The sequence below is a fragment of the Orlajensenia leifsoniae genome, from assembly GCF_004570845.1.
Classification (GTDB): Bacteria; Actinomycetota; Actinomycetes; order Actinomycetales; family Microbacteriaceae; genus Orlajensenia; species Orlajensenia leifsoniae.
Map to the genome: position 1 here is coordinate 285654 of NZ_SPQZ01000004.1, position 113703 is coordinate 399356.

At 69.8% G+C, this 113703-nt stretch carries 101 protein-coding genes, 1 tRNA gene and 1 other RNA gene (2 of these 103 running past the window's edge); 63 read left to right on the plus strand and 40 right to left on the minus strand.

Features of this window, described 5'->3' with window-relative positions; all coding sequences use genetic code 11:
• Positions 1-965, plus strand: the 3' portion of a protein-coding gene (locus E4M00_RS12290; RefSeq protein WP_135120799.1) for a glycoside hydrolase family 35 protein. The gene continues 814 nt to the left of window position 1, outside the view; the window shows 965 of its 1779 coding nt (coding positions 815-1779); the start codon falls outside the window, past its left edge; its stop codon occupies positions 963-965.
• 15 nt (positions 966-980) lie between these two features.
• On the opposite strand, the gene E4M00_RS12295 is transcribed toward E4M00_RS12290, so the two are convergent.
• Both E4M00_RS12295 and E4M00_RS12300 read right to left on the minus strand, forming a co-directional pair.
• Positions 981-1937, minus strand: coding sequence for a hypothetical protein (locus E4M00_RS12295; RefSeq protein WP_135120800.1), 957 nt, complete (start codon positions 1935-1937; stop codon positions 981-983).
• Between the two features lie 43 nt (positions 1938-1980).
• Positions 1981-2448, minus strand: a complete 468-nt coding sequence (locus E4M00_RS12300; protein ID WP_135120801.1) for a winged helix-turn-helix transcriptional regulator — start codon at positions 2446-2448, stop codon at positions 1981-1983.
• Positions 2449-2546: 98 nt separating this feature from the next.
• Between E4M00_RS12300 and E4M00_RS12305 the strand changes: the two genes are divergently transcribed.
• Positions 2547-3728, plus strand: a complete 1182-nt coding sequence (locus tag E4M00_RS12305; protein ID WP_167756884.1) for an MFS transporter — start codon at positions 2547-2549, stop codon at positions 3726-3728.
• 91 nt (positions 3729-3819) lie between these two features.
• Here E4M00_RS12305 and E4M00_RS12310 read toward each other — a convergent pair whose 3' ends face one another.
• Positions 3820-4167: a hypothetical protein gene (locus E4M00_RS12310; RefSeq protein ID WP_135120803.1), complete on the minus strand. Its 348-nt coding sequence runs from the start codon at positions 4165-4167 to the stop codon at positions 3820-3822.
• 128 nt (positions 4168-4295) lie between these two features.
• Here E4M00_RS12310 and E4M00_RS12315 point away from each other — a divergent pair, with 128 nt between their 5' ends.
• A complete protein-coding gene (locus E4M00_RS12315) occupies positions 4296-5825 on the plus strand; it encodes an ATP-dependent DNA ligase (RefSeq protein WP_135120804.1) in 1530 nt (509 codons plus the stop codon).
• Between the two features lie 4 nt (positions 5826-5829).
• On the opposite strand, the gene E4M00_RS12320 is transcribed toward E4M00_RS12315, so the two are convergent.
• Both E4M00_RS12320 and E4M00_RS12325 read right to left on the minus strand, forming a co-directional pair.
• A complete protein-coding gene (locus E4M00_RS12320; protein ID WP_135120805.1) occupies positions 5830-6921 on the minus strand; it encodes a DNA glycosylase AlkZ-like family protein in 1092 nt (363 codons plus the stop codon).
• A 32-nt stretch (positions 6922-6953) separates the two neighbouring features.
• Positions 6954-8228 (minus strand): MFS transporter, encoded by a 1275-nt coding sequence (locus tag E4M00_RS12325; RefSeq protein WP_135120806.1) that lies wholly within the window; start codon positions 8226-8228, stop codon positions 6954-6956.
• Between the two features lie 98 nt (positions 8229-8326).
• On the opposite strand from E4M00_RS12325, the gene E4M00_RS12330 reads away from it, so the two are divergent.
• A complete protein-coding gene (locus E4M00_RS12330; RefSeq protein WP_135120807.1) occupies positions 8327-8947 on the plus strand; it encodes a CGNR zinc finger domain-containing protein in 621 nt (206 codons plus the stop codon).
• A 45-nt stretch (positions 8948-8992) separates the two neighbouring features.
• On the opposite strand, the gene E4M00_RS12335 is transcribed toward E4M00_RS12330, so the two are convergent.
• From E4M00_RS12335 to E4M00_RS12350, 4 genes are all read right to left on the minus strand, one after another.
• Entirely contained in the window at positions 8993-10414 is a 1422-nt protein-coding gene (locus E4M00_RS12335; RefSeq protein WP_135120808.1) for an LLM class flavin-dependent oxidoreductase, read from the minus strand.
• A 90-nt stretch (positions 10415-10504) separates the two neighbouring features.
• Positions 10505-11110 (minus strand): DUF6518 family protein, encoded by a 606-nt coding sequence (locus E4M00_RS12340; RefSeq protein ID WP_135120809.1) that lies wholly within the window; start codon positions 11108-11110, stop codon positions 10505-10507.
• Positions 11111-11189: 79 nt separating this feature from the next.
• On the minus strand, positions 11190-12254 hold the full coding sequence (locus E4M00_RS12345) for a trans-sulfuration enzyme family protein (RefSeq protein WP_135120810.1): 1065 nt from the start codon (positions 12252-12254) through the stop codon (positions 11190-11192).
• A 68-nt stretch (positions 12255-12322) separates the two neighbouring features.
• On the minus strand, positions 12323-12940 hold the full coding sequence (locus E4M00_RS12350; RefSeq protein WP_135120811.1) for a TOPRIM nucleotidyl transferase/hydrolase domain-containing protein: 618 nt from the start codon (positions 12938-12940) through the stop codon (positions 12323-12325).
• Positions 12941-13028: 88 nt separating this feature from the next.
• On the opposite strand from E4M00_RS12350, the gene E4M00_RS12355 reads away from it, so the two are divergent.
• Positions 13029-13976 (plus strand): cytochrome b/b6 domain-containing protein, encoded by a 948-nt coding sequence (locus tag E4M00_RS12355; RefSeq protein ID WP_240037076.1) that lies wholly within the window; start codon positions 13029-13031, stop codon positions 13974-13976.
• A gap of 1 nt (position 13977) precedes the next feature.
• Here the strand turns inward: E4M00_RS12355 and E4M00_RS12360 are convergent, their stop codons facing one another.
• The gene (locus E4M00_RS12360) at positions 13978-14454 is read right to left on the minus strand and encodes a hemerythrin domain-containing protein (protein WP_135120813.1); all 477 of its coding nucleotides are present in this window, start codon (positions 14452-14454) and stop codon (positions 13978-13980) included.
• Positions 14455-14531: 77 nt separating this feature from the next.
• On the opposite strand from E4M00_RS12360, the gene E4M00_RS12365 reads away from it, so the two are divergent.
• Entirely contained in the window at positions 14532-15380 is an 849-nt protein-coding gene (locus E4M00_RS12365) for an alpha/beta fold hydrolase (RefSeq protein ID WP_135120814.1), read from the plus strand.
• A 47-nt stretch (positions 15381-15427) separates the two neighbouring features.
• On the opposite strand, the gene E4M00_RS17860 is transcribed toward E4M00_RS12365, so the two are convergent.
• The gene (locus tag E4M00_RS17860) at positions 15428-15583 is read right to left on the minus strand and encodes a hypothetical protein (protein WP_167756885.1); all 156 of its coding nucleotides are present in this window, start codon (positions 15581-15583) and stop codon (positions 15428-15430) included.
• Between the two features lie 207 nt (positions 15584-15790).
• Here E4M00_RS17860 and E4M00_RS12370 point away from each other — a divergent pair, with 207 nt between their 5' ends.
• Positions 15791-16828: an AI-2E family transporter gene (locus tag E4M00_RS12370; RefSeq protein WP_135120815.1), complete on the plus strand. Its 1038-nt coding sequence runs from the start codon at positions 15791-15793 to the stop codon at positions 16826-16828.
• 10 nt (positions 16829-16838) lie between these two features.
• Here E4M00_RS12370 and E4M00_RS12375 read toward each other — a convergent pair whose 3' ends face one another.
• Positions 16839-17231: an SHOCT domain-containing protein gene (locus E4M00_RS12375; protein WP_135120816.1), complete on the minus strand. Its 393-nt coding sequence runs from the start codon at positions 17229-17231 to the stop codon at positions 16839-16841.
• Between the two features lie 417 nt (positions 17232-17648).
• Between E4M00_RS12375 and E4M00_RS12380 the strand changes: the two genes are divergently transcribed.
• Positions 17649-18284 carry a ScbR family autoregulator-binding transcription factor gene (locus tag E4M00_RS12380; protein ID WP_135120817.1) on the plus strand — a complete coding sequence of 212 codons (636 nt, stop codon included), beginning with the start codon at positions 17649-17651 and terminating at the stop codon, positions 18282-18284.
• A 49-nt stretch (positions 18285-18333) separates the two neighbouring features.
• Positions 18334-19113 (plus strand): polyprenol monophosphomannose synthase, encoded by a 780-nt coding sequence (locus E4M00_RS12385; RefSeq protein ID WP_135120818.1) that lies wholly within the window; start codon positions 18334-18336, stop codon positions 19111-19113.
• Here E4M00_RS12385 and E4M00_RS12390 read toward each other — a convergent pair.
• Positions 19043-21607: a transglycosylase domain-containing protein gene (locus tag E4M00_RS12390; protein ID WP_167756886.1), complete on the minus strand. Its 2565-nt coding sequence runs from the start codon at positions 21605-21607 to the stop codon at positions 19043-19045. The two genes, E4M00_RS12385 and E4M00_RS12390, sit on opposite strands and share 71 nt — an antisense overlap.
• Before the next feature lie 157 nt (positions 21608-21764).
• Complete coding sequence (locus tag E4M00_RS12395; protein ID WP_135120820.1) at positions 21765-22520, minus strand: MBL fold metallo-hydrolase; 756 nt, start codon at positions 22518-22520, stop codon at positions 21765-21767.
• Between the two features lie 134 nt (positions 22521-22654).
• Between E4M00_RS12395 and E4M00_RS12400 the strand changes: the two genes are divergently transcribed.
• The 4 genes from E4M00_RS12400 to E4M00_RS12415 are packed head-to-tail and all read left to right on the plus strand — an operon-like array spanning position 22655 to position 26524.
• The gene (locus tag E4M00_RS12400) at positions 22655-23791 is read left to right on the plus strand and encodes a ThiF family adenylyltransferase (RefSeq protein WP_167756887.1); all 1137 of its coding nucleotides are present in this window, start codon (positions 22655-22657) and stop codon (positions 23789-23791) included.
• 33 nt (positions 23792-23824) lie between these two features.
• Complete coding sequence (locus E4M00_RS12405) at positions 23825-25021, plus strand: molybdopterin molybdotransferase MoeA (RefSeq protein WP_135120822.1); 1197 nt, start codon at positions 23825-23827, stop codon at positions 25019-25021.
• Complete coding sequence (gene moaCB / locus E4M00_RS12410) at positions 25018-26118, plus strand: bifunctional molybdenum cofactor biosynthesis protein MoaC/MoaB (RefSeq protein WP_135120823.1); 1101 nt, start codon at positions 25018-25020, stop codon at positions 26116-26118. The genes E4M00_RS12405 and moaCB overlap by 4 nt, the downstream gene beginning before the upstream one ends.
• Positions 26111-26524: a molybdenum cofactor biosynthesis protein MoaE gene (locus tag E4M00_RS12415; protein ID WP_135120824.1), complete on the plus strand. Its 414-nt coding sequence runs from the start codon at positions 26111-26113 to the stop codon at positions 26522-26524. Before moaCB ends, E4M00_RS12415 begins: the two co-directional genes overlap by 8 nt.
• A gap of 145 nt (positions 26525-26669) precedes the next feature.
• Here the strand turns inward: E4M00_RS12415 and E4M00_RS12420 are convergent, their stop codons facing one another.
• On the minus strand, positions 26670-26918 hold the full coding sequence (locus E4M00_RS12420) for a MoaD/ThiS family protein (protein ID WP_135120825.1): 249 nt from the start codon (positions 26916-26918) through the stop codon (positions 26670-26672).
• A gap of 2 nt (positions 26919-26920) precedes the next feature.
• Positions 26921-27988, minus strand: a complete 1068-nt coding sequence (gene moaA, locus E4M00_RS12425) for a GTP 3',8-cyclase MoaA (RefSeq protein ID WP_135120826.1) — start codon at positions 27986-27988, stop codon at positions 26921-26923.
• Between the two features lie 109 nt (positions 27989-28097).
• On the opposite strand from moaA, the gene E4M00_RS12430 reads away from it, so the two are divergent.
• The 3 genes from E4M00_RS12430 to E4M00_RS12440 are packed head-to-tail and all read left to right on the plus strand — an operon-like array spanning position 28098 to position 29727.
• On the plus strand, positions 28098-28691 hold the full coding sequence (locus E4M00_RS12430; protein ID WP_056168544.1) for a sulfite oxidase-like oxidoreductase: 594 nt from the start codon (positions 28098-28100) through the stop codon (positions 28689-28691).
• On the plus strand, positions 28688-29476 hold the full coding sequence (locus E4M00_RS12435; protein ID WP_204773006.1) for an FAD-binding oxidoreductase: 789 nt from the start codon (positions 28688-28690) through the stop codon (positions 29474-29476). Before E4M00_RS12430 ends, E4M00_RS12435 begins: the two co-directional genes overlap by 4 nt.
• A complete protein-coding gene (locus tag E4M00_RS12440; RefSeq protein WP_135120828.1) occupies positions 29473-29727 on the plus strand; it encodes a DUF6510 family protein in 255 nt (84 codons plus the stop codon). Before E4M00_RS12435 ends, E4M00_RS12440 begins: the two co-directional genes overlap by 4 nt.
• A 97-nt stretch (positions 29728-29824) precedes the next feature.
• On the opposite strand, the gene E4M00_RS17865 is transcribed toward E4M00_RS12440, so the two are convergent.
• Positions 29825-29989, minus strand: a complete 165-nt coding sequence (locus E4M00_RS17865) for a DUF4175 domain-containing protein (protein ID WP_162241224.1) — start codon at positions 29987-29989, stop codon at positions 29825-29827.
• 256 nt (positions 29990-30245) lie between these two features.
• Here E4M00_RS17865 and E4M00_RS12445 point away from each other — a divergent pair, with 256 nt between their 5' ends.
• Positions 30246-31295, plus strand: coding sequence for a Gfo/Idh/MocA family protein (locus E4M00_RS12445; protein WP_135120829.1), 1050 nt, complete (start codon positions 30246-30248; stop codon positions 31293-31295).
• A 15-nt stretch (positions 31296-31310) separates the two neighbouring features.
• Here E4M00_RS12445 and E4M00_RS12450 read toward each other — a convergent pair whose 3' ends face one another.
• The 4 genes from E4M00_RS12450 to E4M00_RS12465 form a co-directional block, all read right to left on the minus strand.
• Complete coding sequence (locus tag E4M00_RS12450) at positions 31311-32207, minus strand: sugar phosphate isomerase/epimerase family protein (protein ID WP_135120830.1); 897 nt, start codon at positions 32205-32207, stop codon at positions 31311-31313.
• On the minus strand, positions 32204-33433 hold the full coding sequence (locus E4M00_RS12455; RefSeq protein ID WP_135120831.1) for a dihydrodipicolinate synthase family protein: 1230 nt from the start codon (positions 33431-33433) through the stop codon (positions 32204-32206). Before E4M00_RS12455 ends, E4M00_RS12450 begins: the two co-directional genes overlap by 4 nt.
• Before the next feature lie 2 nt (positions 33434-33435).
• A complete protein-coding gene (locus E4M00_RS12460; protein WP_135121002.1) occupies positions 33436-34662 on the minus strand; it encodes a Gfo/Idh/MocA family protein in 1227 nt (408 codons plus the stop codon).
• 173 nt (positions 34663-34835) lie between these two features.
• Entirely contained in the window at positions 34836-35867 is a 1032-nt protein-coding gene (locus E4M00_RS12465) for a LacI family DNA-binding transcriptional regulator (protein WP_135120832.1), read from the minus strand.
• Positions 35868-36136: 269 nt separating this feature from the next.
• Between E4M00_RS12465 and E4M00_RS12470 the strand changes: the two genes are divergently transcribed.
• From E4M00_RS12470 to E4M00_RS12505, 8 genes are all read left to right on the plus strand, one after another.
• Positions 36137-37075 (plus strand): carbohydrate ABC transporter permease, encoded by a 939-nt coding sequence (locus tag E4M00_RS12470; protein WP_135120833.1) that lies wholly within the window; start codon positions 36137-36139, stop codon positions 37073-37075.
• Positions 37068-38000, plus strand: coding sequence for a carbohydrate ABC transporter permease (locus tag E4M00_RS12475; RefSeq protein ID WP_193555585.1), 933 nt, complete (start codon positions 37068-37070; stop codon positions 37998-38000). The genes E4M00_RS12470 and E4M00_RS12475 overlap by 8 nt, the downstream gene beginning before the upstream one ends.
• Positions 38001-38048: 48 nt before the next feature.
• Complete coding sequence (locus E4M00_RS12480) at positions 38049-39368, plus strand: ABC transporter substrate-binding protein (RefSeq protein WP_135120834.1); 1320 nt, start codon at positions 38049-38051, stop codon at positions 39366-39368.
• A gap of 141 nt (positions 39369-39509) precedes the next feature.
• Entirely contained in the window at positions 39510-40604 is a 1095-nt protein-coding gene (locus tag E4M00_RS12485; RefSeq protein ID WP_135120835.1) for a Gfo/Idh/MocA family protein, read from the plus strand.
• Positions 40601-41545 (plus strand): DUF6807 domain-containing protein, encoded by a 945-nt coding sequence (locus E4M00_RS12490; RefSeq protein WP_135120836.1) that lies wholly within the window; start codon positions 40601-40603, stop codon positions 41543-41545. The genes E4M00_RS12485 and E4M00_RS12490 overlap by 4 nt, the downstream gene beginning before the upstream one ends.
• A complete protein-coding gene (locus E4M00_RS12495; protein WP_135120837.1) occupies positions 41542-42267 on the plus strand; it encodes a cupin domain-containing protein in 726 nt (241 codons plus the stop codon). Before E4M00_RS12490 ends, E4M00_RS12495 begins: the two co-directional genes overlap by 4 nt.
• A gap of 186 nt (positions 42268-42453) precedes the next feature.
• Positions 42454-44556: a DUF6807 family protein gene (locus E4M00_RS12500; RefSeq protein WP_135120838.1), complete on the plus strand. Its 2103-nt coding sequence runs from the start codon at positions 42454-42456 to the stop codon at positions 44554-44556.
• Positions 44553-45647, plus strand: coding sequence for a M24 family metallopeptidase (locus E4M00_RS12505; protein WP_240037079.1), 1095 nt, complete (start codon positions 44553-44555; stop codon positions 45645-45647). Before E4M00_RS12500 ends, E4M00_RS12505 begins: the two co-directional genes overlap by 4 nt.
• A gap of 364 nt (positions 45648-46011) precedes the next feature.
• On the opposite strand, the gene E4M00_RS12510 is transcribed toward E4M00_RS12505, so the two are convergent.
• Genes E4M00_RS12510 through E4M00_RS12530 form a run of 5 tightly spaced genes read right to left on the minus strand, consistent with a single transcriptional unit; the run spans position 46012 to position 51821 of the window.
• On the minus strand, positions 46012-47493 hold the full coding sequence (locus E4M00_RS12510; protein WP_135120839.1) for an aldehyde dehydrogenase (NADP(+)): 1482 nt from the start codon (positions 47491-47493) through the stop codon (positions 46012-46014).
• Positions 47490-48596, minus strand: coding sequence for a mandelate racemase/muconate lactonizing enzyme family protein (locus E4M00_RS12515; protein WP_240037081.1), 1107 nt, complete (start codon positions 48594-48596; stop codon positions 47490-47492). The genes E4M00_RS12510 and E4M00_RS12515 overlap by 4 nt, the downstream gene beginning before the upstream one ends.
• Positions 48593-49492, minus strand: coding sequence for a 5-dehydro-4-deoxyglucarate dehydratase (locus E4M00_RS12520; protein WP_135120840.1), 900 nt, complete (start codon positions 49490-49492; stop codon positions 48593-48595). The genes E4M00_RS12515 and E4M00_RS12520 overlap by 4 nt, the downstream gene beginning before the upstream one ends.
• Entirely contained in the window at positions 49489-50412 is a 924-nt protein-coding gene (locus tag E4M00_RS12525) for an NAD-dependent epimerase/dehydratase family protein (RefSeq protein ID WP_135120841.1), read from the minus strand. The genes E4M00_RS12520 and E4M00_RS12525 overlap by 4 nt, the downstream gene beginning before the upstream one ends.
• A complete protein-coding gene (locus E4M00_RS12530) occupies positions 50409-51821 on the minus strand; it encodes a Gfo/Idh/MocA family protein (protein ID WP_135120842.1) in 1413 nt (470 codons plus the stop codon). Before E4M00_RS12530 ends, E4M00_RS12525 begins: the two co-directional genes overlap by 4 nt.
• 160 nt (positions 51822-51981) lie before the next feature.
• Between E4M00_RS12530 and E4M00_RS12535 the strand changes: the two genes are divergently transcribed.
• From E4M00_RS12535 to E4M00_RS12565, 7 genes are all read left to right on the plus strand, one after another.
• A complete protein-coding gene (locus tag E4M00_RS12535) occupies positions 51982-53043 on the plus strand; it encodes a LacI family DNA-binding transcriptional regulator (protein WP_135120843.1) in 1062 nt (353 codons plus the stop codon).
• Entirely contained in the window at positions 53040-54140 is a 1101-nt protein-coding gene (locus E4M00_RS12540) for an alpha/beta hydrolase family protein (protein ID WP_135120844.1), read from the plus strand. The genes E4M00_RS12535 and E4M00_RS12540 overlap by 4 nt, the downstream gene beginning before the upstream one ends.
• A 76-nt stretch (positions 54141-54216) precedes the next feature.
• The gene (locus E4M00_RS12545) at positions 54217-56271 is read left to right on the plus strand and encodes a beta-galactosidase (RefSeq protein ID WP_135120845.1); all 2055 of its coding nucleotides are present in this window, start codon (positions 54217-54219) and stop codon (positions 56269-56271) included.
• A 4-nt stretch (positions 56272-56275) separates the two neighbouring features.
• Positions 56276-57424 (plus strand): glycerate kinase, encoded by a 1149-nt coding sequence (locus E4M00_RS12550; RefSeq protein ID WP_135120846.1) that lies wholly within the window; start codon positions 56276-56278, stop codon positions 57422-57424.
• A gap of 57 nt (positions 57425-57481) precedes the next feature.
• Entirely contained in the window at positions 57482-58075 is a 594-nt protein-coding gene (locus tag E4M00_RS12555) for a hypothetical protein (RefSeq protein ID WP_135120847.1), read from the plus strand.
• A gap of 65 nt (positions 58076-58140) precedes the next feature.
• Positions 58141-58491 carry a GntR family transcriptional regulator gene (locus E4M00_RS12560; protein ID WP_135120848.1) on the plus strand — a complete coding sequence of 117 codons (351 nt, stop codon included), beginning with the start codon at positions 58141-58143 and terminating at the stop codon, positions 58489-58491.
• Complete coding sequence (locus E4M00_RS12565) at positions 58488-59549, plus strand: DUF1648 domain-containing protein (protein WP_135120849.1); 1062 nt, start codon at positions 58488-58490, stop codon at positions 59547-59549. The genes E4M00_RS12560 and E4M00_RS12565 overlap by 4 nt, the downstream gene beginning before the upstream one ends.
• Positions 59550-59586: 37 nt before the next feature.
• On the opposite strand, the gene xylB is transcribed toward E4M00_RS12565, so the two are convergent.
• Positions 59587-60987, minus strand: a complete 1401-nt coding sequence (gene xylB / locus E4M00_RS12570; RefSeq protein ID WP_135120850.1) for a xylulokinase — start codon at positions 60985-60987, stop codon at positions 59587-59589.
• Between the two features lie 171 nt (positions 60988-61158).
• On the minus strand, positions 61159-62346 hold the full coding sequence (xylA, locus tag E4M00_RS12575; protein WP_135120851.1) for a xylose isomerase: 1188 nt from the start codon (positions 62344-62346) through the stop codon (positions 61159-61161).
• A 101-nt stretch (positions 62347-62447) separates the two neighbouring features.
• On the opposite strand from xylA, the gene E4M00_RS12580 reads away from it, so the two are divergent.
• The 3 genes from E4M00_RS12580 to E4M00_RS12590 all read left to right on the plus strand — a co-directional run bounded on the left by E4M00_RS12580 (position 62448) and on the right by E4M00_RS12590 (position 69416).
• Entirely contained in the window at positions 62448-63479 is a 1032-nt protein-coding gene (locus tag E4M00_RS12580; RefSeq protein ID WP_135120852.1) for a LacI family DNA-binding transcriptional regulator, read from the plus strand.
• 142 nt (positions 63480-63621) lie between these two features.
• Entirely contained in the window at positions 63622-67908 is a 4287-nt protein-coding gene (locus tag E4M00_RS12585; RefSeq protein ID WP_135120853.1) for an endo-1,4-beta-xylanase, read from the plus strand.
• Positions 67909-67973: 65 nt separating this feature from the next.
• Positions 67974-69416 carry a lipase maturation factor family protein gene (locus E4M00_RS12590; protein WP_135120854.1) on the plus strand — a complete coding sequence of 481 codons (1443 nt, stop codon included), beginning with the start codon at positions 67974-67976 and terminating at the stop codon, positions 69414-69416.
• A 27-nt stretch (positions 69417-69443) separates the two neighbouring features.
• On the opposite strand, the gene E4M00_RS12595 is transcribed toward E4M00_RS12590, so the two are convergent.
• From E4M00_RS12595 to E4M00_RS12615, 5 genes are read right to left on the minus strand one after another with little or no spacing between them, the layout of a single operon-like run.
• Complete coding sequence (locus tag E4M00_RS12595; protein WP_135120855.1) at positions 69444-70691, minus strand: endo-1,4-beta-xylanase; 1248 nt, start codon at positions 70689-70691, stop codon at positions 69444-69446.
• Complete coding sequence (locus E4M00_RS12600; RefSeq protein ID WP_135120856.1) at positions 70691-73090, minus strand: beta-xylosidase/alpha-l-arabinosidase; 2400 nt, start codon at positions 73088-73090, stop codon at positions 70691-70693. The genes E4M00_RS12595 and E4M00_RS12600 overlap by 1 nt, the downstream gene beginning before the upstream one ends.
• Positions 73087-73986 carry a carbohydrate ABC transporter permease gene (locus E4M00_RS12605; protein WP_135120857.1) on the minus strand — a complete coding sequence of 300 codons (900 nt, stop codon included), beginning with the start codon at positions 73984-73986 and terminating at the stop codon, positions 73087-73089. Before E4M00_RS12605 ends, E4M00_RS12600 begins: the two co-directional genes overlap by 4 nt.
• A gap of 2 nt (positions 73987-73988) precedes the next feature.
• Complete coding sequence (locus E4M00_RS12610) at positions 73989-74969, minus strand: carbohydrate ABC transporter permease (RefSeq protein WP_135120858.1); 981 nt, start codon at positions 74967-74969, stop codon at positions 73989-73991.
• A 10-nt stretch (positions 74970-74979) separates the two neighbouring features.
• Positions 74980-76272, minus strand: coding sequence for an extracellular solute-binding protein (locus tag E4M00_RS12615; protein ID WP_135120859.1), 1293 nt, complete (start codon positions 76270-76272; stop codon positions 74980-74982).
• A 144-nt stretch (positions 76273-76416) separates the two neighbouring features.
• Between E4M00_RS12615 and E4M00_RS12620 the strand changes: the two genes are divergently transcribed.
• The 13 genes from E4M00_RS12620 (at position 76417) to menC (ending at position 92012) form a co-directional block, all read left to right on the plus strand.
• Complete coding sequence (locus tag E4M00_RS12620) at positions 76417-77601, plus strand: ROK family protein (protein WP_240037083.1); 1185 nt, start codon at positions 76417-76419, stop codon at positions 77599-77601.
• Positions 77602-77846: 245 nt separating this feature from the next.
• A complete protein-coding gene (locus E4M00_RS12625) occupies positions 77847-79190 on the plus strand; it encodes a multidrug effflux MFS transporter (protein ID WP_135120861.1) in 1344 nt (447 codons plus the stop codon).
• A 30-nt stretch (positions 79191-79220) separates the two neighbouring features.
• Positions 79221-79931, plus strand: a complete 711-nt coding sequence (locus E4M00_RS12630) for a phosphatase PAP2 family protein (RefSeq protein WP_240037085.1) — start codon at positions 79221-79223, stop codon at positions 79929-79931.
• 91 nt (positions 79932-80022) lie between these two features.
• The gene (locus tag E4M00_RS12635) at positions 80023-81039 is read left to right on the plus strand and encodes a LacI family DNA-binding transcriptional regulator (protein WP_135120862.1); all 1017 of its coding nucleotides are present in this window, start codon (positions 80023-80025) and stop codon (positions 81037-81039) included.
• A gap of 202 nt (positions 81040-81241) precedes the next feature.
• Complete coding sequence (locus E4M00_RS12640; protein WP_135120863.1) at positions 81242-82579, plus strand: ABC transporter substrate-binding protein; 1338 nt, start codon at positions 81242-81244, stop codon at positions 82577-82579.
• Between the two features lie 70 nt (positions 82580-82649).
• On the plus strand, positions 82650-83603 hold the full coding sequence (locus E4M00_RS12645) for a carbohydrate ABC transporter permease (protein WP_135120864.1): 954 nt from the start codon (positions 82650-82652) through the stop codon (positions 83601-83603).
• Entirely contained in the window at positions 83603-84544 is a 942-nt protein-coding gene (locus tag E4M00_RS12650; protein WP_135120865.1) for a carbohydrate ABC transporter permease, read from the plus strand. The genes E4M00_RS12645 and E4M00_RS12650 overlap by 1 nt, the downstream gene beginning before the upstream one ends.
• A gap of 86 nt (positions 84545-84630) precedes the next feature.
• The gene (gene arfA / locus E4M00_RS12655; protein ID WP_135120866.1) at positions 84631-86142 is read left to right on the plus strand and encodes an arabinosylfuranosidase ArfA; all 1512 of its coding nucleotides are present in this window, start codon (positions 84631-84633) and stop codon (positions 86140-86142) included.
• A gap of 43 nt (positions 86143-86185) precedes the next feature.
• Positions 86186-87229 carry an arabinan endo-1,5-alpha-L-arabinosidase gene (locus E4M00_RS12660; protein ID WP_135120867.1) on the plus strand — a complete coding sequence of 348 codons (1044 nt, stop codon included), beginning with the start codon at positions 86186-86188 and terminating at the stop codon, positions 87227-87229.
• Between the two features lie 70 nt (positions 87230-87299).
• A complete protein-coding gene (locus E4M00_RS12665; RefSeq protein WP_135120868.1) occupies positions 87300-88556 on the plus strand; it encodes a D-arabinono-1,4-lactone oxidase in 1257 nt (418 codons plus the stop codon).
• 156 nt (positions 88557-88712) lie between these two features.
• On the plus strand, positions 88713-89993 hold the full coding sequence (locus E4M00_RS12670) for a saccharopine dehydrogenase family protein (RefSeq protein ID WP_135120869.1): 1281 nt from the start codon (positions 88713-88715) through the stop codon (positions 89991-89993).
• 19 nt (positions 89994-90012) lie between these two features.
• A complete protein-coding gene (locus E4M00_RS12675) occupies positions 90013-90894 on the plus strand; it encodes a hypothetical protein (protein WP_135120870.1) in 882 nt (293 codons plus the stop codon).
• Entirely contained in the window at positions 90891-92012 is a 1122-nt protein-coding gene (gene menC / locus E4M00_RS12680; RefSeq protein WP_135120871.1) for an o-succinylbenzoate synthase, read from the plus strand. Before E4M00_RS12675 ends, menC begins: the two co-directional genes overlap by 4 nt.
• A 56-nt stretch (positions 92013-92068) precedes the next feature.
• Here the strand turns inward: menC and E4M00_RS12685 are convergent, their stop codons facing one another.
• Complete coding sequence (locus tag E4M00_RS12685) at positions 92069-92986, minus strand: aminoglycoside phosphotransferase family protein (protein WP_135120872.1); 918 nt, start codon at positions 92984-92986, stop codon at positions 92069-92071.
• A gap of 172 nt (positions 92987-93158) precedes the next feature.
• Here E4M00_RS12685 and E4M00_RS12690 point away from each other — a divergent pair, with 172 nt between their 5' ends.
• Both E4M00_RS12690 and E4M00_RS12695 read left to right on the plus strand, forming a co-directional pair.
• Positions 93159-94106, plus strand: coding sequence for an NADP-dependent oxidoreductase (locus E4M00_RS12690; RefSeq protein ID WP_135120873.1), 948 nt, complete (start codon positions 93159-93161; stop codon positions 94104-94106).
• The gene (locus E4M00_RS12695) at positions 94103-94939 is read left to right on the plus strand and encodes a putative protein N(5)-glutamine methyltransferase (RefSeq protein ID WP_420813447.1); all 837 of its coding nucleotides are present in this window, start codon (positions 94103-94105) and stop codon (positions 94937-94939) included. Before E4M00_RS12690 ends, E4M00_RS12695 begins: the two co-directional genes overlap by 4 nt.
• A 57-nt stretch (positions 94940-94996) precedes the next feature.
• Here E4M00_RS12695 and E4M00_RS12700 read toward each other — a convergent pair whose 3' ends face one another.
• A complete protein-coding gene (locus E4M00_RS12700; RefSeq protein WP_135120874.1) occupies positions 94997-95602 on the minus strand; it encodes a hypothetical protein in 606 nt (201 codons plus the stop codon).
• A gap of 198 nt (positions 95603-95800) precedes the next feature.
• On the opposite strand from E4M00_RS12700, the gene E4M00_RS12705 reads away from it, so the two are divergent.
• Both E4M00_RS12705 and E4M00_RS12710 read left to right on the plus strand, forming a co-directional pair.
• Complete coding sequence (locus E4M00_RS12705; protein ID WP_135120875.1) at positions 95801-96478, plus strand: NAD(P)H-binding protein; 678 nt, start codon at positions 95801-95803, stop codon at positions 96476-96478.
• 59 nt (positions 96479-96537) lie between these two features.
• Positions 96538-98409: a helicase HerA-like domain-containing protein gene (locus E4M00_RS12710; RefSeq protein WP_135120876.1), complete on the plus strand. Its 1872-nt coding sequence runs from the start codon at positions 96538-96540 to the stop codon at positions 98407-98409.
• Positions 98410-98478: 69 nt separating this feature from the next.
• Here E4M00_RS12710 and E4M00_RS12715 read toward each other — a convergent pair whose 3' ends face one another.
• Both E4M00_RS12715 and E4M00_RS12720 read right to left on the minus strand, forming a co-directional pair.
• Positions 98479-98889 carry a VOC family protein gene (locus E4M00_RS12715; RefSeq protein WP_135120877.1) on the minus strand — a complete coding sequence of 137 codons (411 nt, stop codon included), beginning with the start codon at positions 98887-98889 and terminating at the stop codon, positions 98479-98481.
• Between the two features lie 5 nt (positions 98890-98894).
• Positions 98895-99338 carry a helix-turn-helix transcriptional regulator gene (locus E4M00_RS12720; RefSeq protein ID WP_135120878.1) on the minus strand — a complete coding sequence of 148 codons (444 nt, stop codon included), beginning with the start codon at positions 99336-99338 and terminating at the stop codon, positions 98895-98897.
• 200 nt (positions 99339-99538) lie between these two features.
• On the opposite strand from E4M00_RS12720, the gene E4M00_RS12725 reads away from it, so the two are divergent.
• The gene (locus E4M00_RS12725) at positions 99539-100021 is read left to right on the plus strand and encodes a DUF1801 domain-containing protein (RefSeq protein ID WP_135120879.1); all 483 of its coding nucleotides are present in this window, start codon (positions 99539-99541) and stop codon (positions 100019-100021) included.
• 158 nt (positions 100022-100179) lie between these two features.
• Here E4M00_RS12725 and E4M00_RS12730 read toward each other — a convergent pair.
• Positions 100180-100267: transfer RNA gene (locus E4M00_RS12730), tRNA-Ser, on the minus strand.
• 116 nt (positions 100268-100383) lie between these two features.
• Between E4M00_RS12730 and ffs the strand changes: the two genes are divergently transcribed.
• From ffs to E4M00_RS12755, 5 genes are all read left to right on the plus strand, one after another.
• Positions 100384-100480, plus strand: an RNA gene (ffs, locus tag E4M00_RS12735) — signal recognition particle sRNA small type.
• A 415-nt stretch (positions 100481-100895) separates the two neighbouring features.
• Positions 100896-103019: a phosphate acetyltransferase gene (pta, locus tag E4M00_RS12740; RefSeq protein ID WP_135120880.1), complete on the plus strand. Its 2124-nt coding sequence runs from the start codon at positions 100896-100898 to the stop codon at positions 103017-103019.
• A gap of 3 nt (positions 103020-103022) precedes the next feature.
• Positions 103023-104228 (plus strand): acetate/propionate family kinase, encoded by a 1206-nt coding sequence (locus E4M00_RS12745; RefSeq protein ID WP_135120881.1) that lies wholly within the window; start codon positions 103023-103025, stop codon positions 104226-104228.
• 207 nt (positions 104229-104435) lie between these two features.
• Positions 104436-105032, plus strand: coding sequence for a winged helix-turn-helix domain-containing protein (locus tag E4M00_RS12750; protein WP_135120882.1), 597 nt, complete (start codon positions 104436-104438; stop codon positions 105030-105032).
• Positions 105029-106312 (plus strand): MFS transporter, encoded by a 1284-nt coding sequence (locus E4M00_RS12755; RefSeq protein ID WP_167756888.1) that lies wholly within the window; start codon positions 105029-105031, stop codon positions 106310-106312. Before E4M00_RS12750 ends, E4M00_RS12755 begins: the two co-directional genes overlap by 4 nt.
• Before the next feature lie 46 nt (positions 106313-106358).
• Here E4M00_RS12755 and E4M00_RS17870 read toward each other — a convergent pair whose 3' ends face one another.
• Complete coding sequence (locus E4M00_RS17870) at positions 106359-106520, minus strand: hypothetical protein (protein WP_167756889.1); 162 nt, start codon at positions 106518-106520, stop codon at positions 106359-106361.
• Between the two features lie 195 nt (positions 106521-106715).
• Between E4M00_RS17870 and E4M00_RS12760 the strand changes: the two genes are divergently transcribed.
• A complete protein-coding gene (locus tag E4M00_RS12760) occupies positions 106716-109145 on the plus strand; it encodes a DNA polymerase III subunit gamma and tau (protein WP_135120884.1) in 2430 nt (809 codons plus the stop codon).
• Positions 109146-109159: 14 nt separating this feature from the next.
• On the plus strand, positions 109160-109756 hold the full coding sequence (gene recR, locus E4M00_RS12765) for a recombination mediator RecR (RefSeq protein WP_055825073.1): 597 nt from the start codon (positions 109160-109162) through the stop codon (positions 109754-109756).
• A 1-nt stretch (position 109757) separates the two neighbouring features.
• Here recR and E4M00_RS12770 read toward each other — a convergent pair whose 3' ends face one another.
• Positions 109758-110246 (minus strand): hypothetical protein, encoded by a 489-nt coding sequence (locus E4M00_RS12770; protein ID WP_135120885.1) that lies wholly within the window; start codon positions 110244-110246, stop codon positions 109758-109760.
• A 125-nt stretch (positions 110247-110371) separates the two neighbouring features.
• Between E4M00_RS12770 and E4M00_RS12775 the strand changes: the two genes are divergently transcribed.
• From E4M00_RS12775 to E4M00_RS12785, 3 genes are all read left to right on the plus strand, one after another.
• Positions 110372-111652, plus strand: coding sequence for an aspartate kinase (locus tag E4M00_RS12775; protein WP_135120886.1), 1281 nt, complete (start codon positions 110372-110374; stop codon positions 111650-111652).
• 173 nt (positions 111653-111825) lie between these two features.
• Positions 111826-112890: an aspartate-semialdehyde dehydrogenase gene (locus E4M00_RS12780; protein WP_135120887.1), complete on the plus strand. Its 1065-nt coding sequence runs from the start codon at positions 111826-111828 to the stop codon at positions 112888-112890.
• Between the two features lie 67 nt (positions 112891-112957).
• On the plus strand, positions 112958-113703 hold the 5' portion of the coding sequence (locus E4M00_RS12785; protein WP_240037087.1) for an SGNH/GDSL hydrolase family protein. 16 nt of this gene lie beyond the right edge of the window; only the first 746 of its 762 coding nucleotides appear in the window; its start codon is at positions 112958-112960; the stop codon falls past the right edge of the window.

The window sequence follows — 113703 nt, forward strand, 5'->3', positions numbered from 1 at the left end:
ACATGTTCCACGGCGGCACGAACTTCGGCCTCACCAGCGGCGCCAACGACAAGGGCATGTACCAGCCGATCGTCACCAGTTACGACTACGACGCCCCGCTCGACGAGGCCGGGCATCCGACCGCCAAGTACTTCGCCTTCCGCGACGTCATCGCGAAGTACGCTCCGGTTCCCGCGGAGGTTCCGGATGCCGCGGCCGACGCCCCGGCGTTCGAGGTGCCGCTGCAGAGGGTCGCTGCGCTGTTCGATGTCGTCGCGGCATCCGGCTCACCGCTCGGAACGACGAGTGCCCACGGCGACCTGCCGACCTTCGACGACCTTCAGCACGACAGTGGGCTGGCGTTGTTCACCACGACTCTGCCTGACGGCGCCGCCGGCGCCGGAATCCTCGGTTTCGAGGAGGTGCGCGACCGCGCCTGGGTGTTCCTCGACGGCTCGCCCGTCGGCGTGCTCGCCCGGGACTCGCACGAGAACGCCATCGCCCTGCCGCGCACCGGTGGCCAGCTGAGCATCCTCGTCGAGGACCAGGGCCGGGTGAACTACGGCCAACGCATCGGCGAGCCCAAGGGGCTCATCGGCGGGGCTCGGCTCGACGGTGCGCCGGTGCTCGACTGGTCCGTGACGGCGATCGAGCTGGATGCCGTGCCCGGAGTGGCTGCTGATGCGAGCGGCGCTGCGCCCGGAACCGACGCAGCCGGGCCCGTGATCGCGCGGGGTGAGTTCACGCTCGACGCCGAGACCGACGGCCTCTTCCTCGACACCGCCGGCTGGGGCAAGGGTCTCGTGTGGGTGAACGGCTTCCTGCTCGGGCGCTACTGGCGCCGCGGTCCGCAGCGCACGCTCTTCGTGCCCGGGCCCGTGGTGCACTCCGGCGTCAACGAGATCGTCGTGCTCGAACTCGAGGTGCTCGCCGAAGCGCGGGCGGCCTTCCTCGCCGGGCCCGAACTCGGGCACACGGAGGTCTAGACGCGTCAGCGCGCGCTACCCGAGCTCGCCGTCCCACCAGCGCAGCACCCGGAGGGCGCGCAGGGTGTTCCAGCGGCTCGGCTCGTCTTCAGGCGCGTCGAGCGCGAAGAACACCTCGCCGGGCCACGGCTGCCCGGCGAGCCAGCGGCCGTCGTCCTGGCGCTGGCCGACGAGCTTGTCGATGGCGTCTTCGACTCGCGGGTCGGCCACCTGGCCGGTGCTGCGGAAGTAGTCGAGCGCCCGCAGGATGTCGTAGAACCAGTACGGCGGGAACGAGAGGTTGCCGTAGCGCGGAAGCACGACCTCGCCGGTCGAGAGACGGCGGAACAGGTTGTGCTCCAGCAGGTACTCCTCGCCGCGGTGGCGGGCCGTCGTCACCGCCGTCAGCACGACGCGGTCGGCATCCGTCTCCTCCGAGGTGTTCACCTGGCTGGCGGCCCGCTCGTACTCGGCGAGTCCCTCCAGCACGCAGAGCGTGGTGTCGAAGGAGGCCTTCGACGACTCCGTCTCGCAGTTCCAGCCGCCGTCCTCCAGTTGCTCCGACAGCAGTCGCGCGATGATGCGGTCGCTGCCCTCGCCCAGCGCACCGAAGTAGGCGGCCGAGGCGAGCACGCCACCGTTGATGCACGGTTCCACCTCGCCCGAGAAGTAGGGCAGGTCGTCCCAGTAGTGCCAGACGACGTTGTCGTGCACGAGCTTCACGGCCGAGGCGACGGATGCGGCATCCGGATCGATGCCGAAGCGACGAAGGGACTGCAGAGTCCAATGCACGCTCTTGCGATCCTCGCCGTACTCGTCGCCGCCCCAGTAGCCCTTCTCGTCCTGCAGGGCGAGGAGCGCGGCACCCCAGCCCTCAGTCGTCACCCGGGCGCGTTCGGCCTCCGCGGCCTCTGGGGGTTCATCGGTGAGATCTCGCAGAACCTGCCAGCGGATCGCGGGATCGGAGTCGAGCAGCCAGTCTGTGACGTCCATGGCTCGACCGTAGGCCCGCGCACCGACAGGGACAAGGGGCTTGTCAGGCGACGGATGCCGCTCCCGGTCCGCGCACCACGGTCACATCGGCGGCATCGTGCTCGACTCCGTCGGCGTCGAGGAAGGCCAGACGCACCGGTGACCCGGAGGCCCGGTCGGTGTAGACGGCGGCCGAGCCGAAGCCCGTCGGGCGGAATTCGTCGCCCCAGGCGTTCATCGCCGCGAGCACCGGGAGCAGGGCGGTGCCGGCATCGGTGAGCACGTACTCCTCGCGCTCACGCTCGCCGTCAGCACGGTAGGGGCGACGTTCGAGGATGCCGGCATCGACGAGCCGGCCGAGGCGATCGGTGAGCACGTCGGGGGCGACGCCCAGCCGTGCACGGAACTCGGCGAAGCGGGTGCGACCCCAGAAGGCCTCGCGCACGATGAGCATCGACCACTTCTGGCCGAGCACCTCGAGGCTGCGCGCGATGGAACAGCGCTCACCGCTGGGGGTCGGCGTACTCGTCATGCGTCGATCATAGCAACTGACTATGAGAAACGTAGTCAGCATGCTAACTTGGTGAAACCAATTCAGGTGGAGCTCGTGTGAGCCCGAAAGGCGGACCCGTGACCCTGTCACAGCGTGGAAGTTTCTGGACTGCGGCATCCGTCGCCGGTCTGGCCCTCTGGGCGAGTGGAGCGCCGACCGTCGTCTACCCGCTCTACGCGCAGGAATGGGGACTGCCGCCGGCCGTCAGCACGGCGATCTTCGCCGTGTACCCGATCGTGCTGGTGCCCGTGCTCATCGTCTTCGGCAACCTGTCCGACGTGATCGGGCGGCGGGCCGTCATCCTCATGGGCCTGGGTGCCCTCGGTGCCGGGTCGATCGTCTTCGGGCTCGCCCCCGACCTCACCTGGGTCTTCGTCGGCCGCGCGCTCATGGGCATCGGCGTCGGGCTCTCGTTGAGCCCGGCCACCGCCGCGATGGTGGAATTCGGCGGGCCGGACGGCGCTCGCCGGGCGAGCTCGGCGACGACGGCCTCCACGGCGACGGGCCTCGCGCTCGCCACCCTCGTCGGGGGAGCGCTGGTGCAGTACGCGCCGGCGCCGCTGCACCTGAGCTTCTGGGTGCTCACGGCCGTCATCGTCGTTGTCGGCGTCGCCGCGTTCCTGCTGCCGCGACACGTGCGTGACGGCAGCGAACGCTGGCAGCCTCGCCTGCCCCGGATGCCGCTCGGCGAGCGCCCCGCCTTTCTCGCCGGAGCGCTCGGGATCTCGGCGGCGTACGCGATGGGCGCCATCTTCCTCGCGCTCGGGGCGCAGATCGCCCGCGACCTCGTGCGCAGCGACAACGCCTTCATCGACGGAGCGATCATCTCACTGTCGGCCGTGGCCATCGGCGTGGTCGCCGTGCTGGCGCGTCCGATGCGTCCGCGCCTGGCCGTCACCCTCGGCCCCGTCCTCGCCACGGCCGGACTCGGGCTGCTCATCGTGGCCGGCCTCGCGCACTCTCTTCCCGCCTTCATCGTCGCCTCGCTCGTGGCCGGCGCCGGCTACAGCCTGATGTTCTCGGGCGGACTCGGCCTCGTGACGGCCAGCGCTCCGGCTCACCACCGGGCCGGCGTCATCTCAGCGGCCTACGTGATCGGCTACCTCGTGCAGGCCGTCGCCGCCCTCGGCCTCGGCGTGCTCGCCACCGCGGTCGGCCTGCAGCTCGCGCTCGAGATCGGGGCCCCGGTCATCCTGCTGATCGGTGTCGCCTCGCTCGTGGTGGCGAATGCGCCTCGACGGATACCGCTGACCGCCTAGCGGCATCCGCGACTCGCCCCGTTCGCCGCATTCGGTCGCTTCCAGCCTGAGTAGCGACGGAAAGAGGCGAACCGCGGCGCGAAGCAGCGGGCTAGCGCGGCGTGATCTCGTCGACGAAGGCGTGCGCCTCGTCGCAGACGGCACGCCATCGATCGGCACCATCCGTGAGCGGCACGGTGGCCCACTCCTTCGCCGGGCCACCGTGCATCACCATGTTGTCGAAGCCGAGCGCCTCGATGCGCTCGGCCGGCAGCTTCGCGACTAGGCTGCCATCGGTCGAGACGAAGGCGAACAGCTTGCCGCGCACCGAGTAGCCCTCGGAGCCGAACATGCGACCGACGGCGACGTCGGGCTGCTTCTGCAACTCGGCCGTCACCGTGTCGAGGAGTTCGCGGCCGGCCAGTCGCTCGGGCCGGGGTCCTGCCGGTTTCTCGGTCATGCCTCGACGGTAGGACCGGGTGCCGCCGCTGGGCAAGGGGTGTCGGCACGTGGTGGCGGCACGTGGTGCCGGCGCGTGCCCGTGTCAATGCCCCAGCCGATGTCGGCGGGCGGTGTCAGACTGAGCCGGTGCTGCTCCACGAGCTTGTGACGACGACGGATGCCGTGACTGCGACGCGCTCGCGCCTCGCCAAGGTCGAGGCCCTGGCCGAACTGCTGCGCCGCCTCGAGCCCGACGAGATAGCCCCGGCTGTCGGCTTCCTGGTGGGCAAGCCCCGCCAGGGTCGCGTCGGCGTCGGCTGGCGCGGCATGGAGGCGGCCATGGGATCGCCCGCCGAGCAGGCGTCGCTCTCGGTCGCCGATCTCGATGCCGTGCTCGATCAGCTCCTCGCGATGGCCGGAGGCGGCACGGGCTCCTCTGCCGCCCGCGCCGAGGTGCTCCGTTCCCTGACGGCCCGGGCGACGGCGACCGAACAGGATCTCATCGGTCGGGTGCTCCTCGGCGAGGTGCGCACCGGCGCCCTCGAGGGCGTACTCACCGATGCCGTGGCCCGGGCCTCCGACCGGCCGATCGCGAGCGTGCGCCGGGCCGCGATGCTCTCGGGCGACCTCGGCGAGACCACGCGACTGGCGCTCACGGGCACGGCCGAGGAGCTCGACTCGGTCGGCCTCGTCGTGGGGCGGCCCGTCCTCCCCATGCTCGCCGGAACCGCCGCCAGCGCCGCGGCAGCGCTCGAGGCCACCGGGGAGGCATCCGTCGAGTTCAAACTCGATGGTGCCCGAATCCAGGTGCACCGCTCGGGCGACGACATCCGTGTCTTCACCCGTAACCTCGCCGACATCACGCACCGCCTGCCCGAGGTGGTCGACGTCGTGCGCCGCATGCCCGTCCACGACGTCATCCTCGACGGCGAGACCCTCGCTCTCGACGAGGACGGAGCGCCGCGACCGTTCCAGGAGACCATGTCGACGTTCGGCGCCGACGCCGCCCGCACGACGGTGCTGCATCCCTGGTTCTTCGACGTGCTCCATCTCGACGGGCGCGACCTGCTCGACGAACCGCTGGCGATCCGCATCGCCGAACTCGAGCGCATCGCGCCGGCCAACCGCATCCAGGGCGAGGTCACGAGCGATCCCGAGGTTGCCGAGAGGGTGTCGCGTGACGCCCTGGCCGCCGGGCACGAGGGCGTCGTCGTGAAGGCGATCGGGTCGACGTACGCCGCAGGCCGGCGCGGGTCGAGCTGGATCAAGGTGAAGCCCGTGCACACTTACGACCTCGTCGTTCTGGCGTGCGAGTGGGGCTCGGGGCGGCGCACCGGACTGCTGTCGAACCTGCATCTCGGAGCGCTGGATCCCACCGGTGAGTTCGGGGAGCCCGGCGGTTACGTGATGGTCGGCAAGACCTTCAAGGGGCTGACCGATGCGTTGCTGCGCTGGCAGACCGAGCGCTTCCAGGAGATCGAGGTGCGCCGCACGGCCGGTACGGTCTGGGTCGAGCCGATCACCGTCGTCGAGATCGCGATCGACGGCGTGCAGCGCTCGAGCCGGTACCCCGGCGGCATCGCGTTGCGGTTCGCCCGCGTCAAGAGCTATCGAGACGACAAGCCGGCGACGGATGCCGACACCATCCAGACGCTGCGGGCGATGCTGCGCGAGTAGGCGCTCAGGTGCGCAGCTCGAGCCCCAGCCACGAGGCGAGGCTCGCGATCTCGGCGTCGACGGCTGCCCGCATCCGTGTCGTGAACGGCGCGTCCTGGTGCACGGCGTTGACGGTGAGGACTCCGGCCTTGCGGTCGGCCTTCGCGTCGAGCTTTCCCACGAGCCTGTCGTCGTGCAGGATCGGCAGCGCGAAGAATCCCCAGCGCCTCGCATCGGCGGGCTTGTACATCTCGAGGGTGTACTCGTACTCGAACAGCTCGAGCGTGCGCTGGCGGTTGTGCACGAGCCTGTCGAACGGCGAGAGCAGGGCGGTGCGGCCGGCGAACGGCTCACTCAGCCGGGCGAGCTGGCCGGGGTCGACGCGCCACTCGCCCGGCACTCCGTCGATGACCGCGGGTTCGCCGGCGGCGCCCACATCGCCGGGCTCCATCGGGAATGCCGTCGTCTTCGCGCGAGCGACTCCCAGGGAGGCGAGACGGCGTTCGTTGCGGATGCGGATCGCCTCGTCGGCCGGGATCGTCTCGTCGCCGGGCGGGTAGACGCGCTCGGCGAGGTCGAAGATGCGCTCGCGCCCGCGGCGGGCGGAGATGGCGACCTCGCCACGGGACACCAGGAACTCGAGCATCTGCGTGACGTTGCGATCGTTCTTCCACCCCGACGACGGCCACGGAACCACCGAGGTGTCTTGTATTTCCCGAGAGGTCAGAGGGCCGGCCGCGCGCAGCCGGTCGATCACGTCGCGCTGGAACTGCGCGTTCTGCTCGAACCACAGCCGGCTGCGCTCGTAGCTCGGATACGACGCCATGCCCGCCCGGAACAACGGCAGGTCTTCGACCGGCCGGATGAGCACCTCGAACTCGACGAGGGTGCGAACCTGCTCGAGCGCCCGCGTCAGGTGCTCTGGCCGATACGCGTTGCCGAGGCGACTCCACGCGACGAGGTCGGCGTTCGGGGCGACGGCCGCCGTCGGGTCGATCTGCAGCAGCGTGAGGTGGCGCACGAGTGCGAGCAGCTCGGTCGGGCGATCGGCGTCGAGCAGCTGCGCCCGCACGGCGATGCGGCGCGCGTCGGTGCGGCTGAGGCGGTGCGGCTCCATGGGTCAACGGTAGGCCGTGGCTGCGGCATCCGTCAGCCCTCGCGGATGCTCGTGATGCCCGCAGTCCCGTTAGGGCTGATCCGCTCCGCGATGGCGAGCTCCCCGGGATCCCCGATGTGGGGCAGCGGGGAGAGAGCGACCCACACCACAGTGAGCAAGGCCGCCGCAGCGCCGATGGCGATCCCAGCGCGGGTGCCGAGCAGCTCGCCGACGATCCCGCCCGCCGCTGCGCCGAGCGCGATTGTTCCGTAGGTGATCCAGCGCATGCTCGCATTCACCCGCCCGAGGATGCGGTCGGGGGTGCGGAGCTGGCGGATGGTCACCAGGATGACGCTCGACATCGCGGTGCCTGCCCCGTTGATGGCGAAGATGCCTCCGAGCGCGAGGATGATCAGGCCTGATCCCCATGACACATCCACGACCGGGAGGAGCAGAAGCACCAGTGACTCGACGGCGGCGCACCACATCAGTGGGCGCCCCGCTCCGAATCGGCGTACGGCGCCCCCCGCCGCGAGGGCGGCCAGCAGTGCCCCAACGGCGCCCATCGAAAGCACCAGCCCGATCTGCACCGGATCCAGATGCAGCACCTTCACTGCGTGCAGCGCGAACAGCACCATGATCCACTGCTCGACCGGGTTGTACAGAGCCGAGAAGCCGAGGTTGGCGACGAGGTAGCGATCGCGGAAGACATGCCGCAAACCCTCGCGCAGTTCGGTGGCGAAGCCGGCCTTGTCACCGGCCGGCTTCGCCTCGACGACGCGGATGCGCCCGATCGCGAGCGCCGACACGACGTACATCGTTCCGTGCGCGAGCACCGCGAACGGCGCGGACAGCAGGTGCACGAGCACCCCACCGAAACCGGGTCCGCCGATCTGCGCCGCCGACACGGTCGCCTGCAACCGGGCGTTCGCCGTGGCGAGCCCGTCGACCGGAACGACGCCGGGAAGCGTCGACTGATAGGAGACCTCGAACAGCACCGTGAAGCATCCGACCAGCAGGACGGCGATGGCGAGCAGGGGCAACGACAGGACGCCCAGCAGGGCGGCGGCTACCACGCCGAATGTGAGCGCCGCCCGCGACCAATCGGCGGTCACGATGAGTCGCCGTCGTCGGCTGCGGTCGACAAGCACGCCCAAGGGCAGCGCGAGGAGAAGGAACGGAAGCCAACGCGCCACCCCCAGAAGACCGAGCTCGGCGGCCGATGCGTCGAGTACGAGCACTGCCAGCAGCGGGATGGCGAGCTCGCTGATCTGCTCGCCGAGGACGGATGCGGCCTGCGACGTCCAGAGCCACCTGAAGTCTCGCATCCACGCGCGGTCTCTAATGCCTGTCTGCCTGAACACCCATTCACGATCTCACGAACTTCCGAATGGGTAAAGAGCCAAATTGGCATTAGAATCGGCTCATGGCCCCTCCGTCGATCGCCGCCCCCCGTGAGGATTTCCCGCGGATTGCAGGCCACGTCGCCCTCGATCTCGTGAACACGGTGTCGTGGCGACTGAACCCGCTTCGCACCGTCGAACATCTCCTGGACTACGGCGATGTCATCCGCTGGACACAGCAGGCCGGAGTGCTGGACGCTGCCGCGGGATCAGCGATCGGCGCGCTCGCCGTGGACGCTCAGCCTGATGCGCACCGCGAGCTCGGTCGGATCATCGCCCTCCGCGAGGCGATCTACGAGGTGGCCTATCACGGTGGGGAGACCGAGGCCATCGTGCGAGAGTACGCCGAGGCTGTGGCATCCGGTCGCCTGGCGGGTGACGCCCGGCAGCCGGCAGAGAACTGGACGTGGGAGTTTCCGCTCGATCTCGCTGCTCCCCGCAGACGCATTGCCGAGGCGGCGGTCGACCTGCTGGTGCATGGCGATGTGAGCCACCTGAGGCAGTGCGCCGACATCGACTGCGGCTGGGTCTACGTGGATTCGTCGCCGCGCCACAACCGTCGATGGTGCGTGGCCGCGGACTGCGGCAATCGCAACAGGGTCCGGAAGCATTACGCCCAGGCGCGGGCGGCGTCCGCGGGCTGAACCAGAACGGAACGTGGGCTGGATGCGTGACGGCTCGGCCTGGCGCTACGAGACCGCGGCCCCGACTCCCACCCGGTACCCGGCACCGCGGTGCTCCGCAGGGAGGCGATCGCCGCGGCCGTGCAGCTTCTGCCGCAGGGTGCCCTCGACGTACTCGGTCGGGTAGGCGCCGCGTTCGCGGAGTACGGGCACGACGAACTCGATGACGTCCTCGAAGGTGCCCGGCGTGATGGCGTAGGCGAGGTTGAAGCCGTCGACGTCGGTGTAGTCCACCCACTCCTGCAGCGTGTCGGCGATCTCCTCGCCCGACCCGACGATGGTGGGGCCGAGGCCGCCGATGGCACCGCCGCGGGCGATATCGCGCACTGTGAACACCTCGCCGTTCTTCGCCGACTCCTCGTAGTTGGCGATGACGGAGCGGATCGCGTTCGACTGCACGTTGCCGACGGGCTCGTCGAGGTCGTACTGCGACAGGTCGATGCCCATCCAGCCCGACATGAACACGAGGGCTCCCTCCTCGCTGGCGTAGGAGAGGTAGTCCTCGTACTTCGCCTGCGCGGCCTCGGGAGTGGCATCCGTGATGATCGTGAGCAGGGTGTAGATGCGAGCGGAGTAGCGGTCGCGCCCCGCCGCCTCGAGGGCGTCGCGGATGCGCTCCACGGTCGACTTCAGCACCTCCTTCGTGGGCGCGGCCACGAAGATGGCCTCGGCGTTCGCCGCGGCGAACCCGATGCCGCGCGGTGAGGCACCCGCCTGGTAGATGACGGGGGACCGCTGGGGCGACGGCTCCGAGATGTGGATGCCGGGCACGGTGAAGTGCTTGCCCCTGTGGCCGATCTCGTGCACCTTCGACGGATCGGTGAACACGCCGGTCTCACGGTCGCGCACGACGGCGTCGTCCTCCCACGAGCCCTCCCAGAGCTTGTAGAGCACCTCGAGGTACTCGTCGGCGTGGTCGTAGCGGTCGTCGTGCTCGAGCTGGTCGTCATGCCCCATGTTGCGGGCGGCGCTCGGCAGGTATCCGGTCACGACGTTCCAGCCCACACGGCCGTTCGTGAGGTGGTCGAGCGTCGACATCCGCCGGGCGAAGGGGTACGGATGCTCGTAGGCGGTGCCGGCTGTCACCCCGAAGCCGAGGTGCTCCGTGGCCGCGGCCATCGCCGAGACCAGCAGCAGCGGGTCCGCCACCGGAACCTGGGCGCCATGGCGGATGGCGGCCTCGTTGCTGCCGGCGTAGACGTCGTAGGTCCCGAGCACGTCGGCGATGAAGATGCCGTCGAAGGTTCCGCGCTCGAGCAGTTTCGCGAGTTCGGTCCAGTAGCCGATCTCCTTGTAGCGATAGGACTGGTCCTGCGGATGCCGCCACATGCCCGAGCTCTGGTGGGCGACGCAGTTCATGTCGAAGGCGTTGAAGCGGATCTGGCGCTGGGGACTCTGGGCGCTCGGTGTTGTCGACTCTGAGGACATGGCGGCCATCCTCTCCCGTCGACTCCTCGTGATCGAGGGGTGCCGCAACACGGCGTCACAGCGCCGGGTTGGTCGCCGTCGCCTCGCCGGCTACCGCGAGATGGACCCGAGGAGCTGATAGGCGATGACGAAGGCAGCGGCGATCGTGGCCGTCAGCGCCGTGGCCGACACGATGAGTCGGGGACGACGGATGCGGACAGCCGTGGCCAGCAGCAATGCGACGCCGAGCGCCGCGGCGATCCACCAGTAGACCGGGCTCGTGGTGTCGCCGACGACGATGAGGCCGTAGATGGCCTCGCCCACGAGCACGCCGGAGAGCAGGCCCGTGCCGAGGGCGGCGTGGAGCGGAGTGCGGCGCAGGGCATGGGCGGCGAGGCCGATGAACGGACCGACCACGACTCCGACGATCACCCAGAACAGCGGATCGAAGTCGACTCCGCGCCAGGCCGAGGCGACCGTGTAGCCGATCGTGAGGGCGATGAAGCCGAGGGCTCCGCCGATCGCCGCCTCGGGGTAGCCACGGGCGAGGAGCCAGACGAGCAGCGCCGTGGGGATGGTCCAGCCCGACGCGGAGTTGGCCAGCGAGGAGAACTCCGGGGGGAGGGCGCCCTGCCCGAGTGGCGTGAGCCCGCCGAGCACGAGGGCTGCTGCGGTGATTCCAGCGATGCGCAGGGAGGAGGCGACGATCGGGGGCATGGGTCAACGCTAGGCAGCGGCGCCGGGCCACCGCATCCGTCACATCCCCGGTTCGACCCTGAGCCTCGGCCCGAATGCCCTACCCCAGTGCGGCGGCGAGGTCGTCGTAGAGGTCGTCGACGTGCTCGAGCCCGACCGACAGGCGCACGAGGCCCTCGGGGATGGTCTCGTGCTCTGCGGCCCACCGACGACGACGTTCGAAGGTCGACTCCACGCCGCCGAGGCTGGTGGCGTGCAGCCAGAGCGACGTGCGCGGAACGAGGGCGTCTGCGGCATCCGCCCCACCCTTCACGACGATCGAGATGATGGCGCCGAACCCGGGATAGCGCACCTCGTCGAGCTGGGGGTGATCGGCGAGGCGGCGCACGAGCTCCTGCGCCGAGGCCTGCGCGCGTTCGAGGCGGACCGACAGGGTGCGGAGGCCGCGCAGAGCGAGGAAGGCCTCGAGCGGAGACGGGATCGCCCCGTAGAGCGAGCGTCGGCCGAGCACGGCGTCGTGGTGCGCATCCGTCGCCGTGATGACGGCACCGAGGAGCACGTCGCTGTGGCCGGCGATGTACTTCGTCGCCGAGTGCACCGAGATGTCGGCTCCGAGTTCGAGCGGGCGCTGCAGCACCGGCGTCGCGAAGGTGTTGTCGACGACGACGATGGCCCCGGCGGCGTGGGCGGCCTCGGAGATGGCGGGGATGTCGGCGAGCTCGAGGGCGGGGTTGGTCGGCGATTCGATCCAGACCATGGCGGCGCCGACGGATGCCTCGGCCACAGCGGCGGTATCGGCGATGTCGACGTACACGACGCTCAGGCGCCCCTCGCGTGCGCGGTCGTCGAGCTGCAGCACCGTGCCCGTGTAGGAGCGGCGGGGAGCCACGACCACACCGCCGGGCTCGACCAGGTCGAGCACGGCCGAGATGGCGGCGAGGCCGGAGGCGAAGGACAGGCAGCGCCCGCCCTCCAGGGCGCCGAGGGCGTCTTCGAAGGCTGTCCACGACGGGTTCGCGTAGCGGCCGTACTCGCGCTCGCCGCCGGCGACGTAGGTGGAGGCGAGGGTGAGGGGCACGTTGAGCGGCTCGTCGACGTCCCGTGCCGGGCGACCGGCGATGATGGCGAGGGTCTCGGGGTGGAAGGCGGGATTCTGCTCGTGCACGGGACCTCCGATGTGACTGGGGGCGCGACTCGTGCGCCCGTCCCAGTATCGGGGATCGGCAGACCGCGTTACGTCGGTGGACGTGTGGCCGCGAGCAACCCGAGGATCGGCGCGGGGATGCTCTCGGGCGGGATGCGCTCGGCGAAGGCGCGCGCCACCCGTGCCTTGCGACCGGCACCGGCGCCGATGAAGCGGTGCAGCTGGGCGCTCAGCGACCGCTCGCGCTGGGCGGGCTGCCGGCGCATCCGCTCGAACCTGGCGCCCTCGCCCTGTTCAGCCACGATGGAGACCGCCACCTCGATGCCCAGGGCGCGGATGAGTTCGTCCTCCAGGTCGTGGCGGCAGGCGAAGAAGCCCAGGCTCTCGAGCGGCACGGGATGTGCGGCATCCGCGAACCCGACTCTCTCGAGAGCTCGGCGGTACACCGGAACCTCCTGCTCGTCGCAGAGGCCGGTCAGAGCGAGGTCGCGGCCGCTGGCGTCGGCGATCTCGAGGAAGCGCGGCAGACTGTTGGCCCCGCCCATGCCGACCACGGCCGTGCCCTCCGCGCCCAAGTCGCGCCCGACGGTCAGCGCGAACTGCAGCACTGCCTCCCGGTCGCTGTCGCCCTCGACGAACACCACGCGTCTGAGCGAGCGGATGCCGGCGCTCGCTGCAGCGAAACGGGCCAGGTCGGCGGGATCCATGTGCTCAGGCTGGCACACTGAGCGTGGCGGCGGTCGTAGGGTGAGAGCCGGCTTGCATCCGTGCCGCTGCTTTGCGAAGGTGAGAGACGTGCCGAAACCCGCCCGCCCCACGTTCGCGGGCGTGCCGTTGCGTCGGCTGGCGTGGCTGATCCCCGCCGCGATCGTGGCCTTCGCCGTCGTCGTGCTCGTCGCGCGCTGGCTGCGGGAGCTTCCGGAGGTCGCCGCCTTCATCGCCGAGTACCCCGGCGGCACCACCCCGCCCGAGGGATCGCCCGTCGGCATCCCGGCGTGGCTGGCCTGGCAGCACTTCCTGAGCGCGTTCCTTCTCGTGATGCTGGTGCGCACGGGCATGCTGCTGAAGTCGGGGGTGCGCCCGCCGGCGTTCTGGACGCGCGACAACACGCGCTGGCCCCGCACGAAGCGCCCGCCGCGCCGGCTCGGCATCCCCCTCTGGCTGCACCTCGTCGTCGATGCGCTCTGGGTGCTCTGCGGCCTGTCGTACATCGTGCTGCTGTTCGCGACCGGCCAATGGGTGCGGATCGTACCGACGGACTGGGGCATCGTGCCGAACACCATCTCGGCGCTGCTGCAGTACGCCTCGCTGGACTGGCCGGTCGAGGACTCGTGGGTCTCTTACAACGCGGCCCAGCTGCTCAGCTACTTCGCCGTGGTGTTCATCGCGGCGCCGCTCGCCATCATCACCGGCCTGCGCCTCTCACCGATCTGGCCGCTCGAGGGCGCCTGGTCGCGCGTGGTCCCCGAGAGGCTGGCGCGCGCCCTGCACTACCCCGTGATGCTGTTCTTCCTCGCGTTCACGGCCGTGCACGTCTTCCTCGTGCTCACCACCGGGGCCCTGCGCAACCTCAACATCATGTACGCCGCCCGCGACTCCGAGGACTGGGTGGGATTCATCATCTTCGTGATCTCGGTGGTGGCGATGATCGGAGCGTGGCTGCTGGCCAAGCCCCTCGTGCTCGTTCCCCTCGCGGCCCGCTTCGGGCGCGTGCAGGGAGTGCGGCCGCCGCAGAAGCGCTGACTCACTCCGCGAGCGGACCGAAGTACGCGCGCGGGGTCGCATCCGTCGACGAGACCTCGATGGTGTCGAGCACGCCGAGCAGTTGGCGCTCCTCGTAGCCGAAGTGCGACGTCATGATGGCGCCGATCCCGTCGAGGTGACCGAGCAGCACGGAGGGTTCATCGCCCGACTGCAGGGCCTGCTCGACGCCGCGGATGAGGTGGGCGATCATGCTGTGGTCCTGCATGAGCTTGGCGATGACGGGCTGCAGTTCCGGATGCTGCCGCGCGATCTCGGGGAACAGCGCCGTGTCCTCGCTGACGTGGTGGCCGTCGAGCGCCACGCAGAATCCCCAGCAGAAGAGGCGGATGTCGCGGGCGACGGATGCCGAATCCCCGCCCGACTGCACCGTCTCGCGCGCCGCCGCGAGAGCCTGCCGCAGCCGCTGGTGCACGGCCCGCATCTCGTCGCCCCACGCGATCACTCTCTCGGTGCTCATCGGGTCTCATGATCGCAGACACCGGCGTGCGTGTGGAGGGGCGCGCAGCGGCGGGAGCGACGTGGCACACTCGCTTCATGGTCACCGAGCTCGACGTCAGCGCGCCGGACGGGCGCATCCTGCACGCCTACGACACCGGAGCGGACGCCGCGTCGGGCCTCACCCTCATGTGGCACCACGGCTCTCCCCAGACTGGTGCGCCGCTCGAGCCCGTGCTCGCGGCCACGCGCGAGCGCGGCATCCGGCTGGTCTCCTACGGGCGTCCGAGCTACGGCGGATCGACGCCGAACCCGGGGCGTGACGTCGCCTCGGCCGCGGGGGACGTTGCTGCGGTGGCGGATGCTCTCGGCATCGACCTCTTCGCCGTCATGGGAGCGTCAGGCGGCGGGCCGCACGCCCTCGCCTGCGCGGCGCTGCTGCCCGAGCGGGTGCGCGGCGTCGTGACCATCGCGGGAATCGCGCCGTTCACGGAGCGCTTCGACTGGTTCGGGGGCATGGTCGCCCCCGAAGGACTGCGGTCTGCACTCGAGGGAGGGCGTGCGGGTCGTGCCGCGTACGCCGACACCGACGAGTTCGATCCCGAGCAGTTCATCCCCGCGGACTTCGCCGCCCTCGACGGAGCGTGGTCCTCGGTCGGCGAGGACGTCGGCCGATCAGCGCAGTGGGGCGACGACGGACTCATAGACGACGACGTGGCGTTCGCCTCCCCGTGGGGGTTCGACCTCGAGCAGGTCGCTGCGCCGGTGCTGCTCGTGCAGGGCGACCTCGATCGCGTCGTGCCGCGGCTCCACGCGTCATGGATGCTCAGCCGCCTGCCGAACGCCCAACTCTGGGCGCGACCCGAGGACGGCCACGTCTCGGTGCTCTCGGTGATCCCGGATGCGCTCGACCGGCTGGTCGTGCTGATCGGAGCGAACGAGGCGTAGCGCACCAGGCCTTCGTGGGGGCGCGCGACGGACGCCCGACCTGCTACCTACTCGGCCGTCGGCTGCTCGTCGCGTCCGCCCTCGAGCTCGTCGGCGGTGTCGTCGGGGTTGAACGACTGCTCGTCGACCTGGTCGGCGGCGTCGGCCTCGCGTCCGGGCTGCTCGTCGGGGTAGTTGTCGCCGGTCGGTGTCGAGTCGGTCATCGTGGTGCTCCTCGTCTCATCCGCCACGATCGGGTGACCGTGCGCTCCGTGCGAGCGTACGCCCGGTGCAATGCGGATGCCGAGACCTTGACACGCGGCATCCGCAGCGGCATCCGTCACCGAGTGGGCCTTCGGAAGCGCCGTGTCAAGGTGCTGAATTCCGCCGGTCAGGCGCCCATACTGGGATTCCCTACCGCAGGAGTTGCCATGAAGATCCAGAACGCCTTCCGTCTCGGGCTCATCGGCACCCTCGGAGTCGGCCTCGGCATCATGATCCTGATGTCGATCGTGTCGCTGGCGACGATCCTCACGTACATCGGCGCCGCGCTGTTCCTGGCGCTCGGCATCGAGCCCCTCATCTCGTTCCTCGAGCGTCGCGGATTCAAGCGCTGGCTCGCCCTGCTCACCACGATGGTGGTGCTGCTGGCGGCCATCGCGGGTCTCGTCTGGGCCATCGTGCCGGTGATCGTCGATCAGTCGACGCAGGCCATCGAGGGAATCACGCAGTGGGTGCAGAGTGGTGACGCGCTCGACCTGGTGCACCAACTGCAGCAGCAGTTCCCGACGATCGTCAACCAGGAGAACCTCGACTCCGTGGTGAAGTACTCCCAGGACAACGCCGGGAAGATCGGGGGCGGCGTGCTGCAGGTGGGACTCGGCATCATCAGCGGCTTCTTCGCCACGATCATCGTGATCATCCTGACGATCTACTTCACGTCGTCACTCCCCGCGATCAAGCGGAGCACCTACCAGCTGGTGCCTGCGACGAAGCGCTCGCGCTTCAGCGAACTCGCCGACCAGATCACCGACTCCGTCGGCAAGTACGTCATGGGTCAGGTCGCTCTGGCACTCTGCAACGGAATCCTGAGCGCGATCTTCCTGACCATCATCGGCGCCAGGTTCGCGATCCTGCTGGCCGTCATCGCCTTCACGTTCTCGCTCATCCCGCTGGTCGGAACCATCACGGGTTCGGTCATCATCGTGCTGGCCTGCCTGATCTCCGGACCGCAGACGGCGATCGCCGCGGCCATCTACTACATCATCTACATGCAGGTGGAGGCCTACATCCTGAGCCCGCGCATCATGAATCGCGCGGTGTCGGTGCCCGGCGCCGTCGTCGTGATCGCGGCCCTCGCCGGCGGATCGCTGCTCGGCATCCTGGGCGCCCTCGTGGCCATCCCCGTCGCAGCGTCGATCCTGCTGATCATCAAGCAGGTCGTGGTGCCGCGTCAGAACGAGCTCTGACCCGGCGGCGTCAGAACTTCTTGCCCTCGGCCTTGGCCTTGATGGCGTCGAACTCGCCCGGGGTGATGACGCCCTGGTCGCGCAGCGCCGCGGCCTTGGCGATCTCGGCCTGCGGGTCTGCGTAGGACTGGGCCTGGATCGACGCGCGGTCCTCGGAGAGGATCTCGGTGTTCGCGCGGGCGGCGGCTCGCTCGTTCATGCCGGTGCCGCGGGCGATCAGGTAGACCAGGGCCGTGAGGAACGGCAGGAACACCATCGCGATGATCCAGAGCGCCTTCAGTCCGCCGTTGAGGCCCTTGTCGCGGAAGATGTCGGCGAGGATGTAGATGAGCACGAACAGGTAGGCGATGTAGGCGAACGCCCAGAAGAAGACCCAGACGAAGCCCCAGAAGTCGTTGAACATGGTGGTTGTCTCCCGTTCCGCCCGGTCCGCCCGCGCGTCTGACCACAAACTACCGCTGAGAACCAGCGAAAAGCACGTACATCGCGCACGAGTCTGCTCGACCGCGCCGGTATCGGGCACCATCCATCCCGATCCCGTAACAGAGATGCCACGGAGGTGAACAATCCGAACGACTGGTTTTGTTTCGATTATGCTGTTGCCAGAGGTGGCGCGTACGGGGGTCTGCGCCGCGCATCCGCCACGCGGATGCGGAAGGGAAGCCCGGGGGGACATGGGCTTCCCTTTCCTTATGCGCCGGACGTTCCTATGCGCCGGACGCTCTGCGGCGCTCGCCGGCATCCCGACAGCTCCTCGCAGGCTGGGTTGCGTCCATAGCTTCCCCGGCTAGCATGTCGGCAGCCCGCTGACAGGAGATCGATGGCCACGCAGGAACGTGCTCGTGCGACGCGCGAGCGGATCATCGTCGGCGCCGCTGAGACCTTCGACCGGAACGGTTTCGCCACAGCCTCCCTGACCGACATCGCTGCCGCGGCCGGAGTGACCAAGGGGGCCCTGTACTTCCACTTCAAGTCCAAGGACGAGCTCGCCGGCGCCGTGATCGAGGCGCAGCACGAGGCTGCCTCCAGGTCCGCGGCGACCATGGTGCTCACGAACGCGGCGGCCCTCGAGACCGCCGTCGTGATCTCCTCCGGGCTGGCGCTGCGGTTGCAGACCGATCCGCTCACCCGGGCCGGCATCCGTCTGACCACCGAGTCGTCTTCTTTCGATGCGCCGATCCGGGGGCCGTACGAGGACTGGCTGGCGACCTTCGAGACCATCCTGAGCGCGGCCCTCGCGGCCGGCGACCTGCGGCCGGACACCGACCCGGCGATGCTCGCACGCTTCATCATCCCGTCGTTCACGGGCATCCAGATCATCTCCGAGGTGTTCACCGCCCGGGCCGACCTGTCGGAGAGGCTGGCCGAGATGTGGGGCATCGTCTTCCGCGCCACGGTCACCCCGGAGCGTCTCGACTGGGCGCTCGACATGGTCGACCGCCATCTGCGTCGATAATGGGACTGATGAACGACATGGGCGCAGTCCAGCCGGAACGACGAACGCTGTGAGCGCGAACGCACCTCGTGTGCTGGTGGTCGTGCCCACCTACTGCGAGGTCGACTCCCTGCGCCCGCTCGTTCAGAGGGTGCTGGCGTCGGAGCCGAAGCCGTCGGTGCTCGTCGTCGACGACAACTCGCCGGACGGCACCGGGGCGCTGGCCGACGAGATGGCGGCAGCAGAGCCGCGGATGCAGGTGCTCCATCGTGCGGGGAAGGAAGGCCTCGGCCCGGCCTACATCGCCGGCTTCCACCAGGCCCTCGACTCCGGCGACTTCGACATCATCGTCGAGATGGATGCCGACGGATCGCATCAGCCCGAGGAACTCGCGCTGCTCATCGCTGCGATCACCGATGGCGCCGACCTGGCGATCGGTGCCCGGTGGATACCGGGCGGCCGCACCGTGCACTGGCCGTGGTACCGCAAGCTCATCTCACGGAGCGCGACGGCCTACGCCCGGGTGATGTTGCGCTCGCACCTGCACGACATCACCTCGGGGTATCGGGCATTCCGGGTGCCGTTCCTCGCCTCCCTTGATCTCGACGGGCTGCAGAGCGCCGGCTACGCGTTCCAGATCGAGGTCGCCTGGCGTGCGGAGCGGGCCGGCGCCGACATCCGTGAGGTGCCGATCACCTTCGTCGAACGCCACGACGGCACCTCGAAGATGACGACGGGCATCGCGCTGGAGGCCATCGGCCAGGTCACCCGCTGGGGGCTCAGCCGTCGCTCGGCGTCGGCTCCGGCGTCGGGACGGGTTCCGGCGCCGCCTTCCCCACCACGATCGTGATGGTGGAGCCCGGGGCCACAGCGGTGCCGGGTGCCGGGTCGATCGAGATCACCCTCCCGACGGCTTTGGGGTCCGTCGTCTCCTGCTCGCTGGTCTTCACCGTGAAGCCCGCGTTGCGGAGCGTCTTCGCGGCGCTCTGAGGGTCGGAGTCCACCTGCGGCACGATCACGAGCGCGCCGTTCGATGTGAACGCCGTGATGAGCGAGCCGCGTGGAGCCGTGCCCGACGGTTCGGTTCCGACGACCTGACCTGCCGGCAGTTCCGAATCGCGTGCACCGCCGTCGGAGAAGCTGAAGCCCGCGTCCTCGATGATCTGCTCGGCCTCGCCGATGGACTTGCCGCGCACGTCGGGAACGTCCCTCATCACCGTGACGAGGGCGCTGTCGTCGGGCTCGGGGAACTCCCCGCCCGGGTACTGCGCGTTGGCGGTCGACATGATGCGCGGCCAGATCATGTGACGGATGAGGGCAGCTTCCTCGCCGTTGATGTACGTCTCGCGGAGGTTGACGTGGCCGCTGGCGTTGAAGACTCCCACGGTGGTCGCGACCCGCGTGCTGGCGCCGCTCATCCACGTGGCCTCGGCGTTGTCGGTGGTTCCCGTCTTGCCGATCATCGGCGAGTGCGGCTCGGTGCGGTCGTCTGAGGTCGAGCCCGTTCCGCCGCTCATGACCCGCTGCATGGCGTAGGCCATCGCCGCGGTGATCTGCGGGTCGACCTTCTGCGCGCAGTCGGCCGAGGGCACCGGGATCTCGGTGCCGTGACGCAGCACCCTGTCGATCACGATCGGCTTGCAGACCATGCCGTTGCCGGCGACGCCGGCGAAGGCCGCCGCCATGGTGACGGGCGCGACCTCGTTCGTGCCGAGGATCGACGCCGGTCCCTGCTGCAGCGGGTCGCCGTCGGCACGGTGCACCCCGAAGGACTCCGCCATGGTGCGGATGCCGCAGAGGTCGAGCTGCTTGGCCATGGCGACGAAGCCCGTGTTGTAGGACTGCTGGGTGTTGGTCAGTGCGCTCCACGTTCCGCCGCCGCCGCCCTCGTCGTTGCGGGGGTTCCAGGACGGGTCGGATTGCACGCCGAGGCAGCTGTCGTTGAAGTCGCCCCAGTCGGAACGCCTGTAGGCGTTGACGTACTCATTGAGGGAGTGCCCCTCCTTGATCCACTCGGCCAAGGTGAAGATCTTGTAGGTCGACCCGGGCTGGAAACCCGCCGACCCGCCGTACTCGCCGTCGGTGTTGTAATTGACGGCGCTGTAGACGGGGTCTGTCAGCACCTCGGGGTCGTCGGAGAACACCTTGTTCTGGGTCATCTGGAGTACGCGGCCGGTGCCCACCTCGACCGAGACGCTCGAGGCGCCCAGGTCGATGCCGTCGGCCGTGGGAGGGACGAGTTCGCGCATGGCGACCTCGGCGGTGCCCTGCATGAGGGGATCGATGGTCGTGTAGACGTCGAGGCCGCCTCGCTTCAGCAGGGTGAGGCGCTCGGCCTCGGTGGCGCCGAACGCCTCGTCGTTGCGGATGGTCCAGTAGACGTAGTCGCAGAAGTAGGCCGACCCCTCCGCCGTGGCGCAACCTGTGCTCGGGAGGGTGATCGTCGGCGTGATGGGCAGCGCCTTCGCTGCGTCGTGCTCGGCCTCGGTGATCTTGGAATGCTCGAGCATCTTGTCGAGGATGTAGTCCCGGCGTGACAGGGTGTTCGCGTAGCCGTTCTCGGCACCGTTCTTCGGGTTGTCCGGCTTGTCGAGGCGGAACTTCTCGGGGTTGTTCACGATGGCCAGCAGCGAGGCCGCCTGGTCGAGCGTCAGGTCCTTCGCCGTGGTGCCGAAGTAGTAGTGCGCCGCCGACTCGATTCCGTAGACGCGACCGCCGAAGAAGGCGATGTTGAGATACCCCATCAGGATCTCGTTCTTCGTGTACTTCTTCTCGACGCCGATGGCGAGGCGCATCTCCTTGATCTTGCGATCAGGGGTCTGCCTGATGGCCGCTTCGACGGCGGCCTCCTCCTCCTCCTGGGTCTTCGCCGTGGCCACGGCCTCCTGCACGAGAACGTTCTTGACGTACTGCTGGGTGATCGAGGATCCGCCCTGGATGCTGCCGCCGCCGAGGCTCACGGCAGCGGCGCGCAGGGTTCCCTGGATGTCGATGCCGCCGTGTTCGTAGAACCGGGGATCCTCGCCTGCGACGGCGGCATCCTTCGCGTACGACGACACGTTCTCCCAGTCGACTTCCTCGCGATCCTGGTCGAAGAACGAGGCGAGCAGCTTGGGCGAGCCGTCGGGCATCGTCGCGTAGATGTTGGTCTTCTCGGCGAGATCGCCGATCTGAAGGAAGCCGGGCAGCTTCTCGAACATCGAGATGCTGCTGGATGCCGCCAGCCCGCCCACGGCCAGTGCCGGAGTGACGGCGACGGCGGCGAGAACGCCGACCGCGACGCTCAGGCCGACGAAGGCCAGAAGGGCGCGGCCGCGTGATCCGCCGGAGCGATCGTCAGCCACACTCCACCCCTTCTCCTTCGCAGACTGCGCCGATGGGCTCGGATCTGCAGCGGGCACCCACCGACCCCCATGGACGCAGTGCTCATTCCGACTCTGACAGATGGTGCCCGAAACAGCGGCATTGGATGCGCGATCGTGATGCGCGCCGCGGCTCGGCTCAGTCGCCCGCGGCGCGCAGATAGGCGAGTTGGGCGCGCACCGACGCCTCGGCCGCCGGCCGCACAGCGGCATCCGTTCCGGCATAGACCAGATCGGTGACGGCAGCGGCCGAGGCCTCGGCGCCCAGCAGCTCGAGCGCTTGCCGCACCTCGGCGAGCCTGCCCGCCCGGTGGGCGAGGTAGGCGGTGGCGACGGCGGCCAGGTCGTCGAGCTCGGGGCCGTGGCCGGGCAGTACGCGTACTGGCCCCAACGCCTGCAGCCGCTCGAGCGTGCGCAGGTAGGGGCCGAGGGATCCGTCGGGGTCGGCGATGATGCTCGTGCCGCGACCGAGCACCGTGTCGCCGGTGAAGACGGCGGCGTCGGTATCGCCCAGCAGCTGGAAGCAGGCGGAGTCGGCCGTGTGACCGGGGGTGGCGAGCACACGCAGGCGCACTCCGGCCGTGTCGATGAGCTCACCGTCGACCACCGGCGAGGCGTCGCGGCAGAAATCCGAATCGATGGCGCGGACGGGGGCTTCGGTGAGCGCGACGAGGGCGTCGATGCCGTCGGCGTGGTCGGCATGGTGATGGGTCAGCAGGATGAGCTCGACCTGGCCTGAGGATGCGAGGGCGGCGAGGTGGGCGTCGTCGTGCGGTCCGGGGTCGATCACGATGACGGATGCCGAGCCCGGGGCTGCGACCACGTAGGAGTTCGTGCCGTCGAGGGTCATCGGCCCGGCGTTCGGGGCGAGCACGCGACGCACGATGGGGCTCATGGCAGCAGCGTAGGGCACGGGCGCTTCGGCCGCGGACTTCGTCCGGGCCTCAGCGGGCGGGGGAGTGGGCGTCAGCGAGCGGGGTGAGCGGGCGGCGACCCGATGCGTGCTACAGCCCGTGTCAGAATCGGCGTATGGCTCCGAGCGTCGATCCGTCGTCCCGCCGCTTCGCGCGCCAGCATGTGCTCGCGGGCTTCGGGCTCGCCGGTCAGCGCTCCCTCGCCGACGCCCACGTGCTCGTCATCGGCGCCGGTGGTCTCGGCAGCGCTGTGATCCCGGCGCTCGCCGCCGTCGGCCTCGGCACCCTCTCCCTCGTCGACCCCGACACCGTCGACGAGACCAACCTGCCGCGCCAGACCTCCCACGGCGTGGCCGATGTCGGTCGGCTCAAGGTCGATTCGGCGGCGGATGCCGCCGCACGCCTCGCCCCCGAGCTCCAGGTCATCCGTCACCCCGTGCTCTTCAGTACCGAGAACGCGACCGCGCTGCTCGACGGTGTCGACCTCGTCATCGACGGCAGCGACAGCATCGACGCCCGTTACGCCGCCAACGACGCTGCGGCCGCACTCGGCATCCCGCTGGTCTGGGGGTCTGCCGTGGGCTACGGTGCGCAGGTCGGCGTCGCCTGGGACGCGCACGGTATCGACTACCGCGACCTCTTCCCCGAGCAGCCGAGCGATGACGGCGACAGCTGCGAGCTGACCGGCGTTCTGCCGATGGTGTGCGGTGTGGCCGGTGCACTCATGGCGGCCGAGGCCGTGAAGCTCCTGACGGGCATCGGGGAGCCTCTCCTCGGCCGCGTCGCCGTGTACGACGCGCTCACCGGCCGCACCCGCGAGGTGCCGTACGCCCGGGATCCGGCTCGTGGCGCGATGGATGTCGCGGTCGGCGTCGACTCTGCGGCATCCGGTGCCTCGGAGCCAGACTCGGAGCCCGGCTCGAAGCCCTCGCGCCCTCGCACCTACTCGGCGCCCGAGCTCGCCGTGGCGCTCGACGGCGCGAATCCGCCCGCCCTGCTCGACGTCCGCGAGGACTGGGAGGCGGCGATCGCCGAGCTTCCGGGGTCGACGCGCATACCGTTCGGCGAGCTCGGCGCGCGGATCGGCGAGCTCGATCCGTCCGCGCCCGTCGTCGTCTACTGCCATCTCGGTGTGCGGTCGGCGCATGCGCTGGTGTTCCTCGAGCAGAGCGGGTTCTCACAGGCGTCGCACCTCGCCGGTGGTATCGAGGGGTGGGCGGCATCCGTCGACCCGGGAATGAAGCGGTACTGATGACGAGGCGGCACTGATGGCGGGCGGGAACTGATGGGCGATCGCATCACGGTCGAGGAGCACGCCGAGCACGTCGCGGCGTTGCTCGCCCCGCTTCGGGACCGCGGGGCGGCCGAGACCGTGCCGCTGCTCGACGCCCGGGGCAGGACGACGGCCGACGCCATCCGCAGCGCCATCGACCTGCCCCCGTTCCGCAATTCCCAGATGGACGGCTTCGCTGTGCGCGCCGCGGAGGTCGCCGCAGCACCCGTCGCCCTGCCGATCGTCGGCGAGGTGGCTGCTGCCCCCGGCGAGCCGCCGGCGCTGGAGCCCGGCACCGCGACCCGGATCATGACGGGCGCTCCGATTCCCCCGGGGGCGGATGCCGTGGTCCCGGTGGAGGACACGACGGTCGACGGCGATTCCGTCACGATCCGGCGCGCCCGTGAGGTGGGGGAGTACGTGCGCGAGGCCGGCTCCGACCTCGCCGCCGGAGCCGAGCTGCTCGGCGCCGGAGTGCTGCTCGAGTCGCGCCAGCTCGCGGCCCTGGCCGCGTCGGGCCTCACCGAGGTGGCCGTGCTGTCGCGCGTGCGGGTCGCCGTCGTGAGCACGGGATCCGAGTTGGTCGCCCCGGGCCAGCCCTTGGGGGCGGGCGAGATCCCTGACTCCAACGGGATCGCACTGCAGGCTGCTGTCGCGGCCGCAGGCGCCGTCGTCGTCTCGGCCGCTCGCGTGCGCGATGACGCCGAGGAGCTGCGCGCTCGGTTCGACGCCGCCATCGATGCCGGCGCCGAGCTGATGCTCACCAGCGGCGGAGTCTCGATGGGCGATCACGAGGTGGTGCGCGACCTGCTCGAGCCGCTCGGAGCCTGGGTCGGTGCCGTCGCCATGCAGCCCGGGGGACCGCAGGCCACGGCGACGTATCGCGGCCTGCCCGTGATCTGCTTCCCGGGCAACCCCGTGAGCAGCCAGCTGTCGTTCGCCCTGTTCGTGGCGCCGGTGCTGCGCGAGATCGCCGGGCTGCCCGTCGCCAGGCGCGAGGAGCGCGCTGTGGCGGCATCCGTCACCTCCATCGTCGGTCGTCGGCAGTATCTCCGCGGGCGTCGGATGCCGGACGGCGCGGTCGAGGTCGTCGGTGGACCCGGCTCGCACCTCGTAGCAGCGCTCGCGACCGCGGACGTGCTCGTCATCGTTCCCGAAGCCGTCGCTGCTCTCGCCGCCGGTGATCTCGTGGAAGTGTTGGAGCTATGACCGAGAAGCACGAGCACCACGACGTCACGGCATTGAGCCACGTCGACGACCAGGGCCGCGCCCGCATGATCGACGTCGGCGGCAAGGACGTCACGCGTCGCGTCGCCGTGGCCACCGGCCGCCTCACGACCACGCCCGAGGTGGTGGCGCTCGTGATCGCCGACGGCATGCCGAAGGCGGACGTGCTCGCGACGGCGCGCATCGCCGGCATCCAGGGTGCCAAGCGCACGAGCGAGCTCATCCCGCTCTGCCACCTCCTGCCGCTCGACTCCGTGAAGCTCGAGTTCGGCTTCGACGGCGACAGCATCTCCATCCGGGCGCGGGTCTCGGTGACGGGTCGCACGGGCGTCGAGATGGAGGCCCTCACCGCCGTGGCCATCGCCGGGCTCACCCTGCACGACATGGTCAAGGCCGTCGACCCCGGCGCCGAGCTCGGCGGCATCCGCCTGCTCGAGAAGACCGGGGGGAAGCGCGGACACTGGGTGGCCGAGGGTGCCACCGGTGACCTGCTCGTCGATTCGCCGGTGACGGATGCTGCTGCAGATGCCGCCGCCGTGCCTGAGGCCGCCGCTGTGCCCGATGCCACCGTCCCGTCGCCCGGCTCGGCCGTCGTCGTCGTGGCTTCGACGAGCGCCGCCGCCGGCACGTCGACGGATGCGACGGGTCCGGTGATCGTCGACTGGCTGCAGGCCGCGGGCTACGCGGTCGACGCTCCCGTCGTCGTGGCCGACGCCGACGTCGCGGCGGCGCTGGCCGAAGCCCTCGCCGGCTCGCCGCGCATCATCATCACGACCGGAGGCACCGGGCTGCACCCGCAGGACCGAACACCCGAGGCCACGAGCGCCCTGCTCGACCGCGAGTTGCCCGGGATCGCCGAGGCGATCCGTGCCGCCGGTCGGGCCGTCACACCCACGGCCGCGCTCAGCCGCGCCGTGGCCGGACTCGCCGGCGACACCATCATCGTGAACCTGCCGGGATCGCCCGGCGGCGTGCGCGACGGCCTCGGCGTGCTGGGCGAGGTGCTGCCGCATCTCGTCGACCAGCTCGCCGGCGGCGGGCATGGCGGGCAGCGCGAACGGGGCCACCACCATGCCTGAGGTCTTCGCCAGGGTCTCGGCCGATCGGCTCGACCGCGCCGCCATCGAGGCCTTTGTGCTCACGCCTCAGGACGGCGCGATGGTGACCTTCGAGGGCGTCATCCGCGATCACGACCACGGCGAGAGCGTCGAGCTGCTCGACTACGAGGCGCATCCCGATGCCGAGGAGTTCCTGCGCACGGTGTGCGTGGAGATCGCGGAGGAGTTCGGCGTGCGCGTGGCCGCGGCGCATCGCATCGGACGGCTGGGCGTCGGCGACGTCGCCCTCGTCGCCAGCGTGGCGTCGGCGCATCGGGCCGACGCCTTCGCCGCATGCTCGGCCCTGGTCGACCGCATCAAGGAGCGCACTCCCATCTGGAAGCGCCAGCACCTGGCGACGGGCACGACGGAGTGGGTGAACCTCTAGCCGCTCCCGCTCGCAGAGGCAGCGACGAAGTCGCCGCACCCGCTCGCAGAGGCAGCGACGAAGTCGCCGCCGAAGCGGAGGGCACCGCTCACCTCGGCTTCGGCGCAGCCGCGCGTCTGTGCCTCTGCCAGCGGGGGGGGGGGGGCTACCCGCCGGAGAACGGCGGCAACACGTCGACGCGGGCGCCAAGGCGACGCGCCGGGTCGCGGGTCGCGAGGCCGTCGACCAGGAACGAGCCCGACGTCACGACGCGTGCCATCACCGGGCCGTAGCGCGCGACGAGGGCGGATCCGAGGTCGCTCACAGTGGCGTCCGAGTCGACGTCGAGCACCTCCTCCTCGCGCCCGGCGGCCTCAGCGGCCGCAGCGAAGTAGCGCACGTGCACGTCGGCCACGCCTAACCGCCGATCCCGCCCATCGACCGCGCGGGTCGATGGAAGTCGGCTGCGTCGATGCCGTGGCCGGCCTGCTTGTTCCACATGGCGGCGCGCCAGCGGTCGGCGATGTCGGCATCCGTCGCACCGGAGCGCAGCAGACCACGCAGGTCGGTCTCGTCATCGCCGAAGAGGCAGGAGCGCACCGTTCCCTCGGCGGTGACGCGGGTGCGGTCGCAGGCGCCGCAGAACGAGCGCGTGACCGAGGCGATGATGCCGACCGTCGCGGCCCCGCCGTCGACGGTCCACTGCTCGGCCGGCGCCGAGGGGTCCTCGCGGGCGACCGGGGTCAGTACGAAGCGCTCGCCGAGAACGGCCAGCAGTTCGGCCGCGTCGACCATGTTGTCGCGACGCCAGGTCTCGTCGGCATCGAGCGGCATCTGCTCGATGAAGCGCAGCCTGCAGTCGTGCGCCACGGCCCAGGCCAGCAGCTCGGGAGCATCGTGCAGGGTCTCGCGCATGAGCACGGCATTGATCTTGAGCGGGGTCATCCCTGCCGCGTGTGCGGCGGCGATGCCGGCGAGCACGGCGTCGAGCCTGTCGCGGCGGGTGAGGCGGATGAAGTGCTCGCGGTCGAGAGTGTCGAGCGACACGTTGATGCGCGTGAGGCCGGCATCGACGAGCGCCTGGGCCTTGCGGTCGAGGCCGATGCCGTTGGTGGTCATGGCGATCTGGATGGCCGGGGCCACCTCGTGCGAGCGGGCGATGATCTCGACCATGTCGGCGCGGGTGAGCGGCTCACCGCCGGTGAAGCGCACCTCCTTGACGCCCAGGTCGTGGTGCGCGATCCCGACGAGCCTGGCGATCTCGGATGCCGTCAGCAGGTCGTTACGCGGAATCGAGGGCAGACCCTCCGCCGGCATGCAGTACGTGCAGCGCAGCGAGCACTTCTCCGTGATGGAGATGCGGAGGTCCTCGGCGACGCGACCGAAACGATCGACCAGGCCTGTGACATCCGGTCGCCCGAGAGTGGACGGCGCCGCAGACGGGTCTCGCCGCAGGGCGGGGATTCCGAGCGTGATCGGCGTCATTCGTCAACCCTACGATCAATCTCGGACGCATTGCGTGACAGGGCTCCCTCGGCGTCACTATCGTGAGGGAACTGCCGCCTTTTCCGTGCTGCAGTCGAAAGGGGATCCGATGTCGTTCATCACCCGAGGATTCTCCGGACGTTCGCGTGACCGCGACCCTCGGATTCCACCGGGGCAGACGGAGGTCGGAGACTTCCCTGTGCTCTCGGCCGGACCGACGCCGCACATCGACACGGCCGAGTGGGAGTTCTCCATCGTGCCCGAGAGCGGAGAACCGCGCACGTGGTCGTGGGAGCAGCTCATGGCGGAGAAGATCGAGGAGGTGACGACCGACATCCACTGCGTCACGCACTGGACGAAGCTCGGCACCACCTGGCGTGGAGTGTCGCTCGACACCCTCTTCGCCGACGTCGAGACCAGCCAGGACTACGTGATGGCTCACAGCTACGGCGGCTACACGACCAACGTGCCGCTCGACGAGTTGCTGAACGGCCAGGCCTGGATCGCCTTCGAGTTCGACGGCGAACCCCTGGACCCTGAGCACGGAGGGCCGGCACGCCTCATCGTGCCGCATCTCTACTTCTGGAAGAGCGCCAAGTGGGTGCGCAGCCTCGTGATGATGGCCGATGACGAGCCCGGGTTCTGGGAGCAGTCCGGCTACCACATCCACGGCGACCCCTGGAAAGAGGAACGCTACTGGTGAGTGGCGCATCCGACACAGCCTGGCGCGTCGGCACGGTGGTGGAGGCCCACCCGGAGACACCGAGCGCCCGGCGCATCATCATCGACGTCGATGGCTGGCCGGGCAACATCGCCGGGCAGCACCTCGACGTGCGTCTGACCGCCCCCGACGGCTATTCGGCGACGCGTTCCTACTCGATCGCCTCGGCGGGGCCCGGCAGCCGCGTCGACCTCGCCGTCGACAAGTTGCCCGACGGTGAGGTGTCGCCGTTCCTCGTCGACGACCTCATGGTGGGCGACATGCTCGAGATCCACGGACCCCTCGGCGGCTGGTTCGTCTGGGAGCCGGATGCGGCTCCGGATGCTGCAGCCGAGCGTGACGGGGGCGGCAGTGTGGCGGCATCCGCCCGCCCCGTGCAGCTGATCGGCGGCGGGTCGGGTGTCGTCCCCCTCGTCGCCATGATCCGGTCGCACGTGGCCGCCGACGACTCGACGCCGTTCCGCCTGCTGTACTCGGTGCGCACGCCCGACGACGTGTTCTTCTCCGATGTCCTCGCCGACGACGGCGGGATGCCCGCACTGCGCGTCGACCTCATCTACACGCGGCGCGCACCCGACGGCTGGCCCGTCACCCCTGCCCGCATCACGCGCGAGGTGGTGGAGTCGTCCGTCTTCCCGGCATCCGACAACCCCCGCGTGTACCTCTGCGGGTCGACGACGTTCGTCGAGACCGTTGCTGAGTGGCTCGTCGACCTGGGCCACGATCCGCGGTCCATCCGCACGGAACGCTTCGGAGGAACGTCATGACGCATCTCGACGGAAACTCGCTCGCCGGCGTGCTCTCGGAGCTGTTCCGTTTCGACCCGACGACGGCGTCGGCTCGGTGCGCCGGCTGCGGCGCGATCGACGTGCTCGCCCGGGCGATGGTCTGGGAGGGGACGCCGGGAACAGTGGTGCGCTGCGCGAGCTGCGACAACGTGCTGGCCACGATCGTGGAGTCGGATGACAAGCTCTGGCTCAACTTCTCGGGGATCACCGCCGTCGAGGTGCGGCGCTGAGACTCCGCACTGCCTGAGGGCCGCCCGAGCAGGACGGCCGCTGGACAAGAAAAGGGCCCGTGCGCGATGCGCACGGGCCCTTCCTCAGTTCTTTGGATCAGACGGACTTGCGTCCGCCGATGACACGCAGCAGCCACGCGATGACCGCGATGACGAGCAGGATGATTCCGACCCAGATCAGCCAGTTGAGTGCCGAGACGAATCCACCCGTGAAGAGCAGGATGACGGCGACGACGGCCACGATGATGAGAAGAAGATTCATATTCTGTTGTTCCCGTTTTCTGTTGTGGGAGCCGACTTGTGACCGACACCCTCCGTGTGGGCCGCTTCACGATCACCCCTGTTGAGGGGGTTCCCGTTTGGGCCTCGCCAATTCTGGCATGGCCTGCGGAATCTTCCGAAGGGGTGGCAACGCGCCGCATTTCTTGCTATAGAAGCGCGATCATGGCGACAAAACGTCACTTTCTTCGATGGCGCCCGCCCACCCCGTAGGGGGCGGCACCTCTACAATCGCGTTCATGACCTCTCTTCCCCGGGCGCTCCCGGTCTCCACGGCCGCGCCGCTGCGCGGCGGGCCGACACTGGCCTGGGGCGTGCTCGCACCGGGGATGATCGCGAACGCGTTCGTCGGAACCCTGCACGCGAACACCGATCAGCGCGTCGTGGCCGTCGCGTCACGCAGCTCCGAGCGCGCGTCGCGCTTCGCGGCGGCACACGGCGTCGCGAACTGGTACGACTCCTACGAGGCGCTGGTGACGGATCCCGCCGTCGACATCGTCTACATCGCCTCGCCGCACAGCGAGCACCGCACGTTGGCGCTGTTGGCCATCGCCGCCGGAAAGAACGTCCTGGTGGAGAAGCCGATCGGCACCACCGCGGCCGAGGCGCGCGAGGTTGCTGCTGCGGCCGAGGCCGCCGGAGTCTTCGCCATGGAGGCGATGTGGTCGCGCTTCCTGCCGCAGACGACGGTGATCAACTCGCTGCTGGCCGATGGGGTGCTGGGCGACGTGCAGCTCGTGACGGCGGACTTCGGCGGAAAGCCGGCGTTCGACCCGAGCAGCCGCATCTTCGACCCCGCCCTGGGTGGCGGTGCCCTGCTCGACCTCGGCATCTATCCCGTCTGGTTCGCGCACTTCGTGCTCGGCACTCCCACCGACGTCACGGCGACCGGAACCCTCGCGGCCACGGGCGTCGATGGTCAGACGTCGCTCGTGCTCGACGGGGATGAGGGTGCGCAGGCGCTGCTCAGCACCTCGCTCTTCGTGCAGACCACGGCCGAGGCGCGCATCTTCGGAACGCGAGCGCGCATCGAGATCGATCCGCTGTTCCTCATGCCCGGCAGCTTCGCCCTCGTCGGCCCCGACGGTGCCGAGCTGCTCTGGCGCGATGAGTCGGGGCTCGAGGGCCGCGACGGGCTGGCCTGGCAGGCGGCATCCGTCGCCCGTGAGATCAGCGAGGGACGCACGCAGTCCGCGCTGCATCCGCTGCGCCGCTCGATCGCCGTGCTCGAGACCATCGACGAGGCGCGCCGTCAAGTGCGCGCGATCGGGGCACCGCCGCGGGGATGAGCCTGTCCGGGTCGCTCAGCGTCTGACGGGTGCTGCCGCATCGAGGTGCACGCCCACGGCCGCCGAGAAGGCCTCCGAGGTGCGCTCGACGACGTCGGTCCAGAGTGAGTCCCAGATCTGCTGGTTGAAGATCTCGACCTCGATGTCGGCGCTGTAGCCCGTCGCGAGGACCGCGCGCGTGATGGCGCCGAAGTCGATCACGCCGTCTCCCGGATAGTGGCGCCCCAGAAGCACATCGGCTGGGAGTGGAGTCGCCCAGTCGCAGACCTGGTACGTGGCGATGCGGCCGCCGTCTCCGCCATGACCGCCCGCGCGGGCGATCTGCTCGAACAGCTGAGGATCCCACCAGACGTGGAAGGTGTCGACGACGACGCCGACGGTGGCGGGGTCGAACTGCTCGGCGATGTCGAGAGCCTGGCCGAGCATGGAGATGACGGCGCGGTCGGAGACGTACATCGGGTGCAGCGGCTCGATCGCGAGTGTCACGCCGGCGGCTGCGGCATCCGGGGCCAGCTCGGCGATGGCGTCGCGCACCCGCTCGCGGGAGCCCGCGAGGTCGGTGCTTCCGGCGGGGATGCCTCCGGCCACGAGCACGAGCACGGCCTCGGATCCGGGTGCTCCGGCAGCGGCTAGGGTGGCCGTCTCCTCGATGGCGCGCCGGTTGTCATCGAGCGATGCTCGACGTTCGGGGCCTTCGGGGGAGGTGAAGAAGCCGGCGCGGCAGTAGGTCGACATCCGGAGCCCCGAGTCCTCGAGGCGGCGAGCCGCCTCGACGAGTCCGACCTCGGCGACGGGTTCACGCCACAGGCCGATGCTCTCGATTCCGGCGTCGCGAACGACCCGGAGAGCGTCGTCGAACGGCGCGTGCTTGATCGTGGCCTGGTTGATGCTGAGTCGGGGGTGCGCGCTCATGCGAGGGCCTCGGCTGCGGCGGCCTCGGCGTGCGTGGCCGGTTCGCTGGGCCGGGCTGGAGGCGCAGACACGTCGATGCCGTTCAACGCCAGCAGACCGTGCCATCGGGCTGCGGCGAGTTCCGGGCGCTCGAGGGATCCGGCGGCGTTCGCGAGCCGCACGATCTCGGAGAGGTGCGGCAGGCTGCGGGCCGCGTGCAGGCCGGCGACCATGCTGAAGGCGGCCTGGTGGCCGTTCAGCCAGCTGAGGAACGCGACGCCGGTCTTGTAGTAGTAGGTGGGCGCGGCGAAGACCTGGCGGGAGAGGGCCTCGGTGGGACCGAGGATGCGGCGGTACCCGTCGGTGTCGCCGCGGTCGAGTGCCTGGATGCCGGCCGAGGCCTGCGGGGCGAGGGTGGCGAAGGCCCCGAGCAGGGCATCCGAGTGCCGGACATCGTCGCCCTCGATCAGGCCGACGTAGTTGAAGTCATCGCCCGTGAACATGCGGGTACCCGTCGGGAGCTTCGCGCGCACGGCGATCTCGGCGTCTGGATCCAGCAGGCTCATCTTGACGCCCGCGACGCGGTCGCGGTTGTATCCGATGATCTCGAGCAGGGTCTCGGATGCCGCGTCGGTGTCGGTGCTGCCGAAGTACCCGGCGAGGCTCGGATCGAAGGCGGTCCCGAGCCAGTGCAGCACGACGGGTGCCCCGGCGGCGGAGAGCACCTCGCGGTAGACACGGCGATAGTCGTCGGCGGTGCGCGCGGCGCGCGCGAGGTGGCGGCTGGCCATGAGCACGGCGCCCGCGCCGGCGTCCTCGGCGAAGTGCAGCTGCTCCTTGTAGGCGTCGATGACCTGGTTCAGCGTGAGGTTCTCGTCGTCGAGGTGGTCGGTGTTGACGCCCACCACCAGGCTGCCGCCGACACCGGAGGCCTCGAGGGCGCTGCGGCTGATGAGCTCGCGGGTCGCCGCGGCGTCGAGGCCCATGTTGCGCTGAGCCGTGTCCATCGCGTCGGCCACGCCGAGGCCCCACGACCACACGTGGTGGCGGAAGGCGAGGGTGGCGTCCCAGTCGATGGCGGCCGGTTGGCCGGGGGTGTTGTCCGCCCACGGCAGGGGAACGACGTGGGCGGCGGCATAGGCCACGCGGCTTTCCAGCGGGCGGCGCGGCTTCGCCAGCGCGGGTGCCGCGGCGAGTTCGGTCGAGCTCGTGGTGCCGTCGGCCGCCAGCAGGGTGATGCGGGTCACGATCACACCCCGGCCGGGCTCAGCACCGACGAGGAGTGGTCGGATGCGGCATCCGGAGCGGCATCTGTCACCTCGGCCCCCTCGGGCTCCGGCGACATCAGCGCCGACTCGTCGAGCGGCGCGAGGTCGATGCGGCGTCCGGTGCGCGAGCTCTCGAGACCCGCCTCGGCGAGCAGCATGCCGCGGGCTCCGGCGAGGAAATCGTACTCGTGCGGAGCGTCTTCGACGACGTGACGGATGAACTGCTCCCACTGCGTCTTGAAGCCGTTCTCGAACACGTCGTTCGTGGGCAGCTCCATCCAGTCGGAGGAGTAGTCGTGGCTGTCGGCGAGGTCGGGGTTCCAGACCGGCTTGGGGGTGGCGACGCGCGGCTGCACCTTGGCGCCGAACAGGCCGACCACGGCCGAGCCGAGGGTGCCGTCGACCTGGAACTCGACGAGCTCGTCGCGGTTGACACGCACGACCCAGCTCGAGTTGAGCTGGGCGACGATGCCGCCCTCGAGTTCGAAGACCGCGTAGGCCGAGTCGTCGGCCGTGGCCGCGTAGGCGTCCCCGTTCTCGTCGACGCGCGTGGGGATGTGCGTCGCCGTGCGGGCGTAGACCGACTCGACACGGCCGAACAGGTTCTCGAGCACGTAGCTCCAGTGCGGGAACATGTCGACGACGATGCCGCCGCCGTCCTCCGAGCGGTAGTTCCAGCTGGGGCGCTGGGCGGGCTGCCAGTCGCCCTCGAACACCCAGTAGCCGAACTCGCCGCGCACGGAGAGGATCTCGCCGAAGAAGCCGGAGTCGATCAGGCGCTTCAGCTTCTGCAGGCCCGGCAGGTAGAGCTTGTCGTGCACGACACCGTTCTTGATGCCGGCCTCCGATGCGAGACGGGCCAGTTCGAGCGACTCCTCGAAGCTCTCGGCGGTCGGCTTCTCGGTGTAGATGGCCTTGCCGGCCGCGATCGCCTTGCGGATGGCTGCAGAACGCGCGCTGGTCACGAGGAAGTCGGAGTAGATCTCCCAGCGCGGATCGGCGAGGGCCTCATCGAGGTTCGTCGTGTAGTGCTCGATGTCGTGCCTGGCGGCCAGCTCGGCGAGCTTCGCCTCGCTGCGACCCACGAGGATCGGCTCCACCTGCACGCGGGTTCCGTCGCTCAAGAGCACACCGCCCTGCTCCCGGATGGCGAGGATCGAGCGCACGAGGTGCTGCCGGTAGCCCATGCGCCCGGAGACGCCGTTCATGATGATGCCGATTGTCTGCTCTGACACGTTCTGCTTCCTTCTGTCCTGGAACCGGTTCGCCGCACGAGCTGGGTGTGCGGGAAAGCGTTTACCGGAGTGTAGATCAGAAATCGGCCGGTCCGCAACCGGGCGATCGGCGAGGGTGGGCGAGGGTGCGGCTCGTGGCGGGAGGCTCAGCCCCTGCGCGGGGTGCTGGCTCGCAGGATGACCTCGGTGGCGATGGGTGCCGATTGCTCCCCGGTGCCCATCGCGAGGGCGAGGGCGCGGGCGCCCACCTCCTCGAGGGGGATGCGCACGGTCGTCAGCGCGGGCGTCACGTCGCGCACGGTCGGGATGTCGTCGTAGCCGGCGACCCCGACCTCGACGCCCGGGGCGATGCCGGCATCCCGCAGCGCCGACATGGCGCCGACGGCCATGACGTCGTTGACGGCGAAGACGAGGTCGAAATCGGTGATGCGAGGGATGAGTTGTTCGGCCCCGGCGTAGCCGCCGTCGCGCGTGAACGCTGTGACGGCGACATCGTCGTCGGAGAGGTCGATGCCATGGTCGGCCAGGCCGGCGCGGAAGCCGGTGAGGCGATCGCGGGCCGTGCGCAGGGATGCGACTCCCGAGATGGCGGCGAACCGCCGGTAACCCAGCTCGACGAGCGAGGCGGCCAGGGCCCTGGCGCCCTCGAAGTTGTCGAGCAGTACCGTCTCGAACGGCAGCGTGTTCTGGCTGATGAGGGTGACCCGCCCGCCGGTGGACTGGAACGCCTCCAGTTCGGCGCGGAGGGCCAGCTCGTTCTCGTCGCCCTCCACTCGTGATCCGGCCAGGATCAGCACTCGTGGTCGCTGGCCGCGCATGGCCCGCACCAACTCGAGCTCGCGACGGGTGTCGCGCTCGGTCGCGGCCATCGTCACGACCAGGCCCACGTCATCCGCCGCCCTGATGACTCCGGCGGCGATCGACGAGAAGTACGGGTCCGCGATGTCGGCGACGAGCAGGGCGACCGTCATGGTCGAGCCCTTGGCCACGGCCTGGGCCGAGAGATTGGGGGTGTAGCCGAGGCGGGCGGCCGCGGCCAGCACCTTCTCGCGGTAGGGCTCGCGCACGGTGCGGGCGCTGCCGTTCAGGCTGCGGGATGCTGTCGCCAACGAGACGCCGGCCTCGCGGGCGACGTCGTGCAGAGTCGGGGGATTCGCCGGCAGGTCTGGCGACGTCATGGGGGCTCCTCGTCCGGCGTGAAGAGGGGGATCCTCGTCGCGTCCCGGTGTGCGGGAAAGCATATTCCACGGCGCGGCCACTGGCGCCGCACACCGGCCCGTGGCATCCGGAGACCCTCGCCCGATTGGTGTTTGCGTCTCGCATGACGACATGCTAGAACTGTCAGAACGGTTCGGAATACGCTTTCCCAAATCGTGAATCAACGGTGATTGAACAGGAGTGTGATCGTGGTCACCATCAATGGACACCCCGCTGTGGAGGCTCTTCGATGAGCGCCATCGGCGAACTCCGCAAGATCAGCACCGACAAGAAGACCAAGGCCGAGAAGAAGGCCGATCGGCGCGACAACAAGGCCGCCTACCTCTTCCTGGCTCCCTGGTTCCTCGGTCTCTCGCTCATCACCGTCGGCCCGATGCTGGTCTCGCTGTACCTCTCGTTCACGAAGTACAACCTGCTGCAGGCGCCCAAGTTCACGGGCCTCGAGAACTTCACCCGCATGCTCGGCGACGAGCGGCTGCACAACGCCCTCGGCGTCACCTTCGTCTACGTGTTCGTGTCGGTTCCGCTGCAGCTCGCTGCCGCCCTGGCGCTCGCGGTGCTGCTCGACAGGGGCCTGCGCGGTCTCGCCTTCTACCGCTCGGTCTTCTACCTGCCGTCGCTGCTCGGTTCGTCCGTCGCGATCGCGGTGCTGTGGAAGCAGGTCTTCGGCTCCGAGGGGCTCGTCAACGTGTTCCTCGGCTTCTTCGGCGTGGAGGGGCAGAGCTGGATCGCGAATCCATCCACCGCCCTCAGCACGCTGATCACCCTGAACGTCTGGACCTTCGGAGCTCCGATGGTGATCTTCCTCGCCGGGCTCCGCCAGATCCCCACGATGTACTACGAGGCCGCGGAGGTCGACGGAGCGACGAAGTGGCAGCGGTTCCTCCGCATCACGCTTCCCCTGCTCACGCCGATCATCTTCTTCAACCTCGTGCTGCAGATCATCCACGCGTTCCAGTCGTTCACGCAGGCGTTCATCATCTCGGGCGGAACAGGAGGGCCGGCGGACAGCACCTTGTTCTACACGCTGTACCTCTACAACCGAGGTTTCGCGAACTTCGACATGGGCTACGCCTCGGCTCTCGCCTGGGTGCTGCTGCTCATCATCGGGGCGTTCACCGCCATCAACTTCTGGGCCTCCAAGTATTGGGTTTTCTACGATGACTGAAACAATCGAAGCTCCGACGTCGTCCTTCGTCGCCGTCGCCGGGGCGAACGCCACGATGGATCCGCGGGAACGCCGCAGGCTGGCCAAGGCGTCGGGCAAGCCGGGCTGGAAGCGTGTGATCAAGCACATCGTGCTGATCCTCGTCGGACTGCTCATGCTCTACCCGGTCATCTGGCTGGTCGTCAGCTCGCTCCGCCCCACCGACGAGATCTTCCGGAACCCGGGCATCATCTTCGACAGCTTCGAGGTCGAGAACTACACGGTCGGCTGGAACACCCTCTCCGAGCCGTTCAGTGTCTTCCTGATCAACTCGGTCCTCGTCGTTCTGGGCTGCATCGTCGGCAACCTGGTGTCGTGTTCGATGGCCGCCTACGCCTTCGCGAGACTCAGGTTCAGCGGCAAGCGCTGGTGGTTCGTGGTGATGCTCACCACGATCATGCTCCCGGTGCACGTGATCATCGTTCCGCAGTACATCCTGTTCAGTCAGCTCGGCTGGGTGAACACGTTCCTGCCGCTGATCCTGCCGAAGATCCTCGCCACCGACGCCTTCTTCATCTTCCTGATGGTGCAGTTCATCCGCGGCATCCCGACGGAGCTCGACGAGGCTGCGCGCCTCGACGGCTGCGGGCATCCGCGGATCTTCCTCCGCATCATCCTGCCGCTCATGGTTCCGGCGCTGGCGACCACCGCCATCTTCACCTTCATCTGGACCTGGAACGACTTCTTCTCCCAGTTGATCTACCTCACCAAGCCCAACATGTACACGATCCCGCTCGCACTCCGCGCCTTCATGGATGCGCAGTCGTCGACGTCGTGGGGCCCCATGTTCGCGATGAGCGTCGTCTCGCTCATCCCGATCTTCCTCGTCTTCCTGTTCGGTCAGCGCTACCTCATCAGCGGTATCGCGACCACGGGCGGCAAGTAGTACCGACAAGCACCATCCACACTGCACACATACGAAAGGACGCACACTATGAGAGGCAAGACTCGCGCGCGCAGCGTCGCCGCCGTGATCGCCACAGGGATGGCCACGGCCCTGGTTCTGAGCGGATGTTCAGCCGGAGGAGGCGGAGACGAGGCCCCCGAGCTGTCGGACAAGCCGGTCACCCTGCGCTTCACCTGGTGGGGCAACGATGCCCGCACGGCTGCCAGCGAGGAGGTCATCGCGGCCTTCGAGAAGGAGTACCCGAACATCACCATCGAGCCGCAGTTCACGGACTGGGCCGGGTACTGGGACAAGCTCGCGACGGAGACCGCTGCGAATGATGCCCCCGACATCATCCAGATGGACGAGAAGTACATCGCCACCTACGGTGACCGCGGTGCCCTCCTCGACATCAAGTCCCTCGGTGATGCCGTCGACACCTCGGACTTCCCCGAGACGGCGCTCGCGACGGGCACGCTCGACGACGCCCTGTACGGCATCCCCGTCGGCCTCACGAGCTACTCGATCATGGCGAACCCGACCCTCCTCGAGAAGGCCGGCATCGAGGTCCCCGACGACAAGACCTGGACCTGGGACGACCTCGCCGAGATCGGCGCCCAGGTCTCCGCAGCCGGCGGAGGTGCCGAGTGGGGTGTCGCACCCTGGGGCTTCGAGGACGGCGGCCTGAACAACTGGGCCCGCCAGCACGGAGACGCGCTGTACACCGACGGCGAGGTCACGATCAAGCCCGAGACCGTCTCCAGCTGGTACCAGCAGCTGCTCGACATGGTCGATGACGGAACGACGCCTCCGGCCTCGAACATCATCGAGAAGCAGAGCGGTGGACTCGCCGAATCGTTCACGGCGACCAACACCGCCGCATTCGGACCGTGGTGGAACAGCCAGCTGACCGCTCTGTCCGACGCCAGCGGTTCGCCGCTGCAGTCGCTGCGGGTTCCGACCACTGACGGCGAGGCCGACGGCTCGGCGTACTACAAGCCGTCGATGTACTGGTCGATCTCCTCGCGGAGCGAGCACCCCGCCGAGGCGGCGGCGTTCGTGAACTTCCTCGCCAACACCGAGGAGGCCGCCGACATCCTGCTGACCGAGCGCGGCGTTCCCGCCAACGAGAAGATCCGCGCCTACATCGAGCCGAAGCTGTCGGAGACCGACAAGGAGGTCGTGGCCTTCCTCGACGGCCTGTCGGAGGACGTCGGAGACGCTCCCGCGGTGACGCCTCCCGGCGGAAGCGCCATCGAGGCCCTGCTCAAGCAGTACACCGAGCAGGTGCTGTTCAAGCAGCTCACTCCCGACCAGGCCGCCGAGGGGTTCATCAAGGACCTCAAGGACGCGATCGCCAACGCCTGATGATCGGATGAAGGGGAGGCGAGGAATCGCCTCCCCTTCATCGTTCCACCCGCACTCCTCTCCACCGCAGCTCGTGCTTCGGCACCACGATCACCTCTCCACCTCCGCCGCTTCTGGACCTGATTGGACGTCACGAGAACCATGGCCTATCGCACCGCGATCGTCGGAACCGGCGGAATCGCCGTCGCCCACATCGAAGGCATCCGCGCTCTGGGAGGGCGCGCCGAGGTGACCGCCGTCGTCGACATCGACCTCGACCGTGCCCGCGCCTTCGCCGAGACGTGGGGGATTCCGCGAGTGCACGCATCCGTCGACGAGATGCTCGCCGCCGAGAAGCCCGACCTCGTACACATCTGCACCCCACCCGGCTCCCACCTGCCGCTCGCTGCCGCGGTGCTGCGCGGGGGGTCGATTCCCCTCGTCGAGAAGCCGCCGGCCATGACGCTGGCCGAGATCGACGAAGCCATCGCCGTGGAACGGGAGACCGGAGCGCAGGCCGTCGCCGTGTTCCAGCAGCGCTTCGGGTCCGGTGCGGTTCGTCTGCGTCAGGCCGTGGCCGACGGCAGCTTCGGTCGGCCGCTGGTGGCCGTGTGCAGCACGCTCTGGTACCGGGATGCCGACTACTTCGCCGTTCCGTGGCGCGGAAACTGGGACATCGAGGGCGGCGGGCCGACGATGGGGCATGGCATCCACCAGTTCGACCTGCTGCTGTCGATCCTCGGGCCCTGGCAGTCGGTGCGGGCCGTCGCCGCTCGCCAGGACCGCCCGACCGACACCGAGGACGTGTCGGCGGCCATCGTCACCTTCGAGAACGGTGCGGTGGCCACGGTGCTGAACTCCCTCGTGTCGCCGCGCGAGACCAGCTCGCTGCGCTTCGACTTCGAGCACGCGACGGTGGAGCTGGAGCACCTCTACGGTTACGGAGATGCCGACTGGCGGTTCGCCGCGGCGCCCGGTCGTGAAGGGCTGGCGGACACGTGGGCCGGGTCGTCCGCCGCCGAGGTGCGCAGCGGCCACGCCGCCCAGTTCACGGCCATCTTCGACGCGCTGGATGCCGGGCTTCCCGCGCCCGTCGGCTTCGACGACGCTCGCCAGACCATGGACCTGGTCGCCTCGATCTACGCCTCGGCCTTCGAGGACCGCACCGTCGTCCGCGGGTCGATCGACGGCGACGATCCCTTCTACACGTCGATGCTGGGCACCGGCGCACCCTGGCTGAGCGGAGCACGCGCATGAGCATCACCGTCACCCACGAGCTCGACAGTCATGTGATCGTCCGCGACGGCGACGTGGAACTCGCGCGCTACACCTACAGGCCCGACACGGTCCAACTGGAGTCGCCCAAGCCCTACCTGCATCCGTTGCGCACCCGGGGCGGAGACCCGGTCACCCTGTTCCGTCCGCACGACCACGTCTGGCACAAGGGCATCGCCTGGTCGCTGCCGCACGTCGGAGACGAGAACTTCTGGGGCGGGCCGACGTACGTGCACGGGCAGTTCTACGTGCAGCTCGAGAACAACGGTCGGGCAGAGCACGAACGCATGACGGAGCTCGAGGCGACGGCGGATGCCGCGACCATCGCGCACAGGCTCCGCTGGATGACCCAGGACGGTCGGCCGATCATCGAGGAGGACCGCCGCATCGGCGTCCACCTGGTCGATGACGCCTGGGTGCTCGTGTTCGAGACCGCGATGCGCAACGCCTCCGACGCCACGATCTCCATCGGATCCCCCACCACCAAGGGGCGCGAGAACGCCGGCTACGGCGGGCTGTTCTGGCGCGGCCCGCGGTCGTTCACCGGCGGTACCGTGCGCACACCCTTGGGCGACGGCGGCGACGAGCTGCGCGGATCCCGGCTGGAGTGGATGGGCTTCACCGGCCGGCAGGACGGCTCGGGCGGCACCTCGACCCTCGTGATCGTGGACGACGTCGAGAATCCGCGGCATCCGCCCCAGTGGTTCGCCCGCAGCGAGGAGTTCGCCTGCCTGTGCCCGGCCCCGTTCTTCAGCGAGGAGCTCGCATTCGAGGCGGGGGAGAGCATCCGCTTCAGGTATGCCGTGGTCATCGCCGACGGTCACGGCGAGGAGGGCGGGGCCGCTCGGCTCGCCGATCTCGGGCGCGGGCTGCTGGACGCGGGGCGTGTCTCGAATCGACTCCTGGAGGACAGCCGCTCATGACCGGTGCAGCGTTCCCCGGGGGGACGAGCGTCACCAGGCTGAACGTCTATACGGATGCAGCACCCGACGCGCTGCACGGCGGCACCCCGCACCTGCACACAGTGTCGACCGAGGCCTACATCGTGACGGCTGGCTCGGGGGAGCTGCAGACCATCGACCGCGCCGGCTTCCACACGGCAGAGCTGGCAGCGGGGAGCGTCATCTGGTTCGGCGCCGGCACGATTCATCGTGCCGTCAACCACGGGGGACTCGAGGTGGCCGTGATCATGTCGAACGCCGGGTTGCCCGAAGCCGGGGACGCGGTCATGACGTTCCCCGCTGCGGTGGTGGCGGATGCCGCTCGCTACGCCGACGCCGCCACGCTGCCGGATGCCTCTATCGACCGTGCGGCCGCCTCAGCCGCGGCTGCGCGCCGGCGAGACCTGGCGGTCGAGGGGTTCGGGCTGCTGCGGGAGGCCGCTCTCGCCGGACGCCCGGAGCCGCTCGAGGAGTTCTACGCCGCGGCAGTGAAGCTGGTCTCGGGGCGCGCTGCCGAGTGGCGCGGGATCTGGGAGGAGCGGGTGCTCGGTGACGTGTCGCGGACGCGTGGTCTGCTCGACGATCTCGCCGCCGGCCGTAGCGCGCGGCTCGGGGTCAGCGGTGCGACGTCAGCCTCGCCCCACGACGGAGAGCCGAAGTTCGGCATGTGCGGACTGCTGCGCACCTACGACATCAGCGTCTGACCTCAGCGACCTGCTGAAAACAGGCCCGATCGGCTTGGGCAGGCTGGGAATGGTGCGTTCTGGCCTGTGCGGGCTGATCGAGCCTGTTCTCGAGCAGCGATGTGGGAGGCAACGGGAATGGAAAACGTTTTCCGCCTGAGGTAACGTGGAAGCAACGGATCAGTCAACGGTGACCCAGGGAGTTCGATGAGCCAGACCTCGACGACACAGGCGACCGACACGAGCGCCGCATCGCTCGCGAAGCCGCGCGTCATCCTCGTCGGCGCCAACGGCTTCGGTGCCGTACATCTGCGCAATCTTGAGCGTCTGCGCGACAGCGTCGAGCTCGTCGCCCTCGCCGACCCCCACCGAGGTCCTGCCGACGGATACGGGGCCGACGTGCCGCTGCATCCGTCGCTCGGTGACGCATTGCGGTCGACGGATGCCGCAGGCATCCGGGTCGACATCGTCATCGTCGCGACTCCGATCGGCACGCACGCCGACCTGGCCGAGACCGCCATGAGAGCCGGCGCTGACGTTTACGTCGAGAAACCTCCCGTGGCGAGCATGGCCGATTTCGAGCGCCTGCTGCGGGTGCAGGATGAGACCGGGCGGGCAGTGCAGGTGGGGTTCCAGAGCCTCGGCTCGCACGCCCTCGATGCGATTGCCGCGCACGGAACCGTGTGGTCGGTGGCCGCGCACGCGACCTGGCTGCGCGATCGCGCCTACTGGTCGCGTTCGCCCTGGGCGGGCAAACGCGTGGTCGACGGAAAGCCCATGATCGACGGTGTCGCCACGAACCCCCTGGCGCACGCCGTGGCGACGGCGCTGCGCATCGCCGGCGCCCGCCGGCGTGACGATGTCGCGAGCGTCGAGGTCGAGCTCTACCGGGCGAACGACATCGAGAGCGACGACACCACGAGCCTGCGAGTGCGGCTGGAGAGTGGCGAGGTGGTGAGCGCGGCGCTCACGCTGTGCGCCGCCGAGCAGCACGATCCCGAACTCTCGGTGCGCACTGATGCCGGCGAACTCACGTTCTGGTACACCCGCGACGAGCTCGCGGGGGCGGAGGCGGCTCCGGATGCAGCACCGGATGCCGTGCGCGGCGTCGCCGAGACGGGCACGGCCGCATCCGTCACCCACGGACGCACCGACCTGTTCGAGAACCTGCTCGCGCACCGGGCCACGGGCGAGCCCCTGCTGTCGTCGCTCGTCGACTCGGGCGCCTACATGGAGGTGCTCGAGGCGATCCGCACGCACGACGAACCCCTCGCGATCGACGCCGCCTTCGTGACCTGGCAGGGCGAGGGCGATGCGGCGCATCCGGTGGTCGACGACGTCGACTGGTGGGTGCAGCGCACCGCGGCCGCGGGCGCGCTGTTCAGCGAGATGCGGGTGCCCTGGGCCGTGGCGGCGCCGAGCGGACGGCAGGAGACGATCGCCGCGGCGTCCGGAGCGGCGTCCGGAGCGGCGTGCGGTGCTGCGGGTGTCGCGGCATCCGATGCCCCCGTCGCCGTCTGGGGCGACGGCTCGACGGTCACCCCCACGTCGTCACCGCGTCCGTTCCTGCATCCGCTCCGTACGCCGGCGGGCGTCGTGGTGAGCGACGCGCATCCGCGCGACCACGACTGGCACATCGGTCTGTCGGTCGGGGTGCAGCACGTCGACGGCGTGAACTTCTGGGGCGGACGCACCTACGTGCACGGCTCCGGCTACCAGTGGCTCGATGACCATGGGCGCGTCGAAGTGCAGGAGGCCGTCGTCGGCGATGGCTCGCTGAGCTCCCGGAGCGACTGGATCGGGCCGGATGCTGTGGTCCGGCTGCATGAGAATCAGGAACTCCGGTTCGAGCAGGTCGCCCCCGGCGTCGTCACCTTCCGGCTGACCTTCGAGCTCGCGAATGCCACCGATCATGCGATCAGCCTGGGGAGTCCCGGCAGCAACGGGCGTGCGGGCGGCGGCTACGGCGGACTGAGTTGGCGGCTCGCTCGCGGCACCGAGGTGCGGGTACGCACGGCGGAGGCAGCAGGGGAGGCGTCCTGTCACGGAGCGATCGCGCCGTGGATCGCCTGGACCGCCGAGTTCGACGGCGGCACGGCCACGGTCGCGCTGGCCGGGGCGGATGACGTCACCAGGGCCGACCCGTGGTTCGTCCGCGTGGCCGACTATCCGGGCATCGGATCGTCGCTGGCGTGGGAGTCCGAGGTGCTCATGCGGCCCGGCGAGTCCGTCGTGCGGAGCTTCACCGGGCTGGTCGCCGACGGGGAGCTCGCTGACGAGCGCGTCGCCGAGCTGCTGCGACAGGCATGAGTGTGGCTGCTGCGACGGATGCCGAACCCGAGGAGGGCGACGAGCTCGGCGCCAAGCACGATCGGGTGCGCGCCATCCTGCGGCAGCGCGGCGCCGACAGCGTGCTGCTCGAGTCGCAGGCCGCCGTCGCCTGGATGCTCGGCGGCGCGCGGGTGCACGTGAGCCTGGCGGCTCCGCCGATCGTGGCGGTGCGCGTCGATGCGGCATCCGTCACGGTGTTCGCGACCAGCAACGAGGGTCATCGCCTGCGCGCCGAGGAGCTGCCTGCGGGTGTCGAGCTGGTCGAGCGGGCGTGGTTCGAGGCGGTGCCGACGGATGCGGCCCTGCGGGAGTCAGCGGTCGACGCCGAGCTGCGCGCTGCTCGACGGGTGCTGCTTCCGGTCGAGCAGGACCGCTACCGGGAACTCGGCGCCGATGCGGCCGCGGCCCTCGGCGATGTGCTGCGTGCCGCCGGCCCCGATGACACCGAGCGCGCGATCGCAGCCAGGCTCGCCTCGCGACTCATCGAACTCGGCGCTGATCCGGTGGTGCTGCTGGTCGCGGGGGAGTCGCGGCTGGCGGAGCGGCATCCGTTGCCGACGGATGCCGCCCTCGGCCGCCGCGCCATGGCCGTCGTCTGCGCGCGCCGCCACGGTCTGATCGCGAACGTCACCCGGTGGGTGAGGTTCGGAGGAGCGTCAGCGTCGGAGCTCGATGCCGAGAGGCGGATCCTCGAGGTGGAGGCCGACGGCTTCGACGCGCTGCGACGCCGAGCAGGCCTCGCGGATGTGCTGGGCACCATCACCGCGGCGTATCCCGCGCACGACTTCGCCGACGACGAGTGGGAGCGGCACCATCAGGGCGGCGCGGCCGGCTACAACGGCCGCGATCCGCGCCTCGCGCCCGGGGTCGACGAGCCGATCGAGTTCGGGCAGGCGTTCGCGCTCAACCCGAGCGCCCCGGGCGTGAAGGTGGAGGACACCGTGCTGCTGGTGCCGGATGCCGCCGGCGACGCAGCTGGCGAGGCGGCACTGGAGGTGCTCACCCGCGATCCGGCGTGGCCGACGATCGCGGTGCGCGGAGTCGAGCGTCCGGTGACGTTGGAGCGCTGAGGGCGTCCCGATGCGCCCGCAGAGACAGCGACGGAGTCGCCGTCGAAGCGCGGTGCATTGCGCGGTTCGACGGTGGCGGGCTTCGGCGCGCTCGCTGCGCTCCCGTGCCTCTGCCAGCGGGGACGGTGATGACCCGCTCGCTGAGGCCCGACGGAGTCGCGGTCGAAGCGCTTCCCGATCCGCTCGCTGCGCTCCCGTGCCTCTGCCAGCGGGGACAGAAGACGTAATCGAGAACAGGCCTGAACTGCGGGGACAGGCCGGATTTGCCTGTGCTCGTGCGAAAGGTCAGATCCGGCCTGTTGCGGGTGCGGGACGCTTCGGCCGCGGACTGCGTCCGGGCTTCAGCGCGCGGGAGACGGCAGGGTCAGCGCGCGGCCAGCTGCAGCTCACCATCGACGCGGCGGGGCGCACGGGCGACGTTCGCGTCGCGCAGCGGTGCCGGGAGGAGCGCATCCGGGGCGTCCTGGAAGGCGATCGGACGCAGGAACCGACGGATCGCGCTCGCGCCGACCGAGGTGTGCAGCGAGGTGGTCGCCGGCCACGGTCCGCCGTGATGCTGCGACCAGGTGACGGCGACGCCCGTGGGCCAGCCCGCGAACAGCACGCGTCCGGCGATCTCTGAGAGGCGTTCGACGACGGATGCCGCATCGTCACTCGGCTCGGAGTGCATCGTCGCGGTCAGGGATCCGCCGAGCACGGCGAGGGCTGCGAACAGCTCGGCCTCGTCGGCGTACTCCACGAGCAGGGTGACCGGGCCGAAGCACTCCTCGAGCAGCGTCTCGGGGCGGGCCGCTACGGCGCCGGCGTCGGTGCGGAGCACGATGGGCTGCGGGGCGTCGGTGTCATCGTCGATGGCTCCGACGACGATGGAGACCGAGGGGTCTCCGACGAGGGCGCCGAGACCAGCCGGGAACGCGTCGGCGATGCGGTCCGTCAGCAGGCGGCCGGTCGTCGTCGGAGCCACGGCAGCGGCGAGGTCGTCGGCGAAGCGCGTTCCGGCGGGCACGAACACCACGCCGGGCTTGGTGCAGAACTGGCCGGAGCCGAGCGTGAACGACCCGGCGAGTCCGGTCGCGAGGGCGGCGCCGCGGGCCTCGACGGCGGCGGCCGTGATGACGACGGGGTTGATCGAGCCCAGCTCGCCGTAGAAGGGGATGGGGTCGGGCCGGCTCGAGGCCAGGTCGAAGAGGGCGCGGCCGCCCGAGAGCGATCCGGTGAAGCCGGCGGCGGCGACGGCCGGGTGCTGCACGAGGGCGTTGCCGGCCTCGCGTCCGGAGACGAGCGCGAAGATGCCGTCGGGAGCACCGGCCGCGGCGAGGCCATCCGTCACGATCTCGGCCGTGCGCACGGACAGGCGCGGATGCCCCGAGTGAGCCTTCACGATGACGGGGCAGCCGGCCGCGAGAGCCGACGCGGTGTCGCCGCCCGCCACCGAGAAGGCGAACGGGAAGTTCGACGCGGAGTACACCGCGACAGGTCCGACGGCGGTGAGCATGCGGCGGATCTCGGGACGCGGCGGGGTCGCAGCCGCATCCGCGTGGTCGATCGTGATCTCACGCCAGGCGCCGTCGTCGATGACCGCCGCGAACAGCCGCAGCTGCCCGGTGGTGCGGCCGACCTCGCCGGTGAGGCGCACGGTTCCGAGGTGGGTCTCCTCGTCGGCGAGAGCCACGAGTTCTGCGGTGTTGGCGTCGAGGGCATCGGCGACGGCGCGCAGCCAGCCGGCGCGCGCGGCGTCGTCGGAGGCCCGCACGAGGGGAGCAGCGCCGGCGGCGGCTGCAGTGACAGCGGCGAGCCGGGCGTCGTCGGTCGGGGAGGTCTGCGCGAGGAGAGCGGTGTCGGTCATGAGGTGAAGCCTTCCGTGAAGAGGAGTCCGAGGCCCGGCGAACCGGTCTGGGTGAGACGGGAGTCCGCGATGCGCACCGGGCTCGGGCCCCTGAGAGCGCCGAGTTCGCCGAAGCCGGCATCCTCCACGTCTTCGACCAGCACCGAGCCGGCCGGGCCAATGCCGGCGGCCCCGGCGCCGTCGAGCGTCAGGGCGAGCTGCCCCGAGAGCTCGGGCAACAGGTGCGGATACAGCGGCACGCCGTGCTCGAGCGCTGCTGCGGCGATGCGGCGGAACGGCGTGATGCCGCCGACCCGCACGATGTTGGGCTGCACGACGCCCGCGGCCCCGCTCTGCAGGAACTCGTCGAAGCGCTGGCGGGTGTGCAGGTTCTCGCCGACGGCGATGGGCACGGAGGTGCGGCCGGCCAGGACGATGTGCCCAGGCAGGTCTTCGGCCCGCAGCGGCTCCTCGATCCAGGCGGGATCGAAGGCCTCGAGCGCCTGCATGGCCGTGGTGGCGCGCTCGAGATCCCAGCGCTGGTTCGCGTCGATCATCAGGCGGCGGTCATCGCCGAGGAGCTCGCGGACGGCTCGCACGCGGTCCACGTCCTCGGCCAGTGACGGTCGACCCACCTTGATCTTCACGGCATCGTGCCCGGCGTCGATCCAGCGCTGCACCTGTGCCAGCAGTTCATCGGTCGTGTAGTGCAGGTTCACCCCGCTGCCGTAGACCTCCACACTCCGGTGGCGGATGCCGATCTCGTCGGCGATCGAGCATCCGTTCGCCCGTGCCCGCGCATCCCAGAGGGCGAGGTCGAGCCCGGCCAGCGCGATGGTGGTGAGCCCGCCGCCGCCCGCCTCGTGCAGGTGTTCCCAGACGCTCTGCCAGATGGCCTCCGGATCGCCGTCGCGACCGATGGCGGTGCGCCAGATGTCGTGCTGCAGAAGTGCGAGCACGGCCTCGGCGCCGATCGTCGGCGTCCAGCTGAAACCGAAGCCGACGGCGCCGTCGTCGAGCTCGACGCGCGTGGGCAGCACCACCACGCTCGTCACGTCGGGACCCCACGGCCGGTGCAGGGGGATGCGCACGAGACGGGAGTCGAAGGAACGGATGCCGTTCACAGCAGTGCGCGCCCGGCTTCGATGATGGCCGTGAGTCGCTGCTCCTGCTCGGTGCTCGGGTCGACGAGTGGCGCTCGCACGGATCCGACGGGCAGACCGCCGAGACGGAGGCCCGCCTTCACGAGTGAGACGCCGAAGCCCGGAGTCTCATCGCGCAGGTTCACCAGCGGGCTGTAGAAGCCGTCGAGGATCGCGAGTCGGCGCTGCTCGTCGCCGTCGACGTACGCCCGGTAGTAGGCGTTCGCGATCTCGGGCACGAAGGCGAAGGCCGCCGAGGAGTAGAGGGGGATGCCGATGCCTCGGTAGGCGCCCTGCGAGAGCTCTGCGGTGAGCAGGCCGTTGAAGAACTGGAAGTCGGCGCGGCCCGTCGCGGCGACGGCCCGAACGATCTGCTGGGCGACCCCGATGTCGCCGGTCCCGTCCTTGAACCCGATCACGCGGCTGTCTGCGGCGAGGCGCGCGACCGTGGCCGGCGTGTACTGGGCCGAGCCGCGATGGTAGATGACCACGGGGAGATCGGATGCCTCGACGATGGCCTCGACGTAGGCGACGAGTCCGTTCTGGGTGCCCGAGACGAGATAGGGCGGCAGCAGGAGCAGGGCGTCGGCTCCGGCATCCGCCGCAGCGCGACCCGCTTCGACAGCGTGCCCGAGAGCGCCGCCGCTGCCCGCGACGACGGGCACGGCTCCGGCGACCTGGTCGACAGCAGCCCCGACGACGGTCGCGACCTCGCTCAGAGAGAGGGCGTGGTACTCGCCGGTGCCGCAGGCCGGGAAGACCCCGCCGGCGCCGTGGCGCACGCCCGTGGCGACGTGGTCGGCGAGAACGCCGGTGTCGATGCGGCCCTGGCCGTCGAAGGGGGTGACGGGGAAGAACAGGATTCCGTCGAAGTTCATGGGTGGCTCCTCGAGAGGGTGTCGGTCGGGGTGGTGGTGTCGGCGAGTTCGCTGCGCCAGGAGTACTGCGGCTGCCAGCCGAGCAGCTCGCGCGCCTTCGCGCTCGAGAACGCCGGGCTCGTTCCGGTGAGGCCGGCCGCCAGCTCGTCACTGCCCGGCACGAATCGCGGCAGCAGGTCGGCGAGCGGGAGACGGGCGAGCGCGTCGTCTGCGCCGACGAAGAAGGACTCGGCGTTCGGGATGTCGCCGAGGCGCTCGAGAAGCAGGGCGACGAAGCGCGACGCATCGCGGGCGTCGACGTAGTTGAACAGCGCCGGTGCCGAGAGTGCCGGGTCGTCGAGGCGCTCCCGCACGGTGTGCCCCTGCTGGGTCGGCGCACCCTCCCATTCCTCGGGGGCGATCACGAAACACGGTCGGAAGGCGGCGAACCTCACGCTGTCGCCGGTGGTGCGTGCGAGCATGCGCATCGACTCCTCGGCCACGAGCTTCGAGACGCCGTAGGCGTGCCAGGGCCGCAGGGGTGTGCGCTCGTCGAGCGGGAACGCCGGCGGCAGCCAGCCGTTCGGGGCTCCGTAGCCGAGCACCGTGGGACTGCTCGCCACGGCGATGCGCTCGACGCCCGCGGCGATCGCCGCCTCCATCACGCCGAAGGCGAGAGCGGTGTTGGTGCTCAGGATCGTGCGCTCCGGAGCGCTGAACGGCACCGCTATGGCGGCGAGGTGCACCACGGCGTCGGGGCGCAGGCGCTCGAACACCGCGGCGGTGGCTGCGGGATCGGTGAGGTCGACCGCGACCTGGTCGACGTCGAGGCCGGATGCCGCAGCCCGATCGAGGGAGACGACGTCGTGACCGGCATCCGCCAGCCCGGAGATGACGCTGCGCCCGAGGCGGCCGGAGCCGCCGGTGACGATGGTGGTCATCGGGTGCTCGCCACCGCGCCGGCGGCAGATCCGGCCGCAGTCGCCGCCGCGGAATCGAGCGCCGGGTGGCCGATCGCCAGCTCGGCGATCTGCACGGGAAGGCCGGTCTCGAGCGAGAGGTTCGCCGCGATGCCGACGGACACCGAGCGCAGGCCGTCGGTGTAATCGGAGGGGCGACCGAGCGGATCGGCCGACGGCCCGCGGAACACGTCGGCGAGCAGAAGCGCGTCGCCACCACCGTGAGCGCCGTCGCCGTTCTCGATCGGCACCTCGCGGGCGAGGCCCCAGTGGTTCTGCACGATGAGGCGCTCGCCGCTCGGGCGCAGCGGGGCGGCATCCGCGGCACCGGCTGCGGCATCCGCCCGGGGATCCTTCTGCGCACTCGGATCGAGCACGAGTGCGCCGTCGTCGCCCACCGTGACGGCGCCGCGCTCGACCACCTCGAGCTCGGCCCGGCCCCGGGTTCCGTTCACGGCCACGCGGTAGCCCTCCCAGGGGGCGTGCGCGTTGAGGGCGTAGCTGAGGGTCGCGCCGGAGTCGTAGTCGGCGATCACGGCGATGTTGTCCTCGATCGTGATGCCGGCGTCGAAGACGTCGCGATCGCGCAGGTAGCCGTCGTGCTTCTCCGCGTCGAGGTAGAGGGCGCGGAGCCGCTCGTCATCGCGCAGATCGAGCTCGAACGGGTCGTGCGCGCCGTCGTGGGTGCCCCGCGGATTGCGAGCGGGCAGGTCGCGCCCGGCCGTGTTCTCGGCCCCGTAGAAGCGCAGTCCCCCCGAAGCGAAGACGCGGGTGGGAGTGGCGTCGATCCACCAGTTCACCAGGTCGAAGTGGTGCGAGGCCTTGTGCACGAGCAGGCCGCCCGAGTTGGCCTTCTCCCGGTGCCAGCGCCGGAAGTAGTCGGCACCGTGCGCCGTGTCGAGCACCCACTCGAAGGTCACCGAGGTCACCCGGCCGATCTCGCCCGAGCTGATCAGCTGCTTGAGGGCCGAGTTGCGCGGCGAGTACCGGTAGTTGAAGGTGACGACGACGCTGCGGCCCGTGCGCTCGGCCGCGTCGACGATGGCGCGGCATCCGTCGGCATCGATCGTGAGCGGCTTCTCGACGACGACGTCGGCTCCGGCCTCGAGGGCGCGCACGATGAGGGCGGCGTGGGTGACGTCGGGGCTCGTGACGATGACACGGTCGACGGATGCCTCGGCCACCATGCGCTCGAGGTCGTCGGGGTGCCAGCGGCTCGGCTCCGCGGCGCCGGCGTCGCGCACGCGCGACGCGTAGTACTCGATGCGCGTCGGGTTCGGGTCGCTGAGCGCCACCAGTTCAGCGACGTCGCTGTGCGCGCCCAGGATGGCGTCGACGTACATCTGGGCGCGGTGTCCGCTGCCCACGAGGGCGTATCGGAGGGTCGACATCGGTGTCATCACTCATTTCGCTGATCGGTCCCGGACGAAGGGCTCGCGTATGGCGTGCCGTTCCAGAAAACGCTTTCCCATAGGCTAACACCCGAGAGAAAACGATTTCTAGGGCTAGGTTGGATCTCGATCGACCGATGTGACGCTCGACGGGAGAAGCGTGGGACGCACGACAGGCACCACCGGCATCGACGACGTCGCGCGTGCGGCCGGGGTCTCGGCGTCGACGGTGTCGCGCGTGATGAACGGCCGCGCCGGCGTCGACGCCGCCCTGGCCGAGAGGGTGCGCACCGCGGCCTCGAGCCTCGGCTATCGGCCCAACCCCCTCGCCCGCAGCCTCGTTCTCGGGCGCACCCAGACCATCGCCGTGGTCGTTCCCGACCTCGCCAACCCCACCTTCCAGGGCATGCTGCGCGGGGTCACTCTCGCGGCGGCGCGCGATGGCTACAGGGTGCTGGTGGCCGACACGTCCGAAGACGCCGCCGCCGAGGAGGCCATCGTGCGCGAGACCCGGCAGCGCTGCGACGCCGTCGTGCTGTGCTCGCCGCGCATGGCGTCCGACGTGTTGATCGCCGCGGTCGCCGCGCTCGATCCCGTCGTCGTGATCAACCGCGAGGTTCCGGGTATCCCCGGCGTCTCGGCCGACTACCGCGTCGGCATCGTCGAGCTGCTCGAGCACCTCGCAACGCTCGGGCATCGGCGCCTGGTCTACGCGGCCGGGTCGCCGTCGAGTGCCTCGGATGCCGCTCGCCGAGCCGGCCTCGCCGACTTCGCGCTGGCGAGACCCGATGTCGAGGTGCTCACGGTGGAGGCCGGCGCCACCTTCGGCGACGGCGCGGCCGCGGCATCCGTCGTCGTCGAGAGCGGGGCGACCGGCGTGGTGGCCTTCAACGACCTCGTGGCCATGGGAGTGCTGGCTTCGCTCGCCGCGCAGGGCATCGCCGTGCCCGCCGAGGTGTCTGTCGTGGGCTTCGACGACATCCCGTTCGCGGCCTTCACGACGCCGGCCCTCACGACGGCGGCGGTTCCCGTGGGTGAGCTCGGGGAGCTGGCGTGGAGGAGGCTGGCCGCGCGCTTCGCGGGGGAGGAGCCGGAGGGTGACGTGATGCTGCGCCCGGAGCTGCGGGTGCGGGCGAGTTCGGGGCCGGTGCGGACCGTCATCTCGCCCGCTGCCGGAGCCGGAGCCGGAGCTGGAGCCGAGACTGGAGCTGGGCGATCATGAGCGGCGTGCTCGACGGCTACGAGGACTGGCCGGCGTATGTCGCCGACGCCCGGGCCGAGCGATCGACGGGGGAGTCGCGGCTGGCGGCGGCGCTCGGGCTGGTGCGCCCGTCGGCTCCTCCGGAGGTGCGTATCGTCGGTCGCTTCGAGCGCGACGGGCTCGAGTACACCGAGCTGCGCTGGGACTCGAGCTTCGGCCCGGAGGCGACGGGATGGCTGGTGGCACCGGTCGCGGCCGAGGGCGCCGAAGCCAGTGCGATCGCCTCCGAGAGGCTGCCCGGCGTACTCGCGCTGCACGCTCACGGCGGGCAGAAGGTCGTCGGCGCCGAGCAGCTGCTCGACCTCGGGGCGGCATCCGTCGATCCGGAGGGGAGCCGCGCCTTCCGGGCGCAGTATCACGAGGGCCTCGCGCCGGCGGGAGAGCTGGCTCGTCGCGGGTTCGCCGTGCTCGTGCATGACGCGTTCCTCTGGGGGAGTCGGCGGTTCGCGGCGGATCGACCGCGGGCTGCATCCGGAACCGAGAGCGCGGCCGACTCCTCGGCCGAGTCCGCCGCCGCCGACCGGCGCTCCGTGCAGGTCGAGCACCGCGTCGCCAAGGCGGCCGGGCTGCTCGGCACCAGCATCGCCGGCACCGTGCTGCACGACGACCTGCAGGCGCTCGCCGTGCTGGCGGCATCCGATCGTGTCGATTCCACCCGGCTCGGGGTGTTCGGCTTCTCGGGCGGCGGCGCCCGGGCCCACCTGCTCGCGGCGGAGGCTCCCGAGGTGAGCGCCGTGGTGGTCAGCTGCATGATGACGACCTTCACCGCCCTCGTGCCCGACCGCATCGACCAGCACTCCTGGCTGCTGCTCACGCCGGGGCTGTCGACGGTGACCGACTGGCCGGACATCGCCGGTGCCGTCGACGGTCAGCGGATGCTGACGCAGTACTGCCTGCAGGATCACCTCTTCGACGTCGCCGGAATGCGTGCGGCCCATGCCATGCTGACCGAACGGATGCCGCTCTACACCGGCTCCTTCCACCAGAAGGGGCACGTGTTCGACGCCGCGATGCAGCACGAGGCCTGGCGTTTTCTCGAGGGTGGCCTCCGCGAATAGGATGAACGGAATGCGTTTTCCCGCACGGAGCTGAATGCCGCGGAGGAACCCAGTTCAGGCAGACGAGAGGCTTTCGATGCACTACGGCGGCGACTACAACCCCGAGCAGTGGCCCGAGGAGATCTGGCCCGACGACGTCGCACGGATGAGCGAGGCCGGCGTCACGATGGTGAGCCTGGGCATCTTCTCGTGGTCCCGCCTCCAGCCGGCCGAGGGCGAGTTCGACTTCGGGTGGCTCGACCGGGTGATCGAGCTCCTGCACGCCGGGGGCATCGCCGTGGACCTCGCCACCGCCACGGCGTCCCCGCCGCCCTGGGCCATGGCCGCCTATCCCGAGATGCTGCCGCGCACGGCCGACGGCGTCGTGCTCGGGCCGGGATCGCGGCAGGCCTACGCTCCGTCCTCACCCGTGTACCGCCGGCTGGCCGCGGAGCTCGTCACCCGTCTCGCCGAGCGCTACGGGCGGCATCCGGCCGTCGTGCTCTGGCATGTCAACAACGAGTACGGCTGCCACGTCCACGCGGACTACTCGGATGCCGCCCGCGATGCCTTCCGCCGCTGGCTCGCCGAGCGGTACGGAGACGTCGGGCAGCTCAACGCGGCCTGGGGCACCGACTTCTGGTCGCAGCGCTACGGATCGTTCGACCAGATCCTGCCGCCACGGACCGCGCCCTACTCGTTGAACCCCGGGCAGCTCCTCGACTTCCATCGCTTCACCAGCGACATGCTGCTGGAGTGCTACCTGATGGAGCGCGACATCATCCGCGCCGCCGGGGCGACGCAGCCGATCACCACCAACTTCATGGGGCCGTTCAAGCCCGTGAACTATCCGCAGTGGGCGCAGCACCTCGACGTGATCACCGACGACTGCTACCCCGATCCGAACGACCAGGAGAGCTTCCGAGCAGCGGCGTTCGCGCGCGACCTCATGCGCTCGTTGAAGCCCGAGGTGCCGTGGCTGCTGATGGAGCAGGCGACCAGCGCGCTCAACTGGCGGCCGAGCAACGCGCCCAAGGCACCGGGTCAGATGGCCGCGCTCAGTATGCAGGCCGTGGCGCGCGGTGCCGACGGCATCATGTTCTTCCAGTGGCGGCAGTCGAGGGCCGGTGCCGAGAAGTTCCACTCGGCGATGCTGCCGCAGGCCGGAACCGACACCCGCACCTGGCGCGAGGTGGTGGCGCTCGGGGCGGAGCTGGCGGCCTTGGCGAGACTCGCGGCGCAGCCGGCGGCGGGTGGCGGGCTTCCGGCGGGCTCGCGCGACGCCCGCGTCGCCCTCGTTCTCGACTGGGAGAACTGGTGGGCGATCGAGAATCCCGACCACCCCGTCGTGCTCGACCACCTCGCGCACGTGCAGACCTGGTATGCGGCCGCGCACCGGCAGCACGTCCAGGTGGACATCGTGCAGCCCACCAGCGATCTGACCGGGTATCGCGTGGTCATCGCCCCGCAGCTCTACCTGCTGGCGGCATCCGGAGCTGCCAACCTCACCGACTTCGTCGCCCGTGGCGGACACCTGCTCGTCACGGCGTTCTCCGACGTGGTCGACGAGTGCGATCGCTTCCGTGACGGCGGCTACCTCACCCAACTCGGCCCGGTGCTGGGCGTGCGCGTCGAGGACTTCGGCGCTCTCGTCGCCCCCGGTGCGCCCGAGTCGGAGCCCGGGGAGCGCTTCGTCGAGGTCGAGACCGCTGCCGGAGTGTTCACCGGCACCCTGCTCGCCGAGGAGATCGGGGTGACGGATGCCGAGGTGCTCGGCCGGTTCATCGGCGGACGGTCGGATGGACGGCCGGCGCTCACGGTCAAGGCTCATGGCGCCGGTGGCGACGCCGCAGGTCGTGCCTACTATCTGGCGACGGTGACGGATGCCACAGGAGCAGCCACGGTGCTCGGCGAGGTGTTCGCCGGCGCCGGCGTCGAGCCGCTGCTGTCCGGCCTGCCCGAGACCGTCGAGGTCGCTCGCCGCGGCGACGTGCTGACGCTCATCAACCACGGCAGCCAGACCGCGCGCGCCGCGGTGTCGGGTGTGGACCTGCTGACGGGGGCATCCGTCGATCAGGTCACGCTCGAGCCGTTCGGATACGTGCTGCTACGCATGCCGGCTCAGGCCGGCGCCGACGGCCGGGAGGATTGACCTCGTGGCCGTCATCGTCATCGCCCCCGACTCCTTCAAGGGCACACTCGGTGCCGCGGATGCCGCCCGCGCCCTCTCCGACGGCTGGGCCACCGTGCGCCCGGCCGACGAACTGCGGCTCGTGCCGATGGCCGATGGCGGCGAGGGCACGCTCGACGCCTTCGAGCTCGCCGTGGCCGGGTCCCGCCGCATGCCGGTGGTCGTCGACGGACCCGATGGGCGCGCCGTCGAGGCCTCGTGGTTGTGGCTGCCCGCGGCAGGCGGGCACGGGCCCACAGGAGTCGTCGAGCTCGCGAGCACCTCGGGCATCACGCTCCTCGATCCCCTGCTGCCGTTCGATGCCCACAGCTTCGGCTTCGGCCAGGCCATCGCCGCTGCCCTCGATGCCGGCGTCGATCGCCTGCTCCTCGCCCTCGGCGGCAGTTCGTCGACGGATGGCGGAGCCGGCGCCCTCGCCGCGCTCGGCCTCGACCTGAGCGACGCGGCCGGGCGCCCGATCCGCGTCGGCAACCGCGGCCTCGCTCACCTGGCGGCGATCGAGGCCTCCGGTCTGCGCCCGCTGCCCGCTGGCGGCGCCGTCATTCTCAGCGACGTCGACAATCCGCTGCTGGGGGAGCGCGGCGCTGCCGCCGTGTTCGGTCCGCAGAAGGGGGCGACCCCGTCGCAGGTCGAGGGGCTCGAGCTGGGTCTGGCTCGCTGGGCCTCCGAGGTGGCGGTCTCCGACCTGCCCGTGCGAGCGGATGCCGCGACTCCGGGCGCCGGTGCCGCAGGCGGCACCGGATTCGGCCTGCTCGCCTGGGGCGCGACCATCGCCCCAGGCGCTGCGGCGGTGGGGGCGGCACTGGGGTTGCCCGCCGCGCTGGCGGGGGCATCCGTCGTCATCACGGGCGAAGGCCGGTTCGACTCCCAATCGCTGGCGGGCAAGGTGCCGTCGTACGTGCTGGATGCCGCCGGCTCGGCCTCGAGCTCGCTCGGTGACCGGCCGCCGATCGCCGTCGCCCTGGTGGCCGGAGCGATCGAGGGAGACGCCGCCGTGTTCTCGGCAGCCGTCTCGCTCACCGACCTCGCCGGCGACAGCGCAGCGGCGCGCGCTCATCCGTCCCGGTGGCTGCGGGATGCCGGTGCGAGGCTGGCGCGGCAGCTCACGGTGTGAGAGCCGATTCCACGCGCGGTCTGTTGCTCGGATGGCTCGCAGCGCCATAATCTCGGCATGACCGAGACGTCTGCAGCCCCGACATCAGCGCCATCCGCCAGCGGCACCCCGTCCGCGGTGCAACTCGCCGGTGGGCTGCCACGCTGGATCGCCGTGTGGTTCCTCATCTCCTGCGTCATCCAGATCTACGACGCGCTGTTCGTCTTGACGGAGCCGCTGTCGGATGCCGGCAACACCCTCGGCTGGTTCTGGCCGGGGCACCACCTCTACGCCGAGTACGACCATCGCTACGCGGCCTTCGACGCCTTCGGCAGCGCGCAGAGCTGGCTGAACATCGTCGAGGCGGCGGTGCTCATCATCGCGCTCGTGTATCGGCGTCGGTGGAGCGGGGTGGTGATCGGCCTCATCGTGAGTGTCGCCACCTTCTGGAAGACCGTGCTCTACTTCGGCGTCGAGATCTGCAGCAACCTCGAGTACACCAGGCACGTGCTCGACTCCGGAGACGCGAAGGGCTTCCTCGCCATCGTGATCGCACCGAACGCGGTCTGGATCATCGTGCCCGCGATCGTGATCGTCGTGCTCGGCTGCCGCGTATGGCGCGTGGGAGCGGCCCTCGGCGCCGACCCCACCTCGGGGCGAGCGCCTCACTGAGGGCGCTTCGGCCGCGGACTAGTTGGGCGCTAGTTGTTCTATTGAAAATAGAATAAGCTGGACTCATGATCATCCGCATCGATCCGGCCTCGGCCGTTCCGCTCTTCGAGCAGATCGTGCGTGCGGTGCGCTCCGAGATCCTCGGAGCACGGCTGGCCGCCGGCGACCGCCTGCCGTCGGCGCGGGAGCTCGCGACCTCACTCGACATCAACCTCCATACGGTGCTGCGCGCCTATCAGGAGCTGCGCGAGGAGGGGCTCATCGAGCTGCGTCGAGGTCGCGGCGCCGTCGTCATCGGCGGCCCCGACCTCGGGGTCGTGCAGCGGATCATCGCCGAACTCGGCAGCGAGGCTCGTTCGCGCGGCCTCGCCTCGGACACTGTGATCGCCCTGGTCAGAGAGGAGCTCAGTCGATGAGCAACCCCGGCAACCCCAGCAACCCCGGCAACCCCGGCAACCCCAGCCCCCGCAACCTCGCCTCCGCGTCGGCGGCCGCCGTCGACAGGGAGAAGCGCTCCGAGCGCCGCGTCATCGTGCTCGTGGGTCTCGTGCTTCCGCTCGTCGTGATCGCGGCATCCGTCGCCCTGATGATCGCCTGGCTGCCGCGCCTGCCCGATCCGGTGGCCACGCACTGGGGTCCGAGCGGCGAGCCCGACGGCTTCGGCAGTCCGTGGGCGGCCATCGGCCTGCTCGCCGCCATCGGCGTGGTGTTCTCGGGGCTCATGACCTACACGGCCGTGCGCGCCGTCGCTCGCGGAGCTGAGCCGGCATCGGTGCGCCTGACCGTGGTGTTCTCGCCCGTGTTCGCCGTGCTGCTGAGCGTGATCATCGCCGGATCACTCGGATTGCAGGTCGACCTCGATGACGCCACCGAGGCGGGCGATGTCTTCTGGGTCTTCCTCGCCGCTGCAGCTGCCGCCGCCGTCACGGGCGTTCTGACCTGGCTCGCTCTCCCCTCTCGTGGATCTAACCCGCCGACCCCGACCCCGGAACCCGCGGTCACTCTCGAGCCCGGCGAGCGAGCGGTCTGGACGCGGACGGTCTCGGCGCCGCGCCAGGTCCTCGCCGTACCCGTGGCGGTCGGCGCGCTGGGACTCGTGCCGGTCTTCCTCGACCCGGAGATGTGGTGGTCCAGCGCGCTGCTGATCCTCCTCGCCGCGCTGATCGCGCTGGTGCTGGTCGCCCGAGTCACCGTCGACTCATCGGGACTGGTCGTGCGATCGCTGCTCGGATTCCGGATGCTGCGCGTGAGGCTCGCCGACGTCGTCTCCGCAGCGTCGGTCGAGGTCGACCCGGTCGCCGAGTTCGGCGGGTGGGGCATGCGGTTCGACTCTCGAGGGCGCCGCGGGGTGGTGCTCGCGTCGGGCCCGGCGATCCAGGTGGAGCGGTCCTCCGGCGGCCCCATCGTGGTCACCGTGGACGACGCCGCCACGGCCGCCGCGCTGCTCAACGGTCTCGTGGCACGCGCTCGCTGAGGGGTCGCGGCGCTTCGGCCGCGGACTGCGTCCGGGTCTAGCGAGCAGCAGCTGCGGCGTACTGCTCCCGGATGACCGGGCGCGTGTCGAGCGGCACCTCCGCCTCGATCGCCAGCGCCCACGTCGGGCGCGACCCCGTCAGAGCCCACGCGGCCTGGCGGGCGGCGCCATCCGCCACGTATTCGCCGGCGGCCGGCACCACGACGGGCACGTCGAACACCTGGGCCGCGACGGCGCGCACCGCAGGGTTCTGGGCGGCGCCGCCGATGAGCAGCAGCCGGGTCGCCGTCACGCCCTGGCCCCGAACGGCATCCAGCCCGTCGGCGAGTCCGCACAGCATGCCCTCGATGGCCGCGCGCGCGAGAGTCGGCCGCGTCGTGCTGGCCAGGGTGAGTCCCGAGAAGGTCGCCGTGGCGTCGGGCAGGTTGGGGGTGCGCTCGCCCTCGAAATAGGGAACGAGCACGGCCCCGGATGCCGCAGGCTCGGCCTCGAGCGCCAGGCGGCCGAGTTCGGCGTGAGAGACGCCCAGCACTCCCGCGACGGCATCGAGCACGCGCGCAGCGTTCAGCGTGGCGATCAGGGGGAGGGCGTTGCCGCTCGCGTCGGCGAAGCCCGCGACGGTGCCCGAGGCGTCTGCGGTCGGGGCATCCGTCACAGCGAACACCGTGCCCGACGTGCCGATCGAGACGACGACATCGCCGGGCTGGGCGTCGAGGCCGAGGGCGGCAGCGGCGTTGTCGCCGGCGCCGGCGCCCACGACGATGCCGTCGGGTGTCTGGCCTGCGCGGTCGGAAGGGCCGAGAACCCGGGGGAGCACGGCGTCGTGGCCGAGCGCACGCACGAACAGCTCGCGGTCGTAGTCGCCCGTCGTGGCGCTCCAGTATGCGGTGCCGCTGGCATCCGACCTGTCCGTCGTCAGTTCCTCGAGCACGGGCCCGAGCGGCGACTCGCCGACGGGCCCGAAGCCGCGTAGCCGCCAGGTGAGCCAGTCGTGGGGGAGCGCGACCGCCGCGACGCGAGCGGCGGCCTCCGGTTCGGCATCCCGCAGCCAGCGCAGCTTGGTGGCCGTGAACGAGGCGACGGGGACGACGCCGGTGCGTCGGGCGTACTCCTCGGCGCCGACCTCGGCGATGAGGTCGAGGGCGGCCTGCGCCGAGCGGGTGTCGTTCCAGAGCAGAGCGTCGCGGATGACCCGCCCGTCGGCGTCGAGCACGACCATCCCGTGCTGCTGGCCTCCGATCGAGATGGCCTCGACCCCGTCGAACCCGCCGGCATCGCTGAACGCCGACAAGAGGGCGCCCCACCAGGCGGTGGGGTCGACCTCGGTGCCATCGGGATGCGGCGCCCTGCCCGAGCGCACGAGCGCTCCGGTGGTGGCGTCGCGGATGACGACCTTGCAGGACTGCGTCGAGGAGTCGACGCCGGCGACGAGAGTCATGGGTTCACTCTTTCAGGGACGGTGTGCACGATTCAGGCCGGACCGCCTCGAGCAGGCTCGATTCGGCGAATCGAGCCTGCCGGGCAGAGACCAGCCTGAATCGTGCGGACGGCAGCGAACGGCAGCGAACGCCAGCGAACGCCAGCGAACGCCAGCGGACGCTAGCGGGCGCTAGCGGGCGCCCAGCAGGTGCTCGGTTGCCAGCTGCTGCAGCCGCACGAAGCCGAAGCCCTTGCCGCCGAGGTAGGCGTCGGCGTCGAAGTCCTCGTAGGAGGCGCGGTCGGCCAGCAGGTCGTCGTAGCTCTCGCCGGCGCCGAGGGTGGGCTGGGCGAGCTCGGGAACGCGGGCGGCGGCCAGCGCCTCCTGCACCTCGGGGTCGGCGCGGAAGGCCGCGGCACGCTCCTTCAGCAGCAGGTAGGTGCGCATGTTGGCTGCGGCCGAGTCCCAGACGCCGTTCTCGTCCTCGGTGCGACTCGGCTTGTAGTCGAAGTGGCGCGGGCCCTCGTAGGACGGGCCGCCGTTGGGGCCGCCGTTCTCGAGCAGGTCCACGAGCGCGAAGGCGTTGTGCAGGTCGCCGTGGCCGAACACGAGGTCCTGGTCGTACTTGATGCCGCGCTGGCCGTTCAGGTCGATGTGGAACAGCTTGTCGTGGTACAGCGCCTGGGCGATGCCGGCGGCGAAGTTGAGGCCGGCCATCTGCTCGTGCCCGACCTCGGGGTTGAGGCCCACGAGCTCGGGGCGCTCGAGGGAGCTGATGAAGGCGAGGGCGTGACCCAGGGTCGGCAGCAGGATGTCGCCGCGCGGCTCGTTCGGCTTGGGCTCGATGGCGAAACGGATGTCGTAGCCCTTGTCGGTGACATAGTCGCCGAGCAGGTTCACGGCCTCGCGGTAGCGCTCGAGGGCCGAGCGGATGTCCTTGGCCGAGTCGTACTCGGCGCCCTCGCGGCCGCCCCACATGACGAAGGTCTTGGCACCCAGCTCCGCGGCCAGGTCGAGGTTGCGCAGCACCTTGCGGAGCGCGAAGCGACGCACGGCGCGGTCGTTCGAGGTGAAGCCGCCGTCCTTGAAGACCGGAGCGCTGAACAGGTTCGTGGTGACCATCGGCACGATCAGGCCGGTGTCGGCGAGCACCTGCTTGAGACGGTCGATCTGGGTCTGGCGCTCGGCATCCGTCGACCCGAAGGCGAACAGGTCGTCATCGTGGAAGGTGAGGCCGTAGGCGCCGAGCTCCGAGAGCTTCTCGACGGCATGCACCACGTCGAGCGGGTTGCGGGTTGGGCCGCCGAAGGGATCGGTGCCGTTGTAGCCGATGGTCCAGAGGCCGAAGGAGAACTTGTCGGCGCGAGTGGGGGTGGTCATGTTCCTGCTCCTCGATGAACGGAATTGTTGTTAAGAACAACGTATAGCGACGGATGCCGCAATGCAACCACGCCGATAGTTTCGAAAACTATGATCGAAACATGACGACAGCCCACACCGATGATCGCGTCACCCTCGCCTCCGTCGCCGAGGAGGCCGGTGTCTCGCTGTCGACGATCTCGAAGGTGCTCAACGGGCGGGCCGATGTCGCTGCTGCCACCCGGTTGCGCGTGGAGGAGTTGCTGGCGCAGCGCGGCTATGCCCGCCGCGGCGCCGGAACGGCCGCGAAGGCCGACCTCATCGAGTTGGTCTTCCATGAACTCGAGAGCGTCTGGTCGATGGAGATCATCACCGGCGTCGAAGCCGTCGCCAAGGAGCACGGCCTGTCGGTGGTGCTCACCGAGAGCGGCAGCAGGCACGCGCCCGACCCGGCCTGGGTCGAGGGCGTCATGCGTCGCCGACCCGTCGCCGTCGTGCTCGTTTTCTCCGGCCTCGCACCCGAGTACCGCGAGCGGCTGCAGTCGCGCGCCATCCCCTTCGTCATCATCGACCCGGCCGGAGACCCGTCGCCCGACGTGCCGTCCGTCGGATCGGCGAACTGGTCGGGAGGGCTCCTCGCCACCCGCCACCTCATCGAGCTCGGGCACACGCGCATCGCCACCATCACCGGACCCGAGGACATGATGTGCTCCCTGGCCCGGGTCGACGGCTACCGCTCGGCCATGAATTCCGCCGGGCTCGACGTCGACCCCGACTGGGTGCGCTTCGGCGACTTCCACGTGACGGGCGGACGCTCCCACGCCGCCGAGCTGCTCTCGCTGGAGAACCCGCCCACGGCCATCTTCGCCGGCAGCGACCTGCAGGCGCTCGGCGTGCTCGAGGTTGCTCGATCGCGCGGCCTGCGCGTTCCCGAGGACCTGTCGATCGTCGGTTACGACGACATCCCGCTGGTGCAGTGGGTGAGTCCGAGGCTCACGACCATCCACCAGCCGCTGCGGCGCATGGCCGAAGAGGCGACGCGCATCGCCATCCGGATGAGCACCGAGACGTTCACGGGGACTCCGCGCATCGACCTGGCGACCAACCTCGTGGTGCGCGAGAGCACCGCGCCGCCCGCCCAACCCGCTCGCTGAGCTACCCGCTCGCGCACACCCGTGGCGTCTCGAAACTATCGGCATAATTTCGTAACGTTTCGATAACGACCTGACCCCCTTTCAGGGCTGGCGCATATGTTGGCAATCTCCACATATCTCCCAGCGCAAAGGGGCGCTTCTGATGCAACGTCGCACATTCGGAGCCATCGTCATCGCACTGGCCACGGCCGGGATGGTGGTCGGGCCGATCTCACCGGCATCCGCCGCACCCGTCACCGTGAGTTCCGTCGATTTCGAAGACGGCACCACGGGCAGCTGGACGCAGAGCGGGGGAGGCGCCGGAACCGTGAGCGTCGTCGACGACGCTGCCGGCAAGGTCGCCCAGATCACCGACCGGGCTGCCGACTACGTGGGCCTGCAGAGCCCCACGGGCATCTTCGAGCCGGGAGCCACCTACGCGTTCAGCATGAGGGCGCGCCTCGCACCCGGCGTTCCCGGAAGCGTCGGAGTGCGCCTCGTCATGAAGCCCGCCTACACCTGGATCGGCAACACCACCATGACGGCGGATGCCTGGACCACCGTCAGCGGCGAGTACACCGTGCCGGCCGACGCCGACCCCGCAGCGCTCCAGGTCTACATCGGCACGGCAGACCTCGCTCCGGCGGCGCCGTACAGCTACCTCGTGGACGACATCCTCGTGACGACGACGGATGCCGACCCCGGCCCAGACCCCGATCCCGACTTCATCCCCGGCGGTGCCCCGAACCCCGTCGCCACCCCGGTGACGCTCGCCCAGGGCAGCGGCGACGTGGCCGCGCTCACCTTCGACGACGGCCCGAACCCGGGCACGACGCCGGCGTTGCTCGACTACCTGAAGGCCAACGAGCTGCACGCGACGTTCTGCGTGATCGGCCAGAACATCACCGCTCCGGGCGGAGCCGAGCTGCTGAAGCGGATCGTCGCCGAAGGACACACCCTCTGCAACCACTCCACGAGCTACGACGACATGGGCGGCCTGTCCGCAGCGGCCGCGGAGGAGCGGATGAAGGCGAACCTCGCCACCATCCGCACCGCACTCGGCGACCCCGACGCGAAGGTGCCGTTCTTCCGGGCCCCGAACGGCTCCTGGGGCCAGACCGCCGCGGTGGCGGTCGCTCTCGGCATGCAACCGCTCGGCGTCGTCAACACGATCAACGACTGGGAGACGCAGGACGTCGACACCCTCACCACGAACCTGCGGGCCGCGATGAAGCCCGGACAGGTCGTGCTCGCGCACGACGGCGGCGGCGACCGCGCCGGCACTCTCGCGGCCGTGAAGACCGTGGTCTCCGAGCGCCTCGCCGATGGCTGGACCTTCAGCCTCCCCGTCGGCGCCCCTGCGGCATCCGGCGGCGAGAACGTCATCGACACCGACTTCGAGGACGGCCTCGACGGCTGGGGGCCGCGCGACAGCGGTTCCGGAGCTCCGATCGTGGAGACGACGGATGCCGCCGCACACGAGGGCGAGTTCTCGGCATCCGTCACTGAACGCACCTCGCAGGGAAGCGGGATCGGCCGTGACATCAGCGGGATCCTGCAGACCGGAACCACCTACGACCTCACGGCCTGGGTGCGCTTCGGAGACGGGCAGCCGACCGATGACGTCTGGCTGAGCATGGCGCGCACGGTCGACGGCTCCACCAGCTACTCGACCCTCGCGCAGTTCGCCTCGGTCGCGAACGACGGCTGGACCGAGGTGACGGCCACCTTCCAGATGGGCGCGGCCGACTCGGCGCTGCTGTACTTCGAGACCGACTACAACGGCACCAACATCTCCGACCTGTACGTCGACGACATCGTCGTGAGCGTTCCCGAACCGTCTCAGGTGCAGGACCTGCTGCCGATCAAGGACACCGTCGACTTCCCGGTCGGCGTCGCCATCGACAGTCGCGAGACCACCGGGGCGGCATCCGAGCTCCTGCTCAAGCACTTCGACCAGGTCACCAGCGAGAACTACATGAAGCCGGAGGCCTGGTACGACGCGAACGGCGTCTTCACCTCCAACGCCGAGGCCGACACCCTCATGTCGTTCGCCCGCGACAACGACCTGAACGTCTACGGGCACACGCTCGTGTGGCACAGCCAGACACCGGCCTGGTTCTTCCAGGGCGACGGGGGCGCACCGCTCACCACCGGCGCCGCCGACCAGCAGGTGTTGAAGGACAGGATGCGCACGCACATCTTCAGCGTCGCGCAGCACCTCAGCGACACCTACGGGGCCTTCGGCAGCGATACCAACCCGCTGTACGCGTTCGACGTCGTGAACGAGGTGGTGTCGGATGCCGCGGACTCGGCCGACGGACTGCGACGCAGCGAGTGGTACCGCATCCTCGGCGAGCAGTTCATCGACCTGGCCTTCCAGTACGCGAACGAGGCCTTCAACGGCGAGTATGCGGCGGAGGGCGTCGAGCATCCGGTGACGCTGTTCATCAACGACTACAACTCGGAGCAGGCGGGAAAGCAGGCCCGCTACCACGCTCTCGTGCAGCGCCTCCTCGAGCGCGGTGTGCCCGTCGACGGTGTCGGCCACCAGTTCCACGTGAGCCTGTCGCTCCCGGCGAGCACCCTCGGTGAGGCTCTCGTCGCCTTCGAGGACCTCCCCGTCACGCAGGCCGTGACGGAGCTCGACGTCACGACGGGCACGCCGGTGACCCAGGCGAACCTCATCGAGCAGGGCTACTACTATCGCGACGCCTTCCGCTCCTTCAGGGAGCACGCCGACGACCTCTTCTCCGTGACCGTGTGGGGACTGACTGACGGCCGCAGCTGGCGAGCGAGCTCCGGCGCACCGTTGGTGTTCGACGACGGGCTGCAGGCCAAGCCGGCCTACGACGGCATCGTCGACGGCGACCTGGCGCCGCGCGTGCGCACGGCGAACGTGTTCCAGGGCGACGTTCCGCTCACCGGCGAGGCGACGTCGTCTCCCGAGTGGGACCGCCTGCCGCTGCTCCCGATCGAGGACCGAGGCTCGTTCCAGCTCCGTTGGGCGGCCGACCACCTCACGGTCTACGTGAACGTCGACGACGCCACACCGGCTGAGAACGACGGACTCGAGTTCGAGGTCGATGGCGGTGTCCGGCGCATCTTCACCGATGGGATCGGCGACATGGACGGCGTCTTCACGCCCCGCTCCGGCGGTTACGAGGCGGTGGTCCAGATTCCGATCACCGCCGCACAGGGGGAGACCCACAGCTTCGACGTGCGCATCCTCGACGAGGGGAACGCCGCCGCCGGCTGGAACTCGCCGGGCGCCGTCGGCACCATCACCCTGCTGGAGCCGCTGTCGTTCCTCGAGGTCGTGCAGGCGGCATCCGCACCGACCATCGATGGCGAGATCGACGATGCCTGGACCGACGCGAACGCGGTGACCACGGACAAGCAGGTGGTGGGAACCTCGGGTGCCACCGCGACGGTGCGAACGCTCTGGCGCGACCAGACGCTGTACGTTCTGGCCGAGGTGGCCGACCCCGTCGTCGACGTGTCGGGATCCGACCCGTGGATCCAGGACTCGGTCGAGATCTACGTCGATCCCGGCAACGCTAAGAACGGCACCTACCGCTACGACGACACGCAGATCCGCATCAGCGCGGCCAACGCCGTGTCGTTCGGCACCGGCGACGAGGCCTTCCAGGCGAACCGGGTGCAGAGTGCCACGGCGCTCGCCGACGGCGGCTACGTCGTCGAGGCCGCGGTGAGCCTGCTCGAGTACGGCGGCATCGACACCGTGCACGGCCTGGACTTCCAGGTGAACGATGCGGCGGCCGGGGCACGCACCTCCATCCGCAACTGGGCGGACCCGTCGGGCGTCGGCTACCAGTCCACGGCGCGGTGGGGCGTCGGACAGCTGGTGGCCGGCGCTGTGGCGCCTCCGGTCTCGCCGGTGAACACCGTCGCTCCGGCGATCAGCGGCACCGCGCTCGTGGGGAGCAGGCTCACCGCGACACCGGGAACCTGGGACACCGAGGGGCTGAGCTTCAGCTACCAGTGGCAGGTCGACGGCGTCGACGTCGTCGGCGCGACGAAGGCCGTCTACACCGTGCGGAAGACAGATGCCGGTTCCGCTCTGACCGTCGTGGTCACAGCCGCGAAGGAGGGCATGACCTCGGCCACGGCGACCTCGGCCGCCGTGACTCCGAAGGCGCCGTCGGCCACGACCCTGTCGTTGTCGCGTCTGCTCGCCTTCTCCTGGCAGACCACGAAGGCGACGGTGAAGGTCTCCTCCAGCGAGTCCGTGGCCGGGGGCACAGTGCAGCTGAGCATCAACGGGAAGACGGCGGGAGCGCCCGTCGCCCTGAAGGCGAACGGCTCAGCCACGATCACTCTGCCGCCGCTCCGCTCGGGAATCCACATCGTGCGGGCTGAGTTCAGCGGGGTGGGCTCGGCTGCGAGTTCGGTCAGCAACCCGTTCCCGCTGCTGCTCCTGTTCTGATCGGTCGCTCGCGCAGGGTGCGCAAGCCCCCTGCGCGAGCGTCGCTGCGGCGGTAGCGTGGCGGCGTGGGCTGGTTCGACGCTCCGGATTACGAGTTCGCTCGAGAGGTGCTGCAGCGTGGTGTCGCGGCGCTCTATCTCGTCGCGTTCCTGTCGAGCCTGAACCAGTTCCGGGTGCTGCTCGGCGAGCACGGCCTGCTCCCGGTTCCCGACTTCGTCGAGGTCCTGAGGCGCGTACCGGCCAGACATCGGGGCTTCTCGCTGTTCCGCTGGCGCTACTCCGATCGGTTGTTGGCCGTCGTCTGCTGGCTCGGGATGCTGCTGGCGGCATCCGTGGTGCTGGGGCTCCCCCAATCGGGCCCGGCCTGGGTTCCGCTCCTCGTGTTCCTGGTGCTCTGGCTGTCGTACATGTCGATCGTGACCGTGGGGCAGACCTTCTACGGCTTCGGCTGGGAGATGCTGCTGCTCGAGGCCGGATTCACCGTCGGGTTCCTCGGCTCGAACGAGGTGCCGCCGCCGACCTGGATCATCCTGCTCATCGCCTGGCTGGTGTTCAGGCTCGAGTTCGGGGCGGGCATGATCAAGATCCGTGGGGGCAGCGAGTGGCGTGACCTCACCGCGCTGTACTACCACCACGAGACCCAGCCGATGCCCGGGCCGCTCAGCCGGCAGGCGCACCTGCTGCCGAAGTGGGTGCACAGGGCGGAGGTCGTGGGCAATCATGTCGGGCAGCTCGTCGTGCCGTTCCTCCTCTTCGCGCCGCAGCCGATCGCATCCGTCGCCGCGGTCATCGTCATCCTCACGCAGCTCTGGCTCGTCATCACGGGCAATTTCGCGTGGCTGAACTGGATCACGATCGTGCTGGCCTGCGCGCGCATCAGCGATCCGGTCGTGCATGCCGTCCTGCCGTTCGTTCCGGTGGACCTGGGTGCGGATGCCGCCGCTTCGCCACCCTGGTGGATAAGCATCGTCGGGCTGGCGACCGCCGTTCTGGTCGTGCTGAGCTGGTGGCCGCTGAGGAACCTGTTCGCTCGGAGGCAGCTGATGAACGCGAGCTTCAATCGCTGGCAGCTGGCCAACGCCTACGGGGCCTTCGGCACGGTCACGCGCCAGCGGGTCGAGGTGGTGATCGAGGCCACCCTGGACGACGACCCGCGCACGGCCGAATGGAGGGAGTACGAATTCAAGGGCAAGCCGGGCGACGTGCGGCGCATCCCACGCCAGTGGGCTCCGTACCACCTGCGCCTGGACTGGCTGATGTGGTTCCTGCCCCTCGGCAGTGTGCACGAGGACTGGTTCCACCGCCTGCTCGAGAAGCTGCTGCTCGCCGATCGACCCACCCTGAGGCTGCTGCGCCGGGCGCCGTTCGGGTCGGATGCCCCGCGCCACGTGCGGGCACGAACGTACCTGTACAGGTTCTCGACGCGGGCCGAGCTCCGCGAGACCGGGGAGCGCTGGGTGCGCACCCCGCTGAGCATCGTCATCGGCCCGGTCTCGCTGCGGCAGTGATGCGGCGGCGGGCCGGCTTCCCGGCCATCACAGGGTGACGGTCACCGATGACGCGAGCCCGGCCACCAGACGGACGGGGTCCGGCCTCCTGGAGGTAGGTGAAGCCGAGACGTCGTAGTCGCCGACGAAGCCGCGCAGCCTGAAGCGACCCACGGCATCCGTTCGCACCGTCGTCGGCGGCACCCACCACTCGCCCTTCACCAGGGCGTGCAGGGCGTCGTAGGCGGGCTTCCGGGAGCCGTCGGCCCGCACCAACCCGATCGGCGCGCCCAACCAGGCGTCGCGGTCGGTGATGCCCCAGTAGGTGATCGCCTCGACCGACGGGTGCGCGACGAGCGAGCGGTAGTGCCGAGCGAGTTCGTCGGCCTGTCGGGCCTCGCCGTCGGGCGTCGATGGCCAGCTGGGCACCTGGTAGTCGTTCAGATCGACGATGTGGCCCGGCATGAGTTCGCCGGACACCAGCGACGTCTCGGTCAGGTGCAGGGGCAGGCCGTAGCGGGCGAAGCGATCGACCATCGCGAGCATCGCGTCCTCGCCCCAGTAGCCCTGGTGCATGTGCGTCTGCAGCCCGATCGCCGAGATCGGGATGCCCGCTTCGAGCAGCCCCTCGAGCAGGCACTCGTAGGCGCTCGACAGGTCGAAGTCGTTGATCAGCAGGGTGGCTGTCGGGTTCGTCGCCAGCGCCTCCTCGAAGGCCAGCCGCACCATCGCGATGCGTCCGCGCTCGCGTGCCAGCCTGGTGATGCCGTTGTCCTCCTTGTCGAACACCGGCATGATGACGACCTCGTTGATCGCGTCCCAGGTGTCGATCAGGCCGGCGAAGTCGCCCACCTCCCGGCGGATGCGTTGCCGCTGCAGCCGCTCGATGGCGTCGACGTCGTGGTCGAGGAGCCAGCGCGGCTGCACTGTGTGCCAGACCAGCGGATGCCCCTTCAGCGCCACACCGCGGTCGGCGAACCACTGCGCCGTCGCGGCGAGGCGCCGGGTGTCCGGGCTGCCGGGCTCGGGCTCGAAGCCTCCCCAGTAGAAGGGGAGCGTGGCGGTGTTGAAGAGGTCGAGCCAGAGGGCGGCGAGCTCGGCGTCGCCCGCCGACCCGGAACCGTTCGCGTGATCGACGAAGTCGAAGCCGATGTTGCCGAAGGCGAAGGCATGGTCCCTCTGCTGCACGACCACGTCGGCATCCGGCAGCGGCCGGCCGGACTGGTCATGCACTGTGACCACGACCTCCCCGAGTCGGTGCGGAAGGTCGCCGCGACCCGGGGAGACGAGATCCATCAGTCGACCGGCTCGAGACGCACGCGCGCGTGCAGTTCCCGGGTGTGGTCGACGACGCGCGTCGCGCCCGTGAGCTGCACCGACTGTGCGACGACGATGTCGCCGCTGGATCGGGCCAACCCGAGCACGATCTCGCCGGGCTCGACGATGCGCCGGCCGTCCCGGCCGGTGAAGCTCGCCAGGTCGGCCGGCACGTCGAAGACGACGCGAACGGATGCCCCGGGCTCGAGCGGCAGCCGCGCGTATCCGACCAGCCGCTGAACCGGGCGTACGACGCTGGCCACCGGATCGTGCAGATAGAGCTGCACGACCTCGACACCCGAGCGCAACCCGACGTTCTCGACTGTCACGGAGACCTCGACGTGGCCGTCGGTGCCGAGTGATGAGGCGCTCGCGGAGGCATCACCCCACGCGAACGCGGTGTATCCGAGTCCATGCCCGAACGGGAATGCGGAGGCGGGGTCGATGTTCGACACCTCGCTCGCACCGGCGAGCGGAGACGCCAGGTACGTCGACGGCTGTGCTCCGGGATGCGCGGGCACCGAGACCGGCAGGCGGCCGCTGGGGTTCACCCGCCCGCTCAGCACTCCGGCGATCGCGGGGGTGCCCTCCTCGCCGAGGAAGAACGTCTGCACGATCGCGGATGCCGCATCCGTCGCCGATCCGAGGGCGTAGGGCCGCCCGGCCAGCAGCGTCACGACAGTCGGGGTGCCGACCTCGAGTACGGCGTCGAGCAGCGCCTGCTGCGCCCCGGGAAGCGCGAGGCTCTCGGCGTCGCAGCCCTCGCCGCTGGTGCCCCGGCCGAAGAGGCCGGCGCGGTCGCCGAGCGCGAGCACGACGACATCGGCAGCCCGAGCGGCGGCGACGGCATCGGGAATCGCTTCCGTCTCGCCGCCGTCGACCGTGGTGCCGCGAACGAAGTGCACCGTCGACGCCGGGAACTCGGCCCGGATCGACTCGAGCAGCGTGGGCAGCTCGATGCCGATCGGCACCTCGGGGTGCTTCACGCCCACATGGGCCGGGAACGAGTAGCACCCGAGCACGGCGTAGGGATCGTCGGCATTCGGGCCAATCACGGCGATGTGCTTCGGAGCGTCGGATGCCGCCCCCAGGGGGAGCAGCCCGTCATTGCGCAGCAGCACGACGGCCTGCTCGGCGAGAGCACGCGCGATCTCGCGGTTCTCCGCCGAGTCGAGGTCGACGCTGCCGCGCAGCTCGGAGCCCGAGTCGAGGTCACGACCGAGCAGGGCAGCAGGCACGGGGGAGTAGTCGGCATCGAGCATGCCGAACTCCGCCTTCTGACGGAGCACCCGGCGCAGAGCCCTGTCGACGAGCGACTCGTCGACGCGGCCGTCCTCGATCGCCGCGACGAACCGCCCCGAGAACGCCTTGACCGTCGGCAGCTCGACGTCGATGCCGGCCTCGAGAGCCTGGGCGGCGGCATCCGTCCAGTCCCCGGCGACTCCGTGCAGCAGGTGCAGGAAGCCGATGGCGAAGTAGTCGGCCACGACAGTCCCGTCGAACCCCCACGTGTCGCGGAGCAGCTCGGTCAGCAGCGACCCGTCGGCCGCGGTCGGCACCCCGTCGATGTCGGTGTACGCGTTCATCACGCTGCGAACCCCCGACTCCCGCACGGCCATCTCGAAGGGCGGCAGCAGCACGTCGGCGAGCTCGCGTCGACCGACGGAGACCGGGGCGAGGTTGCGTCCGGCCTTCGACGCCGAGTAGCCGACGAAGTGCTTGAGGGTGGCCACGACACCCTCGGACTCGAGGCCGCGGATGTAGGCGGAGGCCACGGTACCGATGAGGTACGGATCCTCGCCGATGGTCTCCTCGACGCGGCCCCAGCGGGCGTCGCGCACGACGTCGAGTACCGGGGCGAGTCCCTGGTGCACGCCGAGGCCGCTCATGTCGGCTCCGATGCGTGCCGCCATCCGCTCGACCAGATCGGGATCGAAGGCGGCACCCCAGCTCAGGGGAACCGGATAGGCCGTGGCTCCCCAGGCGGCGAACCCGGCGAGGCACTCCTCGTGCGCCATCGCCGGGATGCCGAAGCGGCTCTCGCGGATGATGCGTTCCTGGGTGCGCAGCAGCGACAGGGCGCCGAGCGCCGGATCCACCGGTGCCGTGCCGAACGGACGGGTCAGCTGGCCGAGGCCCGACGGGAGGAGGGCGTCGAGGTCGACGAGTTCCTCCATGTCGTGCTGGTGCGGGGCGACATCGCCGCCCTCGGCCGAGGCGCCGACCCAGATCCCGTAGAGCTGGGCCACCTTCTCCGACACCGTCATGGCGTCGATGAGCGCGTCGACGCGCTCGCCGATCGGGCGGGCTGTGTCCTGCCAGGCGGCATCAGTCGGAGCCGCATCCGTCACCAGATGCACTCTCTCGGGCGCGGTCATCCCTTCACCGCCCCGGTGAGGCCGCCGACGATGCGGCGTTGGGCGAGGGTGAAGAACAGGATGGCGGGCAGCATCGCGAGCGAGGTGAACGCCAGCACCGCCGCCGTGTCCTGCGAGTACTGCGTCGAGAACTGCTGCACTCCGAGAGGCAGCGTGTAGGTCGAGGCATCGCTCAGCATGAGCAGAGGCAACAGGTAGGCGTTCCAGCTGCCGACGAAGGCGAGCACGCCGACGGTGACGAGGCCGGGGCCCGACAGCGGCAGCAGGATGCGCCAGAAGAAGCCGAAGCGGCTGGTGCCGTCGATGGCGGCGGCATCCTCCAGCTCGGCTGGGATGGCCCGGAGGAACGGCACCAGGATGATGATCGTCGTCGGCAGCGCGAAGGCGATCTGCGGCACGAAAACGCCGGCGAGAGTGCCGAGCAGGCCGATGTTCTTGAGCATCAGGTAGAGCGGCAGGATCGCCACGGTGATGGGGAACAGCAGGCCGGCCGTGAACATCGAGTAGATGGCGTCGCGGCCCTTGAACTCGTACCGCGCGATGACGAAGGCCGCCATGACGCCGAGGATGACCACGCCGATGGTGGTCGCCAGCGCCGTGATGGTGCTGTTGCCCACCTGGAGCCAGAACGTCGGAGACGTGATGACGGAGGCGTAGCTGGTGAGCACCCACGGGTCGGGCCAGGCAGACGGATCCGCGTTGATCTGCGGCGTGGTCCGGAAGCCGCCGATCCAGATGTAGGCGACGGGCGCGATCGTGATGCCGACGATGATCAGTGCGATGAGGTAGACGAAGGGCTGGCCCCAGTCGAAGCCGCGACGGACTCCGGGGACGGGACCGGCGGATGGTTCGGGCTGGCCGGCTGTGGTCGGCGCCGCGATGGTGGGCGTGGTCATGATCAACCCACTCCTTGGGTGAGGGAACCGGCGAGGTCGCGTCTGAGCACGAACCGCTGGTACACGAGGGCGAAGATGAGGGACACGATGAAGAGGATCACCGCGACGGCGCTGCCGAAGCCGAGCTGGTTGCGCTGGAATCCGAACTGCACCATGTAGGTGGCCATGGTCGCCGTGGCTCCGGCTGGACCGCCGCCGGTGACGACCCAGATCATGTCGAAGAGCTGGAGGGAGCCGATGATCGACAGGAACGCCCAGATCCGGATGGTGGGCCCGAGCAGCGGAATGGTGATGTGGCGCTGAATCTGCCACCAGCTCGCGCCGTCGATGGCCGCGGCCTCGCTGAGCTCCTCGGGCACGCCCTGGAGGCCGGCGAGGAAGAGGATGATGGCGAAGCCGATGTACTTCCACGTCAGGATCCAGAACATGGTCCAGAGCACGACGTCGGAGTCGGCCAGCCAGAGCTTGGACATGCCGCCCAGGCCGATCGCGGACAGGAAGGCGTCGAACGGGCCGTCGGGCTGCAGGAGCAGCTTCCACGACAGTCCGGCGATGACCTCGCTGAGCACGTAGGGGATGAAGATGACGACGCGCAGCAGCGTGCGGCCGCGCATCCGCCGATTGAGGAGCAGGGCGAGTCCGATGGCCACGGGCCCCTGGATCACCAGGGACAGCACGACGATGAACAGGTTGTGGCCGATGGCGCCGACGAAGACCGGGTCGGTGAGGGCCCGGATGTAGTTGTCGGGGAAGTTGAAGTCGGTGAGCGGCCCGAAGCCGTTCCACTTGTAGAGGCTGTAGACGGCGGCGAGGACCACGGGAACGAGGACGAAGCCGACGTAGACGATGGTGGCCGGACCGACGAAGAGGGCGATCTCGAGGTGCTTGCGGCGGCGGGCGCGGGACGGTCGAGCCGACCGTCCCGCCGGGGTCGGGCCCGCGGAGACCGCGGACCCGACCGTTTCGGTGCGTGTGAGTGTCATGTGGTGTCGACTACTCCGTCGCTGCGGCGTCCTGCATGCCGGTGACGATGTCCTTCGGGCTTCCCTTGCCTGCGAACAGGTTCACGATGCCGTCGTTCATGGCGCCTCCGACGGTCGCTCCGTAGGCGGTGTCGAGCCACAGCTGAACGTACGACGCGTTCTGCTTGCCCTCCAGCACCATCTGCAGGTTGGGGTCGACCACGCTGTCAGCTGCATCCGCGACCGTCGGGATGCCGGCTCCGGACTCGCCGAAGCGCTTCTGCACGTCGGGGCTCATGATGTACTTCAACAGCTCGACGCACTCGGGCGGCGCCTGCTGGGAGCACGCGAAGCCGTCGCCGCCTCCGAGGGCTGCCGTCGGGTCGCCTGCGGCGCCCTCGATGCCCGGGAAGTTGAACCAGCCGAGGAACTCCGGCACCTTCTTGTCGTCGGTGAGTCCGCCGATCACGCCGGGCTCCCAGTGACCCATGAGCTCCATGGCGACCTTGCCGCTGGCGAGGAGACCGGCCGAGCTGCCCGCGCCCTGCTGGGCGGGGGTGGCCAGGAAGCCCTCGTTGAACGGCTCCGTCTCGAGGAACGTCTCGAGGTCCTCGCCGGCGGTGGTGAAGCAGGAGTCGCTGAAGTCGTGGGTGGACTGCGCCTTCGTGAGCGTCTCGGGGGAGCAGTCCTTCAGGGCGAAGTTGTACCACCAGTGGGCGGCGGGCCACTTGTCGCCGGCGCCCACGGAGATGGGAACGATGCCGGCCGACTTGAGCTTCGCCACGTCGTCGTTCAGCTCGTCGAGGGTCGTCGGAGGTGCCGTGATCCCGGCCTGCGCGAACAGGTCCTTGTTGTACCAGAAGCCCTCGATGCCGTAGCTGAAGGGGAGGGCGTAGGTGGCGCCGTCGATCTGCCAGCCGCTGACGGTCGGGCCGATCGCGTCGAGCTCATCCGTCACGTCGTCGGAGATGTCCTTGACGTATCCGGCAGCGACCTGATCCTTCAGCTCGCCGCCGCCCCAGGCCTGGAACAGGTCGGGCGGGTCGTTCGAGCGCAGGGCGTTCGGGATGAGGGTCTTCTGCAGATCCTCGTTCTGGTAGCCGGTGACCTCGACCGTGACGTTCGGATTCGCCTCCTCGAACTCTGCGGCCACGTCCTCCCACAGCCCCTTCAGGGGATCCTGGTTGCCGTTGTGCCACCACGTGAGCGTGACCTTCCCGTCTCCGCTGTCGCCGGAACTCGCACTACAGCCGCTGAGTGCTGCGACCGCGAGCCCGACGGCCGCTGCGCCTGCGAGCAGTCGCTTGGTGCTGCGTCTGTTCATCATTGAACCTCTCGAAAGTTTCGACGTCTGCGTCGAAAGTGATCTGGACGATCTGATCCTACGGCCGCGCTGATATGCCGTCAAGCGCAACATATTCGGCGTGGGTCGGATGCCTCATGGCCAGTCGCCCCTAGAGTGTTAGCCGTGAGCACCCTGGGGACCTTCGACGGCGTCCATCGCCGAAATCTGTCGAAAGTGCTGTCGCTCGTCCACTACGACGGACCGTTGTCCCGCGCGCAGGTCACCGCCGCCACGGGGCTCAACCGCTCGACCGTCGCCACCCTGGTCTCCGAGCTCGCTGCGCTCGACCTCGTCGTCGAGAGCGCGCCCGATCCCACGAATCGCGTGGGCCGGCCCTCTCCCGTCGTGGCGCCGCATCCGCTCACCGCCGTCATAGCCGTGAACCCCGAGGTCGATGCCATCACCATCGCGGCCGTGGGCCTCGGCGGCCGCGTGCTGCACAGCGAGCGCATCGAGGTCGACCACATCGTCAGTCCTGAGGAAGCCGTCGAGATCGTCGCGCGCACCGTCGCGGGATGGGCGTCGACCGGCGAGCTGGCCGTTCTGCGCTTCATCGCGTGCGGTGTCGCCGTGCCGGGCCAGGTGCGCCGGGCCGACGGCCTGGTGCGCTGGGCTCCGCACCTCGGGTGGTCGGATGCCGGCATCCGCGACCTTCTCGAGACCTCGATCGGCCTGCCGACGGTGGTCGACAACGACGCCAGCCTCGGAGCCGTGGCCGAGCATCTCTTCGGCGCAGCCCGCGGCGTCGACGACATCGTCTACCTCAACGGCGGCGCCAGCGGCATCGGCGGCGGGCTCATCGTGCACGGCCGCCTCGTCGGCGGATCCGCGGGCTATGCCGGCGAGTTCGGCCAGAACCGGCCGGGCATCGCCACGACCGACGACAGGCGCGCGCCCGACGGCGTTCTCGAGGACGAGGTGAGCCGCGCCAGGCTGCTCGAGGTCGTCGGTCTCGACACGGCCGACGAGCCGACTCTCGCCGCCGCCTTGATGCAGTCGACGGATGACGCCGTGCAGCGCGAGCTCGAACGCCAGCGGCGCATCCTCGCGACAGCGCTCTGCAACGCCATCAACGTGTTGAACCCGTCGCTCGTGATCCTCGGCGGCTTCCTCGCGACGGTGGCGCAGAGCGATCTGGCGGCGCTGGAGGCTGCGGTGCTCGCCCAGGCCCTGCCTGTCGCGGGCGAGGAGCTCGAGATCAGGGTGGCCGGCCTCGGCGAGGACCGCCTGCTGATCGGAGCCGCCGAGGCCGCCTTCACGGCGGTGCTCGCCGACCCGGAGTCCTCGGCGCCGGCGACCTTCCGCTGACTTCTCCACTCGCCCACTCGCGCTGCAGTTGTGGTCGCTCCGCGCCGCCGATAGCAGCCACAACTGCAGCGTGGACGGGTCTGGTGTACCCCGAAACCCGACCACTCTCAGGTTTTCACTGGCTGACGTGCCGTCCTCTGCGTTAGGCTTGACCAGCAACGATCGAATCGATTCGATCCGCGGCGATGCAGCCGCCTCGCGTGGCCCGCCGCATCCGTGACTCTCGGGCATCCCCTGCCATCGGCATGGCACGTCCCGTCGTCCTCGATCGCTGCGCGCCGCCGCACACCCCCCATCTCTCGAGGACCTTCGCTTTGACGTACACCGGCTCCATCCCCGCCATCACTCCCGATAGCGCGGTGAACCACGCCCACCCGGGCGATCGCCTCAGCGCCAGGCAGCGCCTGGTCTACATCCTCGTGCTCGGTGCGCTCACGGCCCTCGGCCCGTTCACCATCGACCTCTACCTGCCCGCGTTCCCCGTGCTGCAGGACGAGTTCAACGTCTCGCCCGCGATCATCCAGCTCACCCTCACCGGCACCATGATCGGCTTCGGGCTCGGCCAGCTGATCGTCGGCCCCTGGAGCGACAAGGTCGGGCGCCGCCTGCCCCTCCTCGCCGCCACCAGCGTGCACCTCGTCGCCTGCGTCGGCGCGGCGCTGTCGCCCGACATCTACTGGCTCGGCGCGTTCCGGCTGATCATGGGATTCGGTGCCGCCGCAGGTGGAGTCGTCGCGATGGCCATGGTGCGCGACCTCTTCGGCGGTCGTCCGCTCGTCAAGATGCTCTCGCGTCTTGCGCTCGTGAGCGGCCTCGCCCCCGTACTCGCACCCGTCATCGGCTCGCAGCTGCTGCTCTTCATGGACTGGCGAGGCATCTTCTGGGTTCTCGCCCTCTACGGCGCCGTCGTGATCGTCTGCGTCGCACTCCTCATCGTCGAGACGCTGCCGAGGGGCGAGCGCCACGGCGACGGGCACTCCACCGTGGGCCAGCGCTACAGGGCGCTGTTCTCCGACCGCACCTTCGTGGGCGTCGCCATCATCGGCGGCATGACCTTCACAGGGCTGTTCGCCTACCTCTCGAGCTCGTCGTTCCTGTTCCAGGGCGTCTACGGCTTCGATGCCCAGCAGTACGGGCTGCTGTTCGCCGTCAACTCCATCGGCGTCGTGCTCGGAGTGCAGACCAGCTCGCTGCTCATGCGTCGCGGAGTGGGACCGCAGTGGATCATCGCGTGCACCACGATCGCGCTGCTCGCCATGGCCATCGCCATCATGGTGCTCGACATCGCGGGGGCCGGCCTCTGGGGAACCGTGCTGCCGCTGTTCCTGTTCATCACCGCCTGCGGCTTCACGTTCCCCTGCATCCAGGTGCTCGCACTCGCGAACCACGGCAAGGAGGCGGGAACAGCGGCCTCGGTGCTCGGAGCCCTGAACTTCGGGTTGGCCGGAGTGCTCTCTCCGATCGTCGGTGTGCTCGGTGTCTCGAGCGCCCTGCCCATGGGTGCTGTGATGGGCACGACGGCAGTCATCTCGATCCTCCTCCTCTGGTTCGTCGTGCGCCCACGGAGTGTTCCCGCCCTCTCGCACTGAGCGGTGCGCCCGGCGGGGTAGCGTAGGCGGATGGAGCCGCACATCGCCGACCCCGACCCCGTGCCCACGGATGCCGAACCCGAGCGACGCGCGTCGTGGTTCGGCCGCCACATCCCCTTGGTCTCCGGACTCTCCTTCCTGATCATGGCGGTGCTGCTCGGCGTTCTGATCGTCGTGCGTGAGCAGACCCTGCTGCTCGGCCTCGACGAGGAGTGGGCCGAGGAGATCACGGAGGTCCGCGGGCCGGTCGGAGATGCGCTCGCGCTGTTCTTCAACTACGCCGGCGGCACCCTCATCGGAGCACTGATCATCCCGCTGGCCACGGTGATCGCGCTGCTCGCCGCCCGCAGGCGCTGGGCCGCCCTGTACTTCGCCCTGGCCTCGTCGGCGAGTGCCATCGCCGTGCAGATCCTCAAGCAGCTCTTCGGCCGAGCCCGCCCGGAGGACATGCTCGTGGCCTCGGACTTCGGCTCATTCCCCTCGGGGCATGTAGCGAACGCCGCCACGATCGCGGTCGCCTTCGGGGTCATCTTCCCTGTGGTCTGGGTGTGGATCGCCGGTGCGGTGTGGACCATCCTCATGGCGATCAGCCGCACCTACCTGGGTGTGCACTGGTTCACCGACACCGTCGGAGGCTTCCTCGTCGGCGCGGGCATGGCGCTCGTCATCTGGGGCCCGTTCGCCCAGAAGCTCGAGCAGGAGCGCCTGGCGCTGCACGAGCGGCGGCATCCGGCCGCGTAGCTCACCGGATCGTCGGGTACACACCCCGATCGAACCCGTACAACGTTGTAGAGTGACGGCATCCGGGCGGTCCGGCGGAAATGGGGGAGCCATGGCGGCCACGCTGCACGACGTCGCCCGCATCGCCGGTGTCTCGATCAAGACCGTCTCGAACGTGATCAACGATTACCCTCACGTCAAGCCCGACACCCGCGCCCGGGTGCAGACCGCCATCGAGGAGCTCGGCTACCAGCCCAATCTCTCGGCGCGCAGTCTGCGCTCCGGTCTCACCGGCGCGATCACGCTGGCCCTGCCCGAGCTGAGTCTCAGTTATTTCGCCGAGCTCGCGGATGCCGTCATCAGGGCGGCCGAACGGGCGGGCAAGGTCGTGCTGATCGAGCAGACCAATGGCGACAGGACCCGCGAGCTCGAGGTGCTCACCAGTCCGCGCCTCAAGATGACCGACGGCCTCATCTTCTCTCCGCTGGGCATGGGCATGGACGACGTGGACCGCCTCGAGGTGCCCTATCCGCTGGTGCTGCTCGGCGAGCGCATCTTCGACGGTCCGGCCGACCACGTGACCATGCGCAACGTCGAGGCCGCGCGGGCGGCGACCGAGTTCCTGCTCGAGCGGGGCCGCAAGCGCATCGTGGTGATCGGGGCCCACGAGGACGAGGTGATCGGCTCGGCCGGTCTCCGCCTGCGCGGCTACAGGGAGGCCCTCGACGCAGCCGGGCTCGATTTCGATCCGGCCCTCATCGGCTACACGACGCTCTGGCATCGCTCGAACGGCGCCACCTCCATGCGGGCACTGCTCGCGACGGGCGTCGAGTTCGACGCCGTCTTCGGACTCAACGACACCCTCGCCCTCGGCGCCATGCGCGCCATCCAGGAGGCAGGGCTCCGCGTGCCGGACGACGTCGCTGTGATCGGTTTCGACGACCTCGACGAGGCGCAGTACTCGCTGCCCAGCCTCAGTACTGTCAATCCGGGTCGCGACGAGATCGCCGAGACCGCCGTGGCGACGCTGCTGCAGCGCATCGGCGATCGGGACGGCGCCATCGGCGACGCGCGTCAGATCCTGGCGCGCTACGAGATCGTCGAGCGCGAATCCACACCCCCTCTCTGAGGGTCATGGGCGTGACGCATCCGTGATGAACGGATGCTTGACAGATGCCTCGCCCGCGTTGCACCATGTCTTTTACAACGTTTACTTACAACGTTGTAAAACGTTCGATCTCGTCGCGGAGAGCTGGTGTCCGAGAGGTCGGGCCCTCCCATCGCACTGCTGACACTGGTGTCCAACACCGCGAGAGAAAGAGCACAGCACAATGAAGAGCAAGCTCCTGGCAGCGATCGGCCTCGTCGCCGTCACCGCTGCGGCGCTGACCGGATGCAGCCCGGCCGCCGAATCCGCCAAGAAGGCCGACTGCACCAACACGATCGTCAACAAGGACGCCACCCAGGTGAGCGTCTGGGCCTGGTACCCGGCCTTCGAAGACGTCGTCGACCTGTTCAACAAGAACCACGACGACGTGCAGATCTGCTGGACCAACGCCGGCCAGGGCAACGACGAGTACACGAAGTTCTCGACGGCCATCGAGGCCGGATCCGGCGCCCCCGACGTCATCATGCTCGAGTCCGAGGTGCTCTCGAGCTTCTCCATCCGCAACGCACTCGTCGACCTCACCGAGTTCGGCGCCGACGACGTGAAGGCCGACTACACCGAAGGCGCCTGGAAGGACGTGTCGAGCGGAGAAGCCGTCTACGCCATCCCGGTCGACGGCGGCCCCATGGGCATGCTCTACCGCAAGGACATCCTCGACCAGTACAAGATCCCGGTGCCCACCACGTGGGACGAGTTCGCCGCTGCAGCGCAGGCTCTGAAGGACGCCGGCGCTCCCGGAGTGCTCGCGGACTTCCCGACCAACGGCCGCGCCTACAACCAGGCGCTCTACGCCCAGGCCGGATCGGTGCCCTTCGCCTACGACAACGCCAAGCCCACCGAGATCGGCATCGACGTGAACGACGCCGGTTCGAAGAAGGTGCTCTCCTACTGGGACGACCTGGTGAAGAAGAACCTCGTCGCCACCGATGACGCCTTCACTGCCGACTACAACACCAAGCTCGTCGACGGCAGCTACGCCATCTACGTCGCAGCCGCCTGGGGCCCCGGCTACCTCGGCGGTCTCTCGGATGCTGACTCCGACGCCGTCTGGCAGGCAGCACCGGTTCCGCAGTGGGATGCCGCGAACCCCGTTCAGATCAACTGGGGTGGATCGACCTTCGCCGTGACGAGCCAGTCCAAGAACCAGGAGGCTGCGGCCACCGTCGCCAAGGAGGTCTTCGGTACCGAGGAGGCATGGAAGATCGGCATCGAGAAGGCGGCCCTGTTCCCGCTCTGGAAGCCCATCCTCGACTCCGACTACTTCCGTGATCTCGAGTACCCGTTCTTCGGCGGGCAGCAGATCAACAAGGACGTCTTCCTCGCGGCGGCATCCGGATACACCGGCTTCACGTTCAGCCCGTTCCAGAACTACGCCTACGACCAGCTGACCGAACAGCAGTACGCCATGGTGCAGGGCGAGAAGAGCTCCGACCAGGCGCTCGACGACCTGCAGGCGTCGCTCGAGAAGTACGCCACCGACCAGGGCTTCGTGCTCCAGTAGCGGTTGACCCGGGTGGCCGGCCAGACGGTCGGCCACCCGCCACCCACCTTTCACCGACGAGAGAGTCATCATGACAACACCAACGGCCGTCGCGGCCCCGGGCTCGGCCCGAACCTCCGCGCCTCGCCCCCAGAGACGAGGCGCTGGCCTCGAAGTCAAACGCCAGCGCTGGGGTTGGCTCTTCGTCACCCCGTTCATCGTGGTCTTCCTGCTGTTCCTGGTCTTCCCGCTGTTCTACGCCTTCGGGATGAGCCTGTTCACCTCGACGCTCGCCACCGGCACGCAGTTCACCGGAGCAGGCAACTACGTGAAGGCGTTCACCGATCCGCTCTTCCTCGAGGGACTCCTGCGCGTCGCCGGGTTCGCCGTGGTCATGATCCCGTTGCAGTTGATCGTGGCGCTCGCCGCCGCCCTCGTGCTCGACACGCTGACGAGCTGGCTGTCCAAGCTCAGCCGGCTGTTCATCTTCGCCCCCTACGCCATCCCGGTCGTCATCGGCGCCCTCATGTGGAGCTTCCTCTACAGCCCCCGGTTCGGCCCGGCGTCGTCGGTGTTCGGTCTCTTCGGCCTCGACACCCCCAACTTCCTCGCCTCGGACACGATCTTCGGCGCCCTCGTCAACATCGTCACGTGGCAGTGGGCCGGCTACTACATGGTCGTCATCTACGCGGCGCTGCGGTCCATCGATCCGTCCATCTACGAGGCCGCCCGCATCGACGGCGCCAACGGATGGCAGACCGCGACGCGCATCAAGGTGCCGATGATCTCCTCGTCGATGGTCATGGTGATCACCTTCGCGCTCATCGGGACGCTGCAGTTCTTCACTGAACCCGTCGTGCTCCGCAACATCGCGCAGGGGGCGATCGACGCGGCGTACACGCCCAACATGTACGCCTTCTCGCTCGCCTTCTCCTACAGCCAGTTCAACTACGCCTCGGCGATAGCGTTCTCGCTCGGCATCCTGGTGTTCGGCGGTTCGTTCATCTTCCTCTTCCTCACACGCAAGCAGAGCGGACTGAAGTGATGACCGTCTTCTCCCAGCGCGACGTCGACCTGAGCGACCACCACACCACCGGCATCCCGGTGCACGAGGTCCGCGGACCGCAGCGGCCCGGTCGGAGGACCGGCAGGCGCCGCATCGGCTCGCACGTCTTCCTCGTCATCCTCGGGATCTACTTCATCATCCCCATCTGGTGGCTGTTCGTCGCCGCCACGAAGTCCAATTCCGGCCTGTTCACCAGCCCGGCGTTCTGGTTCGACGGCGACTTCGCCCTGTTCCAGAACATCGCCGGACTGTTCACCCACGAGGGCGGCATCTACTGGACGTGGCTCGGCAACTCGTTCCTGTACGCCTTCTCCGGCGGAATCGGGGCGACGATCCTGTCGATCCTGGCCGGCTACGGCTTCGCGAAGTACCGCTTCCGCGGGCGGGGTGCCGTCTTCACCATCATCCTCGGCTCCGTCATGGTGCCGCTGACGGCTCTCGTCATCCCCACGTTCATGCTGCTCAGCCAGTACGGGCTGATCAACACGGCCTGGGCTGTCATCCTGCCGTCGCTGCTGAGCCCGTTCGGCGTCTACCTCATGCGGGTCTACACGCAGGATGCCGTGCCCGACGAGATGCTGGAGGCCGCACGCATCGACGGTGCAGGCGAGATCCGCACCTTCTTCACCGTGGCGCTGCCGCTGCTGAAGCCGGCGATCGTCACCGTGCTGCTGCTGAGTGTCGTCGGAACGTGGAACAACTTCTTCCTCCCGCTCGCCGTGCTCACCGACCCCGGACTGCTGCCCGTCACCGTCGGCCTCAACCGCTGGACCGCCCTCTCCAACGCGGGTGCCGGCGGGGAGCAGGTGTGGAACCTCATCACCTCCGGATCGTTCATCTCGGTGCTCCCGCTGATCCTGTCGTTCCTCTTCCTCCAGCGCTACTGGCAGGGCGGACTCTCCCTCGGAAGCATCAAGTAGCGCACATCCTCCGAGCAGCCGGCCGGCCGGCCGGCCCAGAACCAGAACCCTCGATCTCGTCTCGACCTCGACCCAGAAAGACCGCCATGCCCACCGCACGCCTCACCATCGATCCGCACTTCGCGATCGGTCCCATCAACCGCCGCCTCTTCGGCTCCTTCGTGGAGCACCTCGGCCGCTGCGTCTACGACGGCCTCTACGAGCCCGGCCACCCGACCGCCGACGCCGAGGGCTTCCGCCAGGACGTCATCGACCTGGTGAAGGAGCTCGGCGTCTCGGCCATCCGCTACCCCGGCGGCAACTTCGTCTCCGGCTTCCGCTGGGAGGACTCGGTGGGGCCGAAGGAGGACCGGCCGCGCCGGCTCGACCTGGCCTGGCACTCCACCGAGACCAACGAGGTGGGCCTGCACGAGTTCGCCTCGTGGCTCGACAAGGTCGGCAGCGAGCTGATGCTGGCCGTCAACCTCGGCACCCGCGGCACGCTGGAGGCCCTCGACCTGCTCGAGTACTCCAACATCTCGGGCGGCACAGCGCTCTCCGACCAGCGCATCGCCAACGGCGCCACCGACGCGTTCGGTGTCAAGATGTGGTGCCTCGGCAACGAGATGGACGGCCCGTGGCAGCTGGGCCACCGCTCGGCGGACGACTACGGCAAGATCGCCTCGCAGACGGCGAAAGCCCTGCGCCAGGTCGACCCGTCCCTCGAGCTCGTGGTGTGCGGATCGTCGAGCGCCCACATGCCCACCTTCGGGGAGTGGGAGCGCGTCGTGCTCACCCACACCTACGACGACGTCGACTACATCTCCTGCCACGCCTACTACGAGGAGAAGAACGGCGACCTCGACTCGTTCCTCGCCTCCGCGGTCGACATGGACCACTTCATCGAGTCCGTCGTCGCGACGGCCGACCACGTGAAGGCCGTCAAGGGCAGCTCGAAGACCATCGACATCTCCTTCGACGAGTGGAACGTCTGGTACATCGACCGGTACCACGGCGTCGACAAGATCGAGGGCGTCGACAACTGGCCCGTCGCCCCGCGCCTGCTCGAGGACGCCTATTCGGTGGCGGATGCCGTCGTCTTCGGCAACCTGATGATCTCGCTGTTGAAGCACGCCGACCGCGTGACCAGCGCCTCCCTCGCCCAGCTCGTGAACGTGATCGCGCCGATCATGACCGAGCCCGGCGGCATCGCGTGGAAGCAGACCACCTACTTCCCGTTCGCCATCACCTCCCGTCTCGCGCAGGGCCGGGCGCTCGAGCTCAAGCTAGACGCCCCCACCTACTCCACCGAGGTCTACGGCGAGGTTCCGCTGGTCGACGCCGTCGCGACGCACGACGACGAGACCGGCCGCTCGGCCGTGTTCCTCGTCAACCGCTCGCAGACCGAGGCCATCACCGTGACCGTCGACATCGGCGGGCTCGGCGGAGTCGCCATCCTCGAGACCCACACCCTCGCCGACGACGACCTCACGGCCGTCAACACGCTGCAGGATCCCGAGCGCGTCGGCGTGCACGCCAACGACAGCGCGGCGATCGACGGGCGCGAGCTCGTGATCACGCTGCCGCCGGTGTCGTGGACCGCGATCTCGCTCGGCTGATCGCGGCGCACGAATGACTCCCCGCATGCCGCACCGATCGTCCATGACGGTGCGCCATGCGGGGCCTTCTCCCGCCGCCCGGGCCGGCAGCGGCGGCCGCGCGGGGCGCCTGCGCTCTGTCGCGGCGCTGGCCGCCGTGGCCCTGGCGGCGAGCATCGGGCTCGCCGGCTGTGCGGCATCCGGAGCCCGCGATCTCTCCGGCGACCTGTCGACCCACGACCCGGCGCTCGCCCACGACGGCGACACCTGGTTCGTCTACTCCACGGGCAACCAGTCGGTGGCCGACGGCAACATCCAGGTGCGCACCTCTGCCGACGGCACCAGCTGGCAGTACGCCGGCGAGGTGTGGGAGGAGAAGCCCGACTGGGTAACGGATGCCGTTCCCGGGGTGTCGAACCTCTGGGCGCCCGAGCTCATCGAGCACGACGGCACCTGGTACCTGTACTACTCGGCGTCGACCTTCGGCACGAACGCGTCGGTCATCGGGCTCGCCACCAACAGCACGCTCGATCCTGATGATCCCGACTACGACTGGGTCGACCGGGGCGCCGTCGTCACGTCGACCACGCGCGACGACTTCAACGCCATCGACCCCGGAATCGTCGAGGACTCCGACGGCACGCCGTGGATGGCCTTCGGATCGTTCTGGAGCGGCATCCGCATGGTCGAGCTGGCGTGGCCAGACGGCCTGCGAGCCGACGACGCCGATCCGCTGCGGCTCGCCGACCGGCAGAGTCCGCCGAACGCGATCGAAGCGCCGTACATAGTGGAGCACGAGGGCGACTACTTCCTCTTCGTGTCGCGGGACTCCTGCTGCCAGGGCGTGAAGAGCACGTACAACGTGGTCGTCGGTCGTGCCGACGAACCCACAGGACCGTACGTCGACCGTGACGGGACCCCGCTCCTGCAGGACGGCGGAACATTGGTGATCGCCACCGACGGCGAGCGCATCGGGCCCGGCGGCCAGTCCGTGGCGGACGGCATGATGGCGCTGCACTTCTACAACGGCGACGCCGGCGGCGCCTTCGAACTGGCGCTGCTGCCGCTGCGGTGGGACGCCGACGGCTGGCCGTCCGTGCAGTGGTGACGGCCAGACCCGCTGCCCGCACCACCCGGACGTGCACGCCGCCGGTACCGGGGCGCGAGAGGATTGACGCATGACTCAGCTGGATGTCGGAACGAACTGGGCGGGCAACCTCGCCTACGGAGCACGACAGGTGATGACGCCGCACACCTACGGCGAGCTCGCGGGGCTGCTGCGCTCCGAGACCCACGTGCGCATGCTCGGCACCCGGCACTCCTTCAACGGGATCGCCGACACGACGGGGGTGCTCATCTCGCTCGCGGCGTTGCATCCCGTGCTCGAGATCGACTCCGCCGCGCGCACGGTGCGGGTGTCGGGCGGGCTGCGCTACGGCGACCTCGCCATAGCGCTCGAGAAGGAGGGCTGGGCGCTCGCCAACCTCGCCTCGCTGCCGCACATCTCGGTGGCGGGCTCCGTCGCCACGGGCACCCACGGGTCGGGCGACGGCGTGCGCTCCCTGGCCGGCTCCGTCACCGGCGTCGAGCTCATGACGGCCAGCGGCGACGTGCGCACCTACACGCGCGGCGACGCGGACTTCGACGGCGTGGTCGTCGGCCTCGGCGCCCTCGGGGCCGTCACGACCCTCACCCTCGACATCGAGCCGAGCTACGCGGTGGCCCAGACCGTCTACGAGAAGCTCGAGTGGGACGACGTGCTCGCCGACCTCTCGGCCGTCACCTCGCTCGGCTACAGCACGAGCATGTTCACGACCTGGCGGGACCCCGACGTCATCGACCAGCTCTGGGTGAAGCGACGGGTGGCGACGGATGCCGCCGACCCGGCCGCTCTCGCCCTGACGCCGGCCGACGGGCCGCGGCATCCGCTGCCCGGAGTCTCGCCCGAGAACTGCACCGACCAGCTCGGTGCGCCCGGAGCGTGGCTCGACAGGCTGCCGCACTTCAAGCTCGGGTTCACGCCGTCGAACGGTGCCGAACTCCAGTCGGAGTACTTGGTGCCCCGGGCTCACGCGGCCGAGGCCCTGGAGGCCGTGAGGCTGCTCGCCCCGCGCATCGCGCCGCTGCTGCAGGTGTGCGAGGTGCGCACCGTCGCGGCCGACGAGCTGTGGCTGAGCCCGGCGTTCGGCACCGACGTGATCGGAATCCACTTCACCTGGCTGCCCGACCAGCAGGCGGTCGAGGCGTTCCTGCCACTGCTCGAGGCCGCACTGGCACCCTTCGCGGCCAGGCCGCACTGGGGCAAGCTCTTCACCCTGCCGGGCGCCGAGGTCGCGGCCCTGTATCCGCGCTTCGCCGACTTCGCCGTCCTGCGCCATCGCCTCGACCCGCGCGGTGTGTTCCGCAACCCCTTCACGGAGTCGTTGGGACTGTAACGCGCGGGGGCGCTTCGGGCGGTGGCTTCGCTCGGCCCTCTGCGAGCGCCGCGCGTGTACCCGCTCGCTGAGGCCCGGGCGAAGTCCGCGGTCGAAGCGCACCGCGGCCGGACCAGAAGAGGGCGAAGCGACCGGCGCTCACGATAGCGTCGAGTCATGAGAATCCTTCTGATCGGAGCCGGCGGAGTCGGCGGCGCGATCACCAAGATCGCCGCCCGCCGCTCGTTCTACGAACTCATCGTCGTGAGCGACTACGACCTGGGGCGCGCCGAGAGCGCCATCGCGTGGATCACCGACCGTCATGGAGCCGACGTGGCCGCCCGGTTCACGGCCGCGCAGATCGATGCTTCCGACCCTGAAGCCGTGGCATCCGTCGCCCGAGAGCACTCCGTGACGCACGTCATGAACGCCGTCGAGCCCAAGTTCGTGCAGTCGATCTTCGCCGGAGCGCTCGCTGCGGGCGCCGACTACCTCGACATGGCGATGAGCCTCTCCGAGCCGCACGGCACCGATCCGCACAACCTCACCGGAGTGAAGCTCGGTGACGACCAGTTCGCGCAGGCCGGCGACTGGGAGGCGTCGGGTCGCCTCGCCCTCGTGGGCATGGGCGTCGAGCCCGGCCTGTCCGACGTGTTCGCCCGCTACGCCAGCGACCACCTGTTCAGCGAGATCGACGAGCTCGGCACCCGCGACGGCGCCAACCTCGTGGTGCGCGACTCGGACGGCACCGAGATCTTCGCCCCGTCGTTCTCCATCTGGACCACGATCGAGGAGTGCCTGAACCCGCCGGTGATCTGGGAGAAGGATGCCGGATGGTTCACCACGGCGCCGTTCTCGGAGCCCGAGGTGTTCGACTTCCCGGGCGGGATCGGCCCGGTCGAGTGCGTCAATGTGGAGCACGAGGAGGTGCTCCTCATGCCGCGCTGGCTCGACGCGAAGCGCGTCACCTTCAAGTACGGGCTCGGCGCCGAGTTCATCAACGTGCTCCAGACCCTGCACCTCCTCGGTCTGGACTCCACCACCCCGGTGCGGGTGCGGAGCGCCAACGGCCCCGTGGAGGTCGCCGCGCGGGACGTCGTCGCCGCGTCCCTGCCCGACCCCGCGACCATCGGCCCGCTCATGACGGGCAAGACCTGCGCCGGAGTCTGGGTCACCGGCACGGGAATCGACGGCACCCCGCGTGAGGTGTACCTGTACCACGTGGCCGACAACGAGTGGACGATGAAGGAGTACGACAGCCAGTGCGTCGTCTGGCAGACGGCCCTCAACCCGGTGATCGCCCTCGAACTGCTGGCATCCGGAGCCTGGTCGGGAGTCGGCGTGCTCGGACCCGAGGCCTTCGACGCCGAGCCCTTCCTCGCCCTCATGGCCGCGTCCGAGAGCGACGGCGGCTACGGCCAACCCTGGGGCCTCGACGACAGGCTCGCCGCAGCATGATCTGGAAAGCGAGGAACTCATGACCGAGACACCCGCCGAAAGCGATTTCGAGCCGCCCCGAGCGCCCGAAACTCCTCGCTTTCCAGACGAACCGGCGCCGAGCGACGTCGTCCGGGCGGCCTACGCCCTCGCGGAGTCTGCGGCGGATGCCGCCGGCGTGCGGGTGCGCGACGCCGACCCGCGCGACCTCGATGCGGTCGTCGGCCTGTTCGAGCGCACCTGGGGCCAGGGTCGCAGCCCCGACCGCGCCATGCTTCAGGCCATGGACCACGCGGGGAACACCGTGCTGATCGCCACCGAGTCGGGGCCGGGAGTGACCAGCGCTGCGGTCGGTGCCACCCTGGGATTCCTCGGCTGGGAGGGCGGGTTGCACCTGCACTCGCACATGAACGCCGTCGCCCCCTGGCGCCGCAGCGGGGGAGTCGGCCACGCCCTCAAGCTGTTCCAGCGTGCAGTGAGCCTCGACCACGGCGTGACGGAGGTGCGCTGGACCTTCGATCCGCTCATCCGCCGCAACGCCCACGTCAACCTCGTGAAGCTGGGCGCCGAGGTCACGGCCTTCCACCCCGACTTCTACGGGCGCCTCGACGACGCCATCACCGGCACCGACCGCAGCGACCGCTTCGAGGTGCGCTGGCGCCTCGACTCGCCCCGCGTGCTGCGCGCGCTGGCACGCGGGAAGCAGCCGACCTGGACGGGCGAGGACACCTTCGCCCTGGCCGACGACTTCGAGTCGCTGAGGGCGGATGATCCCGCCTGGGCGGCCGAGCGTCGCACCGCATCGCGGCAGGCGTTCCGCGAGGCGTTCTCCGCCGGCCTCCGTCCTGAGCTCACCTCGGAGAACGACTACATCTTCACGGCCGACAGCGCCGACCGCGACGACAGCGCAGACCGCTCATGAGGATCGACGCGATCGAGCTGCACCGCGTCGGCATGCCGCTGGTGCGGCCGTTCGAGACCTCGTTCGGCGTGCAGACCGCACGCGAGGTGCTGTTGATCCGGGTGCGAAGCGATGCCGGAGACGGCTGGGGCGAGTGCGTCGCCGGCAGCGAGCCGTTCTACAGCTCTGAGTACGTCGACGGTGCCGCTCACGTGATCGAGCACTACCTGGCGCCGACTCTGCTGCATGCGCCCGATGTGACAGCGGCATCCGTCGCCCGCCAACTCGGCTTCGTGGCCGGGCACCGCATGGCCAAGGCGGCCCTCGAGGCCGCGGTGCTCGACGCCGAGCTGCGCGCGGCCGGGCGCTCCTTCGGCGAGTACTTCGGCGCGACCGTCGAGTGGGTGGGCTGCGGTGTCTCGGTCGGCATCGCCCCCTCGATCGATGAGCTGCTCGCCGAGGTCTCCGGCTACGTCGCCGAGGGCTACAAGCGCATCAAGCTCAAGATCAAGCCCGGCTGGGACCTGGAGCCCGTCGCCCGCGTGCGCGAGCTCCTCGGACCCGACGGCCTGCTGCAGGTCGACGCGAACACCGCATACACGCTGGCGGATGCCGAACACCTGAAGCGCCTCGACCCCTTCGATCTCCTCCTCATCGAGCAGCCGTTCGACGAGGAGGACATCGCCTCGCACGCAGCCCTGGCGCAGGTCATCGAGACTCCGGTGTGCCTCGACGAGTCGATCCTCAGCGCCGCGATCGCCGTCGACGCGATCGAGCGCGGGGCGACGTCGATCGTCAACATCAAGGCCGGCAGGGTCGGCGGCTACCTCGAGGCGCTGCGGGTGCACGACATCTGCCGCGAGCTCTCGGTGCCGGTCTGGTGCGGCGGCATGCTCGAGACGGGCATCGGGCGGGCGGCCAACGTCGCGCTCGCTGCCCTACCCGGCTTCACCCTGCCCGGCGACACCTCCGCCTCAGCGCGGTACTTCGCCGACGACCTCACCGAGCCCTTCGTGCTCGGAACGGGGGAGCACGCCGGACAGCTGCGGGTTCCGACCGGGCCGGGCACCGGCGTCGAGGTGGACGAGGCCTTCGTGGCCGACCGGGCTCTGAGCCCGCACCGCACCCTGCGCGGCTGAGACCGTGAGCTCCTGAGGGACCGAGCGACCGAGCGGCCCGGCGCACCTGGGCGCCCTCAGCCGATCAGCGCGAGCGCCTTCCTGCCGATCGCGGTGGCGGATGCCGTGTGCCCGGCATCGCCGTCGAGCGCGAACCACACGGAGGAGAGCCCGCACCACGCTGCGAGCCAGCGCGCGAGGCGATCGGGAGCCAGGCCCGCGGCATCCGTCACCACGGCGAACTGACGCTCGAGGCGCCCCGGCTCGAGTGCGCGCTCGTGCGACGGGTTGCAGAGCAGGTTGCAGTAGTCGAAGGCGCGGTCGCCCACGAGTCCCTTGGGGTCGATGGCCAGCCAGCCGCGGCCGCCCGCCATCGGGTCGCCGAAGTCGAGCACGTTGCCGTGGTGGATGTCTCCGTGCAGGGCCACGACCTCCTGAGGGCTCGTGTCCTGGCCATCGAGCAGCTCCCGGGCGATGGCGGCCGCCCGCCGCACGAATCCCGGATCGCTGCCGGCGACCGTCGGCCGGTTGCCGTCCGCGCGGGTCAGCAGCTCGCGGAACCACAGCTCGAGCGGCACGAGTTCCGGGGTGTCGTGGCGCTCGCCGACACCGGCGGTGAGCAGGTCGCCGGATGCCGCATGCAGGGCGCCGGCCGCATCGCAGAGCACCCGCGTCGCCTCGTCGTCGCATCCGTTCTCCACCCAGTGCACGAGCGAGCGCGTGCCCGTCGCGCGCTCCAGCAGCACGGCGGCATCCTGGGCCTCCAGCACCCGCGCCGCGCCGTGCCCGTGCCAGGCGGCGAGCACGGCCCCGCCGCGGATCTCCTCGTCGACCCGCGCCACCTTGAGCATCCCGGGCGTTCCATCGGCCAACAGCACGGGGGTGAGCACGCTCGTCGCCGTCGCGAAGGCGTCGCCGTCGGCTTGCAACCGCCAGCGACGCAGCCATTCCGTCTCGCCGCCGCGACCGGGGTCGACGGGTCCGAGGTCGCTCATGCCTCCAGTATTCCGCTGTGCGCGGCCTCGAGTACGAGAACAGGCCGGAGGCGCGGATTCAGCTCGGTCGGGCCTGCTCTCGTGCGCACGGCGCCATCCGGCCTGTTCCGACACAGCCCTGCCGAGCGCCCGGCGCGGCAGAATGGACGTGAGCCACGAGAGAAGGAACCGCATGCCCCGTGTCATGATCGCCCGCAGCTTCGACGGCCCCGAGGCGTTGGAGTCGGCCGACGAGCCCACCCGAGCACCCGGTGACGGCGAGGTCACCATCAGCGTGCTCGCGAGCGGTGTCAATCCCGCCGACGCCAAACTGCTGAACGGCGTCTGGGGCCGCAATCCCTCGCGCCTGCCGCTGCATCCGGGCAGCGAGGTCTCCGGCGTCGTCACGGCCGTGGGTCCGGATGCCGTGGGCCCGGCCGGCCCGATCACCGTCGGCGACGAGGTGATCGGCTACAGGGTCTCCGGCGGCTACGCCGAGGAGATCACCGTGGCTGCGACGTCAGTGCTCCCGAAGCCGGCGGGCCTCGGCTGGGAGGAGGCCGCCGGCCTGCTGCTGACCGGCGTGACGGCCTTCCACCTGCTCGAGGCCACGGGTGTCGGCGATGGGGACGTCGTGATCATCCACGGCGGGGCGGGGTCCGTGGGCTTCGCCGCGGTGCAGCTCGCGAAGCTGCGCGGCGCCAGGGTCATCGCCACGGCCAGTGAGCGCAACCACGGGCTGCTCGAGGCCTTCGGAGCCGAACCCATCGTCTACGGCGACGGCCTCGTCGACCGGCTGCGCGCACTGCTGCCCGACGGAGCCGACGTCGCACTCGACACCGTCGGCACCGACGAGGCGCTCGACGCCTCGGCCGCCCTCGTGGCCGACGTCGACCGCATCGCGACGGTCGCCGGCTTCGAGCGCGCCGCCGAGATCGGTGCGAAGCGTCTCGGTGGGGGTGCTGGGGCCGACCCGGGCACCGAGCTGCGGATGGCCGCTCGTCTCCCGCTCATCGAGCTCGCCGGCCGCGGCGAGCTCACAGTGCGCGTCGCGCGCACCTATCCCCTCGCCGAGGCCGCGGAGGCTCTCGCGCTCGTGGGGGAGGGCCACCCCGGCGGAAAGGTCATCCTGCTGCCGTGACGCCAGACAGCGCGATGCCCGCTCTCGTGACGCCCGCCGCCGAGGCCGCTCTCGTCGTCCGCCTGCGCGCCGCCGGCTGCGTCTTCGCCGAGGACGAGGCCGCCCTACTCATCGAGGCTGCGCGCACAGCAGAGGAGCTCGAGCTCATGGCGGGCCGCCGCGTGCACGGGGAGCCGCTCGAGGGCATCGTGGGCTGGGCCGACTTCGCCGGCCTCCGCATCGCGGTCGACCCCGGCGTCTTCGTTCCCCGGCGGCGATCGGAGGTGCTGGTGAACGAGGCCGTGGCACTCGTGGCGTCGGGTTCGTCGGCAGGTGCCGTGGTCGTCGACCTCTGCTGCGGAACGGGCGCCATCGGCACGGCCATCGCCGCCCGAGTGCCGGATGTCGAACTCCTCGCCGCCGACATCGATCCCGTCGAGGTCGCCTGCGCCCGACGCAACATCGAGCCCGCCGGGGGAACGGTCTTCCTCGGCGACCTCTACGACGCGCTGCCGGATGCCGCGCGCGGCCGGGTCGACGTCCTCGTCGTCAACGCCCCCTACGTTCCGACGGAGTCGATCGCGCTCATGCCGCCCGAGGCCCGCGTGCACGAACCGACGGTCGCACTCGACGGAGGGGCGGACGGCCTCGACATCCAGCGCAGGGTCGCCGCAGGGGCATCCGCCTGGCTGAGACCGGGCGGCCATCTGCTCATCGAGACCAGCGTTCGGCAGGCGCCGCTCACCGCGGCGATCATCGCCGATGCCGGCCTCGTGGCGCGCATCGTGCACGACGACGAGCTCGAGGGCACCGTGGTCATCGGGCGGGCGGGACTCAGCGGGCAGACGGGCTGAGTCGCGGCATCCGTCGCGCTGGTGCGATCCGAGGCCGGGAAGCCGGCTGTCGGCGCGCTACTGGTCGAAGACCCGGCGATCCGCGCTCGTGGCGAGGGTGCGCGGCGCACGCACCGCCCAGAGCGGACGCCGCTCGAACCAGGTGAGCAGTTGCGGCTCGATGCGGGTGAAGTCGGTGAGCGTCATCGGAACCGGCGCGTGCACGACCGGTGCTCCGAGACGGGCAGCCACCTGCTGGATGGCTGAGCGAGTCCAGATCTGTCCGCGCATGCGCAGCACCAGTCTGTCGCGGCCGTCGAGGGCGAACAGCTGGGGGACGGTCTCCATGCCATTGCCCGTGTACAGGTCGATGAGCAGGATGGTGTCGACGTCGCTCGAGCGCACCCGGTTGGTGAAGCCGAACGGCCAGTGGTCTTCGACACCCCAGTCGTGCAGCTGTACGTAGACGCTGCGGGAGGCGATGACGCCCACGCCGACGATGAGCATCACGAGAGCCTGGAGTGCGGTCACGATCGGCCAACTGTCCACCGGCACGCTGACCCAGTACAGCACGGCGAACACCGGCACCGTGAGCACTCCGGTGGCGACTGCGAGTTGTCCGAAAAGGGGGCTGCGAGGACGGAACGTCTGTGTACGAACGTCGGTGCCACGTACTTCGGTCATCAAAGAAACCCCCTCGATCATTGTGGGGCACAGCGAACAAGGATCGGAAGCCGCATTAACGAGGACATCGGGGGGCACGGGGTGCAGGAGCCGTCACCGTCCAGGGTGGAGCCCACAGCGATGCGCGCGGACCGGGGCGCAGAATGGGAGCTGGGCCGATCCGTCCGGGTCGCTCCCACGCGACCTCGAGGAGCTCTCATGACCCGAACGGCCATCATCGGCGGACACGGCAAGATCGCCCTGCTGCTGGCACGATCGCTGACAGATGCCGGCCACCTGGCCGTCGGCGTCATCCGCAATCCCGCGCACGCCGACGAGGTGCGCGCCGCAGGCGCTGTTCCCGTCGTGCTCGACATCGAGACCGCCTCCGCCGAGGAGCTGGCGTCGGCGCTCGCCGCCGTCTCGTCGGACGGTGACGGGGCCGTCGACGCCGTGGTCTTCGCCGCTGGAGCCGGCGGCGGATCGGGCGCCGCCCGCAAGGAGACCGTCGACCACCAGGGCTCGGTGAAGTCGATCGCGGCTGCGCGGCAGAGCGGCATCCGTCGCTTCGTGCAGATCTCGTACATCGGTGCGGATCAGGCCGACACCTCGGGCGACGAGTCGTTCGGCGCCTACCAGAAGGCCAAGAAGGCGGCGGATGACGCCCTGCGGGCGAGCGATCTCGACTGGACGATCGTGCGGCCGGGACACCTGAACGACGACGCGGCCACGGGTCGCGTGCGGATCGGCGATGACGTCACCTCGGGCTCGACGAGCCGTGCCAACACCGCCGCCGTCATCGCGGCACTGCTCGAGGGGCCCGTGGCGCTCGGCGGAGTGCTGAACGTCATCGACGGCGACACCCCGATCGCCGAGGCACTCGCCTCGCTCGACTGACCCGCTCCCCGCCACGGGCTACCCCCGAACAGGGTGCGGCCCGTGGCTAGGATCGAGCCATGAGCGACGAGGTTCAGAATGCCCAGGCTGCCGCCATCGCGGCCGCCGAGGAAGCGGAGCGGCTGCAGGCTGCGGCCCATGAGGCCATCCTGAAGGCGCAGCAGGCGGCCGAGCTCGCCCGGGCAGCGGCCGAGGCGCAGGTGGCTGCGGGCGCGGTCGAGGGGCAGGCGACTGCGGGCGCGGCCGAGGGTGCAGGCGCGGCGGCCGCGGCATCCGTTCCCCCGAGCGCCTCGGGTCCGCTCGACCCCGAGCAGGTCGAGGCGATCCGTGCGGGGTACGAGATCAGCGGCGCCGCGCTCGAGATGGGTTCCCTCGTCAACGGAGATCCTCTCGCCGACGTGCAGGTGCGCATCCCGCTCGCCATGATGAATCGCCACGGGCTGGTGGCCGGCGCCACCGGAACCGGCAAGACGCGCACTCTGCAGGGCCTCGCCGAGCAGTTGTCGGCCCACGGCGTCGCCGTGTTCGCCGCCGACATCAAGGGCGACCTGTCCGGCGTCGCGACACCCGGGGTGTCGAGCGAGAAGCTCCTCGCCCGCACCCAGGGCATCGGCCAGGACTGGACGCCGGCGAGCTTCCCGGTGGAGTACTTCTCGCTCGGCGGCGTGGGCAACGGCGTTCCGATCCGCGCCACCCTCGCCGGATTCGGTCCGCTGCTGCTCAGCAAGGCTCTCGGCCTCAATGCCACCCAGGAGTCGAGCCTCGGGCTCGTGTTCCACTACGCCGAGGAGAAGGGGCTGGCGCTGCTCGACCTCGCCGACCTGCGCGCCGTTCTCACCTACCTCGTCGGCGACGAGGGCAAGGCCGAGCTCGTGGGCCTCGGCGGTCTCTCCAGTGCCACCGTCGGCGTGATCCTGCGCGAACTCATCGTCTTCGCGGACGGGGGAGCGGATGTGTTCTTCGGCGAACCCGAGATCGACACCGCCGAGTTCCTGCGCCTGGCGTCGGACGGACGCGGCATCATCAGCCTGCTGGAGGTTCCCGGCGTCGCCGACAAGCCGGCGCTGTACTCGACCTTCCTGATGTGGCTGCTCGCCGACCTGTTCAACGACCTGCCCGAGGTGGGCGACCTCGACAAGCCCAAGCTGGTGTTCTTCTTCGACGAGGCCCACCTGCTCTTCACCGATGCGTCGAAGGACTTCCTCGCCCAGGTCGTGCAGACGGTGCGTCTCATCCGGTCGAAGGGCGTCGGCATCTTCTTCGTGACCCAGACCCCGAAGGACGTACCGGCCGACGTGCTCGCCCAGCTCGGCTCCAGGGTGCAGCACCAGCTGCGTGCGTTCACGCCCGACGACGCCAAGGCCCTGCGAGCCACGGTGACGACCTACCCGAAGTCGGGCTACGACCTCGGTGAGGTGCTCACCACCCTCGGCACCGGCGAGGCCATCGTCACCGTCATGAACGAGAAGGGCGCACCGAGCCCCGTCGCCTGGACGCGTCTGCGTGCACCGCAGGGTCTGATGTCGCCGACGCCCGAGCCCGAGATCGCGGCTGCCGTCGCGGCATCGCCGCTGCAGGCCGTGTACGGAACCGCGGTCGACCGGGAGTCGGCATCCGAGATCCTCACGACCAAGATGAATGCGGCGGCTGCAGCTGCCCAGGCCGTCGCCGATGCCGAGGCCGCGAAGAAGGCCGAGGCAGAGTACGCCAAGCAGGCGGCGGCGATCAAGAAGCAGACCGACGCCGAGGCCGCAGCGCGTGCCAAGGCCAGGCGCACGGCGGATGCCGAGGCAGCTCGAGCCGCGAAGGAGCAGGCGGCGAGGGCGAAGGCGCAGGGCAGGGTCATCAAGGACGTGCTCGGGTCGCCGGCCACCCGCACCATCCTCACGGGGGTGCTGGCGGGCATCTTCGGGACGCGCAAGCGGCGCTGAGCCGACCGATCGGCCGTCGAGTGGGTGCCGGCCGTCAGATCGATGCCGGAGACAGGGTGCTCCCTGTGCTCAGTGCAGTTGCTGGATGCGGATGAGGTTGCCCGCCGGGTCGCGGAAGGCGCAATCGCGCAGGCCGTAGTCCTGGTCCATCGGCTCCTGCACGACCTCGGCATCGCTCGCCTCGATCCGCTCGAACACGGCATCGAGGTCGTCCGTCGCCAGGAGGACGCCGGCGAAGGTGCCCTTGGCCATCATCTCGGCGATGGCGTCGGCTTCAGCGTCGGTGATGCCCGGGTCGGCCGTGGGCGGCTGGAGCACGATGGAGGTGCCCGGCTGACCCGGAGCACTGACCGTGATCCACCGCATCCCCGCGTAACCGACGTCGTTCAGCACCTCGAAGCCGAGCACATCACGGTAGAACGCCAGGGAGGCATCCGGGTCGGTGTGGGGAAGGTAGCTCGCGTGAATGGTGATCTTCATGGCGCTCACGCTACGGGGAGGGCTGCTCCGCGCTCTTCTCGATTCCTGATCGGTCGGGTCACGACGCGCGTGACGCAGGCGGGCATTCCGGCCGTGGTGTCGGCCCCGCGACGGTAGACGCTGGGGGAGACCCCGACGAGTTCGCTGAATCGCGTGCTGAAGGTGCCGAGCGACGAGAACCCGACGGCGAAGCAGATCTCCGTGACGCTGAGGTCGTCGCGGCGGAGGAGGGTCATGGCGCGCTCGATGCGTCTGGTCATCAGGTAGCGGTAGGGCGCCTCACCGTAGGCGAGCTTGAACGCTCGGCTGAGGTGTCCGCTCGACAGGTTCACGCCGCGTGCGAGCGCTTCGATGTCGAGTGGCGACGCGTACTCCCGATCGATCCGGTCGCGCACTCGACGCAGCAGCACGAGATCGTTCCGCCGGTTCTCGGGCGTCGTCCTGGGCATTGCTTCCTCCGCGGTCGCCTTCGGGGGCCCGGATGCCGTTTCCGGGTGCACTCACTCTGCCACGATCCGCGCTGGGCGGAGCGGCGTGCACGGCCCGGCCCGACCGGGGCCTGAACGATCAGGAATCGAGAAGCGGGGGCCGATGGCGTGCCGCTACCGTGATCGGACACCGACGATGAGCGACGTGAGGACACCAAGACATGAGCACCCCATCCCAGACGAGCAGGAAGCCCGATGACGGAGCGAGCGCATCGGGAGGGTTCTCCGCCGAGGAACGCGTCGCGATGAAGCAGCGGGCCGCCGAGCTCAAGGCCGAGGCGCGACGGGGGAGTGCCGCCGAGAAGGCGGCGGCCGAGGAGGCCGCTGTGATGGCGAAGATCGCCGCCATGCAGCAGCCCGATCGCGACCTAGCGGAACGCCTCCATGCGATCGTGACGGATGCCGCCCCCGAACTCTCGCCGAAGCTCTACTACGGCCAGCCGGGGTGGGCGCAGAACGGGAAGGTCATCGTCTTCTTCCGGAGCGGGCTGGACGACAAGGCGCGCTATTCGACTCTCGGCTTCAGCGTCAACGCGAAGCTCGACGACGATGCCGGTCTCTGGCCGAGCTCCTATGCCCTCGATCACCTGACCGATGAGAGTGCAGAGCTCATCGGGCGGATGGTCCGGAGGGCCGTGGGCTGATCGGGTCGGCATCCGGAACCAGAAAAGGCCCGCTCGTGTGAGCGGGCCTTTCCTTATGCGGAGAATGGGGGATTCGAACCCCGGCTGTGGGCGCTGCGCGTCACCCGTGCGGCATCCGGAACCAGAAAAGGCCCGCTCGTGTGAGCGGGCCTTTTCAATGGCGGAGAATGGGGGATTCGAACCCCCGAGGGCTTTCACCCAACACGCTTTCCAAGCGTGCGCCATAGGCCACTAGGCGAATTCTCCTGGTCGATCGCGTTCCCGAAGGAAACGACCTCAGAGAATCTTACCCGACGCTGAGGGCTCCGGATGCCGCGAGCCATCCTGTGCGCCGAGCACGCCATTCATCCCGTAAACTGTTCCTCGGCTCCTCGCGTGGCGCCATCCAGGCCAACTCCCCCAGGGCGGAAACGCAGCAAGGGTAACCGGGCTCTGACGGGTGCGCGAGGGGTCACCTCTCTTTAACGGCCCGCGCGGGTAACCGGGACGCTGCTGATGTGCCGAGGTGCGCGAGGGGTCACCTCTCTCTAACGGGCCGCGCGGGTAACCGGGACTGTGCTGATGTACCGAGGTGCGCGAGGGGTCACCTCTCTTTAACGGGCCACGGGGCCCGCGCGGGCTGGCCGGCCACCGCGTTTACAGGATCAGGGCGCCGTTGAGTGCTCAGGCGGGCACATCCTCGGCCTCATCCTGCATACCTGGCGGCGGCAGATGCAGGACCACAGCCGTTTCGAGCTCCCCGGAGGCTCGAAACGCCGCCCATCCTGCATCTGCGGGGCGAGGGTTGCCGGTGAGGGTGAACTCCGCCTGAAAGGTCACCGCAAGCTGCACATTCGCTGAGCGTCGGCAGCGAGCGCGCCCGTAGGCTGGGAGGGTGGCGCGAAGCATCTACCTGAGCTCTGCCGAAGGGCATACCGGCAAGTCGACGATCGCGCTCGGAATCCTGGCGACGCTGACCCGCACGACGGCGAAGGTCGGGGTCTTCCGGCCCATCGCACGCTCCACCGCCGAGCGGGACTACGTTCTCGACCTGCTGCTCGAGCAGTCGACGGCCGGCCTCGACTACGACACCTGCGTCGGAGTCACGTACGACGATGTGCACACGGATCCGGATGCCGCCCTCTCCCGCATCGTCGAGCGCTACAAGGCCGTCGAGGCCGCGTGCGACGCCGTCGTCATCGTCGGCAGCGACTACACCGACGTCGGAAGCCCCACCGAGCTCGGCTACAACGCCCGCATCGCCGCCAACCTCGGCGCCCCCGTGCTGCTCGCCCTCGGCGGCCGCCACACCCAGAGCGGCGTGGGCGAGGCCCTCGGCCGCGCCGAAGCCCGCACGGCCGACGACATGCGCCAGTTCGCCGAGCTGTCGCTCGCCGAGCTCCGCGTCGAGCACGCCTCGCTGCTCGCCGTCATCGTCAACCGTGCCGATCCCGAGAACCTCGAGGAGATCGTCTCGGCTGTGGCATCCGCGATCCCCGGAACGACGGATGTTCCCGTCTGGGCCATTCCCGAAGACCCCGTGCTCGTGGCACCGACCATGGGCGCCATCCTCGAGGCCACCGACGGCACCCTCATCAAGGGCGACAAGGAGCTGCTGTCACGCGAGGCCCTCGGCGTGGTCGTCGCCGCGATGTCGATGGACAACGTGCTGCCCCGCCTCGTCGACGGTGCTGTCGTCGTCGTCCCGGGCGACCGCACCGATGTGCTCCTCGCCGTGCTGCTGGCCAACGCGTCGGGAACGTTCCCGTCGCTCGCCGGCATCGTGCTGAACGGCGGCTTCGAGCTGCCCGAGCCCATCGAGCGCCTCATCGAGGGCGTGCGCTCGCCGCTGCCCGTGATCAGCACGCCGCTCACCACCTACGAGACCGCGGTGCGCATCACGCACACGCGTGGCCGGCTCGCCGCGGAGTCGCGCAACAAGTTCGACACCGCCCTCGCCCTGTTCGAGCAGAACATCGACGGCGACGCCCTCATCGAGCTGCTCGACCTCAACCGCTCCAGCGTCATCACGCCGCTCATGTTCGAGTACGGCCTCATCGAGCGCGCGCGCTCCGAGCGCCGCCGCATAGTGCTGCCCGAGGGCAACGACGACCGCATCCTGCGTGCGGCGGCCACGGTACTGGCGCGCGGCATCGCCGACATCACGATCCTGGGCGAGCCGTTCGAGGTGCGCTCGCGGGCCATCGAGCTCGGACTCGACATCGCCGCGGCCGACGTCGTGAGTCCCTTCGACGACGTGCTGCGCTTCAAGTTCGCCAACAGCTACGCCGAGCTGCGCGCCTACAAGGGCAAGGCCGCTCCCACGGTCGAGCAGGCGCGGGACACCGTCACCGATGTCTCCTACTTCGGCACCATGATGGTGCACCTGGGCCTCGCCGACGGCATGGTCTCCGGTGCGGCGCACACCACGGCGCACACCATCCGTCCCGCCTTCGAGATCATCAAGACCCGGCCGGGCGTCGGAGTGGTGTCGAGCGTGTTCCTCATGGCCCTAGCCGATCGGGTGCTGGTCTACGGCGACTGCGCCGTCATCCCCGACCCCACCTCCGAGCAGCTCGCCGACATCGCCGTCTCGTCCGCGGGCACCGCCGAGCAGTTCGGCATCGAGCCGCGCGTGGCGATGCTCTCGTACTCCACCGGCGAGTCGGGATCGGGTGCCGACGTCGAGAAGGTGCGCGATGCCACGGCCATAGTTCGGGAACGGATGCCCGACCTCCTCGTCGAGGGACCCATCCAGTACGACGCAGCGGCCGATGCCGCCGTCGCCGCCGCGAAGGCGCCCCACTCGGCCGTCGCCGGTCGCGCGACGGTGTTCATCTTCCCCGACCTCAACACCGGCAACAACACCTACAAGGCCGTGCAGCGCAGTGCCGGCGCCGTCGCCATCGGGCCGGTGCTCCAGGGCCTCAACAAGCCGATCAACGACCTCTCCCGAGGAGCGACAGTGCAGGACATCGTGAACACCGTGGCCATCACCGCGATCCAGGCAGCGGGCTGAGTCGTGGCATCCGTTCTCGTCGTCAATTCCGGGTCGTCGTCGTTCAAGTACCAGCTCATCGATTCCGAGAGCGAGCGGATGCTGGCCACCGGCCTCGTCGAGCGCATCGGCGAGGCGCAGGGCCGCGCCGTGCACACAGTGGTGGCCAGTGACGGCGCCGAGGAGAAGTCGGAGCGCGAGCTGCCGATCGCCGACCACACGGCGGGCTTCGCGGTGATGCTCGACGCCATCGCCGACCTGGGGCCGTCGCTGGAGACGCATCCGGTCATCGCAGTCGGCCACCGCGTGGTGCAGGGCGGCGCACGCTTCTTCGAGCCGACCGTCATCACCGACCTGGTGCGCATCAACATCGACGAGCTGTCGAGCCTCGCGCCCCTGCACAACCCGGCCAACCTCGAGGGCATCGTCGCGGCGCAGAAGGCCTTCCCCGGCGTGCCGCACGTCGCCGTCTTCGACACGGCGTTCCACCAGACCCTGCCGCCCGCCGCCTACACCTACGCGATCGACGCCGAGCTGGCGGCCAAGCACCGGGTGCGCCGCTACGGCTTCCACGGCACCTCCCACCGCTTCGTGTCGCACGCCGCCGCCGAGTTCCTCGGACGCGACGTCGGCGACATCAACCAGATCGTGCTGCATCTCGGCAACGGGGCGTCGGCCTGCGCCGTCGCCGGTGGCCGCTCGGTCGAGACGAGCATGGGCATGACGCCGCTCGAGGGACTCGTCATGGGCACGCGTTCCGGCGACATCGACCCCGCCGTGCTGCTGCACCTGCAGCGCCGGGCCAAGCTCAGCATCGACGAGGTCGACGACCTGCTCAACAAGCGCAGTGGCCTGCTCGGGCTGAGCGGACGCGGCGACATGCGGGACGTCGTCGACGCCTCACTGGACGGCGACGCGGATGCCGCCCTCGCCCTCGACGTCTACGTGCATCGGCTGCGCGGCTACGTCGGCAACTACTTCGCCCAGCTCGGTCGCGTCGATGCCGTGGTGTTCACGGCCGGAGTGGGGGAGAACTCGCCGGTCATCCGCGCCCGAGCGCTCGAGGGTCTCGAGTCGTTCGGCATCCGGATCGACGCGGAGCGGAACGAGGCGCGTTCGCGTGCCGCACGGGTGATCTCGACGGACGACTCGACCGTGGCCGTGCTCGTGGTTCCCACGAACGAGGAGCTCGAGATCGCCCGGCAGACGCTGGCAGTCACGCGCGCCTGAGCTCGCTGAGGGCCGAGCGAAGCGACCGCCCGAAGCGCCCCCGCTCCGCTCGCTGAGGGCCGAGCGGAGCGACCGCCCGAAGCGTCGCCGACGCGCAGCCGCTGCTCGGAAGCGCTTCGACCGCGGACTTCGTCCGGACCTCAGCGCGCGGGGACCTATTCCACAAGAACCATTGCACAACAGTTCTTGTGGAACTAGAGTGGCCTCATGAGCAGCGACATCGAGCAGCCAGCACCCGCGCCGGCGGCATCCGTCACGGTCACCGACCCCAAGTCGATGCGCGCCCTCGCGCACCCTCTGCGGCTGAAGCTGCTCGGCCTGCTGCGCTCCGACGGGCCCGCTCCGGTCGGTCGCCTGGCCGACGCCGTCGACGAGGCCCCCGGCACCGTCAGCTACCACCTCGGAACCCTGGCCAAGTGGGGCTACGTCGTCGAGGCGCCCGAGCTGGCGAGCGACGGACGAGAGCGCTGGTGGCGCGCTGCGCACGAGACCACCCACTTCGAGCCGCTCGAACTCCGTGACGATCCCGCCCAGCTCGCGGCATCCGTCGCCATGCGGCAGATGTTCCTGCAGCACAACCTCTCCGAACAGCTGCAGGCTCTCGAGGCCGAGGCGACTCTCGAGAGCGAGTGGCTCGCGGCATCGAGCAGCGGCGACTTCCTCGCCCACCTCACCCTCGACGAGTTCGCCGAGATGACCGGCGAGTTCGACGCGCTCGTGTCGAAATGGTCGGACCGGGGACGCGCCACCCGCGAGGGCACCCGCACCGTGCGCTACCTCTACAACGCGTTCCCGCGACCATGACCGAGGAGATGACGACGGATGCCGCGCTCGCTCCGCGCCGCCGGCTGCCGCTCGTCGCGCTGCTGACCGCGCAGCTCGTGTCGCTCGCCGGCAACGCCGTCACGGTGATCGCCGTGCCGCTCTACGTGCTGCAGACCACGGGCTCGCCCGTCGCCACAGGCGTGGCCGGAGTGTTCGCGACGGTGCCCATCGTGGTCGGGGGCGCGCTCGGAGGGGTGATCGTCGACAGGTTCGGATTCCGCCTCTCGAGCATCGTGGCCGACTTGGCCAGCGGGCTCACGGTGCTCGCCATCCCGGTACTCGCCGCGACCGTCGGGTTGCCGTTCTGGGCGCTGCTGTTCCTCGTCTTCCTCAGCGGGCTCCTCGACACCCCGGGCGACTCGGCGCGGGCATCGCTCGTGCCCGACCTCGCGCGCCTCGGCAGGGTGCCGATCACGCGTGCCGCCGGGGCGCAGAGCGCCATCGAGCGGTCGGCGCGCCTGCTCGGCGCGGCGGTGGCCGGTGGCCTGGTCGTGCTGGTCGGCCCGCTCGGCGCGCTCTTCATCGATGCCGGCACCTTTCTCGTCTCGGCGCTGATCGTGGCGGTGCTGGTGCCGCGCGCGGGCCGCGCCGGCGACGGCGGCAGCACGGCCGAACGGCATCCGGAGTCCTATCTCTCCGGACTGACAGCCGGGTTCCGCTTCCTGTGGGAGAACCGCCTGATCCGCGCCGTGGTGCTGCTCGTCACCGCGACCAACGCGATCGACGTGGCGGGCATGACGGTGCTGAAGCCCGTCTACGCCACGACGGTGCTCGGGGATCCTGCGACGCTCGGCGCCATGATCGCCTGCTTCGCCGGCGGAGCGCTCGTCGGGTCGGTGGTGTTCGCGAGCGTCGGTCATCGGCTGGCCGGCCGGGCGCTGTTCGTCGCCTGCTTCGCTGTGGCCGGCGTATTGCCGTACTCCGCGATGGCGCTCGAGATCCCCTTCCTCGCGCTGCTGGCCGTGATGCTCGTCTCGGGCTTCGCGGCGGGCGCGATCAACCCGATGATCTCGACGGTGATGTACGGAACGATCCCGGCGACGATGCGGGCGCGGGTCTTCGGGGCGACATCGGCCGGGGTCGCCGCGACGATGCCGCTCGGTGCGTTCGCCGCCGGCGTGGCCGTCGAGGTCGTCGGCCTGCAGGCGACTCTCGTGGCTGCTGCCGTGCTCTACGGATGCCTCACCCTCACGCCGCTGTTCGACCGCTCGTTCCACGGATTGGCGGCGGCGCGCATGGAGACCTCACCGCACGCCTGACTCCCTGCATCCGGAGTCGATTCCGGATGCGGCAGCTCGGGGGAGCTCAGCCCTGGTTGCGTCGGCGCAGGCCGAGGTAGAGCGCGACTCCGGTCAACAGCGCGCCCGCCGCAACGACGACGGAGAGGCCCGGATTCATGCCGGAGGTCGCCAACAGAGAGGTGCTCGTGTGCAGCGTCGACGCAGCGTGGTACAGCATGACGATCACCGGCTTTCGGGTAGCGGTGTCGCGCGGGGTGCGCGAGAGATGGGGTATCTCGATGGCAACACCAGAATCCTCGAGATCACTGGGAAAACGACCCGATCTCGCCGTGAAAGGGGCGTTTGTGCCCACCACTGGGGGAGTCCACAGGGCCTCGCGGGCGCGGGCGGGAATGTCGGCGGCGCCGACTACTCTTGAACCGTGGTCACCGCCCTGTATCGCCGCTATCGGCCCGAGACGTTCTCCGAGATGATCGGGCAGTCCCAGGTGACCGATCCGCTCATGACAGCCCTGCGCGCAGACCGGGTGAATCACGCCTATCTCTTCAGCGGGCCCCGCGGATGCGGCAAGACGACATCGGCCCGCATCCTGGCGCGCTGCCTCAACTGCGCCGAGGGTCCCACCGACACTCCCTGTGGAAAGTGCGACAGCTGCATCGAGCTCTCGCGCGCCGGCGGCGGATCGCTCGACGTCGTCGAGATCGACGCGGCGAGCCACAACGGCGTCGACGATGCCCGCGACCTGCGGGAGCGGGCCATCTTCGCTCCGGCCCGCGACCGCTACAAGATCTTCATCCTCGACGAGGCCCACATGGTCACGCCGCAGGGCTTCAACGCCCTGCTCAAGCTGGTCGAAGAGCCGCCCGAGCACGTCAAGTTCATCTTCGCGACGACCGAGCCCGAGAAGGTGCTCGGCACCATCCGCTCGCGCACGCACCACTACCCGTTCCGGCTGGTGCCGCCGGCCCAGATGCTCGAGTACGTGCAGAAGCTCTGCGACGAGGAGGGCGTGAAGGTCGCTCCGGGCGTGCTCCCGCTCGTCGTCCGTGCCGGGGGCGGTTCCCCGCGCGACACCCTCTCGCTGCTCGACCAGCTCATGGCCGGGTCCGAAGACTCCACGGTCGACTACGAGCGCGCCGTCGCCCTGCTCGGCTTCACCCACGGTGCCCTGCTCGACGAGATCATCGACGCCATCGCGGCCCGTGACGCAGCGGGAGCCTTCGCCGGCATCGACCGCGTCATCCAGACCGGCCAAGACCCGCGACGGTTCGTCGAAGACCTGCTCGAGCGCCTGCGCGACCTCATCGTCGTCGGCGCGACCACGGCCAAGGGTGCCGCGGCCGTGCTGCGCGGTGTCCCGCAGGACGAACTCGACCGCATGGGCGTGCAGGCCACGGCCTTCGGCCAGGCCGAGCTCTCGCGCACCGCAGACATCGTGAACGCCGCCCTCACCGAGATGACCGGCGCCACGTCGCCGCGCCTGCACCTCGAGCTGCTCGTCGCCCGTGCCCTCGTGCCGGCGGCCGACGACACCGAGCGCGGCGCCCTCGCCCGGGTCGAGCGCCTGGAGCGTCGTGTCGGGGTGACGGATGCCGCCCCCGCCGCAGCGTCCGCAGGCAGGGGCAGCGGCGCAGTCGCCGCCGAGGCTCAGGTGCCGGCTCCCGCCCCCGCCCCTGTCGCGCCTGCAGCGCCGGCTGCCGCCGTTGCACCTGCAGCACCTTCCGCCGCCAGAGGCGGCGACACTGTCGCCGCCGGAGCCCCATCCCCGGCGCCCACCCCCGCACCCGACTCCGCTGACCGAGGCAGCGACACTGTCGTCGCCGAAGCCGAGAAGGCTGTGCCGGCCGCATCCGAACCCGCCGCGACCGCCGCCGCCGTGCGCACCACCCCCGTCGGTCCCGTCACGTTCGCCCAGGTCAAAGACGCCTGGCCCGAGGTGCTCGAGGCCGTCAAGGTCGCCAGCCTCAATGCCTGGATGGTCGTCTTCACGGCCCAGGTGCGCGAACTCCGCGACGACGACGTGCTCGTTCTCGGTTTCCCGAGCCAGAAAGACGTCGCGGCGCTCAAGCAGCAGGCCGCCCCCGGCCAGGGCGTCGGCGATCACCTCAAGCGCGCCGTGTCCGACATCCTCGGCTTCACCCCGAAGCTCATCGCCCGCGTCGAGACTCCCGGCGGCCCCGGCGGCCCCGGCGGCCCCGGCGGCTCGGGAACGCCCGATGTCACGACGCCTCCCGCCGGTGATCCGGGCGGTGCCGCAGCCACGGCTGCCCCGTCGAGCGGCGCTCCTGCCGCGCCGGCCGCATCCCCGTCGGCGCGCACGCAGATCCCCGCGACCGGCGCGCCATCGGCGTCTGCTCCATCGACATCCGCGGCATCCGCCCCCGTCGACTCCGCAGACGGCTGGGCGACCATCGCGATCCCCGGTGCCGGAGCACCCGCACCGGCGGCGGCTGACGCGCCCGCTCCAGCTCCCCAGCAGCCGACGCAGCCGAAGGCCGCAGCAGGAGCCGCCGCGCCGATTCAGGCCCCCACGGCGGCGGCCGTTCCGGCAGCGTCGGCCCCGTCCGATGACGAGCCGCCGTTCGACGATGTGCCCCCGCCCTTCGACGACGAGCCGCCCTATGACCCCGGCCTCCCCGAAGACCCCGGCCCCCGCTACGACACCGCTCCTCAGCGCCCGGCACCCGCTGGCCCGCGCCAGAAGCAGGGCGCACAGCAGTCTGCGCGCGGTCAGCGCCCGGCGGCCCCCGGTCAGCGCTACGGCGAGTCCGTCGTGCGCGAGGTGCTCGGCGCCACCTTCCTCGAGGAGCAGCCGCACACCCCCAAGACCGGCTTCCGCGAGCGGGCATAGGGGCGAGAAGAGACATGTACGAGGGAATCGTCCAAGACCTGATCGACGAGCTCGGCCGACTGCCGGGCATCGGTCCGAAGTCGGCACAGCGCATCGCGTTCCACATCCTGCAGACGCAGAGTTTCGATGTCGCGCGCCTCGCCGAGATCCTCACGACGGTGCGCGAGCGGGTCAAGTTCTGCAGCATCTGCGGCAACATCTCCGAACAGGACACCTGCACGATCTGCCGTGACCCCCGGCGCGACCCGGCTCTCATCTGCGTGGTCGAGGAGGCGAAGGACGTCGTCGCCATCGAGCGCACCCGCGAGTTCCGCGGGCTCTACCACGTGCTCGGCGGTGCCATCAGCCCGATCGACGGCATCGGCCCCGACGACCTCAGCATCCGCCAGCTCATGCAGCGGCTCGCCGACGGCACCGTGCAGGAGGTCATCATCGCCACCGACCCGAACCTCGAGGGCGAGGCCACGGCCACCTACCTGTCGCGTCTGCTCACGACGCTCGAGATCCGCGTCACACGGTTGGCGTCGGGGCTGCCCGTCGGTGGCGACCTCGAGTACGCCGACGAGGTCACCCTCGGTCGTGCCTTCGAGGGCCGGCGCTCGGTCAGCTGAGCTACCGCAGGATCTCCACCAGGGCGATCCACGACAGCAGCACTGCCGAGAGGATGGCGAGGATGCTGCCGATGGCCACGCCGTAGTAGCCGCCGGCGTCTCCGAGGAGAAGAAGGACGGAGCCGACGCCGAAGGCGACCAGTGGCGCGATCCCGGCGGCGTTCTTGAGCAGCGGGCTCCCGTTTGCGCGGTTCTCGCGCACGATCGCCCGTGCCGCGGCGAACTCCAGCCATGTCGCCACAACGGTTCCCACCAGGATCTCCAGTCCGAGTGCCCAGAGCGGTTGACGGGGGATCAACGCGAGGCAGGATGCCGTCACGCCGAGCATGAGCGCTCCGATGGACGCTGCCGCCCGCGCCGGGATGGTCGCGGTCTGCAGGATCTCGCGGATGTTCACCGACATCGCCACGATGATGAGGCCCGCCAGCGCCGCGCCGGCCCCCGCGATCGCCAGGTTGAACTCGGTCCAGCCCTCGAGCATGGTGTCCATGCGCGGCACTCTACCGCTGCACGTCGCCGCGCGGCATCCGCAGCCCCCACCGTCACATAGCGCAGAGGGCATATGCGCGCCGTTTATGATGGGGGTTCCGCCTCGTCCCACCCCAGGAGTTGTTCGTGAGCTTGATCGTGCAGAAGTTCGGCGGTTCCTCCGTGGCCGATGCCGAGAGCATCAAGCGGGTCGCCAAGCGCATCGTCGAGACGCATCGCGAGGGCAATGAGGTCGTCGTGGCCGTCAGCGCCATGGGCGACACCACCGACGACCTGCTCGATCTCGCGCACGAGGTCACGCCGATCCCGGCGCCCCGTGAGCTCGACATGCTCCTCACAGCAGGCGAGCGCATCTCGATGGCGCTTCTCGCCATGGCCATCCGCAGCCTCGGCTACGACGCCCGATCCTTCACCGGCAGTCAGGCCGGCATGATCACGGATGCCCAGCACGGTGCAGCGCGCATCGTCGATGTCACCCCCGGCCGACTCCGCGAGGCCCTCGACGAGGGCGCCATCGCCATCGTCGCCGGCTTCCAGGGCTTCAGCCGCGAGTCGCGCGACATCACCACGCTCGGCCGCGGCGGATCCGACACGACGGCCGTCGCCCTCGCCGCAGCCCTCGGCGCCGACATCTGCGAGATCTACACCGACGTCGACGGCATCTTCACCTCGGACCCGCGCATCGTGAAGCGGGCCCGCAAGATCGACCGCATCACGAGCGAGGAGATGCTTGAGCTCGCCGGATCCGGTGCCAAGGTGCTGCACATCCGCGCCGTCGAGTACGCCCGGCGTCACAACGTCACCCTGCACGTCCGCTCCTCGTTCAACTACAACGTGGGCACCATCGTCTACGACCCCCAGAAGCTGCCAGAGGGAGAAGAGTCCACCATGGAAGAGTCGATCATCGCCGGAGTCGCGACCGACCTCAGCCAGGCCAAGATCACCGTCGTCGGGGTTCCCGACGTTCCGGGCGTCGCCGCGAAGCTGTTCAAGATCGTGGCGAACACCAACGCCAACGTCGACATGATCGTGCAGAACGTGTCTGCAGCGTCGACCGGACGCACCGACATCTCGTTCACCCTGCCGAAGGACGACGGGCAGAAGGCCATCACCGCCCTCAGCAACGCGCAGGACGGCATCGGCTTCGAGAGCCTGCAGTACGACGACCAGATCGGCAAGCTGGCCGTGGTGGGCAACGCCATGCGCACCAACTCGGGCGTCTCGGCAACCCTGTTCGAGGCCCTCTACGAGGCCGGCATCAACATCGAGATGATCTCGACCTCCGAGATCCGCATCTCCATCGTCACCCGCGCCGACTCCATCAACGACGCCGTGCGCGCGGTGCACACGGCCTTCGGCCTCGACGCCGAGGACGAGGCCGTCGTGCACGGAGGAACCGGCCGCTAGGGTCCGGATGCACCGGAGCCGCGTCGTGGCATCCGTCGGGCACAGCAGCCCACCGGCAGTCGATCGACTGCCGTTCCACAGGGCGAAGCCGCCAAAACGGTGAGATCCGATCGATCCGAACCCGTCGGGCGGCCCACCCCTGTCAGACTTGACGTGAACGAGAGGCAAGAGACGTGAGCAACAGCGTGGGAATCAACATCGGCGTGGTCGGAGCGACAGGACAGGTCGGGGCGGTCGTGCGCCGCCTGCTCGACGAGCGCGACTTCCCGGTGGCCAGCATCCGCTACTTCGCCTCGGCGCGCTCGGCCGGAACCACGTTGCCGTGGCGCGGTGAGGACATCGTGGTGGAGGACGCCGCGACGGCCGACCCCGCCGGCCTCGACATCGCCATCTTCTCTGCCGGAGCCACGCTGTCGAAGGCACAGGCTCCGCGTTTCGCCGCTGCCGGTGCGACCGTCATCGACAACTCCTCCGGGTGGCGTATGGACCCTGACGTTCCGCTCGTCGTCAGCGAGGTCAACCCCGAGACCATCGCCGACGCCCGCAAGGGCATCATCGCGAACCCGAACTGCACCACGATGGCGGCCATGCCCGCGCTCAAGGTGCTGCACGAGGAGGCCGGCCTCGAGCGACTCATCGTGAGCACGTACCAGGCCGTCTCCGGATCCGGCCTCGCCGGTGCCGAGGAGCTCGAGGGTCAGGTGCGTGCAGCTCTCGAGGGCGACGTGCTCGGACTCGTCCACGACGGCCGCGCCGTCGAGCTGCCCGCCCCGAACAAGTACGTGCGTCCCATCGCCTTCGACGTCATCCCGCTCGCCGGCTCCATCGTCGATGACGGTGACTTCGAGACCGACGAGGAGAAGAAGCTCCGCAACGAGAGCCGCAAGATCCTCGACCTGCCCGGCCTGCTCGTGAGCGGCACCTGCGTGCGCGTTCCCGTCTTCACCGGTCACTCGCTCTCGATCAACGCCGAGTTCGCCAACCCGCTCTCCGTGGCCCGCGCCGAGGAACTCCTCGCCACGGCTCCCGGTGTCGTGCTGACCGATGTTCCGACCCCTCTCGAGGCCGCCGGAACCGATCCCAGCTACGTCGGACGCATCCGTCAGGACGAGGGTGTCCCCGACGGACGCGGCCTCGCCCTGTTCATCTCGAACGACAACCTGCGCAAGGGCGCTGCCCTCAACGCCGTGCAGATCGCAGAGCTCGTCGCCGCCAAGCTCGTTCCCGCCGCCGTCTGAGCCGGCTCACCGAACGCGCGCCGAACTCTCGCTCACCGACCGCCCGACCGGAGCTGCACCACACCACATGAAGCACCTCACGCGCTCCGTCGCGGGCGCCGTCGGGCTGCTGCTCGCTGCCGCCATGCTCTCGGGCTGTGCTCCGAGCGCCGCCCAGTCCATGATCGACCCCGCGGCGACGCCCTCGGCCGGATCGCCGGCGCCGCTGAGCGAAGGTGCCGTGCCGACGCCTGTGCCCACACCGGCACCGACCGCCGACGCCACCGGGCAGCGCCAGGTCGTGGCGTTCTACGGGGACTCCTTCACCCACGGCCAGGGAGCATCCGTCTCGGGCAAGCGCTGGTCGACCCTCGTCAGCGATGACCACGACTGGATCGAGGTCAATCCGAGCATCAGCGGCCTCGGGTTCGTCAAGAATCGCACCCGCGACGCCATCGACATCGTCGACACCATCGTCGCGGCCCACCCCGACATCGTCATCAGCACCATGGGCCTCAACGACAATTCCGTCATGCCGGGCTCGGCGGCGGACGTGCACGCTGCGATCGAGGCGGACTTCCACCGCTTCGCCACCGAGATCCCCGACGCCCGCTTCATCGTGGTCGAGCCGTTCTGGTCGAACCAGGATCGCCCGGCCTCCGTCGACCGGATCATCGCGTGGGTCAAGGCGGCCGCGTCGGAGGTCGGCGCCGACTACATCCCCGGCGCCTCCCATTGGATGGATGGCCACCCCGAGCTGCACGAAGCCGGTGGCGGGCATCCGAACGACGCCGGGCACGCGATGATCGCGCGGCGGATGGACGCGGCCCTGGC

Bases quoted from the DNA above. Each gene is read 5' to 3' on its own strand.
- E4M00_RS12705 (WP_135120875.1), top strand. From the start codon at position 95,801: ATGACCCGAACGGCCATCATCGGCGGACACGGCAAGATCGCCCTGCTG.
- E4M00_RS12465 (WP_135120832.1), bottom strand. From the start codon at position 35,867: ATGACGTCGCCAGACCTGCCGGCGAATCCCCCGACTCTGCACGACGTC.
- E4M00_RS12335 (WP_135120808.1), bottom strand. From the start codon at position 10,414: ATGTCCTCAGAGTCGACAACACCGAGCGCCCAGAGTCCCCAGCGCCAG.
- E4M00_RS12640 (WP_135120863.1), top strand. From the start codon at position 81,242: ATGAAGAGCAAGCTCCTGGCAGCGATCGGCCTCGTCGCCGTCACCGCT.
- E4M00_RS12585 (WP_135120853.1), top strand. From the start codon at position 63,622: ATGCAACGTCGCACATTCGGAGCCATCGTCATCGCACTGGCCACGGCC.
- E4M00_RS12770 (WP_135120885.1), bottom strand. From the start codon at position 110,246: ATGGACACCATGCTCGAGGGCTGGACCGAGTTCAACCTGGCGATCGCG.
- E4M00_RS12485 (WP_135120835.1), top strand. From the start codon at position 39,510: ATGGCCTATCGCACCGCGATCGTCGGAACCGGCGGAATCGCCGTCGCC.
- E4M00_RS12675 (WP_135120870.1), top strand. From the start codon at position 90,013: ATGACCGAGACACCCGCCGAAAGCGATTTCGAGCCGCCCCGAGCGCCC.
- E4M00_RS12615 (WP_135120859.1), bottom strand. From the start codon at position 76,272: ATGAACAGACGCAGCACCAAGCGACTGCTCGCAGGCGCAGCGGCCGTC.
- E4M00_RS12540 (WP_135120844.1), top strand. From the start codon at position 53,040: ATGAGCGGCGTGCTCGACGGCTACGAGGACTGGCCGGCGTATGTCGCC.
- E4M00_RS12325 (WP_135120806.1), bottom strand. From the start codon at position 8,228: ATGCGAGACTTCAGGTGGCTCTGGACGTCGCAGGCCGCATCCGTCCTC.
- E4M00_RS12430 (WP_056168544.1), top strand. From the start codon at position 28,098: ATGTCGTTCATCACCCGAGGATTCTCCGGACGTTCGCGTGACCGCGAC.
- E4M00_RS12330 (WP_135120807.1), top strand. From the start codon at position 8,327: ATGGCCCCTCCGTCGATCGCCGCCCCCCGTGAGGATTTCCCGCGGATT.
- arfA (WP_135120866.1), top strand. From the start codon at position 84,631: ATGCCCACCGCACGCCTCACCATCGATCCGCACTTCGCGATCGGTCCC.
- E4M00_RS12365 (WP_135120814.1), top strand. From the start codon at position 14,532: ATGGTCACCGAGCTCGACGTCAGCGCGCCGGACGGGCGCATCCTGCAC.
- E4M00_RS12545 (WP_135120845.1), top strand. From the start codon at position 54,217: ATGCACTACGGCGGCGACTACAACCCCGAGCAGTGGCCCGAGGAGATC.
- E4M00_RS12320 (WP_135120805.1), bottom strand. From the start codon at position 6,921: ATGGAGCCGCACCGCCTCAGCCGCACCGACGCGCGCCGCATCGCCGTG.
- recR (WP_055825073.1), top strand. From the start codon at position 109,160: ATGTACGAGGGAATCGTCCAAGACCTGATCGACGAGCTCGGCCGACTG.
- E4M00_RS12690 (WP_135120873.1), top strand. From the start codon at position 93,159: ATGCCCCGTGTCATGATCGCCCGCAGCTTCGACGGCCCCGAGGCGTTG.
- E4M00_RS12645 (WP_135120864.1), top strand. From the start codon at position 82,650: ATGACAACACCAACGGCCGTCGCGGCCCCGGGCTCGGCCCGAACCTCC.
- menC (WP_135120871.1), top strand. From the start codon at position 90,891: ATGAGGATCGACGCGATCGAGCTGCACCGCGTCGGCATGCCGCTGGTG.
- E4M00_RS17865 (WP_162241224.1), bottom strand. From the start codon at position 29,989: ATGAATCTTCTTCTCATCATCGTGGCCGTCGTCGCCGTCATCCTGCTC.
- E4M00_RS12500 (WP_135120838.1), top strand. From the start codon at position 42,454: ATGAGCCAGACCTCGACGACACAGGCGACCGACACGAGCGCCGCATCG.
- E4M00_RS12450 (WP_135120830.1), bottom strand. From the start codon at position 32,207: ATGAGCGCGCACCCCCGACTCAGCATCAACCAGGCCACGATCAAGCAC.
- E4M00_RS12725 (WP_135120879.1), top strand. From the start codon at position 99,539: ATGAGCACCCCATCCCAGACGAGCAGGAAGCCCGATGACGGAGCGAGC.
- E4M00_RS12580 (WP_135120852.1), top strand. From the start codon at position 62,448: ATGACGACAGCCCACACCGATGATCGCGTCACCCTCGCCTCCGTCGCC.
- E4M00_RS12685 (WP_135120872.1), bottom strand. From the start codon at position 92,986: ATGAGCGACCTCGGACCCGTCGACCCCGGTCGCGGCGGCGAGACGGAA.
- E4M00_RS12600 (WP_135120856.1), bottom strand. From the start codon at position 73,090: ATGACCGCGCCCGAGAGAGTGCATCTGGTGACGGATGCGGCTCCGACT.
- E4M00_RS12635 (WP_135120862.1), top strand. From the start codon at position 80,023: ATGGCGGCCACGCTGCACGACGTCGCCCGCATCGCCGGTGTCTCGATC.
- E4M00_RS12660 (WP_135120867.1), top strand. From the start codon at position 86,186: ATGACGGTGCGCCATGCGGGGCCTTCTCCCGCCGCCCGGGCCGGCAGC.
- E4M00_RS12520 (WP_135120840.1), bottom strand. From the start codon at position 49,492: ATGAACTTCGACGGAATCCTGTTCTTCCCCGTCACCCCCTTCGACGGC.
- E4M00_RS12595 (WP_135120855.1), bottom strand. From the start codon at position 70,691: ATGGATCTCGTCTCCCCGGGTCGCGGCGACCTTCCGCACCGACTCGGG.
- E4M00_RS12525 (WP_135120841.1), bottom strand. From the start codon at position 50,412: ATGACCACCATCGTCACCGGCGGCTCCGGCCGCCTCGGGCGCAGCGTC.
- E4M00_RS12565 (WP_135120849.1), top strand. From the start codon at position 58,488: ATGAGCAACCCCGGCAACCCCAGCAACCCCGGCAACCCCGGCAACCCC.
- E4M00_RS12380 (WP_135120817.1), top strand. From the start codon at position 17,649: ATGGCCACGCAGGAACGTGCTCGTGCGACGCGCGAGCGGATCATCGTC.
- E4M00_RS12710 (WP_135120876.1), top strand. From the start codon at position 96,538: ATGAGCGACGAGGTTCAGAATGCCCAGGCTGCCGCCATCGCGGCCGCC.
- E4M00_RS12630 (WP_240037085.1), top strand. From the start codon at position 79,221: ATGGAGCCGCACATCGCCGACCCCGACCCCGTGCCCACGGATGCCGAA.
- E4M00_RS12510 (WP_135120839.1), bottom strand. From the start codon at position 47,493: ATGACCGACACCGCTCTCCTCGCGCAGACCTCCCCGACCGACGACGCC.
- E4M00_RS12495 (WP_135120837.1), top strand. From the start codon at position 41,542: ATGACCGGTGCAGCGTTCCCCGGGGGGACGAGCGTCACCAGGCTGAAC.
- xylB (WP_135120850.1), bottom strand. From the start codon at position 60,987: ATGACTCTCGTCGCCGGCGTCGACTCCTCGACGCAGTCCTGCAAGGTC.
- E4M00_RS12670 (WP_135120869.1), top strand. From the start codon at position 88,713: ATGAGAATCCTTCTGATCGGAGCCGGCGGAGTCGGCGGCGCGATCACC.
- E4M00_RS12755 (WP_167756888.1), top strand. From the start codon at position 105,029: ATGACCGAGGAGATGACGACGGATGCCGCGCTCGCTCCGCGCCGCCGG.
- E4M00_RS12560 (WP_135120848.1), top strand. From the start codon at position 58,141: ATGATCATCCGCATCGATCCGGCCTCGGCCGTTCCGCTCTTCGAGCAG.
- E4M00_RS12470 (WP_135120833.1), top strand. From the start codon at position 36,137: ATGAGCGCCATCGGCGAACTCCGCAAGATCAGCACCGACAAGAAGACC.
- E4M00_RS17860 (WP_167756885.1), bottom strand. From the start codon at position 15,583: ATGACCGACTCGACACCGACCGGCGACAACTACCCCGACGAGCAGCCC.
- E4M00_RS12310 (WP_135120803.1), bottom strand. From the start codon at position 4,167: ATGACCGAGAAACCGGCAGGACCCCGGCCCGAGCGACTGGCCGGCCGC.
- E4M00_RS12445 (WP_135120829.1), top strand. From the start codon at position 30,246: ATGACCTCTCTTCCCCGGGCGCTCCCGGTCTCCACGGCCGCGCCGCTG.
- E4M00_RS12625 (WP_135120861.1), top strand. From the start codon at position 77,847: ATGGCACGTCCCGTCGTCCTCGATCGCTGCGCGCCGCCGCACACCCCC.
- E4M00_RS12300 (WP_135120801.1), bottom strand. From the start codon at position 2,448: ATGACGAGTACGCCGACCCCCAGCGGTGAGCGCTGTTCCATCGCGCGC.
- E4M00_RS12700 (WP_135120874.1), bottom strand. From the start codon at position 95,602: ATGACCGAAGTACGTGGCACCGACGTTCGTACACAGACGTTCCGTCCT.
- E4M00_RS12405 (WP_135120822.1), top strand. From the start codon at position 23,825: ATGGGCGATCGCATCACGGTCGAGGAGCACGCCGAGCACGTCGCGGCG.
- E4M00_RS12370 (WP_135120815.1), top strand. From the start codon at position 15,791: ATGAAGATCCAGAACGCCTTCCGTCTCGGGCTCATCGGCACCCTCGGA.
- E4M00_RS12505 (WP_240037079.1), top strand. From the start codon at position 44,553: ATGAGTGTGGCTGCTGCGACGGATGCCGAACCCGAGGAGGGCGACGAG.
- E4M00_RS12340 (WP_135120809.1), bottom strand. From the start codon at position 11,110: ATGCCCCCGATCGTCGCCTCCTCCCTGCGCATCGCTGGAATCACCGCA.
- E4M00_RS12665 (WP_135120868.1), top strand. From the start codon at position 87,300: ATGACTCAGCTGGATGTCGGAACGAACTGGGCGGGCAACCTCGCCTAC.
- E4M00_RS12375 (WP_135120816.1), bottom strand. From the start codon at position 17,231: ATGTTCAACGACTTCTGGGGCTTCGTCTGGGTCTTCTTCTGGGCGTTC.
- E4M00_RS12295 (WP_135120800.1), bottom strand. From the start codon at position 1,937: ATGGACGTCACAGACTGGCTGCTCGACTCCGATCCCGCGATCCGCTGG.
- E4M00_RS12415 (WP_135120824.1), top strand. From the start codon at position 26,111: ATGCCTGAGGTCTTCGCCAGGGTCTCGGCCGATCGGCTCGACCGCGCC.
- moaCB (WP_135120823.1), top strand. From the start codon at position 25,018: ATGACCGAGAAGCACGAGCACCACGACGTCACGGCATTGAGCCACGTC.
- E4M00_RS12440 (WP_135120828.1), top strand. From the start codon at position 29,473: ATGACGCATCTCGACGGAAACTCGCTCGCCGGCGTGCTCTCGGAGCTG.
- E4M00_RS12475 (WP_193555585.1), top strand. From the start codon at position 37,068: ATGACTGAAACAATCGAAGCTCCGACGTCGTCCTTCGTCGCCGTCGCC.
- E4M00_RS12720 (WP_135120878.1), bottom strand. From the start codon at position 99,338: ATGCCCAGGACGACGCCCGAGAACCGGCGGAACGATCTCGTGCTGCTG.
- E4M00_RS12650 (WP_135120865.1), top strand. From the start codon at position 83,603: ATGACCGTCTTCTCCCAGCGCGACGTCGACCTGAGCGACCACCACACC.
- E4M00_RS12605 (WP_135120857.1), bottom strand. From the start codon at position 73,986: ATGACCACGCCCACCATCGCGGCGCCGACCACAGCCGGCCAGCCCGAA.
- E4M00_RS12715 (WP_135120877.1), bottom strand. From the start codon at position 98,889: ATGAAGATCACCATTCACGCGAGCTACCTTCCCCACACCGACCCGGAT.
- E4M00_RS12750 (WP_135120882.1), top strand. From the start codon at position 104,436: ATGAGCAGCGACATCGAGCAGCCAGCACCCGCGCCGGCGGCATCCGTC.
- E4M00_RS12460 (WP_135121002.1), bottom strand. From the start codon at position 34,662: ATGAACGGCGTCTCCGGGCGCATGGGCTACCGGCAGCACCTCGTGCGC.
- E4M00_RS12490 (WP_135120836.1), top strand. From the start codon at position 40,601: ATGAGCATCACCGTCACCCACGAGCTCGACAGTCATGTGATCGTCCGC.
- xylA (WP_135120851.1), bottom strand. From the start codon at position 62,346: ATGACCACCCCCACTCGCGCCGACAAGTTCTCCTTCGGCCTCTGGACC.
- E4M00_RS12530 (WP_135120842.1), bottom strand. From the start codon at position 51,821: ATGTCGACCCTCCGATACGCCCTCGTGGGCAGCGGACACCGCGCCCAG.
- E4M00_RS12400 (WP_167756887.1), top strand. From the start codon at position 22,655: ATGGCTCCGAGCGTCGATCCGTCGTCCCGCCGCTTCGCGCGCCAGCAT.
- E4M00_RS12480 (WP_135120834.1), top strand. From the start codon at position 38,049: ATGAGAGGCAAGACTCGCGCGCGCAGCGTCGCCGCCGTGATCGCCACA.
- moaA (WP_135120826.1), bottom strand. From the start codon at position 27,988: ATGACGCCGATCACGCTCGGAATCCCCGCCCTGCGGCGAGACCCGTCT.
- E4M00_RS12395 (WP_135120820.1), bottom strand. From the start codon at position 22,520: ATGAGCCCCATCGTGCGTCGCGTGCTCGCCCCGAACGCCGGGCCGATG.
- E4M00_RS12360 (WP_135120813.1), bottom strand. From the start codon at position 14,454: ATGAGCACCGAGAGAGTGATCGCGTGGGGCGACGAGATGCGGGCCGTG.
- E4M00_RS12350 (WP_135120811.1), bottom strand. From the start codon at position 12,940: ATGGATCCCGCCGACCTGGCCCGTTTCGCTGCAGCGAGCGCCGGCATC.
- E4M00_RS12555 (WP_135120847.1), top strand. From the start codon at position 57,482: ATGACCGAGACGTCTGCAGCCCCGACATCAGCGCCATCCGCCAGCGGC.
- E4M00_RS12610 (WP_135120858.1), bottom strand. From the start codon at position 74,969: ATGACACTCACACGCACCGAAACGGTCGGGTCCGCGGTCTCCGCGGGC.